Annotated in this window: 92 protein-coding genes, 2 tRNA genes, 1 other RNA gene, 1 pseudogene and 1 other annotated feature (1 of these 97 cut by a window edge); of the genes and pseudogenes, 90 read left to right on the top strand and 6 right to left on the bottom strand. The window is 47.3% G+C overall.

The features are described 5' to 3' along the window. Positions 1 to 197: 197 nt before the first annotated feature. The 33 genes from prmA (at position 198) to AR543_RS18155 (ending at position 44,596) form a co-directional block, all read left to right on the top strand. Positions 198 to 1,175 (top strand): 50S ribosomal protein L11 methyltransferase, encoded by a 978-nt coding sequence (prmA, locus tag AR543_RS18315; protein ID WP_060535847.1) that lies wholly within the window; start codon positions 198 to 200, stop codon positions 1,173 to 1,175. Between the two features lie 3 nt (positions 1,176 to 1,178). Further along, entirely contained in the window at positions 1,179 to 1,862 is a 684-nt protein-coding gene (locus AR543_RS18310; RefSeq protein WP_060535846.1) for a site-2 protease family protein, read from the top strand. A 412-nt stretch (positions 1,863 to 2,274) separates the two neighbouring features. Further along, the gene (ahpC, locus tag AR543_RS18305) at positions 2,275 to 2,838 is read left to right on the top strand and encodes an alkyl hydroperoxide reductase subunit C (protein WP_060535845.1); all 564 of its coding nucleotides are present in this window, start codon (positions 2,275 to 2,277) and stop codon (positions 2,836 to 2,838) included. Positions 2,839 to 2,877: 39 nt separating this feature from the next. Next, on the top strand, positions 2,878 to 4,407 hold the full coding sequence (gene ahpF / locus AR543_RS18300; RefSeq protein WP_060535844.1) for an alkyl hydroperoxide reductase subunit F: 1,530 nt from the start codon (positions 2,878 to 2,880) through the stop codon (positions 4,405 to 4,407). A gap of 485 nt (positions 4,408 to 4,892) precedes the next feature. Further along, positions 4,893 to 5,663, top strand: a complete 771-nt coding sequence (locus tag AR543_RS18295; protein ID WP_060535843.1) for a 16S rRNA (uracil(1498)-N(3))-methyltransferase — start codon at positions 4,893 to 4,895, stop codon at positions 5,661 to 5,663. A gap of 3 nt (positions 5,664 to 5,666) precedes the next feature. Next, complete coding sequence (gene mtaB, locus AR543_RS18290) at positions 5,667 to 7,013, top strand: tRNA (N(6)-L-threonylcarbamoyladenosine(37)-C(2))-methylthiotransferase MtaB (protein WP_060535842.1); 1,347 nt, start codon at positions 5,667 to 5,669, stop codon at positions 7,011 to 7,013. A 172-nt stretch (positions 7,014 to 7,185) separates the two neighbouring features. After that, entirely contained in the window at positions 7,186 to 8,556 is a 1,371-nt protein-coding gene (locus tag AR543_RS18285; RefSeq protein ID WP_060535841.1) for a class I SAM-dependent rRNA methyltransferase, read from the top strand. A gap of 287 nt (positions 8,557 to 8,843) precedes the next feature. After that, positions 8,844 to 12,371, top strand: coding sequence for a helicase-exonuclease AddAB subunit AddB (addB, locus tag AR543_RS18280; protein ID WP_060535840.1), 3,528 nt, complete (start codon positions 8,844 to 8,846; stop codon positions 12,369 to 12,371). Then, complete coding sequence (gene addA, locus AR543_RS18275) at positions 12,361 to 16,431, top strand: helicase-exonuclease AddAB subunit AddA (protein ID WP_082472273.1); 4,071 nt, start codon at positions 12,361 to 12,363, stop codon at positions 16,429 to 16,431. The genes addB and addA overlap by 11 nt, the downstream gene beginning before the upstream one ends. Positions 16,432 to 16,694: 263 nt before the next feature. Next, entirely contained in the window at positions 16,695 to 17,885 is a 1,191-nt protein-coding gene (locus AR543_RS18270) for an exonuclease SbcCD subunit D (RefSeq protein WP_060535839.1), read from the top strand. A 140-nt stretch (positions 17,886 to 18,025) separates the two neighbouring features. Next, a complete protein-coding gene (locus tag AR543_RS18265; protein ID WP_060535838.1) occupies positions 18,026 to 21,463 on the top strand; it encodes an AAA family ATPase in 3,438 nt (1,145 codons plus the stop codon). A gap of 74 nt (positions 21,464 to 21,537) precedes the next feature. After that, positions 21,538 to 21,906 (top strand): histidine triad nucleotide-binding protein, encoded by a 369-nt coding sequence (locus AR543_RS18260; RefSeq protein ID WP_060535837.1) that lies wholly within the window; start codon positions 21,538 to 21,540, stop codon positions 21,904 to 21,906. 302 nt (positions 21,907 to 22,208) lie between these two features. Next, positions 22,209 to 22,382, top strand: coding sequence for a 30S ribosomal protein S21 (rpsU, locus tag AR543_RS18255; protein WP_005547957.1), 174 nt, complete (start codon positions 22,209 to 22,211; stop codon positions 22,380 to 22,382). Positions 22,383 to 22,397: 15 nt separating this feature from the next. Then, positions 22,398 to 22,841, top strand: coding sequence for a GatB/YqeY domain-containing protein (locus AR543_RS18250; RefSeq protein ID WP_060535836.1), 444 nt, complete (start codon positions 22,398 to 22,400; stop codon positions 22,839 to 22,841). A gap of 267 nt (positions 22,842 to 23,108) precedes the next feature. Next, entirely contained in the window at positions 23,109 to 24,530 is a 1,422-nt protein-coding gene (locus tag AR543_RS18245) for an NfeD family protein (protein WP_060535835.1), read from the top strand. Between the two features lie 274 nt (positions 24,531 to 24,804). Further along, entirely contained in the window at positions 24,805 to 25,809 is a 1,005-nt protein-coding gene (gene floA / locus AR543_RS18240; protein ID WP_060535834.1) for a flotillin-like protein FloA, read from the top strand. Positions 25,810 to 25,824: 15 nt separating this feature from the next. Continuing rightward, complete coding sequence (locus AR543_RS18235; protein ID WP_060535833.1) at positions 25,825 to 26,439, top strand: hypothetical protein; 615 nt, start codon at positions 25,825 to 25,827, stop codon at positions 26,437 to 26,439. Between the two features lie 220 nt (positions 26,440 to 26,659). Further along, positions 26,660 to 27,631: a PhoH family protein gene (locus AR543_RS18230; protein ID WP_060535832.1), complete on the top strand. Its 972-nt coding sequence runs from the start codon at positions 26,660 to 26,662 to the stop codon at positions 27,629 to 27,631. Positions 27,632 to 27,696: 65 nt separating this feature from the next. After that, positions 27,697 to 29,943 (top strand): HD family phosphohydrolase, encoded by a 2,247-nt coding sequence (locus tag AR543_RS18225; RefSeq protein WP_060535831.1) that lies wholly within the window; start codon positions 27,697 to 27,699, stop codon positions 29,941 to 29,943. Next, a complete protein-coding gene (gene ybeY, locus AR543_RS18220; RefSeq protein ID WP_060535830.1) occupies positions 29,940 to 30,440 on the top strand; it encodes an rRNA maturation RNase YbeY in 501 nt (166 codons plus the stop codon). Before AR543_RS18225 ends, ybeY begins: the two co-directional genes overlap by 4 nt. Further along, positions 30,440 to 30,808 (top strand): diacylglycerol kinase, encoded by a 369-nt coding sequence (locus AR543_RS18215; RefSeq protein ID WP_060535829.1) that lies wholly within the window; start codon positions 30,440 to 30,442, stop codon positions 30,806 to 30,808. The genes ybeY and AR543_RS18215 overlap by 1 nt, the downstream gene beginning before the upstream one ends. 356 nt (positions 30,809 to 31,164) lie before the next feature. Further along, a complete protein-coding gene (cdd, locus tag AR543_RS18210; RefSeq protein WP_335582717.1) occupies positions 31,165 to 31,665 on the top strand; it encodes a cytidine deaminase in 501 nt (166 codons plus the stop codon). Positions 31,666 to 31,749: 84 nt separating this feature from the next. Beyond that, on the top strand, positions 31,750 to 32,652 hold the full coding sequence (era, locus tag AR543_RS18205) for a GTPase Era (RefSeq protein ID WP_060535827.1): 903 nt from the start codon (positions 31,750 to 31,752) through the stop codon (positions 32,650 to 32,652). A gap of 197 nt (positions 32,653 to 32,849) precedes the next feature. Beyond that, a complete protein-coding gene (gene recO / locus AR543_RS18200; protein WP_060535826.1) occupies positions 32,850 to 33,599 on the top strand; it encodes a DNA repair protein RecO in 750 nt (249 codons plus the stop codon). A gap of 610 nt (positions 33,600 to 34,209) precedes the next feature. Continuing rightward, positions 34,210 to 35,088, top strand: a complete 879-nt coding sequence (gene glyQ / locus AR543_RS18195; RefSeq protein ID WP_060535825.1) for a glycine--tRNA ligase subunit alpha — start codon at positions 34,210 to 34,212, stop codon at positions 35,086 to 35,088. A gap of 2 nt (positions 35,089 to 35,090) precedes the next feature. Beyond that, positions 35,091 to 37,166, top strand: a complete 2,076-nt coding sequence (gene glyS / locus AR543_RS18190; RefSeq protein WP_060535824.1) for a glycine--tRNA ligase subunit beta — start codon at positions 35,091 to 35,093, stop codon at positions 37,164 to 37,166. 140 nt (positions 37,167 to 37,306) lie between these two features. Further along, positions 37,307 to 37,789: a YaiI/YqxD family protein gene (locus AR543_RS18185; protein ID WP_060535823.1), complete on the top strand. Its 483-nt coding sequence runs from the start codon at positions 37,307 to 37,309 to the stop codon at positions 37,787 to 37,789. 42 nt (positions 37,790 to 37,831) lie between these two features. After that, on the top strand, positions 37,832 to 39,664 hold the full coding sequence (gene dnaG, locus AR543_RS18180) for a DNA primase (RefSeq protein ID WP_060535822.1): 1,833 nt from the start codon (positions 37,832 to 37,834) through the stop codon (positions 39,662 to 39,664). Positions 39,665 to 39,705: 41 nt separating this feature from the next. Beyond that, positions 39,706 to 40,833, top strand: a complete 1,128-nt coding sequence (rpoD, locus tag AR543_RS18175) for an RNA polymerase sigma factor RpoD (RefSeq protein ID WP_060535821.1) — start codon at positions 39,706 to 39,708, stop codon at positions 40,831 to 40,833. Positions 40,834 to 41,261: 428 nt separating this feature from the next. Continuing rightward, positions 41,262 to 41,681, top strand: a complete 420-nt coding sequence (locus AR543_RS18170) for a hypothetical protein (RefSeq protein ID WP_060535820.1) — start codon at positions 41,262 to 41,264, stop codon at positions 41,679 to 41,681. A gap of 229 nt (positions 41,682 to 41,910) precedes the next feature. Then, positions 41,911 to 42,738: a hypothetical protein gene (locus tag AR543_RS18165; protein WP_060535819.1), complete on the top strand. Its 828-nt coding sequence runs from the start codon at positions 41,911 to 41,913 to the stop codon at positions 42,736 to 42,738. Further along, positions 42,735 to 43,505, top strand: a complete 771-nt coding sequence (locus tag AR543_RS18160; protein WP_060535818.1) for a tRNA (adenine(22)-N(1))-methyltransferase — start codon at positions 42,735 to 42,737, stop codon at positions 43,503 to 43,505. The genes AR543_RS18165 and AR543_RS18160 overlap by 4 nt, the downstream gene beginning before the upstream one ends. Next, complete coding sequence (locus AR543_RS18155) at positions 43,481 to 44,596, top strand: Nif3-like dinuclear metal center hexameric protein (protein WP_060535817.1); 1,116 nt, start codon at positions 43,481 to 43,483, stop codon at positions 44,594 to 44,596. The genes AR543_RS18160 and AR543_RS18155 overlap by 25 nt, the downstream gene beginning before the upstream one ends. Before the next feature lie 115 nt (positions 44,597 to 44,711). Here AR543_RS18155 and AR543_RS18150 read toward each other — a convergent pair whose 3' ends face one another. Then, positions 44,712 to 45,233, bottom strand: coding sequence for a GNAT family N-acetyltransferase (locus AR543_RS18150; protein WP_060535816.1), 522 nt, complete (start codon positions 45,231 to 45,233; stop codon positions 44,712 to 44,714). 116 nt (positions 45,234 to 45,349) lie between these two features. On the opposite strand from AR543_RS18150, the gene AR543_RS18145 reads away from it, so the two are divergent. From AR543_RS18145 to thiI, 7 genes are all read left to right on the top strand, one after another. Next, positions 45,350 to 46,168, top strand: coding sequence for a MerR family transcriptional regulator (locus AR543_RS18145; RefSeq protein WP_060535815.1), 819 nt, complete (start codon positions 45,350 to 45,352; stop codon positions 46,166 to 46,168). Between the two features lie 89 nt (positions 46,169 to 46,257). Next, positions 46,258 to 46,661, top strand: an RNA gene (rnpB, locus tag AR543_RS18140) — RNase P RNA component class A. A gap of 496 nt (positions 46,662 to 47,157) precedes the next feature. Then, entirely contained in the window at positions 47,158 to 47,658 is a 501-nt protein-coding gene (locus AR543_RS18135; protein ID WP_060535814.1) for a YpuI family protein, read from the top strand. Positions 47,659 to 47,817: 159 nt separating this feature from the next. Further along, entirely contained in the window at positions 47,818 to 48,651 is an 834-nt protein-coding gene (locus tag AR543_RS18130) for a GNAT family N-acetyltransferase (RefSeq protein ID WP_060535813.1), read from the top strand. A gap of 165 nt (positions 48,652 to 48,816) precedes the next feature. Then, positions 48,817 to 49,650 carry a lytic transglycosylase domain-containing protein gene (locus AR543_RS18125; RefSeq protein WP_060535812.1) on the top strand — a complete coding sequence of 278 codons (834 nt, stop codon included), beginning with the start codon at positions 48,817 to 48,819 and terminating at the stop codon, positions 49,648 to 49,650. 219 nt (positions 49,651 to 49,869) lie between these two features. After that, positions 49,870 to 51,015 carry a cysteine desulfurase family protein gene (locus tag AR543_RS18120; protein WP_060535811.1) on the top strand — a complete coding sequence of 382 codons (1,146 nt, stop codon included), beginning with the start codon at positions 49,870 to 49,872 and terminating at the stop codon, positions 51,013 to 51,015. Between the two features lie 9 nt (positions 51,016 to 51,024). After that, on the top strand, positions 51,025 to 52,251 hold the full coding sequence (gene thiI / locus AR543_RS18115; protein WP_060535810.1) for a tRNA uracil 4-sulfurtransferase ThiI: 1,227 nt from the start codon (positions 51,025 to 51,027) through the stop codon (positions 52,249 to 52,251). Positions 52,252 to 52,422: 171 nt separating this feature from the next. On the opposite strand, the gene AR543_RS18110 is transcribed toward thiI, so the two are convergent. Then, positions 52,423 to 53,103 carry a TerC family protein gene (locus tag AR543_RS18110; protein WP_060535809.1) on the bottom strand — a complete coding sequence of 227 codons (681 nt, stop codon included), beginning with the start codon at positions 53,101 to 53,103 and terminating at the stop codon, positions 52,423 to 52,425. 347 nt (positions 53,104 to 53,450) lie between these two features. On the opposite strand from AR543_RS18110, the gene AR543_RS18105 reads away from it, so the two are divergent. The 4 genes from AR543_RS18105 to AR543_RS18090 all read left to right on the top strand — a co-directional run bounded on the left by AR543_RS18105 (position 53,451) and on the right by AR543_RS18090 (position 59,077). Continuing rightward, positions 53,451 to 53,948: a hypothetical protein gene (locus tag AR543_RS18105; RefSeq protein WP_060535808.1), complete on the top strand. Its 498-nt coding sequence runs from the start codon at positions 53,451 to 53,453 to the stop codon at positions 53,946 to 53,948. A 155-nt stretch (positions 53,949 to 54,103) separates the two neighbouring features. Next, complete coding sequence (gene typA, locus AR543_RS18100; RefSeq protein WP_060535807.1) at positions 54,104 to 55,948, top strand: translational GTPase TypA; 1,845 nt, start codon at positions 54,104 to 54,106, stop codon at positions 55,946 to 55,948. A gap of 142 nt (positions 55,949 to 56,090) precedes the next feature. Then, positions 56,091 to 57,242, top strand: coding sequence for an LCP family protein (locus AR543_RS18095; protein ID WP_060535806.1), 1,152 nt, complete (start codon positions 56,091 to 56,093; stop codon positions 57,240 to 57,242). A gap of 503 nt (positions 57,243 to 57,745) precedes the next feature. After that, complete coding sequence (locus AR543_RS18090; protein ID WP_060535805.1) at positions 57,746 to 59,077, top strand: PhoH family protein; 1,332 nt, start codon at positions 57,746 to 57,748, stop codon at positions 59,075 to 59,077. A gap of 142 nt (positions 59,078 to 59,219) precedes the next feature. Here the strand turns inward: AR543_RS18090 and AR543_RS18085 are convergent, their stop codons facing one another. After that, on the bottom strand, positions 59,220 to 60,326 hold the full coding sequence (locus AR543_RS18085; protein ID WP_060535804.1) for a hypothetical protein: 1,107 nt from the start codon (positions 60,324 to 60,326) through the stop codon (positions 59,220 to 59,222). A 122-nt stretch (positions 60,327 to 60,448) separates the two neighbouring features. On the opposite strand from AR543_RS18085, the gene AR543_RS18080 reads away from it, so the two are divergent. The 39 genes and pseudogenes from AR543_RS18080 to AR543_RS17890 all read left to right on the top strand — a co-directional run bounded on the left by AR543_RS18080 (position 60,449) and on the right by AR543_RS17890 (position 106,725). Next, positions 60,449 to 61,453 (top strand): ketopantoate reductase family protein, encoded by a 1,005-nt coding sequence (locus AR543_RS18080; RefSeq protein ID WP_060535803.1) that lies wholly within the window; start codon positions 60,449 to 60,451, stop codon positions 61,451 to 61,453. Beyond that, a complete protein-coding gene (locus AR543_RS18075) occupies positions 61,453 to 61,845 on the top strand; it encodes a DUF3397 domain-containing protein (protein ID WP_060535802.1) in 393 nt (130 codons plus the stop codon). Before AR543_RS18080 ends, AR543_RS18075 begins: the two co-directional genes overlap by 1 nt. A 205-nt stretch (positions 61,846 to 62,050) precedes the next feature. Next, a complete protein-coding gene (locus AR543_RS18070; protein ID WP_060535801.1) occupies positions 62,051 to 63,715 on the top strand; it encodes a peptide ABC transporter substrate-binding protein in 1,665 nt (554 codons plus the stop codon). 252 nt (positions 63,716 to 63,967) lie between these two features. Continuing rightward, positions 63,968 to 64,900, top strand: coding sequence for an ABC transporter permease (locus AR543_RS18065; RefSeq protein WP_060535800.1), 933 nt, complete (start codon positions 63,968 to 63,970; stop codon positions 64,898 to 64,900). A 3-nt stretch (positions 64,901 to 64,903) separates the two neighbouring features. After that, positions 64,904 to 65,821 carry an ABC transporter permease gene (locus AR543_RS18060; protein ID WP_060535799.1) on the top strand — a complete coding sequence of 306 codons (918 nt, stop codon included), beginning with the start codon at positions 64,904 to 64,906 and terminating at the stop codon, positions 65,819 to 65,821. Positions 65,822 to 65,842: 21 nt separating this feature from the next. Then, the gene (locus AR543_RS18055) at positions 65,843 to 67,612 is read left to right on the top strand and encodes an ABC transporter ATP-binding protein (protein ID WP_060535798.1); all 1,770 of its coding nucleotides are present in this window, start codon (positions 65,843 to 65,845) and stop codon (positions 67,610 to 67,612) included. Between the two features lie 170 nt (positions 67,613 to 67,782). Further along, on the top strand, positions 67,783 to 69,429 hold the full coding sequence (gene bshC / locus AR543_RS18050; RefSeq protein WP_060535797.1) for a bacillithiol biosynthesis cysteine-adding enzyme BshC: 1,647 nt from the start codon (positions 67,783 to 67,785) through the stop codon (positions 69,427 to 69,429). 107 nt (positions 69,430 to 69,536) lie between these two features. After that, a complete protein-coding gene (locus tag AR543_RS24370) occupies positions 69,537 to 69,686 on the top strand; it encodes a hypothetical protein (RefSeq protein ID WP_158523990.1) in 150 nt (49 codons plus the stop codon). 40 nt (positions 69,687 to 69,726) lie between these two features. Next, complete coding sequence (locus tag AR543_RS18045) at positions 69,727 to 70,989, top strand: adenosylhomocysteinase (protein ID WP_060535796.1); 1,263 nt, start codon at positions 69,727 to 69,729, stop codon at positions 70,987 to 70,989. Positions 70,990 to 71,109: 120 nt separating this feature from the next. After that, positions 71,110 to 71,373: a hypothetical protein gene (locus tag AR543_RS18040; protein ID WP_060535795.1), complete on the top strand. Its 264-nt coding sequence runs from the start codon at positions 71,110 to 71,112 to the stop codon at positions 71,371 to 71,373. A 466-nt stretch (positions 71,374 to 71,839) separates the two neighbouring features. Continuing rightward, positions 71,840 to 72,277: a division/cell wall cluster transcriptional repressor MraZ gene (gene mraZ / locus AR543_RS18030; RefSeq protein ID WP_060535793.1), complete on the top strand. Its 438-nt coding sequence runs from the start codon at positions 71,840 to 71,842 to the stop codon at positions 72,275 to 72,277. Positions 72,278 to 72,297: 20 nt separating this feature from the next. Then, positions 72,298 to 73,263 (top strand): 16S rRNA (cytosine(1402)-N(4))-methyltransferase RsmH, encoded by a 966-nt coding sequence (gene rsmH / locus AR543_RS18025; RefSeq protein ID WP_060535792.1) that lies wholly within the window; start codon positions 72,298 to 72,300, stop codon positions 73,261 to 73,263. A 20-nt stretch (positions 73,264 to 73,283) separates the two neighbouring features. Further along, positions 73,284 to 73,694, top strand: a complete 411-nt coding sequence (locus AR543_RS18020; protein WP_060535791.1) for a hypothetical protein — start codon at positions 73,284 to 73,286, stop codon at positions 73,692 to 73,694. 16 nt (positions 73,695 to 73,710) lie between these two features. Further along, a complete protein-coding gene (locus AR543_RS18015; protein WP_060535790.1) occupies positions 73,711 to 76,206 on the top strand; it encodes a penicillin-binding transpeptidase domain-containing protein in 2,496 nt (831 codons plus the stop codon). 110 nt (positions 76,207 to 76,316) lie between these two features. Beyond that, entirely contained in the window at positions 76,317 to 77,804 is a 1,488-nt protein-coding gene (locus AR543_RS18010) for a UDP-N-acetylmuramoyl-L-alanyl-D-glutamate--2,6-diaminopimelate ligase (protein WP_060535789.1), read from the top strand. After that, positions 77,804 to 79,195 (top strand): UDP-N-acetylmuramoyl-tripeptide--D-alanyl-D-alanine ligase, encoded by a 1,392-nt coding sequence (locus tag AR543_RS18005; protein WP_418304230.1) that lies wholly within the window; start codon positions 77,804 to 77,806, stop codon positions 79,193 to 79,195. Before AR543_RS18010 ends, AR543_RS18005 begins: the two co-directional genes overlap by 1 nt. 19 nt (positions 79,196 to 79,214) lie before the next feature. Continuing rightward, positions 79,215 to 80,183 carry a phospho-N-acetylmuramoyl-pentapeptide-transferase gene (gene mraY, locus AR543_RS18000; protein ID WP_060535788.1) on the top strand — a complete coding sequence of 323 codons (969 nt, stop codon included), beginning with the start codon at positions 79,215 to 79,217 and terminating at the stop codon, positions 80,181 to 80,183. Positions 80,184 to 80,185: 2 nt separating this feature from the next. Further along, on the top strand, positions 80,186 to 81,670 hold the full coding sequence (gene murD / locus AR543_RS17995; protein WP_060535787.1) for a UDP-N-acetylmuramoyl-L-alanine--D-glutamate ligase: 1,485 nt from the start codon (positions 80,186 to 80,188) through the stop codon (positions 81,668 to 81,670). 116 nt (positions 81,671 to 81,786) lie between these two features. Continuing rightward, positions 81,787 to 82,911, top strand: coding sequence for an undecaprenyldiphospho-muramoylpentapeptide beta-N-acetylglucosaminyltransferase (murG, locus tag AR543_RS17990; RefSeq protein ID WP_060535786.1), 1,125 nt, complete (start codon positions 81,787 to 81,789; stop codon positions 82,909 to 82,911). 229 nt (positions 82,912 to 83,140) lie between these two features. Beyond that, positions 83,141 to 83,938: a cell division protein FtsQ/DivIB gene (locus AR543_RS17985; RefSeq protein ID WP_060535785.1), complete on the top strand. Its 798-nt coding sequence runs from the start codon at positions 83,141 to 83,143 to the stop codon at positions 83,936 to 83,938. Between the two features lie 372 nt (positions 83,939 to 84,310). Beyond that, a complete protein-coding gene (ftsA, locus tag AR543_RS17980) occupies positions 84,311 to 85,567 on the top strand; it encodes a cell division protein FtsA (protein ID WP_017811790.1) in 1,257 nt (418 codons plus the stop codon). Positions 85,568 to 85,631: 64 nt separating this feature from the next. Continuing rightward, positions 85,632 to 86,783 carry a cell division protein FtsZ gene (gene ftsZ, locus AR543_RS17975; RefSeq protein ID WP_060535784.1) on the top strand — a complete coding sequence of 384 codons (1,152 nt, stop codon included), beginning with the start codon at positions 85,632 to 85,634 and terminating at the stop codon, positions 86,781 to 86,783. A gap of 194 nt (positions 86,784 to 86,977) precedes the next feature. Then, positions 86,978 to 87,823, top strand: a complete 846-nt coding sequence (gene pgeF / locus AR543_RS17970) for a peptidoglycan editing factor PgeF (RefSeq protein WP_060535783.1) — start codon at positions 86,978 to 86,980, stop codon at positions 87,821 to 87,823. An 8-nt stretch (positions 87,824 to 87,831) separates the two neighbouring features. Further along, positions 87,832 to 88,521: a YggS family pyridoxal phosphate-dependent enzyme gene (locus tag AR543_RS17965; protein ID WP_060535782.1), complete on the top strand. Its 690-nt coding sequence runs from the start codon at positions 87,832 to 87,834 to the stop codon at positions 88,519 to 88,521. Positions 88,522 to 88,523: 2 nt separating this feature from the next. Beyond that, positions 88,524 to 88,973 (top strand): cell division protein SepF, encoded by a 450-nt coding sequence (locus AR543_RS17960; RefSeq protein ID WP_060535781.1) that lies wholly within the window; start codon positions 88,524 to 88,526, stop codon positions 88,971 to 88,973. 7 nt (positions 88,974 to 88,980) lie between these two features. Then, positions 88,981 to 89,250, top strand: a complete 270-nt coding sequence (locus AR543_RS17955; RefSeq protein WP_082472271.1) for a YggT family protein — start codon at positions 88,981 to 88,983, stop codon at positions 89,248 to 89,250. 125 nt (positions 89,251 to 89,375) lie between these two features. Then, positions 89,376 to 90,158, top strand: a complete 783-nt coding sequence (locus AR543_RS17950) for a YlmH family RNA-binding protein (protein ID WP_060535780.1) — start codon at positions 89,376 to 89,378, stop codon at positions 90,156 to 90,158. Positions 90,159 to 90,514: 356 nt separating this feature from the next. Continuing rightward, positions 90,515 to 91,015 (top strand): annotated as a pseudogene (locus tag AR543_RS17945) (DivIVA domain-containing protein); the annotation flags it as partial. A 237-nt stretch (positions 91,016 to 91,252) separates the two neighbouring features. Beyond that, positions 91,253 to 91,617, top strand: a binding site (T-box leader). Positions 91,618 to 91,747: 130 nt separating this feature from the next. After that, positions 91,748 to 94,843 (top strand): isoleucine--tRNA ligase, encoded by a 3,096-nt coding sequence (gene ileS / locus AR543_RS17940; RefSeq protein ID WP_060535778.1) that lies wholly within the window; start codon positions 91,748 to 91,750, stop codon positions 94,841 to 94,843. 444 nt (positions 94,844 to 95,287) lie between these two features. Further along, the gene (gene lspA, locus AR543_RS17935; RefSeq protein ID WP_060535777.1) at positions 95,288 to 95,779 is read left to right on the top strand and encodes a signal peptidase II; all 492 of its coding nucleotides are present in this window, start codon (positions 95,288 to 95,290) and stop codon (positions 95,777 to 95,779) included. A gap of 81 nt (positions 95,780 to 95,860) precedes the next feature. Continuing rightward, complete coding sequence (locus AR543_RS17930) at positions 95,861 to 96,817, top strand: RluA family pseudouridine synthase (RefSeq protein ID WP_060536838.1); 957 nt, start codon at positions 95,861 to 95,863, stop codon at positions 96,815 to 96,817. A 544-nt stretch (positions 96,818 to 97,361) separates the two neighbouring features. Further along, the gene (gene pyrR, locus AR543_RS17925) at positions 97,362 to 97,922 is read left to right on the top strand and encodes a bifunctional pyr operon transcriptional regulator/uracil phosphoribosyltransferase PyrR (RefSeq protein WP_060535776.1); all 561 of its coding nucleotides are present in this window, start codon (positions 97,362 to 97,364) and stop codon (positions 97,920 to 97,922) included. Continuing rightward, on the top strand, positions 97,919 to 98,830 hold the full coding sequence (locus AR543_RS17920) for an aspartate carbamoyltransferase catalytic subunit (RefSeq protein WP_060535775.1): 912 nt from the start codon (positions 97,919 to 97,921) through the stop codon (positions 98,828 to 98,830). The genes pyrR and AR543_RS17920 overlap by 4 nt, the downstream gene beginning before the upstream one ends. Before the next feature lie 139 nt (positions 98,831 to 98,969). Next, on the top strand, positions 98,970 to 100,292 hold the full coding sequence (locus AR543_RS17915; protein WP_060535774.1) for a dihydroorotase: 1,323 nt from the start codon (positions 98,970 to 98,972) through the stop codon (positions 100,290 to 100,292). A 107-nt stretch (positions 100,293 to 100,399) separates the two neighbouring features. Further along, entirely contained in the window at positions 100,400 to 101,530 is a 1,131-nt protein-coding gene (gene carA, locus AR543_RS17910; protein WP_060535773.1) for a glutamine-hydrolyzing carbamoyl-phosphate synthase small subunit, read from the top strand. 2 nt (positions 101,531 to 101,532) lie between these two features. Then, positions 101,533 to 104,829, top strand: a complete 3,297-nt coding sequence (gene carB / locus AR543_RS17905) for a carbamoyl-phosphate synthase large subunit (protein ID WP_060535772.1) — start codon at positions 101,533 to 101,535, stop codon at positions 104,827 to 104,829. Positions 104,830 to 104,955: 126 nt separating this feature from the next. Then, positions 104,956 to 105,702, top strand: coding sequence for an orotidine-5'-phosphate decarboxylase (pyrF, locus tag AR543_RS17900; RefSeq protein ID WP_060535771.1), 747 nt, complete (start codon positions 104,956 to 104,958; stop codon positions 105,700 to 105,702). Continuing rightward, positions 105,689 to 106,330 carry an orotate phosphoribosyltransferase gene (gene pyrE, locus AR543_RS17895; protein ID WP_060535770.1) on the top strand — a complete coding sequence of 214 codons (642 nt, stop codon included), beginning with the start codon at positions 105,689 to 105,691 and terminating at the stop codon, positions 106,328 to 106,330. The genes pyrF and pyrE overlap by 14 nt, the downstream gene beginning before the upstream one ends. A 321-nt stretch (positions 106,331 to 106,651) precedes the next feature. Then, positions 106,652 to 106,725: transfer RNA gene (locus tag AR543_RS17890), tRNA-Ile, on the top strand. Positions 106,726 to 107,044: 319 nt separating this feature from the next. On the opposite strand, the gene AR543_RS17885 is transcribed toward AR543_RS17890, so the two are convergent. Beyond that, positions 107,045 to 107,245 (bottom strand): hypothetical protein, encoded by a 201-nt coding sequence (locus tag AR543_RS17885; RefSeq protein ID WP_060535769.1) that lies wholly within the window; start codon positions 107,243 to 107,245, stop codon positions 107,045 to 107,047. A 396-nt stretch (positions 107,246 to 107,641) separates the two neighbouring features. On the opposite strand from AR543_RS17885, the gene AR543_RS17880 reads away from it, so the two are divergent. Continuing rightward, a tRNA-Leu gene (locus tag AR543_RS17880) sits at positions 107,642 to 107,727 on the top strand. Between the two features lie 178 nt (positions 107,728 to 107,905). Beyond that, positions 107,906 to 108,526 carry a hypothetical protein gene (locus AR543_RS17875; RefSeq protein ID WP_060535768.1) on the top strand — a complete coding sequence of 207 codons (621 nt, stop codon included), beginning with the start codon at positions 107,906 to 107,908 and terminating at the stop codon, positions 108,524 to 108,526. 133 nt (positions 108,527 to 108,659) lie between these two features. Here AR543_RS17875 and AR543_RS17870 read toward each other — a convergent pair whose 3' ends face one another. Continuing rightward, on the bottom strand, positions 108,660 to 108,869 hold the full coding sequence (locus tag AR543_RS17870) for a hypothetical protein (RefSeq protein ID WP_060535767.1): 210 nt from the start codon (positions 108,867 to 108,869) through the stop codon (positions 108,660 to 108,662). 197 nt (positions 108,870 to 109,066) lie between these two features. Then, entirely contained in the window at positions 109,067 to 109,912 is an 846-nt protein-coding gene (locus AR543_RS17865) for an AraC family transcriptional regulator (protein WP_060535766.1), read from the bottom strand. A gap of 251 nt (positions 109,913 to 110,163) precedes the next feature. On the opposite strand from AR543_RS17865, the gene AR543_RS17860 reads away from it, so the two are divergent. From AR543_RS17860 to AR543_RS17840, 5 genes are all read left to right on the top strand, one after another. After that, positions 110,164 to 110,823, top strand: a complete 660-nt coding sequence (locus tag AR543_RS17860) for a ThuA domain-containing protein (RefSeq protein WP_060535765.1) — start codon at positions 110,164 to 110,166, stop codon at positions 110,821 to 110,823. Between the two features lie 25 nt (positions 110,824 to 110,848). After that, positions 110,849 to 111,952, top strand: a complete 1,104-nt coding sequence (locus tag AR543_RS17855; RefSeq protein WP_060535764.1) for a Gfo/Idh/MocA family protein — start codon at positions 110,849 to 110,851, stop codon at positions 111,950 to 111,952. A 545-nt stretch (positions 111,953 to 112,497) separates the two neighbouring features. Further along, entirely contained in the window at positions 112,498 to 113,169 is a 672-nt protein-coding gene (locus AR543_RS17850; RefSeq protein ID WP_060535763.1) for a uracil-DNA glycosylase, read from the top strand. 12 nt (positions 113,170 to 113,181) lie between these two features. Further along, positions 113,182 to 113,613 (top strand): hypothetical protein, encoded by a 432-nt coding sequence (locus AR543_RS17845; RefSeq protein ID WP_060535762.1) that lies wholly within the window; start codon positions 113,182 to 113,184, stop codon positions 113,611 to 113,613. 180 nt (positions 113,614 to 113,793) lie between these two features. Beyond that, positions 113,794 to 115,343, top strand: partial view of an Ig-like domain-containing protein gene (locus AR543_RS17840; protein ID WP_060535761.1) — the 5' portion only. 340 nt of this gene lie beyond the right edge of the window; 1,550 of the gene's 1,890 nt are visible here — the first part of the coding sequence; it begins with the start codon at positions 113,794 to 113,796; the stop codon falls past the right edge of the window.

Below are 115,343 nucleotides of genomic sequence, written 5' to 3'. Positions count from 1 at the left end.
CGGGGAAACAGCTGTTGGCTTATACGAGTTATGATCTATCAAGTGTCCTATTCTGCACGATCAGTCTCATACTTTTAAAGGGGAAGAGGATATGCTTTTTGGATAGTTCCCTGTCCAACCTGGCCGTTTTGAATTATACTGTTAATCTGTAGTACAATGAAGCGTAATGCACGCTCGAAAACAGGAGGAAATAAAACATGTTATGGCATGAATTGACTATACATACAACTGAAGAAGCGGTGGAGATGATCTCCAACTTTCTGCATGAGGCAGGCGCAGGCGGCGTAACGATTGAGGAATCGGGTACACTGAACAAGCCACGCGATACCTCTTATGGACAATGGTACGAAATGCCGTTGAACGATATTCCCGAGGGATTGGCTGTAGTACAGGGGTATTTTGCCGAAGCGACCGATATGGATACGATCGCTGCCGAGATTGGCGAACGCACCAGTCAACTGAAAGAGTTCGGTATTGATGCCGGCGCTGCTACCATTTCGGTGAAGACAGTGGATGAAGACGATTGGGCGAATGCCTGGAAGCAGTACTTCAAGCCGATTCGTGTATCCGAGCGTCTGACAATCAAGCCTACGTGGGAAGATTACACGCCGGAGAGCCCACAGGAGCAGATTATCGAACTGGACCCGGGTATGGCGTTTGGTACGGGTACGCATCCAACGACATCGCTCTGTCTGCGTACACTGGAGACGGTGATCCATGGTGGCGAAGAAGTTATTGATGTAGGCACAGGCTCCGGTATTCTGGCGATAGGCGCGATGAAGCTGGGAGCGAAAAGTGTACTGGCGCTGGATCTGGATCCTGTCGCTGTATCAAGTGCAGGGGAGAATACGCGTCTAAACGGGCTGGAACAGGATATTACAGTCTATGAGAGTGATCTATTGTCCGTACTCAAAGCAGACCCGGACAGCCTGAATGTGAAGCTCAACGTTACACTGCCAGTACAGGTGGTCGTAGCCAATATTCTGGCAGAGATCATTTTGCTGTTTATCGACGATGTATATGAAGCACTCAAGCCGGGCGGTGTCTATATTGCCTCGGGTATTTATAAAAATAAAGAAGACGATGTACGTCAGGGGCTGGAAGCTGCCGGTTTTGTAGTGGAAGGTGCGCATCGTGATGAAGACTGGATCGCATTTGTAGCGAGAAAGAGGTAAGGAATGGATTTTCTGAATAACGTCTTATTTGTACCTTTGAACATTTTGCCGTTTTACGTGCTCGCGCTCGTAATCGGCTTTACGGTACATGAATTTTCACATGCTTATGTAGCCAACAAGTTTGGTGATCCTACAGCACGTCTGTTGGGGCGGGTAACGCTGAATCCTGCTGCGCATATCGATCTGCTCGGTATGATTCTGCTGCTGATTGCAGGCTTTGGCTGGGCACGTCCAGTGCCGGTGAACCGGGAGAACTTCAGCCGTCCGCGTCTAATGGGGATTCTGGTATCCGCTGCAGGACCGGTCAGCAATCTGCTGGTGGCGCTATTAACCGCGATTATCTACTATGCACTGAATTACTTTGGATTGATCGGGTCGTTTGCCAACAACCGGATTGATATTGCCATTTATACTTTTGTGGAATATATGATTTTGATGAACTGCTTCCTGTTCCTTTTCAATCTGATTCCATTGCCGCCGCTGGATGGTTATCGCATCCTGTCGGATTGGCTGCCTCCGCGCCTCAGCGCACGTCTGCAGCGTGTCGAGCAATGGGCGATGCTGCTGTTCCTGCTGCTTGTGTTTATTTATCCGCTGCGTCAGGTAACGATTGTACCGCTGTATCAGCTTGCCAATACGCTGGGTGGAAGCTTCTATACCCTGGGCAATCTTTTGTTTGGCGGTTGATATCGAAATAACCAAACAATCTTGATTGCATCACATGAATACATTTTGTGCTGCTGACTGGATATTATTCCGGTCAGCAGCATTTTTGTTTTTCATGAAATTCATGAAGATCAATATCTTTCAAATTGGGTACTAACAAAAAGAAGCATGAAAATGCTTTGCAGCCAAAAAGGATAAATATGAACAATTATTGAACTTTCACAAGGTACGCGAAACTCTTCAAAAGGGCAAAATCATTAAAAATCTCCTATAAAAAGGAAGAAAATTCCTTTCCAAAATGAAGATTAAGTGAAGTCCTGCACATCGCTTGACATGACCCTGTGTATAGTATGATAATGATTCTCAGATTATAATTATTCTAATTACATTTTAGGATAACCAAAAAAATATTGGAATCAGGAGGAATTTTATTATGTCTCTTATCGGTAAAAAAGTAGATGCTTTCAACGCAAAGGCTTTCCACAATGGTGAGTTCATCGACGTATCGGATCAAAACTTCCAGGGTAAATGGAGCGTTGTATGCTTCTATCCGGCTGACTTCACTTTCGTATGCCCAACTGAACTGGGTGACCTGCAAGATCAATATGCTACACTGAAAAACCTGGGCGTAGAAGTATACTCCGTATCTACAGATACTCATTTCACACATAAAGCTTGGCACGATCATTCCGATGTTATCAGCAAAATCGAGTACATCATGATCGGTGACCCTTCCCAGCGCATTTCCCGCATCTTCGATGTTCTGGACGAAGAAGAAGGTCTGGCACAACGCGGTACATTCATTATCGACCCAGAAGGCGTTGTTCAAACTGTTGAAATCAATGCTGACGGTATCGGCCGTGATGCAAGCACGCTGGTAGACAAAATCAAAGCAGCTCAATATGTTCGCAACAACCCGGGTGAAGTTTGCCCTGCAAAATGGAAAGAGGGCGCTGAAACCCTGAAACCAAGCCTGGATCTGGTTGGTAAAATCTAAGTTTAAACTGAAACGTTTAACAGTAAGGAGCATGAGCAAATGGTATTAGATGCAGAAATGAAAGTCCAACTGTCGCAATATCTTCAGATGCTGGAGAGCGACATCGTGCTGAAAGTCAGCGCTGGCGATGATAAAACATCCCAGGAAACGTTGGCACTCCTTGACGAACTGGCTGCCATTTCTCCGCGTATCCAAGTGGAAACTGCTGTACTGGAACGTACACCGAGCTTCAGTGTAAACCGTGTAGGCGAAGACACCGGCGTTATTTTTGCCGGTGTACCGCTTGGTCACGAATTTACTTCACTGGTTATGGCACTGCTGCAGGTCAGCGGTCGTGCACCCAAGGTGGATGACAGTCTGATCGCTCAGGCAAAAGCAGTCAAAGGCCCATATACATTTGAATCCTATGTCAGCCTGACCTGCCACAATTGTCCGGATGTGGTACAAGCGCTGAACATTCTGAGTGTACTGAATCCGAACATCAAGCATACCATGATCGAAGGCGGCGCATTCAAGCATGAAGTAGACAGCAAGAATATTATGGCTGTGCCTACCGTGTTCCTGAATGGCGAGCCATTCGGCAGCGGACGCATGTCTCTGCAGGATATTCTGTCCAAACTGGGTGCAGGCCCGGATGCAGACGAACTGTCCGAGAAAGCTCCATATGATGTGCTTGTAGTTGGTGGCGGTCCTTCCGGCTCCAGCGCAGCGATCTATGCAGCACGCAAAGGTATCCGTACCGGTCTCGTAGCCGAGCGCTTTGGCGGTCAGGTTATGGATACAGTTGGTATTGAGAACTTTATCAGTGTGAAATACACTGAAGGTCCAAAGCTCGCAGCCAGCCTGGAAGAACACGTAAAGGAATACGGCGTAGATATTATGCCATCCCTGCGTGCCAAGCGTCTCGAGAAAAAAGATCTGGTTGAAGTAGAACTGGAAAACGGCGCGGTACTGAAAAGTAAAACCGTTATTCTGTCTACCGGTGCACGCTGGCGCAATATCGGCGTACCGGGCGAAGAAGAATTCAAAAACAAAGGCGTAGCGTACTGCCCTCACTGTGACGGTCCGCTGTTCGAAGGCAAGCATGTAGCTGTCATCGGCGGTGGTAACTCCGGTATCGAAGCAGCGATCGATCTCGCTGGTATCGTCAAGCACGTTACGGTTCTTGAATTTGCTTCGGAACTAAAAGCCGATTCGGTTCTGCAGGATCGTCTGTACAGCCTGCCGAACGTAACGGTTATCAAAAACGCGCAAACCAAAGAAATCACCGGTGACGATACGGTTAACGGTATTACCTATATCGATCGTGACACGATGGAAGAGCAGCATGTGAAACTGCAGGGCGTATTCGTTCAAATCGGTCTGGTGCCTAACACCGACTGGCTGAAAGATACACTCGAACTGACTCGCATGGGCGAAATCGTCGTAGACAAACACGGTGCAACCAGCCTGCCTGGCGTATTCGCTGCCGGCGACTGCACAGACAGTGCCTACAAGCAGATCATTATCTCCATGGGCTCCGGCGCTACTGCAGCACTGGGCGCATTTGATTACATGATCCGTAACTAATCTACAGACAATCGCTAATTTGGCAAAAGATAACCCGCTGTTATGCTCCTTGTTTTTTATTAGCGATTGGTAGTATAGATGCGACATCAAAAACTCCCTTTCCGTATCCGGATTATCCGGTGCAGGAAAGGGAGTTTTTTCGTGAGTTGAATCTGCGCTGTTTTTATCTAATTACCAAAGTGGCATGGCAAAAGGATTCCGGTGTACAATTTGAAGTGAAACTCTAGCCCTCACTGTCCAAAAGTTGTATGATAGGGATTCAGGTATTTCACCCCAATAGGGTGCTGTATGGCCTTGAGAAGTCCGGCTTGTCTATACAGACCGGGCTATTTGAATATCATTCGGAGAACGTGTACCGTATATATTGAAGTGATGGAGCAGGCTATATAGGAGAGTACAAATGTTATAGCGGATACGAATGGATGGTACACCCATCAGCTACACTATTTATAGTAGGAAAATGTCATACAGAAAGTGGATGAGCGATGCAGCGATATTTTGTACCGGCACAGCAGTTCAGTGAGCAGGAAGTAACGATCACGGGTGATGATGCGCGGCATATTATAAGAGTAATGCGTTCACAAGAAGGCGATAAGCTGATCGCTTGTGATGGCAGCCAGTTGGATGTACTAGCCGAGATCAGCAGTATGGATGAAGGTGTCGTTACGGCACGTATTGTGGAACGGCTGGAGCAGCTGTCCGAAGCAGCCGTTCAGGTTACGATTGCCCAGAGTCTGCCCAAAGGTGACAAAATGGAGACCGTGATTCAGAAATGTACGGAGCTTGGAGCTGCAGCCTTTGTTCCTTTTTTGTCAGAGCGTACAGTTGTGCAGTATGATTCGCGCAAAGAAGAAAAGCGTATCCAGCGCTGGAGTAAAATTGCCAAGGAAGCTGCCGAGCAGAGCCATCGCAGCCGTATTCCGCAGATCGGTCAGCCGCTCAGCTGGAAGCAGCTGCTGGCGACATTTGCACAGTATGATCTGATCTGTTTTTGTTATGAAAAGGAAAATGGCAGTCAGCTGCGTGATGTTGTTCAGCCGTTCGCGGCTGGTCTGCAGCAGAATACGGATACTGCAGCGCAAGTGCTGATTGTAGTCGGACCGGAAGGCGGATTTGCCGAACAGGAAGTGGAGGCTGCCGAGCAGCATGGTGCTGTACCTACTGGCCTCGGCAGCCGTATTCTTCGCACGGAGACAGCGGCGATGACAGCGCTGGCTTGCATTATGTATGAAACCGGAGAAATGGGAGGAATTTAACTTATGCCATCTGTAGCGTTTTACACGTTGGGCTGTAAAGTCAACTTTTATGATACTGAAGCCATGTGGCAGCTGTTCAAAAATGAAGGCTATGACCAGGTCGATTTTGAAGAACAGACTGCGGATGTATATGTGATTAATACCTGTACCGTAACCAATACCGGAGACAAAAAAAGCCGGCAGATTATCCGCCGTGCCGTACGCCGTAACCCGGATGCCGTTATCGCGGTTACCGGGTGCTATGCGCAGACGTCCCCGGCCGAGATTCTGGATATTGAAGGGGTCGATCTGGTGGTAGGTACCCAGGATCGCGACAAGCTGATGGATCATATTCGCACCCTGCAGAGCGAGCGTCAGCCGATCAATGCGGTGCGCAATATTATGAAGACACGCGAATTCGAAGAACTGGATGTACCGGATTTTGCCAATCATACTCGTGCTTTTCTCAAAATCCAGGAAGGCTGCAACAACTTTTGCACATTCTGCATTATTCCGTGGTCCCGCGGACTATCCCGCAGCCGCGCAGCGAGCAGTGTAATTGCCCAGGCGCATCAGCTGGTAGCCGCAGGTTATAAGGAGATTGTATTGACCGGTATCCATACCGGCGGTTACGGAGATGATCTGGAAGATTATGACCTCGCCGATCTGCTCTGGGATCTGGATCGGGTGGAAGGGCTGGAACGTATCCGTATCAGTTCGATCGAAGCCAGCCAGATTGACGAGAAGGTGCTTGATGTACTGAATCGTTCCTCGAAAATGTGCCGTCATTTCCATATTCCGCTGCAGGCAGGCGACGACAATGTGCTGAAACGGATGCGCCGCAAGTATACCGTAGCGGAATATGCAGAGAAAATCCGCCGTATTCGCCAGTCCATGCCGGATGTAGCGATTACAACCGATGTGATTGTAGGGTTCCCGGGCGAGACCGATGAGATGTTCCAGAACGGCTACAATATGATGAAGTCGATCGGATTCTCCGAGATGCACGTGTTCCCGTATTCCAAACGTACCGGCACACCGGCTGCTCGTATGGAAGACCAGGTGGATGAAGAAGTGAAAAATGAACGTGTCCATCAGCTGATTGATCTGTCCGAGCAGATGCAGCTGTCCTATACCGAGAAATTTGTAGGTCATGTACTCGATGTAATCCCGGAAAACAATGATAAAGGGTTATACGGTGAAGGCATGATTGCTGGCTACAGCGATAACTATTTGCAGATCGCTTTTGAAGGATCGGAAGATCTGGTAGGCAAGCTGTGCCGTGTCAAACTCACCGAGCCTGACGTTAATACAAGCAAAGGTCAACTGGTTCGTGTGTTGGAACAGACTCCAACTCCGCTGGCCCAGTAAGAAATTTTATATCGTTTTATAACAGACAGGATACGACGAAAGGATTTCACTTTACCGTTCGGTTAAGGTGAAATCTTTTGTTTTGATCAAGCATGCATCTGTATGCACACACAACCGGCAGCCGATTAACAAGTTGGCAGGCTGTACGGACTTTATGAAGGAGTGACCACTATTGGCAAGCATTATTTTGCATCAGAAACGTAAAAAAAGACTCGAACAGGGACATCCCTGGGTATTTGAAGGTGAGATCGCCGAAGTAGAAGGCCAGCCAGAGCCGGGGCAGATCGTAAGTATTCTGAATCATCAACGCAAATTTCTGGCATCCGGTTATTACAACCCGGCATCACGTATCACGGTACGCGTCGTATCCCATCAGCCGCTGGAAGATCTGGATACCGCCTTTTTTGCAGAACGATTCGAATGGTGTCTCAAGCACCGTACCCGCTTTTTGAGTGGCGAGAATGCATATCGGCTTGTTTATGGAGAAGCGGATTTTCTGCCAGGATTGATTGTAGACCGATTCGGCGAGATTCTGGTTGTGCAGCTGCTGACACTTGGCATGGATCGTCGTCGTCAGCAGATTATCGATGCGCTGGTACAGGTGATGCAGCCTGCCGGTATCTACGAACGCAGTGATGTATCGGTACGCAAGCTGGAAGGACTGGAAGAAGTCAAAGGTGTAATGTACGGAGAGTGTCCGCGTCATGTGACGGTATCCGAGAACGGACTGCTGATCAAGGTCGATATTGAAGAAGGCCAGAAAACCGGCTACTTCTTCGACCAGCGGGAGAATCGTGCTTCGATTGCACCTCTGATGCGGGGTTGGGGCGAGCGCAGCGGCATTCAGCTGACCGAAGTGGAGCAGGATGGAGCACAGGTAACGCTGCCGGTTAATCGCAAAGGCAAAGTCGTCGATTTCCCTTACTGGGATGGCGCCACGGTACTGGAATGTTTTTCCCACACCGGCAGCTTTACACTGAATGCTTGCAAATACGGAGCCAAAAAAGTAACCTGTCTCGATATTTCGGCGCATGCGATTGAGAGTGCACGTGAAAATGTACGCCTGAACGGATTCGAAGAACGGGTGGAATTTGTAGTGGATGATGCGTTTGACTATCTGCGCAGCAATGCCAAGGGACTGGAAGAACGAAATCAGCGTGCAGCAGCTGATTCGGGGCAGGATACGTCCAAGCCGATGACAGCTGGCGGCGGACGGAGCTGGGATGTGGTCATTTTAGACCCGCCTGCTTTTGCCAAAACCAAAAGTGCGGTACCCGGCGCCGTTCGTGGGTATAAAGATATTAACCTGCACGGTATGAAACTGGTTAACGAAGGCGGCTACCTGGTAACAGCGAGCTGCTCGTACCATATGCGTCCTGATCTGTTCCTCGAGACGATCCAGGATGCAGCCAAAGATGCCGGTAAAGTACTGCGTTTGGTAGAGTGGCGCGCAGCAGGCAAGGATCATCCGCAGATTCTTGGCGTTAACGAAGGTCATTATCTGAAATTTGCGATCTTTGAGGTACGCAGCAAAAACTTTTAAACTATAATTGGATCAATATCGGCAGTCTTCAACCAAGATGAATGATTGATCTCATAATCCCCTCTTCCGAGACACACTATATCGTGTATTGCAGGCAGAGGGGATTTACATATGAAGACTGCATATTGGCGAACAGGATTGAAATTCGCACCGAATTGTATTACTCTTAATAAGATACAAACGGGAACAAATGTTCTTTTTTTGAAGAAGGTTGTTGGTAGGAATTTTAATAAAAATATGTACGAAATTGAATATAGATTTTACTTTGCAGGAATGAAGGTGATTTGATGCCACTCAAGTTTATGCTCGGTCGTTCCGGAAGCGGCAAAACGACTACAGTTATTCAGCGAATTATTGATCAGATCAAAGAGCAGCCAGATGGTCCGCCTATTTTGCTGCTGGTGCCGGAGCAGGCATCCTTTCAGGCGCAGTATGCACTTATTCGCACACCTGAGCTGCGAGGCAATGTACGGGCACATACGTATGGTTTCCGTCATTTTGCCGAGTGGATACTTCGGGAGACCGGCGGATCGGCACGCACGCCTATCGGAGATGAAGGCAAAAAAATGCTGCTGTACAAGCTGATTCATGCGCATCAGCCGGAGCTCCGGTTATTTGGCGCATCCAGTGATCAGTTTGGATTTATCGGCAAATTAAGTGAATTGTATACCGAGTTCAAGCATCATGCGCTGACTGCAGAAGAGCTGGCTCGTTATGTACAGCAGCCGGGAGCGCAGCGCTCGCCACTGCTGAGCGATAAGCTGCATGATCTCCAGCGTATTTACCAGGAGTATGAGCAGGGACTGGCAGGATTATATGTGGATCGCGATGATACACTGACAGATCTGGCTGCAGCGATTCCGCAATCAGAGACACTGAATCATGTAGAAGTATGGATCGACGGCTTCCACAGCTTCAGTCCGCAGGAATATGCCGTTATTGCAGCACTGATGGAAAAAGCTGCATCGGTGACGATTACACTCACACTGGATCGTCCCTATGATCAGGAACCGCCTCAGGAAATGGAGCTGTTCCATCCGACCGCACTCACCTATCGCAAGCTGGCCCAGCTGGCCGAAGCACTGGACGGAACTGCTCTGCCTATTATCGAGAATCTGTCGGCATCTCCTGACAGTGTACCGGTTCGGTTTCGCAACAGTGCCCAGCTGGCACATCTGGAATATGGCTATCGTCACCGGAAAGTATGGCGTGAGCCGTCGGCTGATCAGGCACAGGCACGGGAGCAGGATATTACGATCCATTCCACACTGGATCGCCGTTCCGAAATAGAAGCAGCTCTGCGCGAGATGATACGACTCGCCCGCGACAAAGGGGCGCGCTGGCGGGACATGGCACTGTTCGTTCGTACACTGGATGATTACGAATCGATGATTGAGCCGCTGCTGCAGGATTATAATATTCCTTATTTTATGGATAAAAGACAGGGGATTTTGCATCATCCGCTGGCAGAGTTTTTGCGCTCGGCGCTGGATATTGTCATGTACCACTGGCGATATGAAGATGTATTCCGCTGCATCAAAACAGGCATGCTTGTTCCGGATGATGGCCGCGTTAGCACGGAAGATATCGACCGACTTGAAAATGCAGTACTGGCAACCGGTATTCACGGCTCCCGCTGGACCGATGGACGTCCATGGCGGAATATTCCCGGTATTCATATGGAGAATGAAGAGGAACGGACAGAAAGCCAGCGTGCAGCTGCACAGCGCATCGAGCAGGCACGGGATCTGGTTACCGGTCCGCTGATTACTTTTGAAAAGAAAATCAAAAAAGCCCGTCATGCTACCGAAATGTGCATCGCCCTGTATCAGTTGATCGAAGACTGCAATATCGCCGGACAACTGGAACAAATGAGCGGTAGTGCTGCCCTGGCAGGCGATCCGCTGCGTGCACGTGAGCATGTTCAGATCTACGGCAGTATTATGGATCTGCTGGAGCAGATGGTAGATATTATGGGAGAAGGCGAACTGGAGCTAACCACATTTGCCGGTCTGCTGGAGACCGGACTGTCCGGTCTGCGTCTGGGTATTATTCCGCCGGCGATGGATCAGGTACTGATCGGTTCGATGGATCGCACCCGCCCGATGGATATAAGGTATGCATTTGTACTAGGTGTGAATGACGGGATTGTTCCATCTGTATTTGTGGATGACGGTATTCTGAACGAGATGGAGCGGACGAGTATGTCCGACGATGGATTAGCACTGGCACCGGGTATTACACGGCGTCAGCTGGACGAGCGTTTTCTTATTTACAATACATTAACGATGGCCAGCGACAAACTATGGATCAGTTATTCGCAGACCGATCACGAAGGCAAAGGATTGCTGCCGTCGGAAGTCATTACCCAGGTACGCAGTCTGTTTCCTTTTTTGCAGCATCAGCATCATCATCCTTCGGCTGAGCAAGAAAGCGACCGGATCAGTCATCCGGCCACTACACTGCCGCTGCTGATCGGACAGCTGCGTGACTGGAGCAGAGGGAGCGATATGCAGCCGGCATGGTGGCATGCCTATAACTGGTATACAGCACAGTCACAATGGCAGCCTCAGCTGCATATGCTGCTGGACTCACTCTTTTATGAAAATAGAGGTCGTCAGCTGAATGAGGATACGAGCCGTCATCTGTATGGAAGTGTGCTGAGAACAAGTGTCTCCGGTATGGAGCAGTTCGTCTCCTGTCCGTTTGCCCATTTTGCCGCTCGCGGGCTCAAGCTGCGTGAACGGCAGGAATACAGGCTCAAGGCACCGGATATCAGCAAGTTATTCTATGCTTCACTAACCGATCTGGCCAAGGATCTCAAAAGCCAGGGACGCAAATGGGGAGATCTCAGTCCCGAAGAATGTATGCAAGCAGCCGAAGCAGCTGTCGACAAGCATGTACCGCGGCTGCAGGGGGAAATCCTGTTCAGCTCCAAACGATATGGCTATATTACACGTAAACTGCGTGAGATTGTCAGCAGAGCTTCGGTCATTATCGGAGAGCAGTCGCGTCGTGGAGACTTTGAACCATGGTATCTGGAATTGGTATTTGGTCCGAATGGAGACTGGCCGCCGCTGCGGTTCACGCTGGATAATGGCTGCACGATGGAAATTGTGGGCAAAATTGACCGGGTGGACGTGGCCGAGAGCGATAACGGGCTGCTTATACGCATTATCGACTACAAGTCCAGTCAGACCGATCTGAAGCTGCATGAAGTCTATTATGGACTGGCACTGCAGATGCTGACCTATCTGGATGTACTGCTGACCCATGCGGAAGATATGCTGGGACAAAAAGCTTCGCCAGCTGGCGCGCTCTATTTCCATGTGCATAATCCACTGCTGCAATCCGGCAATCGTCTGACCCTGCAGCAGTCCCAGCAGGAGCTGCTCAAGAAATTCAAAATGAAAGGGTTGCTGCTCGCCGACCGCGATGTTATTGGGCGGATGGATATGGAACTGGACAAAGGCTACTCGGCTATTTTACCGGTAGCGGTGAAAACCGATGGCGGTTTCTACAGCAGCTCGGCAGTTGCTTCCCCGGATCAATGGGATGAACTGCTGCGCAATGTAAGACAGACTGCCCGTGATATTGGAACAGGCATTACCGATGGACAGACCGATATTACGCCATACCGGATGGAACAGGAAAAAGCCTGTACGTTCTGCTCCTACAAATCGGTCTGCCAGTTCGATGAATCGGTCAAAGGCAATGCCTATAATATACTGAAAAAACCAAACAAAAATGAAACTTGGGAGCTGCTGCAAAATCAGCAGAGCACGCAGAAAGGAGATCATTCTATTGACCAGTAAAACAACCGATTATCCAGAAATGCCAAGACCGATAGACAGCACCTGGACTGAAGACCAATGGAAAGCCATCTCCCTGCGTGGCGGCAATATGCTCGTCGCTGCTGCAGCCGGCTCCGGCAAAACAGCAGTTCTGGTGGAGCGGATCATTCGCCAGGTGACGGATACAGCACATCCACTTGATGTAGATCGGATGCTTGTAGCTACCTTTACCAAAGCGGCAGCGACCGAGATGCGTCAGCGGATTCGGGCTGCACTCGACAAAGAAGTGCTACAGCGTCCGGAGGATGAGCGATTGCGCCGTCAATTGGCGCTGCTGGGTCAAGCTTCGATTACGACGCTGCACTCCTTTTGCCTGGAAGTGATTCGTCGTTATTATTCACTAATTCCTCTGGACCCTGGATTTCGGATTGCCAGCGAGAATGAAAGCAGACTGCTGCGTCAGGAACTTTTGGAAGAACTGTTCGAAGAAAAATATGGCGAAGAAGAGGAACGCGATTCCAAGCAGTTTCATCGTCTGATGAACTGGTTCGGCGGAGAGCGAAGTGATGATGCAGCGATTGTACTGGTTGAACGGCTGTATCATTTTGCCCGCAGTCATCCATGGCCCGAGCACTGGTTGCGTCAGACAGCTGCCCATTTCGAAGCTGCCGATGGAGCAGCGCTGCAGAATACTCCGTGGGTGAGTTATATTATGCAGGATATCAGAGTATCGCTGGAAGGCATGGAAGCACTGCTGCGTCAGGGAATAGACACGGCGCGCCTGCCAGGCGGTCCGGCTGCTTACGCAGACAGCTTGAATGAAGATCTGGAATTGATTCATCAGCTCCAGGATGCAGTGATGCAGCAGCCGTGGACAGCATTGTATCTGACTTTCCAAAATGCCGGATTCGGCAAGCTCAAAGCTGTACGCAAGGAAGGCATTGATCCCAATCTGCAGGAGACCGTCAAGCAGCTGCGGGAAAATGCCAAAAAATCGTTGGCAGATCTGAAAACGTCCTTTTTTGGACGTACCCCGGATGAATTTGCCCAGGAATTGCGCGAAGCGGCTCCCTTAATGAGCGAACTGTCCGAGCTGGTTATTCGATTTAGCGATAAATATCAACAGGAGAAACAGCGTCGCGGTTGGGTCGATTTTTCCGATCTGGAGCATTATGCCCTGCAGATTCTGCGCGATCCGGCATCTGTGCCTGATCATGTGCTGCCTTCTGCAGCCGCGCTGGAGTATCAGGAGCGATTCGATGAAGTCATGCTGGATGAATACCAGGATACCAACTCGGTTCAGGAACAGCTGATTCGTCTGATTTCCCGTTCTGAACAGGGGAATCGCTTTATGGTAGGTGATGTGAAGCAGAGCATTTATCGCTTCCGTCTGGCTGAACCGAGATTATTTATGGAAAAGTATCATACCTATAGTGAAGACTGGCAGGGTGAGGGACGTCGTATAGATCTGTCTCGTAACTTCCGCAGTCGTCAGCAGGTTGTCGATGCGGTCAATATGATTTTCCGTCAGGTGATGAATGAGAAGGTTGCCGAGATTCGTTATGATGAACGTGCTGAGTTGGTGGCAGGTGCGCAGTATCCTCCTGGGGAAGAAAAGGCCTATGCACCAGAATTCTGGCTAATTGACCGGGCAGGTGCTGAGCGAACAGCAGATAATGAAGATCCAGCGGAACTGCCTGCAGGATCTGCTGCCGATGAAGCAGAACTGGAAGCGGCACGTCTGGAAGCACAGGCTATTGCAGCTCGTGTTCGCGAGATGGTATCACCGGATGGTCGTCCACTGATGATTTATGATAAAAGTGTCGATGGACTGCGCCCTGCCGAATATCGGGATATGGTTATTTTGCTGCGCTCGGTATCCATATGGGCGCCTATGATTGTGGAAGAACTGCAGCTGCTTGGTATTCCTGCTTACAGTGATTTGGAACAGGGCTATTTTGAAGCCGTAGAAGTGGATATTATGCTGTCGCTGCTGGAAATTATCGATAACCCGCAGCAGGATATTCCACTTGCTTCGGTATTGCGTTCTCCAATCGTTGGACTGAACGAAGATGAGCTGGCAGCTATCCGTTTATTTGGCAAGGATATATCTTATTACGACGCGATGCTGCTGGCGTCCGAGCAAGCGGAAGAACATCCGGGCAGCTGGAATAGCAAGCTTCTTCGTTTTATGGAACAGCTGTCCAATTGGCGTGCCCGGGCGCGGGAGGAAGAGCTGGGAGAACTGATCTGGCGGATTTACCGGGAGACCGGTTATGTCGATTGGCTGGGTGGACTGCCTGGCGGTATCCAGCGGCAAAACAATCTGCGTATTCTGTATGATCGTGCCCGGCAGTTTGAACGCTCTACCTCATCCCGAGGCTTGTTCCGTTTCCTGCGCTTTATCCGCAGACTCAAAGATAATGGCGGCGACCTGGGATCCGCCGTGTCAGGAACGCAGGAGAATGCGATTCGAGTTATGACAATTCACAAAAGTAAAGGATTGGAATTCCCGGTCGTTTTCCTCGCTGGCATGTCCAAAATGTTCAATATGCAGGATCTGAATGCTTCTTTCCTGATGCATAAGGAACTTGGATTTGGTCCCAAATTCGTGGATGAAGATACACGGGTCAGTTATCCAACGCTGCCCAATTTGGCGATTCGCCGTCAGGCACTCAACGAACTGCTGGCAGAAGAGATGCGCGTACTCTATGTCGCATTGACACGTCCAAGGGACAAGCTGATCATGATCGGAACCGTACGTGGACTGGACAAGAAAATCTCGGCCTGGAGCCAGATTCAGAATTCGGAGCAGCTGGAGCTGCCGGACTATTTACTGGCACGTGGGCGCAGCTATCTGGATTGGCTCGGTCTGGCGATGATGCGTCATCGTTCGGCGGCCATATTCCGTGAACGAAATGAAGCAGCAGCCGGTCCGTATTCCGACTGTCTGGCAGCTGATCCATCCGACTGGCAGATTCGTATTATCGACAGCCGCGAGCTGCGCGTTGCCGATGAGAATGATGAATTGAGCTATGCAGGTCCGCGTGATAATGATCCCAAATGGCAGGCACTCCGGGAAAAAAGTGAAGTGACACTGTCTCAAATCCGCGACCATTTGGATACAGATACAGATACAGATACAGATACAGATACAGATACAGATACAGATACAGATACAGATACAGATACAGATACAGATACAGATACAGATAACTGGCAAAGTATCGTTTATGATCGTCTATCCTGGCAGTATCCTTATGAGAATGCTGTGCACACCCCCGCCAAGACTACTGTCAGTGAGCTAAAAAGACAGCTGGCGACGGAAGATGCTCCTGATGCAGATTTATGGGAAGGCATCTGGAATCTGCAGCCGCTGCTGAATTCATTTGCTAATCGAAAGGCAGAAACGAACGATACAGAAGCATCTCTATCTTCTTCGGAGCCGATTGCAGCTGCCGATAATGATATAGCAGTTGATGCCATAGCTGATAGTCAGACATCCAGTCTGTACAATGACGGCACACTCAAACTGCAGCGTCCCAAATTTATGGAAAAGCGCGGTCTGAGCGGAGCCGAGCGGGGAACAGCTTATCATACTATGATGCAGCGTATCCCTCTTCAGGCGGGTCCGATCGATACAGCGCTAGTGGATCAGATCAGAGACCAACTGGTACAGCTGCAGATTTTGACCCAACCGGAAGCCAATGCAGTGAAAACGGCAGACATTACCGCCTTTTTTGCCAGCGAGCTTGGTCAGCGTCTTATCCATTCAGAGTGGATCAGGCGTGAAATGCCTTTTAGCTATGGAATCCCTGTAAATGAACAAAACGATATCATGCTTACCCAGGGGATTGTCGATTGTCTGTTCCGCGAAGGCGAACAAACGATTCTGATCGATTACAAAACCGATCGTATTGCAGCTCACGAAGGTGGCCTGGAATCTTTGGAACAGCGGTATCGGCTTCAGCTTGAACTATATGCACAGGCTGTTGAAGAATCACTTGGACAACCTGTAAATGAATTGTGGCTGTACTTTTTTGATGGTGCACGGGCAGTAAGGCTCAATGCCGACAAATAGTAAAGGGTGCCTATGCAGCTATTCATTTAGGTTCCCGATGAGTTCTGTCCATCTAATAATCATCTGAACAACTAATTACAGCAGATTCGTTGCATATCAGTATTGCAGTATGAACCAAGTATTACTTGGATACGATCAAGCAGAATCAGTTATGATCAATTATAGAAAACACACAATAATGTATACCAAAGTACGTAACTGTCAGGGCCGCCTGTTCAAGGGCAGCCCTGTAGTTATGATGATAGATATAGAGGAGGAGTCCTATGCGTATTTTACATACGGCGGACTGGCATTTTGGCAAAACCCTGGAAGGTCGCAGCCGACTGGAAGAGCAGATCGCCTTTGTGGAAGAATTAAACCGTATAGCAGATGATCAGCAGGCGGATCTTATTCTAATGGCGGGTGATGTATATGACTCGGTTAATCCACCTGCAGCTGCAGAGCAACTATTTTATGAAGCCGCCGCCAAATTGACTGCAAATGGTCGTCCAATGGTCATTATTGCTGGTAATCATGATCAGCCGGAGCGGATTTCTTCAGCGACGCCGCTTGTTCGCGGTCGCGGGATTCATCTGCTCGGTGTACCCGCAGCAGAAGGATTGCAGATTCAGATTCCGCGTACATCCGAGACAGCAGTCATTGCGCCGCTGTCCTATCCATCCGAAGCTCGTCTGAATGAACTGCTGACAGACGATAACGAGGAGAATCTGATTCGGCGCGCCTATAGTGAACGTGTAGGTCTGCTGATGAAGCAGCTATCTGCAGGATTCCGCCCGGACACAGTTAATCTGGCGATGAGCCATGTGTATGTACTGGGTGGGGTAGAGACTGATTCAGAGCGTCCAATTCAGGTAGGCGGTGCATATACAGTAGATCCGTCAGCATTGTATACCGGCGCGCAATATACAGCGCTAGGTCATTTGCATCGTGCCCAGGCAGTCAAAGGAGAAGGCATGATCCGTTACAGCGGTTCTCCGCTGGCATACAGTTTCTCCGAAGCTGGACAGGCCAAATCGGTGACGATGCTGGATATACAGCCAGGCGGCATACCGCAAATGGAAGAAATTTTCCTGACCAGTGGACGTCCATTGGTACGCTGGAAAGCCAAAGGCGGCTTGACCGAAGTCTATCAGTGGCTGGAAGAAGGCAGGGATCCCAATGCATTTATCGATCTGGAGATCTCGCTGCAGGAAGCGTTGGCGATGAGTGATATCCAGAATTTGCGCAAAGCTTATGGAGGAATTGTAAATATACGTCCCGTCTATCCCGAAACCGAGATGCAGGAGCAGTTTAGTGAACGTTCGCAGCTGCCTGTACATGAGCTGTTCCGTAAATTTTATGAACGCCAGACCGGCGGAGCTGTCCCGGAAGATCGACTGGTTGAGCTATTTCTCGAACTGATCGATTCCGAAGATACCCTGGAACAGCTGAATCAGGATCAGGATATGCAATAAGACAGGCATAGATAACCAGCACAGATAATAGCGCAGTTACTTTTAGCTAAACCATCCAGCCCGAATTTTGGCTGGATCGATCCATATAGACATCGAAAAACAAGAAAGCAGATTATATGTACAGATAGAGGGGATACAGTATGAAGCCGATTACCCTGAAATTATCAGGCCTGCAAAGCTATCGTGAACAACAGGAGATCGATTTTACCGTTCTGTGCGAGACCGGTCTCTTCGGTATATTCGGTCCTACAGGCAGTGGCAAATCGACAGTGCTTGATGCCATTACGCTCGCTCTGTATGGCAAAGTGGAACGTGCACAAAACGGAACGCAGGGTATTCTGAACCACTCCGAAGATGCCGTTTTTGTCTCTTTTTCATTCGAGTTGCTGTCCGATCTGGGACCGCATACTTACCGGGTCGAGCGGCGCTTCAAGCGTACCGGAGACCATACCGTCAGCAATACGATGAGCCGGTTTATCGAATGCCATCCCGATGGAGATCGTGTTATGGCAGACAAACTCGGTGACGTAACGCGCTGCGTCGAAGAATATATTGGACTCAAAATGGACGATTTCACCCGTGCGGTTGTACTGCCGCAGGGCAAGTTTGCCGAATTTCTTTCCCTCAAAGGCAGCGACCGTCGCCAGATGCTGCAGCGTCTGTTTCATCTGGAACGTTACGGGGATCGGCTCATGCAGAAGCTCAGTCAGCGGGTCAAGGAAACCGACAACCAGCTGGGTCGTCTGGTAGCTGAACAGGCTGGTCTTGGTGATGCTTCGGCCGAAGCAGTGAAGCTGTCCGGCGAAAGGCTGCAGGCGGCTACGCAGGAGGCAGAGCAGATGCGCATTCAGTTGCAGCAGGTCACTGCGCAGACTGAACGATTGAGCCGCATACGTGAATTAATGAAGGAACAATCCATACTACGGGTTAAGCTGAATGACCTCGATCAGCACGAATCCGATATACAGGCGCTGGAACAGCAGATCGATGGAGCGGCTGCTGCCAGCGTGCTGCTGCCGCTGTTGGATGCATGGAAAACAGCGCTCGTTCGTCTGGAGCAGGAAGAAAATCGTTCTGCCACACTGAGAGATCAGCTGCAGCAAGCCGTTCAGGCTGCTGCACATGCTGCTGAATGTGAAAATGAAGCCAGACAGACGCTATCCCAAAATGAGCCGCGTCTGGTGCTGCGCATAGAGCAGCTGCAGCAAGCATTACAGCTGCAGCAAGAATGCAGCAGTCTGGAACAATCACAAGCGCTGCTGAATGCCCAATTGGAGCACACACAGCAGCAGCTGGCCGAGCTTCGTCATCAGGCAGAACGTGAGCAGACCATGCTAGACAAAGCAGAAAAGCGTCGTGAAGAGCTTTCTACCCAGCTCAAAGCCTGCGAAGTACGCAATCAGGATCGCAAAGAGCTCCAGGACGCCCAGCAGCGTCTGTCTGCACTCGATGCAGCTCGTACCCGCCTGCATGACCTGCAGGAGGAACACGAGAGTTACCGACAGTCAGATCAGCGTGCCGGCGAAGCATGGAGTGTAATGGAAAAGCAGCAGCTGCAGCGCAGCCAGGAAGAAAGCCGGCTTTACCAGACAGCTTCTCATTTATTGCAGCTGCATCAGCAGAGTGAGCAGTATCTATCCACACTCCAAAATGTTCTCTATGATCATGAGCAGCAGTATCATCAGGCCTCGCGTGCTGCCGAGTCTCATCGTCTGGCAGCCGTACTAGCAGCCAGTTTGCAGGAAGGTGAGCCCTGTTCGGTTTGCGGTTCGGTACATCATCCCCAGCCTGCTGTGGCGCTTGAGGAGAATAGTTCAACTGATAGTCATGACCAGCAGTTGAGACAGCTGGAGCAGCTTCAGCAAGCAGCACGTCAGCTGAATGACAATATCCGTTCCCGTCGCTTTGAAATGAGCAGTATTCTGGGGGAGTGGGAAGGAAATATACCCGATTCACAGGATGCTTCTGATTCACGGCAGGTGAATAGTGAAGTGGAAAATGCAAGTATCCACCTGGAAGATCTTGAGCCAATAAGTGACTCTACGACGTTAACCAGCTGTCTTGCTGCTGCTCGTCAGCAGAGTGACACATTGGAGCAGCAGCTAAATACGCTCAAGCAAGAGATCAAATTCTGGCGTCAGCAGCAGCGGGAATGGTCCCAGCGTACGGCAACCCTGCAGACTGAACAGCAGAGTGCAGCCCGGCTGCTGGAGCAGTCTGGGGTTCGTGTGAATGCTGCGCAGCAGGCTGTAAATGATCTGGTGCAGGCTTGGCAGTCCCAACTGGCTCATCTGACCGAAGAGTCTGCCCGCGAAGGATTTGCCCGTATTGCAGCGCTGGACGAGCAGGCGGAGAAGATTCGCGAAGGTCTGGAAAAAAGCATACCTTATATTGAAGAACGCCAAAAAGCGCTGCGTCACTGCGAACAGCAGCTGAATCAACTCGATAGACAGTTTATTCAGGACAGCACCCGGCATGAAGGCGAGCAAAAGCTGCTGCAGGAAAAAAAGAATCGTCTGCAGGAGTGGATTGGTAACGATTCCGCCGAGCAGCTGATCCGGCAGGTAGAATCAGAATTGGTTCGTTACCGTCAGGAATCCGAGAAATGTATTCGCCAGCTGCGTGAAGCAGAGCAGCGCCAGCAGCAGGCTGTCCAGGCATTGGCATTGTCCGAGCAATCTGCTGCAGCTGCCAAAGAACAGGCTGATCAGACCGGACAGCAATGGCAGCAAGCGCTGGAGGCTTCTCCTTTTGCCAGTGCCGAGAGTGTGAATGCCGCCCGGATGGAAGAGCAGCAGATTCAGCTCAGCCGCCAGCGGATAGATCGCCATCGGGAACAGCAGCGCGAGTTGTCTCTTCATCTGCGTGAAGTAGAGATCAAGCTGGATGGACAGAGCATTACCGAGCAGCAGTGGGAAGAAACCCAGCAGCTCTGGACAGCAGCTCGTCAGGCCGATGAGACTGCCCTGGAGAACAGAGCCAAAGCGTCCAGGGATTTTGAAGATCTGGAACATCGCCATGTTCGCTGGCTGGAGCTGGAGAATGAGCGCACCACACTCGCAGTGGAAGCAGGACATCTATCCAAACTGCAGGCCAGTATGCGCGGTAATGCCTTTGTAGAGTATATTGCCGAAGAACAGCTGATGCAGGTCAGTCTGGCCGCCTCGGAGCGTCTTCGTTTTCTGACCAAGCAGCGGTATTCTCTGGAGGTAGATTCCGGCGGTGGATTTGTTATTTGTGATAACGGCAATGGCGGAATACGTCGTCCGGTATCCACGCTATCCGGTGGAGAGACCTTCCTGACTTCGCTGTCGCTTGCCCTGGCATTATCCGCCCAGATCCAGCTGCGTGGACGCTATCCGCTGCAATTCTTTTTCCTGGATGAAGGATTTGGTACACTGGACCCCGAACTTCTGGATACAGTGGTAACTTCTCTCGAGAAGCTGCATACGGACCGGCTGTCTGTTGGTATTATTAGCCATGTGCCGGAACTGCGAATGAGACTGCCGCGCAAGCTGATCATTGTTCCTGCAGAACAGGCGGGCAGCGGCTCCAAAGTTATGCTTGAGAAAATGTAAAAGGCAGACTTGTAACTATTCCAAACAATGTAAAACCAAACCAAACAATCCAAAACCAAAAGGAGCTATTTCTGATGACACAATCCGACTGCTTGTTTTGCAAAATCGTAGAAGGCAGTATTCCAAGCAACAAAGTATACGAAGACGAACAACTGCTGGCGTTTCATGATATTTCTCCCGCAGCACCTGTTCATGTACTGATTATTCCCAAAAAGCATATTGATTCCATGAATGAAGTAACCGAAGAGGATCTTTCGCTAATTGCAGATATTCATCGTGCAGCCATCAAGCTGGCTGCCGAGCTGGGAGTTGCCGACAGCGGATATCGTCTGATCAATAATTGCGGTCCAGATAGTGGACAGGCAGTTCAGCATATTCATTATCATCTTCTGGCCGGTACCAAGCTGGGTGCATTGACCGGAGTCTCCGATTCTCACGCCTAATTATCTATTTGGGTCAGCTACAAGCAAAGATGATGTTTACCTTGCCAATCTATATATTGCAGATTTTACCGACTAGGTTTTCGATAATTATTCATAAAAGTTATTAATTTCCTATTTTTAGCTAAAATTGGGCTAAAAATAGTGTTTCCAATCCCTTAAAAACCGGGTATATAATATAACGTTAAAAAAATGACTGTAAAAAGCCCTGTTCAGGTTGACACTTCATTTAACTTTCACCTATAATGAAAGTTGATAAGCCGTGTTATTTTTCCGGACGGTCTGGTCGGAGGGAGGGAAAACTGGTGTCTGAAACGAAAGTTCGCAAAAACGAAACAATTGATGCAGCACTTCGTCGCTTCAAACGCTCCATCGCTAAAGATGGCGTTCTGGCTGAGGTGAAAAAACGCAAACATTATGAGAAGCCGAGCGTAAAGCGTAAGAAAAAATCTGAGGCTGCGCGCAAAAGAAAGTTTTAGGAGGATTTATCCGTTATGAGTCTTAGCGAACGATTGAACGAGAATATGAAGCAGGCCATGAGGGACAAGGACAAGTTTAAATTGTCTACGATCCGCATGGTGCGTTCCACCGTAAAAAATCTGGAAATAGATTTGAAGCGTGATGCGAACGATGAAGAAGTGCTTGATATTCTTAGCCGTGAGATCAAACAGCGCAAAGATGCCCTCCAAGAATTTGAAAAAGCAGGTCGTGACGACCTGACAAGCAACCTTAGAGCTGAAATTGAGATCATTTCAGAGTATCTTCCCGCCCAGCTTTCTGAAGAAGAAATTAAAGTCATTGTACAGCAGACCATCCTGGAGACCGGTGCTTCTTCAAAAGCCGATATGGGAAAACTGATGAGCGCCTTGATGCCTAAGGTCAAAGGTCGCGCAGACGGAAAAGTTGTGAACCAAACGGTTCAACAACTTCTGCAATAAACAAATTCAAAAGCACCTTCTTTCTCTGGAAAGAAGGTGCTTTTTTCTATACTGTCTTTTTAAAATTCATCGATGCTGCCGGATTTATCAGGAAATGTGACATTTTGATGAAACGTATTCATTGGTTTTACGTATAATAAAAAGAGTAGGTTTTACCATTTCTAACTATATTTTCGTATCGTGAGTCTGAGACCGTAGTATCCGTAAGAAGGCAACCTGATCCGTATAACGAATAAGGTCTACCTGAAAAGAAAGGGGCTACAATGCATGACGAACAAAACAGACGGTTGGAAATATCAGCGTCGTCTTCTGATCTGGATGTCCATGCTACTGTTGGTAGTTACCATGGGCATTACATCGGTACACTCGGTATTCGCTGCAGCGCCATCAACGTCTTCAACCGGTGCAGTCTATGTTATACCGGTCGATCGTGAGATTGAAGGAGGACTGCAAAAGTTTCTGACACGTGGATTCCAGGAAGCCCAGCAGAACAAAGCTTCGTGGATTGTGCTGGAGATGAGTACACCTGGAGGAGAAATTCAGGCTGCGGAAGGTATTGGGGAAATAATTCGTAATAGTCCGATTCCTACAGCGGTGGTCGTACAGGACAGAGCAGCTTCGGCAGGCAGTTATATTGCACTGAATGCAGACCGGATCTATATGCAGCCAGGCAGTACGATTGGTGCAGCTGCTGTAGTCGATGGTAGCGGTCAGCCTGTAAAGGATGCCAAGCTGGTTGCTTATTGGAAAAGCGAAATGCGCGCTGCAGCCCAGCTCCATTCGCGTAATCCTAATATTGCAGCGGGGATGACAGATGCCAATATAGCTGTAGCGATGCCGGAGATTGGGCAGACCAAGGAAAAGGGACAGATTATTTCCCTGACCGCACAAGAAGCCCAGAAGGTAGGGTATGCAGACGGTATCGTTTCTTCTGTAAATGAAGCGGTAGCAGCACTGGGACATTCACCAGCGGATATGGTTCGTGTTGAACCATCGGTTGGGGAGAATATTGCTCGTTTTCTGACGCTACCTGCTGTCGCGACGATTCTGCTATTTATCGGTATTGCAGGAATCGCGATGGAGATTCTTATTCCTGGCTTTGGAGTTCCTGGTGTGATCGGTGTAATCGCTTTTGGTTTGTATTTCTTTGGCGGTTATGCATCAGGCTTTTCCGGTTCAGAGACATGGCTTTTGTTTGGAGTCGGTCTGGTGATGCTGATATTGGAGCTGTTTATACCAAGCTTTGGCATTCTGGGTATTCTTGGAGCAGCCAGTCTTGTAACAGGCGTTGTAAAAGCTGCTTATGATACAAGCAACGCGTTTATATCGCTTGGCATTGCTTTTGCAGCTGCCGCTGTATTTGTATCTATTATGGCAGTAGTGTTTAAGAAACGCGGGATCTGGAACCGTTTCATCTTGAGTGAGCAGCTTTCTTCGGATCAGAATTATATGTCCAATCTGCAGAGAGAATTGCTGCTCGGTATGGAGGGAGTCAGTCTTACGCCTCTTCGTCCATCGGGTACGGTTATTGTAGATGGGCAGCACCTGGATGTAGTAACCCAGGGAGTCTATATCGACAAGAATTGCCCTGTGCGGATTATCCGCATAGATGGCAGCCGGATCATTGTAGATGAGAAGGTGGCAGATTCAGAAGGTCACGAAGGTATAGATCCTCACCATGTAACCTGATAGCTTGAGATGGAGTGGGCCATTATTATGGCATGCCAGCCGGCAAGCACTGGAATGACAGCAGATTTGATAGGGTGACCAGCTGTGGGTCTGCTGCTGTTCTTACATATTTACCTGCTTTAGGGCTGGATATTTTACGGTATCGCATTTGTACAGTGAACTAATGTATGGATGGAAGGCTGGTTATAGGCGCCGGATAATAGCTGCCCAACTGCTGGAATCGTCTATCAGACGATATGTTTTACCAAATTCCAAATGGAGTGTGATACAGCCAATGAGTCCAAGTATTTTGAGTTTCCTGTTAATTGCTGTTGTAGTCGTTGTTGTACTCAGTGTATTTTTCAGTTTCTTCCCTGTCGCGCTGTGGATTTCCGCGGTCGCTTCCGGCGTACGAGTCAGTATTATTACGCTTGTAGCCATGCGTCTGCGCCGCGTTGTACCTTCGCGGATCGTCAATCCGCAGATCAAGGCACACAAAGCCGGTCTTGGACTGAATTTGAACCAGCTCGAAAGTCATTATCTGGCTGGTGGTAATGTAGACCGTGTTGTTAACTCCCTAATCGCTGCGCAGCGTGCCAATATTCCACTGGAATTTGAACGTGCGGCTGCGATTGACCTGGCAGGTCGTGATGTACTTCAGGCTGTACAGATGAGTGTTAACCCCAAAGTGATCGAGACACCTGTAGTAGCAGCCGTAGCCAAAGACGGTATCGAAGTCCGTGTCAAAGCCCGTGTAACGGTACGTGCCAATATCGACCGTCTCGTCGGTGGTGCCGGTGAAGAAACTATTATTGCCCGTGTAGGTGAAGGTATTGTTACAACTGTAGGTTCCAGCAATTCACATAAACAGGTACTGGAAAATCCGGATCTGATCTCGCGTACCGTTTTGCAAAAAGGTCTGGATGCCGGTACTGCTTTTGAAATTCTGTCTATTGATATTGCGGACGTAGATGTAGGTAAAAATATCGGTGCGATGCTGCAGACCGAGCAGGCGGAAGCCGACAAGCGTATTGCGCAGGCCAAAGCCGAGGAAAGACGCGCTATGGCAGTTGCACAGGAACAGGAGATGAAGGCTCGCGTCGTCGAGATGAGAGCACGTGTGGTCGAGTCCGAATCCGATGTACCACTGGCTATGGCTGAAGCTCTGCGTAAGGGTCAGATGGGTGTAATGGATTATATGAATCTGAAAAACATCGAAGCGGATACCCAGATGAGAGGTTCTCTTGGCAAAGTAAACGATCCGAATCAGGGTGGTAATGATCAGCACCCCAATAAATAAGGATGTGTTGAATCAATGATGGACTGGATTTTTAGCAACATCTATATTGTGGTGATTATCGGCTTTGCTATTTTTACAGCAATCAGCAGTCGTTCAGGCAAAGGAAAAACATCAAGGCGCCCTCCTTCCATGCCTACTTTTGGTGGGAGCCCACTGACTGGAGAACGTTCGAATCGCGAAAGTTCGCCTCCTTTGCTGAATGACAATGGCAACAGCGCAGAAGAGGCCCAGCGTCGTTATCACGAAGCCCAGCGGCAGTATGATAATGGCAGTGATAACTCGTATGAGCAGGATGAGAACTGGGGCGAACCCGATCGCCGTTACTCTGATGAACCCGAGCGCAGCTTGAGCCGGGAAGGTATGGGTACCGAAGGGTTATCCAGCCGTCAGGAAGCACTAAATAAACGTCTGGATAGTCTGGAATCCAATCTGAATCAGCGTACTCACGGTATGTCTTCGGGCGGAGCAGATTTGAGCAGCAGCGAGGTGCAGTCCGAGTCTGCAGCAGCCAGCGATCGACAGGTCTACGCTGAGCAGCTGCGCCAGGGAGTGATCTGGGCAGAGATTCTGGGACCGCCGCGTTCACGGCAATCCCAGGTCCGCAGCCGTCCGGTCAATCGTAACTCCTGAGAATCCTGATTTTGACGGGACTTCCCGTAATGAATTTCCTTTTATGAACCGGTCTCGTTGAGGCCGGTTTGTTCTTTACACCTGCTTCAAACAGGAAGATAAGGGTGAATAATAAAACCATATGCCTTCAAAAAATTTTGCATGAGCACGGATACAATGGTAAAGTTTATGAGAAGGCAGCATATACACCAATTCTATATATTGAGGAGATTGAGGCTATTTGTCAGAGCAAACGCAAAGCGTCAGAATACCCTTGCAAAATACAGAAGAAGGCTTGTCGTTGTTCGGTCCACAGGATAGTTTTCTGAAAATCATCGAACGCGAAATGGAAGCCAATATCGGCAGCAGAGAAGCTGATATTGTGATTCAAGGTCCTGTTCCGATTGTAGACAAGGTGCAGCAGTTATTTGAAGTACTGCTGGAACTGATCCGTAAAGGATATGTTCTTACCGAACGGGATATTTTATATGCTATTGAGCTTGCGAAGGATATGCGGGCAGACCAGCTGCTCGACTTATATAAAGGGGAAATTACCCAGACGTTCCGTGGCAAACCGATCCGTGTCAAAACGATTGGTCAAAAGCATTATGTATCCACGATTCAAAAACGGGATATCGTCTTTGGGATTGGCCCCGCGGGAACAGGTAAAACCTACCTGGCTGTAGTGCTGGCCGTAGCCGCACTCAAGGAAGGCAAAGTAAAACGTATTGTATTGACCCGTCCGGCTGTTGAAGCAGGCGAGAGTCTGGGCTTCCTGCCGGGCGATCTGCAGGAAAAGGTAGACCCTTATCTGCGTCCATTGTATGATGCCCTGTATGACGTTATGGGACAGGAGCAGACTGCCAAGGCGCTGGAACGCGGCCTGATTGAAATCGCCCCGCTCGCTTATATGCGCGGACGCACGCTCGATGATTCGTTTATCATTCTGGATGAAGCGCAGAACACGACGCCGGAACAGATGAAAATGTTCCTGACGCGTCTTGGTTTTGGTTCCAAGATGGTAATTACGGGAGACGTAACCCAGATTGACCTGCCGCGCGGTAAAAAGTCGGGATTGGTAGAAGCCCGTCTTGTTCTGGACGGTATCAAAGAGATTGGGTTTGTTACATTTGGCGAGCAGGATGTGGTGCGCCACTCACTGGTACAGAAAATTATCGTCGCCTATGACAGAGCATCCGAAAATCTGGAATAGCAGGCGGTCAGTGGGTACGCAGCAGCCGCACATTTTGAATATTCAGAAGTGAGAGGACTGTATGTATGATTTCCAAGGAACCGTCCCAACGCAATTCGTTCTACTCCAGACTGGCAGGATGGAAAAGCAGCAGGGGAACCCGCTATATTTTATTTGTAGTACTGCTTGTACTTTTTTATGGGAGTCTGGCGCCCAATCTGGTTCCGCAGCGTTTTGATATTCAGGTCGGTGCGGTCAGCGAAAAAGATATTGTGGCTCCTATGCAGATTCCCAATAACAAAGCCACACTGCAGGCTCAGGAAACGGCAGCGGAAAAGGTCGAAGCGGTATATACCATTGTATCCATGCACAGGGATACGGTCATGTCACAGATGCTGGAACGAATTGAGTCGCTCAATCAGGACGATCAGATTTCCAGCTCGGACAAGGCACAGATCTATAGCCAGGAGATTCCGCAGCGCATTCGTAATTCGGTAGCCAATTTTATTCGTAATCACCGGGAATCCGGTAATTATTCGGCACAGCTGATGGACGAGATGCAGAAGACCATTTCCAATCAGACTTACAGCATCCCGGAAGAGACCTTTCTGAAGATTCCGCGCCTGTCCACAGAGGAAGTTCAGCAGATGAGCCAGGTGGCGACTTCTATTGTTTCCCGGCTGATGAGCGATCAGATTACAGATGCCCAGTCTGCCAGAGCCCGTGTAGCAGAGATGGTCAGTACCAGCTCCCTGAACAGCCGTACGGCGCGTGAAGTGTCGCAGGAGCTGATCCGTGCCACGCTGACAGCCAACAAGTTCTACGATGAGGAAGCGACCAAGGCAGCCAAAGTAGAAGCACGGGAAAATACGCCGGTTGTGTACGTGCAGCAGGGAGATATTATTGTACCTGCAGGTCAGGTTATTACCCAGGAAATGTACACGCTGCTGGATGAGAATAATCTGCTCAAAAATGAAGTGAATTACTGGCCTCAGTTAGGGCTGCTTTTGTTTGCTTTTTTGCTGGTATTAGGAATTTATGTGTTCTTCCGCCAAAATGCCCAAAGAGGTACGCCTTACAATAATTCGCAGCTGCTGATGCTCATCCTTATTTTTGCGATCAGTATTATAAGCTTTCATCTGGTTCGTATTTTGCAGACAGGCAACTTCCCGTATTTTGGCTATCTTGTGCCTGCAGCCCTTGGCGCGATGCTGATTACAGTACTGCTGGATATTCATCTGGCTTATGTATGTTCAGTGATATTGAGTATACTGGTCAGCGTGATTTTGAATATGCGGCAAAATGAAATATTCGATTATCAGTTTGGAATGTTTACTCTTGTTGTCTCGCTGACAGCTATTCATTGCATACACCGGGCGAGCCAGCGTTCGACGATTCTCAAGGCAGGCATTATGACCTGTCTGTTTGGAGCGTTAACGGTACTGGCGCTTGTATTATTGGATGATGAGAGCTGGACGCGCATGACCGTTATGTATGCACTTGGTTTCGCTTTTATTGGTGGTCTGTTAACGACAGTACTGGTACTTGGATTAATGCCTTTTTTCGAGACTACATTTGGTATTCTGTCAGCGCTCAAGCTGGTTGAATTGTCCAATCCGAATCATCCGCTGCTGCGCAAGCTGCTGATTGAGACTCCGGGTACTTATCATCATAGTGTAATGGTAGGCAATTTGTCCGAAGCCGCTGCAGAAGCTATTGGGGCTGATGGGCTGCTATGCCGTGTCGGTTCCTATTACCATGATATTGGCAAAACCAAGCGTCCGGGTTACTTTATCGAGAACCAGAATCATATGGAGAACCCCCATGACAGTATAGATCCAAAGCTGAGCAAGTCCATTATTATTGCTCATGCCCGTGATGGTGTAGAAATGCAAAAGGAATACAAACTGCCCAAGCCGATTCGAGATATCGCCGAGCAGCATCATGGTACTACATTTTTGCATTTCTTTTACCACAAAGCACTCAAGCTTGCAGAAGAGCATGGTGTAGAACCTGATTTCACCGAAGACGATTTCCGTTATCCGGGTCCCAAAGCACAGACCAAGGAAGCGGCTGTAGTCGGAATAGCCGATAGCGTGGAAGCAGCGGTGCGTTCCCTGAACAAGCCGACGGTGGAACAGGTCGAGACCATGATTGAGAAAATTATCAAAGGGCGTCTGGATGATCATCAGTTCAACGAATGTGATCTTACGATGAAAGAGCTGGATGTGATCGCCCAGACACTCAAAGAAGCAGTAATGGGGATTTTCCATTCCCGTATTGAATATCCGGAAGATATCAAGAAACCGGAGCTAAAGGAGAAAAAGGTATGAGTTTGCAGCTCGCTTGGGAGAATGAACAAACTGAATATGAAATTACCGGTGAGCTGATCTCGCTGCTGGAGCAGATTTTGCAAAAGGCAGGCGAGCAGGAAGCTGTCCAGGAAGGTGAAGTTGCTCTTACCTTTGTAGATGACGAGACGATTCATCAGCTTAACAAGGAATACCGGAATATCGATCGTCCGACCGATGTGCTGTCTTTTGCCATGCATGAGTCTCTGGATGATGAAATGGAAATCAATTATGGTACCGATCAGATAGCAGGCAGTGAACAGCTGCCCGGCGATATGCTTGGGGACATTATTATTTCGATTCCACGTGCGATAGCACAAAGCGAAGATTACGGACATTCGGTTGAGCGTGAGATCGGATTTTTGTTTGTACATGGATTTTTGCATTTGCTTGGATATGACCATCAGGATGATGCGAGTGAAGCGGAAATGATGGGCAAACAGGAAGCGGTACTAGAGCAGATTGGATTGACCCGCTAATGAAAAAGAGAACGTGGAGAGCTGTATTTTATTCTGCGATTGAAGGCGTGATTGCAACCTTCCGTACGGAACGCAATTTCCGTGTGCATGTGCTGGCAACATTGGCTATTATTGCAGCCGGTTGGTTTTTTCATGTCGATATTGGAGACTGGATGCTGTTGACACTTGCCATTGCGATGGTGCTTGGCGCGGAACTAATGAATACCGCTGTTGAGGCTGCTGTTGATTTATGCTCTCCCGACTGGCACCCATTTGCCAAAAAGGCGAAAGATGCTGCGGCAGGTGCAGTGCTGGTCGCTTCTCTTGCTGCTGCTGTGATCGGTGCAGCTGTTTTTATCGGACCGGTACGGAGCTGGCTGGGTTTTTGAGTTATCTGAATTAGTGATCCATTGTGTGTCATTCAATTGATAAGGAACCCTTTTCTGCGGCCTTTTGGGCTAACAGAGAAGGGTTCCTTTGATTGTGATGACCGATCAAGCTGACCGACAAAATCAATGACTGATATCCAAATGCAGTTCACTATGGGCGAATAGGCATAAATCGTGTAAAATAGATATATACGGCTGTATGATCAGCTTCGGTTCTCTGATCGGAGCGACAGCTGTTTTCAATATCGTAAATTACAGTCCATATTTAAAGGGACCTCTTCAATCATAGGCAGAACCATTTTTATTCAGGAATGCTGAGCGAATTATACTTGTCTGATCATAAATGAACGTTATAAATACGATGTGCGATAACTATACGACGCACCTATTTTACTAAAGCAAGTTGCAGACTACAGAATAACGGACATGAAGCTGAATCTTGGGAGGACCCTATGGAAGCATCACAATTACTACAAGAAGCGATTATTGCACGTGCCAAGGCTTATGTACCCTATTCCCATTTCTCGGTAGGAGCAGCCTTGCTGGATGCCAGTGGCCAGGTACATCATGGCTGCAATATCGAGAATGCAGGCTACTCGCCGAGCAACTGCGCAGAGCGTACAGCGCTATTCAGTGCCATTGCACAGGGACAGCGTCCGGGCACTTTCAAAATGCTTGCCGTCGTCGGAGAAACCGATGAGCCGATTGCTCCTTGCGGTGTATGCCGTCAGGTTATGGTCGAGCTGTGTCATCCCGATATGCCCGTGCTACTGGGCAATATGAAAGGTGATACCCGGATAACTACGATTTCGGAATTGCTTCCGCATGCATTTGGTCCATGGAATCTGGATCAGTAAATACGGGATTCACAAGAGTGGAATAAGATTAATTATTTTTAACAACCCCGGCGGATATCATACCGCTGATGAACGGAGTGTAATATGTCAAAAAAACAATTTAAATCAGGATTTGTCGCTATTGTAGGCCGTCCGAATGTAGGGAAATCCACCCTCATGAATCAGGTGATCGGTCAGAAAATTGCGATTATGTCTGACAAGCCACAGACGACACGGAACAAGATTCATGGTGTCTATACTACGGACGATATGCAGATTGTATTTCTGGATACACCGGGTGTACACAAGCGTCAATCCAAGCTGGGCGATTTTATGAACCAGACGGCATTGAATACACTTAATGAAGTGGAAGCAGCCCTGTTCCTGGTTGATGCAGCCGAAGGACTGGGCGGCGGTGATCGTTTCATTATCGAACAGCTCAAAAAAGTAAAAACACCGGTGTTCCTCGTTATCAACAAAATCGATCAGGTCGCTCCGGAACAGCTGCTGCCGATCATCGACAAGTATCGTTCTCTACATGAGTTTGCCGAGATTGTACCGATTTCTGCAAAGCTCGGTAACAATGTGAATACACTGCTGGAACAGCTGGGCAAATATTTGCCGCAAGGTCCGCAATATTATCCGGACGATCAGGTAACCGATCATCCCGAGCAATTTGTCTGCGCCGAGCTGATTCGTGAGAAGATTCTCCAGATGACGCGCGAAGAGATTCCGCATTCGATCGCGGTAACGATTGAAGACATGTATACGCAGGAAAATGGACTGGTTAATATCTCTGCGGTTATTTATGTGGAACGTGATTCTCAAAAAGGAATCATTATCGGCAAGCAGGGTGCTCTGCTCAAAGAAGTAGGCAAGCGCGCCCGCATGGATATCCAGAATCTGCTGGGATCCAAAACCTTCCTGGAATTATGGGTAAAAGTGAAGAAAGACTGGCGTAACCAGGACCGTGTCCTCAAGGACTTAGGATTCCACCGGGACGCTTAACAAAAAGGAACAGGGCATGGTATCCATGCTCTGTTCCTTTTGTAACCTGCTGCTTATCATAGCTGTCTATTTTGATATCGTTTGGGTATCCGGCAGGCGGTTATATATCTTTTAAATACTTTGATCCAGTCTATTCAAGTACTCTAACCAGCGGTAGACAAAGACGCTGGAATTTTATACAGATCAGGAGATGACGCATGCTATACAGAGTGCAAGGTATCGTCATCCGCAGCATGGATTACGGTGAGGGCAACAAAATCATGACTCTTTGCACGGAAGCACATGGTAAAGTCGCCGTATTCGTGCGTGGAGCCAAAAAAGCCAGAAGTCGCCACGGTGCGCTGGTACAGCCGTTTACGTATGGCGAATTTTCCTTTATCCGTAGTGGTACGGGGATGGGAACGCTGAATCAGGGAGAAGTGATTGAATCCAATCACAAGCTGCGTGAAGATATTACACTGGCTGCTTATAGTGCTTATGCCTGCGAACTGGTAGACAAAGCGCTGCTGGATAATGAAACCGGTCATTTCTGGTTCGACCAGCTCAAATCATATTTGTCCTTTCTCGGTGAAGGCCGTGATCCGGTTGTTCTGACTTCGCTGTTTGAGATGAAAGTGCTTCAGGCTGCCGGTTATGGACCTCAGGTTGATACTTGTATGTTCTCGGGAGAAACAGAGGGCAAATTCTGGATCAGTGCAGGCCTCGGAGGCATTCTGTCGGAAAAAGAACGTCGTCAGGACCCGGCGGCTGTACTTGTATCACCGGGTGTACTCAAGTTACTGCGGCTATTCAGCAGGCTGGATATTCGTCGTCTCGGCAATATCGATGTCAAGGAAGAGACCCGAGCCGAGCTGAAAAAGATTATGAATTCGTTTATGGAAGCTCAATTGGGACTCAAATTGAAGTCGCGCCGCTTTTTGGAGCAGCTGGAACGCTACGAAATCTAATTAAAAATAATGAGATATAAATAAAATGCGAATTTTGTGCAGGTATGTGCCAGAGAGACATGATAAATGCAATGTATAACGATCTGCCTATGTTTCATTTAGCCTATTTGACAAATATATCTGCTGTCAAAGCATACGATAATAGAGAGAATAGCCATGGTATCGAGCGAATTTTGCAGTGCTGCTGCAAAACGGCGTTGACGAACCACATTAATTCCGATATTATCTAACATAGAAATTGTGTCTTCTGAAGACACACATGATGCGTTGACCGGTATAGTAAATTGCTGATTACCGTCACTAGCGAGTCAGGGACCGTGGGAGCCTGACGACGACCAGCAGTTGAATGGCAGCCGTGAGCATATGAGCTGAATATGGAAAAGTGGATGACATGCAAATGTCTTCAAATAGGGTGGAACCGCGGGAAATGAACCTCTCGTCCCTATGTCTGTAACCAGGCGTAGGAACGGGAGTTTTTTGCGTGCGTTGCAGATACCTATTTCAGCGGGATCGCATGACCGATTGCTGGCTATCTGAACGGATCTACATGATACCATATGATCTATTTCTGTATCCGCAATCCCACTATGAACATAAAGGAGTAATGTCAATGAACTTCCAGCAAATGATTTTGACGCTGCAAAACTTCTGGGCTGAGCATAACTGTATTATCGTTCAGCCATATGATACGGAAAAAGGCGCGGGTACAATGAACCCGATGACATTCCTGCGCTCGATCGGTCCTGAACCATGGCGTGTCGCTTATGTGGAACCTTCCCGTCGTCCGTCTGATGGTCGTTATGGAGAAAACCCGAACCGTCTGTATCAGCATCATCAGTTCCAGGTAATCATTAAGCCTTCACCCGATAATATTCAGGAAATCTATCTGGATAGCCTCAAAGCACTCGGTATTGAGCCGCTGGATCATGATATTCGTTTTGTAGAAGATAACTGGGAGAACCCGTCCCTCGGCTGTGCCGGTCTGGGCTGGGAAGTATGGCTCGATGGTATGGAAATCACACAGTTCACTTATTTCCAGCAAGTAGGCGGTATTGAGACCAACCCGGTATCCGTTGAGATCACTTACGGTATGGAGCGCCTGGCTTCCTATATTCAGGAAAAAGAAAATGTATTTGATCTGGAGTGGGTAAATGGTATGACTTATGGCGATGTATTCCATCAGCCGGAAGTTGAGCATTCCACATATACATTTGAAGTATCCGATGTATCTATGCTGCTTAACCTGTTCAGCACCTACGAACAGGAAGCCAAGCGTGCAATGGATCAGCATCTGGTATTCCCGGCTTATGATTATGTACTGAAATGTTCGCATACATTCAACCTGCTTGATGCGCGCGGTGCAATCAGCGTGACCGAGCGAACCGGTTATATTACCCGTGTACGGAATCTGGCGCGTCAGGTAGCCGCCACGTATCTGGAAAATCGCGAGAAGCTTGGCTTCCCGATGCTCAAGAAAGGAGAGATGTAATCATGGCGAAGGACTTATTGCTTGAGATTGGTCTGGAAGAGGTACCTGCTCGTTTTCTACGTGCAGCGATGAACCAGCTTCGTGACAAAACAGTCAAATGGCTGGACGATTCCCGTCTGGCTCATGGAGAAGCCAAAGCATTTGCAACACCTCGCCGTCTGGCCGTATGGGTGAAGGATGTAGCCGAGAAGCAGGAAGATATCAATGAAGAAGTCAAAGGACCTTCCCGCAAAATTGCCCAGGACGAGAATGGCAACTGGAGCAAGGCTGCACTTGGATTCGCCCGCAGCCAGGGAGTCACTCCCGAAGAATTTACATTCCGTGAAATCGGCGGAGTAGAATATATCCATGCTCGCAAAAGCAGTATCGGTACAAGTACGGATGCAATCGTAGCTGAAGCGCTGCAAAATATTATCACATCTATGAATTTCCCGAAAAATATGCGCTGGGGTGCATATGATTTCCGCTTTGTTCGCCCGATCCGCTGGATGGTAGCATTATGGGGACATGATGTTATTGATTTTGAGATTACCGGCGTTCAGACAGGCCGTGTGACACGCGGACACCGTTTCCTTGGCACCGAGACCGAGATTGCCGAGCCTACCCTGTATATGGAAGCCCTGCGTGAACAGCATGTTATTGCAGACGTGGAAGAGCGTCAGGCGATGATCAGTGCACAGATTGCTCATCTGGCTGCAGAACAGAAATGGAATATCGATGTAAAAGAAGATCTGCTGGAAGAGGTATTGTTCCTGGTAGAGACACCGACAGTGCTGTATGGTACCTTCGATCCTGCTTTCCTGAATATTCCGCAGGACGTACTGATTACTTCGATGCGTGAGCATCAGCGCTACTTCCCGGTACTGGATAATGAAGGACAGTTGCTGCCTTATTTCGTAACCGTGCGTAACGGAGACAGCCGCTCTCTGGATGTTATCGCCAGAGGTAACGAGAAAGTACTGCGCGCCCGTTTGTCGGATGCGAAGTTCTTCTACGAAGAAGATCAGAAGATAAAGATCGAGGATGCGGTAGCCAAGCTGGATAATATCGTATTCCATGAAGAAATCGGAACACTGGGCGAGAAGGTTCGCCGTATCCGCCAGATTGCCGATCAATTGGGTGCTGCGCTGCAGGTACCTGCTGAGCAAGCTGTTAATATCAGCCGTGCTGCCGATATCAGCAAATTCGATCTGGTTACCCAGATGGTCTATGAATTCCCTGAGCTGCAGGGCGTTATGGGTGAAGATTATGCACGCAAAGCAGGCGAGAATGAAGAAGTGGCTCGTGCTGTTTTTGAACATTACCAGCCGCGCTTTGCCGGCGAAGCGGCTCCGGCCTCATTGACGGGTTCGCTGATCAGTATCGCAGACAAAATCGATACGATCGTAGCCTGCTTCTCCATCGGTATTATTCCGACCGGTTCGCAGGATCCTTATGCACTGCGTCGTCAGGCAGCAGGGATTGTTCAGATCTTGCTGGAGCGTGGATTGGCACTGACGCTGGAACAAATTTTTGATATTACACTGAATATTCATGAAAATTTAAGGAATATGAAACGTTCTTCCGATATAATACGTATAGAGTTAAATGAGTTCTTTGGACTGCGTGTCAAAAAGCTGCTGTCCGAGACACTCCGTTACGACGTAGTGGATGCTGTGATTTCTGCAGGATTCAGTCATATTGGCTCTGTGGTATCGCGTGGTAATGATCTGATGAAGGCAGTCACCGAAGTCCCTGACTTCAAGCTGATTATTGAGTCCTTTGAACGTGTATCCAATCTGGCTGCCAAATCAGCCGGTGCAGTAGTTAATCCGGCTCTGTTTAGCGAAGCGGGAGAGACCGAATTGTTTGCAGCATGGGAGACGGTAAGTACGCCGTACCACAATCTGCTTGCCGACAATCGCACAGGAGAAGCACTTAACCTGCTGGCTACACTTCGTCCAGCGATTACCAGCTTCTTTGACCATATTATGGTTATGGTAGACGATGCTGCTGTTCGCGAGAATCGTCTGGCTCTGCTGACGCTGATCGACCGCGATATCAAGCAGTATGCAGATTTCTCCAAACTGGTTAAATAATATATTATATACTAACAGATACACCTATACGGAACGACGATGAGAATTGATGTCGTTCCGTATTTTCGGCTTTGTAAACGAACGTATGATCCGTGAACCAGCCTGCTGTTTTCGTGGAATCTGGGAAAGGAGGCCATGCATTGCAATCGGAACCGCTACACCGTATTCCGACTATTGTGGTCGATGGCGATGCCTGTCCGGTCAAGGCAGAAATCGCAGAAACAGCGCGCTCTTTTGGAGTGCCTGTACTCATGGTATCTTCTTTTGATCACCGGATTCAGGCAGAGGATGGAGTACGGGTTGTTCAGGTAGACCGCAGCGATCAAAGTGCGGATCTGTATATTGTGAATCATGTTCATGCCGGCGATATTGTGATTACCCAGGATTACGGACTGGCTACAATCGCGCTGGCCAAGCAGTGCCGGATTCTGTCTTTCCGGGGCATGGAATTCCATGCGGATAATATTGAATTTCTGCTGGCTCGCCGGCATGCACAGGCCAAAGCAAGACGTCAGGGTAAGTATGGTAAAGGGCCTAAACCGCTTACATCGGACGATAAGAAAAATTTTCAGGCCGAACTGGTAAAACTTTTAACAAATTTGCAGGAATTTCATTCGCAGTAGCGAATATTATTTATCGTGTGAAAAGAGATGAAGGTGGTAACGATGAACACCGGATATAGCGGTGGTATTCCTGATGAAGTCATTGAAGCGGTACTTCAGCATAATGACATTGTTGACACGGTAGGCAAGTATGTTCATCTGACCAAACAGGGCAAGTACATGAAGGGACTCTGTCCGTTTCATTCGGAAAAGACTCCTTCGTTCACAGTCACACCGGAACGCCAGATTTTTTACTGTTATGGATGCGGCGCGGGAGGCAATGCCATCAAATTCAGAATGGAAATTGACGGCCTGACTTTCCCGGAAGCGGTCAGATTAATGGCAGAAGAATCACATGTCCCTTTTCAGGATGGAAAAGGAGCAGCAGCCACTCCGCAGAACAAGGAGTTGGAACGTCTGCTTCAGGCTCATGAATGGGCCGCCAAGCTGTTTCATTATCTTTTGAAAAATACAGAACACGGAAAAGCTGCAATGGAGTACTTGCGTGCCCGTGGATTTGGTGACAAGCTGATTGATCAGTTTCAGATTGGTTACGCACCGGATCGCTGGGATACGCTTGTGCAGTTTTTTGAAAAGCGTTCGTTTGATCTAAAGGAAATGGAAAAAGGGGGACTGCTGTCTCCCAGACAGAATGGTTCAGGGTATGTAGATCGCTTCCGCGGGCGGGTCATGTTCCCGATTATGAATCGCAGCGGAAGAGTAATTGCATTTGCAGGACGGATACTTGGTGAAGGTCAGCCCAAATACCTGAATTCACCGGAGAGCCGACTGTTCAATAAAAGTCGTACACTGTATAATCTGAACCTGGCCAAAGGACCGATCCGCAAGCAGGGACAGATTGTATTAATGGAAGGCTTTGGAGATGTGATTGCAGCATGGGATGCGGGGGTACAACATACTGTAGCGACAATGGGCACAGCATTGACCGAAAATCATGCTTCACTAATACGTACGCTCACCGAAGAGGTTGTGGTCTGTTATGACGGCGATAACGCCGGTCAGGCAGCCGCACTCAAAAGTATCCCTATTCTGGAAGGCGCAGGTCTGCATGTGAAAATCGCTGTTTTGCAAAACGGTCTGGACCCCGACGAGTATATCAAAACGTATGGTCAGGAACGTTTTGTAGATCAGATTATTCATGGTGCAGTATCTACAACCAAGTTCCGGCTGATTTACACCAAAAAGAATTACAACCTACTGGAAGAGGATGGCAAGGCTGCGTATGCGCAGGAAGCGATTAATGTGATAGCACATCTGACTTCGCCTACTGAGCGGGAAGTATACCTTAAAGAACTTTCTACCGAAGTGGGCGTATCTCTGGAGAGTCTGAAGCAGGACTGCAATCTGGCGCGTCAGACGCTGAATCGCAAGCAGCCACCATCCGGCCAGCAGGGGAATCGAAATGGCAATAATGGGAATGCAAGAGGCTCGCGCAAGCAGCCGACAGCTCCTACCCTGCTGCCGGCCTATCACGTGGCAGAACGACGATTGCTGTCGATCATGCTGCAGGATGGAGAGGCGGCCACACATGTGGCGCAGCAACTGGGAGATGCTTTTAATATCCCGGAACATGCCGCTCTGGCTGCGTACATCTATTCGTACTATGCACAGGGCAAAGCGCCTGATATCAGCCGGTTTATCGCATCACTGCATGATGACCGGCTGGAGAAGACCGCAACATCCATCTCCATGATGGATGCCCCGCTTGATGAGACGCTGCGGGGAATGGATGATTACATTCGTGAAATCAAAAAATTCCCGTTGCAAAAACAAATTGAGCAAAAAAGAGAAGACATGCTGCGTGCAGAGAAGTCAGGAGATTTCCTGCGTGCGGCTCAAATTGCAAGTGAGATTATCACCCTGGAAAGACAATAAATGTTCCGAACATTTATTTTCAGGGAGGAGGGAGTCGAAAGATGGCGAACGATCAGCATACTGAATTGGAAACCGAATTAACGCTCGAACAGGTAAAAGAGCAGCTTATTGAGGTAGGTAAAAAGAGATCCTCACTGAACTACAAGGATATCGCAGAGAGACTGGCCGCTTTTGACCAGGATGCAGAACAGATCGATGAGTTCTACGAACAACTCGGAGATATGGGTATCGAAGTAATCAATGAAGGTGACGAGGAAGTCACGAACGATTCCGAGAACGAGCGCGAAAATGGAGATAATGATTTCAGCTTTGACGATGATCTGGCGTTGCCGCCGGGTATCAAAATCAATGATCCGGTCCGCATGTATCTGAAAGAAATCGGTCGTGTTCCTTTGCTGTCGGCAGACAGTGAAGTCGAACTGGCCAAGCGCATTGAACAAGGTGACGAAGAAGCAAAACGAAGACTGGCTGAAGCCAACCTTCGTCTCGTGGTCAGTATTGCCAAACGGTATGTTGGACGCGGTATGCTGTTCCTGGATCTGATCCAGGAAGGGAATATGGGTCTGATCAAAGCTGTTGAGAAATTTGACCACACCAAAGGATACAAATTCAGTACGTATGCAACATGGTGGATTCGCCAGGCTATCACCCGCGCGATTGCGGATCAGGCCAGAACGATTCGTATTCCGGTGCATATGGTAGAGACCATCAACAAGCTGATCCGGGTATCTCGTCAGCTGCTGCAGGAACTGGGGCGCGAACCGACGCCAGAAGAAATTGCAGCCGAGATGGAATTAAGCGTAGAAAAAGTACGCGAAATTATGAAAATCGCACAGGAACCTGTATCTCTGGAGACGCCGATCGGGGAAGAAGATGATTCTCACCTGGGTGACTTTATCGAGGATCAGGATGCACTGGCACCGGCTGATGCAGCAGCTTACGAGCTGCTCAAGGAACAGCTGGAAGATGTGCTGGATACGCTGACCGAGCGTGAAGAAAATGTACTTCGTCTGCGCTTTGGCCTGGACGATGGACGTACGCGTACGCTGGAAGAAGTGGGTAAAGTATTTGGCGTTACCCGCGAGCGTATCCGTCAGATTGAAGCCAAGGCTCTGCGCAAACTGCGCCATCCAAGCCGCAGCAAACGTCTGAAGGACTTCCTGGAATAGAATATAAAATTGTATAACTCGTAATAAAAATGGAATATCTAAAATGCAAAAAGGAGTCTGCTCTACAATAGAGCGGACTCCTTTTTTTTACAAAATAATAAAAGCTTAGCTGTTTAGATCATATTAAAAGTATACAAATTGCTATTTCAAAAAAAGCGATTGTAACAAGGTCAATCATAAGATTGCTATAAGGGCTATCGAATATAGACTATCAGGCATGAAAAAGGATATGATATATTTAGAAATGAATACCATAATTACATAAAAAGAGTACAAGAGTTCTGATGATTTTTTGTTTCAATAGTTCTTAAAACTACATTTAAATATAAGTATAGCTGTCATGCTATCTCCAGTTTCATTTGGTACTGATCTAATTATGTTGGTAAAAAACTAAAAGATATTCATTTTATTAAAAAGAGGAGAATCATATGAATAATTTAAAAAATATTTTGTTTACTTCAATAATGCTTCTTTCTTTGAGTACAGGAATTGTTTATGCCAACAGTACACTGGATAAAGCTTCAGCACAATCGGTTAATACCGATACACCAAGCGAAGCAGCATCGAAAGCGCTATCCGATTATAGTCAACAATGGAAAGATGAAACCAAAGGTCTTCCATTGGAAAGTTATACTATCCAAAGTATAGATGATTCCAATCCCAAACAAATCATATTTGATCTCAATGCACATTTTAAAAATACCGATACTGCCTTACCATTAAAAGTAATAGTGAACTATAAGGCTGGAACATACGAGGTTGTTAAACCCGAACCAGTAGTGTATGACCTCATTAAAGGATCCAGCACCTATGGACAAATTGCAGATTCTCATCCAACTTATAAATAAATATGATTAATGCAGTCAACTCACAACATTTATTAAATAAAGTTGTGAGTTTTCTTTTATTTTACATGCTATATTTCAACTGTATTTAAGTTAAATCGACTTTATATTTTGCAAATTCTTTACATTTACCCTTCTTTCAACGATATATAATTATATGGTTTGTAATCCGGTGTGAGCTCTGACAAATGATATGTTAGGTAGCCGGAATGATAAAAGGAGACGGGGGAGTATGGTGAATCAGGATAAAAGGGGAGTTATTCTCGATGAGATTGAATACTGGCGGGAGAATCGTCTGCTGCCAGCGCATTATTGCGATTTTCTGATGAATCTGTATGATGTAAATCAGGAACGCAGTGACAAAAAGGTATTGTCCATGCAATCATTCAAGCAGGGCAATATACGCACATGGATTTTTACGTTCCTGATGCTTTGTTTTATATGTATGGTACTGCTGTACTTTACGACTTTTCCGTTTCTGGTACAGCTGGTATGTGTACCGGTATTTACAGCGCTTTGTTATACAGGCGGTATTCGCTGGCGCAAACGCAATCCGATCGCATCATCGTTTCTGCTGGCTGTAGGGAGTATGCTGATGCTGGGGATGGGCATATTAATTATTCGCCAGCATGAATTGAATCCATCACTGTGGATTACTGTACTTGTCATTGGATGTGCGTTAATCTGGTGTATAATGGGATATGTGATTTCCAGTCCGGTACTGCTGTATATCGGGTTTGGTGCGTTTGTGCTGCTGTATGCAGGATTTTTTGCGCGTGTGAATCCAGGGGCTTCCTGGCTGGTACTGCAGGGTCTGTGGCTGCCGCTCAGTCTGCTGCTGGTCTGGTTCAGCTGGCTGGTTCACCATCGAGGCAAAAAGTTGGCTGCAGTCTATTTTACGAGCGGAATCGCCATCTGGTTTATGCCGGAAGTGGATGAAGTACTGCTTCGCGGACAGGTTCCGGATATTTTTGCAGTGCTGTGTGTAACCAAGATTGCACTGGCTTGCATTCTTTTATTTATACTTCGAAAAAAATGGATAGTGTGGGTGGCTGCATGAAATTATCAACAAGATTAACAAGAATTGCGGAACAGATTCCAGCAGGGAGCCGGTTGGCGGATATTGGGTCCGACCATGCTCTCTTGCCGGTATTTGCCGTGCGTCAGGGCCGGGTAACCCAAGCGGTAGCCGGAGAAGTCAATCAGGGGCCGCTGGATGCGGCTCAGCGCCAGGTGAACGAAGCTGGACTGAGTCAGGTGATTGAGCCAAGATTGGGCAATGGTCTGGCAGTGCTGCATCCGGGAGAAGTAGATGTGATCACGATCGCTGGTATGGGCGGTGCATTGATCGTAACTATTTTGTCCGAAGGATTGGACAAGCTTGAAGGGGTATCCCGTCTGATTTTGCAACCGAATGTGGGAGAAGAGTTTGTACGTCGCTGGCTGCTGGAGCATGGCTGGTTCCTGTCTTCCGAGCAGATCTTGGAAGAAGATGGCCGTACATATGAGATTCTGACTGCAGATCGTCTGGCTGATGCGGCAGAACGCAATGTACAGCTGTATCAGGAGCGTCTGCTAACAGGTCCAGAAGGGCTGCAGGTCGAGCTGCATGATTTTAGCTTGCTGCAATTTGGTCCTTATTTGCTGAATGAAGCTTCTACGGTATTTATAGACAAATGGAAACAGGAAATCGACAAGCTGGAAAAGGTGGCAGCATCGGTTGGTCGTTCGGATACGGATGAAGCCAAGCTAAAAGTTGCTGCGCTGCAGCAGCAGATCAAGCTCGTGAAGGAGGTACTGTTATGCTTGCAAAAGGACAGACCGTAATCCAGTATATGGAGCAGTTTGCTCCCAAATCAATCGCTGTACCCGATGACCGAATTGGTCTTCAGCTGGGTACGCTGCAAAAAGAAATTACTGGTGTACTGGTTGCGCTTGATGTGACCGAAGAAGTGATCGATGAAGCTATCGCGCTGAATGCCAATCTGATTATTGCGCATCATGCGATTATTTTCCGTCCGCTGAAAAGCCTGCAGACGAGCACGCCGATGGGCCGCCTGTATGAAAAGCTGATCAAGCATGATATTGCGGTCTATATCAGTCACACCAATCTGGATATTGCCGAAGGTGGGGTCAATGACTGGATGGCCGAGGCGCTGGGACTGCGCCAGACGGTGCCGATTGAGCAGACGTCTTCGGATGAGTATCTCAAATTGGTTACTTTTGTGCCTGCTTCGCATCTGGAAGCAGTACGCAGCGCTGTCTGGGCGACAGGAGCCGGCCATATTGGCAATTACAGCCACTGCAGCTTCAACACGGAAGGAACAGGCACATTCCAGCCGGAAGAAGGAACGAACCCGTATACAGGTCAGCAGGGCAAGCTGGAACATGCTGCCGAAGTCCGTTTTGAGACGATTATTCCGTCGAGTCTGCGCAATAAGGCGGTTCAGGCACTGATCAAGTCTCATCCGTACGAAGAAGTAGCCTATGATCTGTATCCACTGGCACTGCCGGGCAAAGCCTACGGTCTGGGCCGTGTCGGCAAGCTGGATGCGCCGGTCACTCTGGGTGAATTTGTGGAGACGGTCAAAAAAGGACTCGATGTGCCAACAGTGCGTGTCGTAGGCGATCTGCAAGGCACTGTCAAAAAGGCCGCTGTGCTGGGCGGTTCGGGTAGCCGTTATGTAAATGGGGCATTGTTCAAGGGAGCCGACGTTATTGTAACCGGTGATATCGATTATCATACCGCTCATGATGCATTGCTCGCCGGTATTGCTATTATCGATCCGGGTCACAACACAGAGAAGATTATGAAGCCCGGCGTAGCAGGCGTGCTTCAGGCGCGTCTACATGCCGATAAATACACGACCCCTGTACATGCTTCTATAATTGATACCGAGGTATTCCGGTTCATTTAACCTGTACTTATGGAATAGAAATCTGCAGAAGCAGCTATACAACAACAAAGCAAAGGCTGTAGCGATTATCCGGTAATGTCCGGTAATCGCTACAGCCTTTTTTCGTTAATGAAGATTAATGATTATGCACGGGCATACGATAGACATGCCGGTACAGCTCTTGCCGGATGGAATGGAATCGTTCCTGTGTAAGCGGCTGGGGATAACTCATAATACATAATAGCATCCCGGACTGCCCTGTACGCAGAGGAGGCTGCATATACATATAGTCTTCTAGATGAAAGCCCAGCCGTTCATAGAAGCCGATTCGGCGCTGCTGCAGTTCGTCTTCCGGCGGCTCAACCTCCAGTACAACCGGCATACCGGATAGAGAGAGGAATCGCTCCATTAGGCGTTTGCCAATACCTCCGCCGCGAATATGTGGAGATACTGCGATATTCTCGACATATCGCACGGTCTCCAGCTCCCATCCTGCCAGAAAAGCAATAATATCGCCCTGCTCGTTGGTCTCGGTCAGCAGACGATAGCGAGGGTCGGCCAATAATTTTTGTTGTTCCTCGTAGGTCCGATACTCGGTAACAGGAAAAGATTGCGCCATAATATCAAATACCTGGTTAAATGCGTGTTGTGTAATCATAATATCCACCTTTAAGTAATAGAAGTTGATCGTTTTCATATCCACTATGCTAAACTCTGGTATAATACCAGGGTCAAGCTTCTGTTTTCAGAATTTATGGTCAAAGGTGAGGACCCATGAAAAACAATTATAAAATCAGTGAAATATCCAGGCTGTATCATATCGGTATCGACTCTCTTCGCTATTACGAAAAGCTCGGTATATTGAAGCCCCGCCGGGATACCAATGGATATCGCCTGTATAGTCTTCAGGATATGTACAGGCTGAATATTATCCGCGATTTGCGTCAGCTAAATTTCTCGATGCAGCAGATCAAGGAGTATCTGGATCATCAAAGTATTGATCATACGCTGGAGCTGCTGCACCGGGAGCAATCTCTGATTCAGGAGCAGATCAGCCAGCTTCAGGACAAAAATCATTTGCTGCAAGCGCGAATAGAAGTGCTTTCGGCAGCAGCCCGGATACATACGGGGATATTTAAAATAAAAAAAATACCTGTTCGTCCTTGCCTGCAGCTGAGTACCCGTATTACCCGGGACGAAGAAATGGACTTTGCGATCCGTAAGCTGCATTCACGGCATGAGGACAGAATACGGGACTTTGGCAATCAGCTGTATGCAGCCTCGGTATTGGTGGAAGAACTGACAAAAGATCAACCGGTTGTATTCGAATCGGTGTTTTTTATACTGGAGCCGAATGAGTTCGACTATGACTTTGTACTGCCGGCAGGAGATTATCTTTCCGTGTGCTATCGGGGTGGCTATCATCAAAGCGCTGAACGGATTCGGGAAATACTGGATTATGCAGAGCAGGCCGGGCTGGATATTCTGGGCAGCCCTTTTGAAATCTATGAAGTGGATAATCGCGACAGTATGCGTGAAGAGGAATATGTAACCGAAATTCAGCTGAGAGTGGCGCAAAAAGACAAAGAATAACACAGCATAGCCAGCACAATGATAAATTTATATTTGCCTCTTGCCACCGACTGCCGAAAATTATATAATATGCTGTGTTGCGTTCGCGGAAAGTTTAACAGACAATCGCCGGTAGCCGAAAGGCTGCGGGAGGAAAGTCCGGGCTCCGTAGGGCAGGGTGCTGGATAACATCCAGTCAGTGCAAACTGAAGGATAGTGCCACAGAAATGGACCGCCGATGGCTCGCAAGAGTACAGGCAAGGATGGAACCGAGGTGTAAGAGACCCCGAGGAACACTGGTGACTTTGTTCCTGGTAAACCCCATCTGGAGCAAGACCTAAAGAGATACAGCTTTTTTTCGGAAAAGCAGCCTTAGCCCGAGGTGTATCGAGGTTGGTCGCTGGAGCCAAATAGTAATGTTTGGCCTAGATAGATGATTGTCACCAAAAGTGGGAGGGTAGTTCCCGATCGAACCACAACTGGTACAGAACCCGGCTTATGAGAAACTTTCCCAACTGACGCCACGTTTATTCAACAAGTATGCTAGTTATTTGGTCATGTATGGCGGATTTATTCGCATGTAGGGTATACAGCATAATTACATTTTTACTGACCAATTCAATATCCGCTGTACAAAGGCGGTGTATCTTCCGATAATAAAGGAAGGTACACCGCCTTTATGATGGAAAACAGGTAAAATTTGAAATGTTCAATGAAATCTGTATCATAAACCTGCCATATACCTTGATTGTTAAGGTAAATAAAAGTAATCTATATGGTATTAAATCAATCATCTGCTGATACATTGATGAGAAGATATTCATGAACATGCCTGGTGGTTAAAGAATTATAAGAGCGTAACAATGAATGCCTAAAAATTGATGTTTGTAAACTGAAGTGGAACTAACACATGAAATGAGTTTTATGGTAGGATGTAAGTTAAATCAGGGTTAAATTGTACAACGACCTAACCCAGTCTTAAAGGAACCAATTAAGGGGGAGCTACAGTCATGTCAGCTGCAAATGTCCATAAGTTGAGTGAAGGCACACGGGAAAAGTTGAAACCGGTCATCGAGAAACTGGAAGGGTTTTTGAATGAATATTCTCTAAAGGCATTGGCAGCCGAACAGGGAGAAGATACATTACCTTTTTACAAAGGGTTTCTGGCAGACTTGCGTCACCTGCTGGTATTCTCCGAAGTATCCTATGAGAAATTAGGCGTAGTTCTGCGTCGTGCTAACTTTGATGCAGAATTTGCTGAAAAAGCTCTTTATAACGCGTATCATCAGTGCGTAAACAGCTTTTTCTACCCTAAAAATGAGTGCTACTCCGAAGATGGACGTTATGCCTATACAGGACAGGAAGCCATTCGTTTCCGTCAGACACCTGTGAAGCCGGTTAGAGATATTATTCTGGATATCACCAGAACCTTTGAGGAACTGCGTGATGATCTGTCTTACTACGAAAGTGACTATTTGACACAGCGCCGCATGAATCAGCGCCACGCCTAAACCGTTCATTACGTATATATTATTACCAACTGCAATTCCAAGGGTGCCTGCTCAGGCATCCTTATTTTTTTGTAATCGCTGGGTAAATAGCATGATATAAACCAGATAGACATACATATTCTTTTTTACATTATTTATTTAAAAGGAGTCTTCGTAAATATGAGTGCGAATCATATCACAGCAGATGCAGCCTATATCCGGCGATATCCTTCCTTCGTATATTCGGTAATGGATGGTACGATAGCCGGAGCCATTTATACAGAATCTGCAGATGGACAGACCGATCAATACAGCAGCCTATCTGGAGAGAAGTATGATGCTGCACAGATACCTGCTGCATTCAATAATATGGACAGACCGATCTGGGTGGAGACGACGATAGGTCTTTGTTATGCAGGAGGCGGTGATTCTTCGGGTTCTTTTTATGACAGGGTCAATACGTATTGTCTTAATCGTATACAGACCAAGGATAGGTTTACTTTATTCTCGGATCGTGAGGTATGGAATAAGATGGCTGCCCGGCTGCCTGTTTCGTTGCGTCAATTGACCAGACAAGCGATGGAGTATGCGGATCTTTTTTTGCCGGATTATCCACTGAATCTGCCTGCCGGGTATGAATTGAAAAAAATAAATGAGTCTGTTATTCAAAAAAGCACGGTTTTTGACGAAAAGTATTATAGGACGTATTGGGGCTCGTCTGCATACTATCTGCTAAACGGACTAGGTTATGCTATTGTGCATGAAAATCAGGTGGTTTGCGAGTGTACTTCAATTTTTGCCAATACCTGGACAGCCGAGCTGGATATCTACACAGCTATAGAACATCGAGGCCAAAAGCTAGCTGCAATAGCTGCACAATCTTTTATTAACCAATGTATCAAGACCCGGCGTCAGCCGATATGGGAATGCAATTTGGATAACGAAGCTTCCCGACAATTGGCAGCTCGATCAGGGTTTGTCCCTTCATATACTTACAGCGTATGGACACGTTAGAGAATAGTACCATACGGGAGATTGTTCCTATTTTCCACCTGGGTGATCAGAATCGTCATTCATTCTCATGCCTAACATGTGTAAAAGCAGTACACTGGGAATATAGAGAAATACTTAGACGGAAATCCATCATTCATTTACAAATAGACAGGAGCTACCAACCATATGCAAATTGATCCAAATACAGCAAAGCAAATGCTTGAACTGCGATATCTGAATGCATCAGGCGGAGGCAGCACAACACCTGCTGCTGTAAATACCAATGATACCGACCAACTGTTTCAGTTGATGCTGCAGCAAAATATCGGAACCTCCAGCGAAGCCCAGAGCTCGGGTGCCAGTGTGCAAAGTCTGGCGAGTCTGGTATCGGCAGGGGCTCCTTCTTCGGTAACCGGAAGCACGTACGGAACAGGTTCCACCGATCCTTGGTATAATTTTGACCAACTGCCGGAAGTCAGCCCGGAGAGTGCAACAGCTACAGCACGTGCAGGCCTGACCGAAAGCAGCAGCCCGGCAGCCGTATCGGCTGGCGGAGATACCTCTGCACTTCAGGGAATCGGCGGAGCGGATAACGGAAGCAAAGCGACAGCCTACAATGATCTGATCAGCACAGCGAGCAGCAAATATGGTATTCCCGAATCACTCATCAAAGCAGTAATCGATGTGGAGTCTTCCTTTAATCCTCGTGCAGGTTCTTCGGCTGGAGCCAAAGGACTGATGCAGCTGATGGACGGCACAGCAGCCGGACTGGGTGTAAGCAACTCTTATGATCCTGCCCAGAATATTGATGGAGGCACCAAATATTTATCCTACCAGCTGAAGCATTTTGACAACAACGTCAAAACCGCACTGGCTGCCTACAATGCAGGCCCGGGACGACTGCAAAAACTGGGCATTTCCAATGATAATGAACTGATGGCCAAATTCGATCAGCTGCCAAAAGAAACGCAGCGTTATATTAGCAAAATCGAAAATGCCCAGAGCAAATATGCTCTTTAAATTTCGATCATCCCTGTAATAAAGCCAACTCTTCCAACCAGAATGTATGGTATAATGACAGGCAGACGGTTTTAGCATCTGACTGTAACTTTCAGAAGAAATGGCAGCGACTATTATTTTTGAAAGAGATCAAAAAGCGGAGCGTTTATCCGTATTTTGGTCTCTTTTCGTCTTGTCCGTTACTTGTATGTATAGATAGGAAGCAGGGGGTAGGATACATTGAAATACTTTGACTATGCAGCTACGACACCTCCTTATCCCGAGGTGGTACGAGCGATGTCCCAGATCATGGACAAGCATTACGGCAATCCATCCTCCCTTCATCGTTATGGTGAAGAATCGGAACGATTGATTCGCCGGGCGAGAGAAGTAACAGCAGGTATACTGGATGTACAACCAGCCGAGATTATATGGACCTCGGGAGCGACTGAGAGCAATAATCTGGCGATCAAAGGTGCAGCGCTGCGCAAAGGGCGAATGCAGGGCCATCTGATCACTACAATGATCGAGCATCCTTCGGTCTACGAAACTTTTCGTCAACTGGAGCTGTTTGGATTTGAAGTCAGTTATATAAATCCGCAGCCGAATGGAACAGTCTCACCTGAAGATATACTCGCTGCGATCAGACCCGATACTATTTTGGTCAGTGTAATGCATGTCAATAATGAGACCGGAGCTGTCCAACCGATTGAACAGATTACCCGGCTAATCAAGTCTCATCACCCTAGAGTTCTTGTGCATGTGGATGGTGTGCAGGGCTTTGGCAAAATCCCTATGTCGTTAAAAGAGTGGGGAATCGACCTGTACAGCCTGTCTGCCCACAAGCTTAGAGGCCCCAAAGGTACCGGTCTGTTATATGTAAAACTGGGGCTAGAGCTGCTGCCGTTGCTGGCAGGTGGAGGACAGGAACAGGGATATCGCTCAGGCACGGAAAATGCTGCCGGAATAGCGGGCATGACCAAAGCGCTGCGCCTGATTACCGAGCAGCAGCCACAGCAGTACAAGCATCTGTGTAGGCTTCGTGATACCTTGCAGCAGGCTATTTGCGATATTCCGGGGCTGGTATTGACCGAAGTGATACCTGTTGCGCCGCATATTATTCATTTTATGTACCCGGGCATGAAGTCGGAAGTCGTACTCCACAGCCTAGAGCAGCAGGGCTGTCTGGTATCTACCCAGTCTGCCTGCTCCTCGCGGAAGTCTGTACCCAGCCGTGTATTAACAGCAATGGGGATGGATCGTGAGCATGCGGGCAGTGGCATCCGGATCAGTCTGGGAGATAAACATACATCGGAAGATGTGGAATACCTGATAGGAGCGCTTCGACAGACAGTACAATCGCTGCGTTCATTGGAGAGGAGATAAACCGGTTTGATGCATAATATTAGTCGCCTGATGCTCAGAATGGGCGAAATTACACTCAAAGGAAAAAACAGAGGTCGTTTTGAAAAAGTGATCGCCGAGCATGTGCGTGAAATCCTCCGTCCTTATCCGCAGGCACGAGTACATCGTGAATATGGACGATTGTATGTAGAGACAGGAGGAGTATCGGCAGAGCTGTTAATAGGTCTGCTGCGTAATGTTTTTGGTATTGTGGATATTATTCCGGTCAAGCAGGCAGAGCCGGAGCTGGATTCTATTATCCAGGCAGCTCTGGAGCTGATCGGTGAACACGCTCTACAGACCGAGACGACGTTCAAAGTAACTGCGCGCCGGGTATGGAAGCCTTTTCCGCATTCTTCCCAGGACATGAATCACCTGATTGGTTCGCCTGTGCTGCGCGCCAATCCACTGCTCAAAGTAGATGTACGCCATCCCGATATCGAACTGCGTGTAGAAGTACGTGAAAATGCAGCCTATGTATACAGCCAGATTATTCCGGCAGTCGGCGGATTTCCGAGAGGCAGTAACGGCCGGGCTATGCTGATGCTGTCAGGTGGTATTGATAGTCCGGTCGCAGGCTGGCAGTCCATGAAAAGAGGACTGGAGATCGAATGTGTCCATTTCCACAGCTATCCGTTTACCAGTGAACGGGCCAAGCAAAAAGTCATTGACCTGACCCGCGTACTGGCTGGATATGGCGGTAAAATCAAGCTGCATGTAGTACCATTCACAGAGATCCAGACTGCTTTTACGACAACAGGACAGGATAATCTGATGATCACCTTGATGCGCAGAGCGATGCTTCGGATTACAACCCGGCTCGCCGAGCAGCAAAAGGGATTGGCGATCATTACCGGAGAAAGTCTGGGCCAGGTAGCAAGCCAGACACTGAACAGTATGAATGTGATCGAGCGGGCTACCGAGCTGCCTATTCTGCGTCCTCTGGTGATGCAGAGCAAAGACGAGATTATTCAGGTATCCCAGCAGATCGGTACCTATGATCTGTCAATTCTCCCGTATGAGGATTGCTGTACTTTATTTGTTCCCAAATCGCCGGCTACCAATCCGAATCTGCGGATCGTCGAGAAGGTAGAATCGTTCCTGGATCTGGAGGAAATGATTCAGCGGGCAGTGGAGCAGACCGAAGTAATGGTGATTGAGGCAGGTTCGTCGACAGAATCCTCTTCTACGGAAGCCATGGAAGAAGACTGGCTGTAACGCACGGCATATTGTACACCAAATTATAGCAAAACAGCTGCTATTCCTATTCCGGCAAAATGTTCACGGAAAAAGGATAGCAGCTGTTTTCATTTCTATATACTACACAATAGAGAAATTAATTAACGCCGTCAGTTGCTTAACTGTCTTGTAGAAAGAGTGTCTGAATGATTATGAAGCTGTGCGGTTGGCAGCCTGGCGATTTTTCAGATATCCAGCCAGCAGTACCCCTATAATAATGAAAACAACGAATATCCATCTCCAGAGCGGATGCGCTTCGAACACATTGTGCAGACGTTCTTCTTCGGTAATCATATGCGAAGCGGTGTACGCAAGTACCGCACTACCTACATAAATAATCCATGGAAAACGATTGGTCAGTTTGATAAAGATCGTACTGCCCCAGACTACAATAGGGACACTGATACATAGACCGATAATAACGAGACCAATATGCTGGTTGGCAGCACCAGCGACCGCAATAACATTATCGAGTCCCATTGCTGCGTCGGCTACGATAATAGTCCAGACAGCGCTCCAGAGAGAAGTGCCGGCTTTGACATCCTTATGTTCTTCATTATCGGTGAGCAGTTTGTAGGCGATAGCTATCAGCAGCAGACCACCAACGACCAGCAGCCACGGGATTTGCAGCAGCCAGATTACAGCAATCGTTGCCACGATCCGGATAATTACCGCTCCAAGCATACCGTAGAGAATAGCTTTTTTCTGTGTTTGCTGCGGCAGCTTGCGTGCAGCCAGACCGATGACGATAGCATTATCGCCCGCCAGAATAAGATCGATAAAAATGATGTTCAAAAGCGCCAGCCAAAAGCTGGCTTGAGTAATATCCAAAATGTCTCCACTCCTTTATGTTTGCCCGGATTAGCCGATAATAATAATATACCAGCAGTTGTCTGTTTACCAGGACAGGTTCAGCTTATGAAATGTTAGGATTGTTCTGCCAATGAGTATGGATAGAGGACAACATCCCCTAAATCATCACCGATTGTCAGATCAAGATGGCATGTTGTATTAATAACCAGAATAAAGGTAACAGTAACCGCCATGTCCTTTACAGGCAGTGTCTAGGAGACTGCTTTCGGGTAGTCTTTTGGCGGAATATCGGCTACACTGAAAGTAGGAAAAATACTGGATCAGCTGCTGCACTGGAATAAAAACGGCTGGGAGGAAAGCGTAATATGACGAATCGTAATCAGGGAGTTATTGCAATATTTATTATACTGGCCGGACTGGTCATCCTGCTTGGCAAGCTGGGTGTATTTGCTTTTATTGGACATGCTTTCTGGCCGCTGCTTATTTTGCTGCCGGGGGTACTACTGCAGCTGTTTTACTTTAGCCGCAGTGCATCCTCGTATGTGCTGATTCCGGCAGGAATTTTGACAGTATACGGGATTTTGTTTTTCTTTTGTAATATCTGGGGCTGGTCATTAATGGCTTATCTATGGCCGGTATTGCTGCTCGGTATTACTGTCGGATTGTATGAATACTACATGGTGTCAGCGTCTGCCGTATCTCGTAATATTGGTTTTGCTGCGGGTGTACTGGGTGCATTATCTATCATATTGCTCTTTTTCAGCCTGCTGGGAGCTTCGGCGCTATACTTGATCGCTCTGCTGCTGATTGGCGGAGGAATATGGATGCTGCTTAGTCGAACGAATTCCAAAAGAGGCTGGTAATAAGTATGATTAAGCTTGATTTATGTGATTTATGCCGTATAATGAATAATGAATCAGTTTACTAATGACGGTTTTTACAATTTTTTTATAATAAATAGTAGAGCGTCGGCTTCGTTGACCGACGCTCATTTTCTGGAGAGGATTTGGAGAATTTTATGCATTTGAGAGAGAATATCCGCAATATCGCCATTATTGCCCACGTTGACCATGGTAAAACAACACTGGTGGACAAACTGTTGCAGCAATCCGGCATTTTCCGTGATCACGAGACTTTGCAGGACCGCGCAATGGATTCCAATGATTTGGAGCGCGAACGCGGTATTACGATTCTGGCTAAAAATACAGCTATTACCTATAAAGATTATCTTATTAATATCGTGGATACTCCGGGTCACGCCGATTTCGGCGGTGAAGTAGAACGTATTATGAAAATGGTTGATGGTGTACTGCTGGTTGTTGATGCTTATGAAGGTTGCATGCCGCAAACGAAATTCGTTCTGCGCAAAGCGCTGGAGCACAACCTGACACCAATCGTTGTCGTGAACAAAATCGACCGTCCGGCAGCTCGTCCTGCTGAAGTTATTGATGAAGTACTGGAACTGTTTATCGAGCTGGGTGCTAACGATGATCAGCTGGACTTCCCGGTTGTTTATGCATCTGCATTGAACGGTACTTCCAGTATGGAAGATGATCCTGCTAAACAGGACGATAACATGCAAGCAATCTACGAAACTGTAGTAAGCAAAATCCCAGCTCCAACAGAAGATACAGAACAGCCGCTGCAGTTCCTCGTTACACTGATGGACTACAATGAATATCTGGGCCGTATCGCTGTTGGTCGCGTAAACCGTGGTATTATCCGTCAAGGTCAATCCGTAACGGTTATTACCCGCGAAGGCCAGAAGAAAACAGCTCGTATCGAGAAGCTGTTCGGATTCCAGGGTCTGAAACGTGTTGAAGTTGAAGAAGCAGGCGCAGGCGACATCATCGCACTGGCTGGTATCAAGGACATCAACATCGGTGAGACGATCGCTGATCCACAGAATCCGGAAGCACTGCCGGTTCTGAAAATTGACGAGCCTACACTGCAAATGACGTTCCTCGTGAACAACAGTCCATTTGCGGGTCGTGAAGGCAAATGGGTAACATCCCGTCGTCTGCGTGACCGTCTGTTCAAAGAGTTGGAAACTGACGTGAGTCTGCGTGTAGACGAAACAGAAAGCCCTGATGCTTATATCGTATCCGGACGTGGTGAGCTTCACCTGGGTATCCTGATCGAGAATATGCGTCGTGAAGGTTATGAGCTGCAAGTATCCAAGCCTGAAGTTATCGTTCGCGAGATCGATGGTACTCGCATGGAGCCAATCGAGCGTCTGATGATCGATGTGCCTGAAGAAAGCATGGGCGCAGTTATGGAGAGTCTGGGAAGCCGCAAAGCCGAGATGGTCAACATGATCAACAACGGTAGTGGCCAGGTTCGTCTGGAATTCCTGATTCCTGCACGTGGTCTGATCGGATATCGTACGTACTTCCTGACACTGACTCGTGGTTACGGTATTATGAACCATGCGTTCGACAGCTACGGCCCGCTCGTAGCAGGCCAGGTTGGCGGACGTCACCAGGGTGTACTCGTATCCAGTGAAAATGGTTCTTCCACACTGTACGGTATTCTGTCTGTTGAGGATCGCGGTACACTGTTCGTTGAACCGGGTGCTGAAATCTATGAAGGTATGATCGTTGGTGAACATACTCGTGATAACGATATCGTCGTTAACATTTGTAAAGAAAAGCAGCTGACTAACGTTCGTTCTGCGACCAAAGATGATACCGTTAAAATGAAAACTCCGCGTCTGTTCTCTCTGGAGCAAGCTCTGGAATACCTGAACGATGATGAGTATTGCGAAATCACGCCGAAAGCGATTCGTCTGCGCAAAAAAATCTTGAACAAGAGTGAGCGCGAACGTGCGGAGAAACACCGCAAAGCAGCACAAAATAGCTAATTCCGGTCGTGAAGTTGCAATTATAATCTGAATTCTTCATTATAGTAGGTGGCTGAATCCTGAGTATGCTGGTGATCGGCATAGGCTGGATCAGCCACCTTCACTACATTATCTAATAACGATGGAACAGGTGTTGAGAGCAATGAGTACGACTACAGGAGGACTTCCGCCGCGTGCGGGGGGCAAGGCCAAATCGCAAAAAGCCGGCAATCCCAAGTCCAATAAAAAACAAAAGAAAAAAGTTAGCGGCTTTAAACGATTTATGCAGATTCTGCTAATCGTGATTCTGCTGGCAATTGTAGGTGTTATGGCGTACGCTGGTATCATTTATTACCAGGTGCAGGGAATGTTCGAAGGTAAAGGTGGTACAGGTCAGGCTCCAGGTATCGTTGATACCAGAGTCCCTGAGAAATCTGCCAAGGAAAAGCCGATTACGATGGCTCTGCTCGGTACGGATTATCGTAAAGAGACCGGTACACGTCTTACCGACGTTGTTATGGTGGCTACGCTGAATCCGGATACCAAGTCTGCCACAATCGTATCACTGCCGCGGGATACGTATTTCCAGCTGGATGGATATATTCCAAACAAGCTGAATTCATACTATCCTAAATTCTATGCGGAAGATAAGAAGAAGGGTACAAATAATTCCATGCAGGAAATGCAGACCATGCTGGGCAAATATCTGGGAGTGGATGTCGATTATACGACGATTATTAACTTCCAGGGCTTCAGTGATGTTGTAGATGCTGTAGGTGGTGTAGATGTCGATGCAGCCATGAATATGTGTTATATTGACCGTGCAGACGGAACCAATATCAATATCAAAAAAGGGCCGCAGCATCTGAATGGAGAACAGGCGCTTGGATATGTACGTTATCGTCATTCCAGTAGTTCCTGTAGTCCACGCACACAGGAATCCAGTGACTTTGATCGTAACAAACGTCAGAACGAAGTACTGAATTCCGTCGTCGACAAAGTTCAATCGTTCAGCGGTGTAGCGAAACTGAGTTCGATTATCCAATCGGTCGATGATAATATGGAGACCGATATCGAAGGCAGCCAGTTCACCAATCTGTTGACCACATACTGGGATATTCCAAAAGCGAATATCAAGTATATGCCGGTTACAGGAGATTGGAAAAGCCCTTATGTATACATCAATGAGACCGAGCTTGCCAATGCCAAACAGGCACTTCAGGATGAACTGAGTGGAACAGCGACGCATTCGGATCAATTTGACGGTACAGGGACTTCGACTGAAAGTACAGGTCAGTCAGCGACTGCACAATAAAGTAAAAATTATATTTTCCGTATCCCTTGTGAACAGGGTTGGAGAGAAAAGAACAGGTTTCTGCCTATGCAGAGAGCTGTTCTTTTTATTACAAAAAATCTGTTTTTACAATTGATAAATAATGGATCAGGATACTAAATAGCCTACTGACCTCACATTTGAAAAGAGGATCATCTATGCTATAATATCTGTGCACCTTACTATTCGCTGAAGCAGGGATTGGAGGTTTTGGGATGCTGCAATGGATGTGCAATACACTATCGCATGATGGGGTCATTTCACGTGGGCAGAATCCAACTTTCACTCTGCTGTATGCTAGCGGTGCAGCTTTTTGTGTGTTGTCCAAAATATATACTAATGATAGGAAAAGTCTGGGCGCTGTATAACCCGGGCTTTTTTGTTTTACATCAAGGGGAGGGTGAGGCTTGACGGTTCAGGAAGCGGGAAGCATAAGCTGGAGGCATCAGAGATCACAAACAATTCGTACCCAGGGAGGAATCTCCATGAAAAAGATTTTTGTATTGGATACCAATGTGCTTCTTCACGATCCGAATGCCATTTTCGCTTTTGAAGAAAATGATGTGATTATTCCCGCGGTGGTATTGGAAGAAATAGATTCGAAAAAAAGAAATGCTGATGAAATCGGACGTAATGCCCGAGGTGTCTCTCGTTCACTGGATGCACTTCGTGAAATAGGCCATCTTCATGATGGAGTTCAGCTGGAAAATGGAGGTACACTGCGTGTTGAATTAAATCATCGCAGTTTTGCCAAAGTGCATGAAATGTTCGGTGAGATCACCAATGATAATCGGATTCTGGCAGTTGCTCTGAATTATGAATTGGAAGAGCGCGATAAAACTGAATCCCGTCAGGTTATTCTGGTGAGTAAAGACGTACTCGTTCGTGTCAAAGCCGATGTACTCGGCCTGATGACAGAAGACTATTTATCCGATCGTGCTGCAGAGCCCAACGAGATTTATACAGGTTATACCACACTGCAGGTTCATCCCGCTACTATCGATGATTTCTACAATAACCGTTATTTATCCGTGAATACGTTGAACCTGAATTATACGCTGTATCCCAATGAATTTGTGATTCTCAAAGACGAAATGGGCAGCGGTAAATCTGCCCTGCTCAAAGTCAGTCATGATGGCAGCAAGCTGGAACCTCTTTTCCTCAGCAATGAGCCGATATGGGGGATCGCTGCACGGAATGCCCAGCAGCGAATGGCCCTGGAACTGCTGCTTAATGATGATATTCCACTGGTGACGATTACAGGTAAAGCCGGTACAGGCAAAACGCTGCTGGCACTTGCCGCTTCTTTATCCAAAGTCGAAGATGAACAAAAATACAAAAAATTGCTGATCGCCCGTCCGGTTGTACCTATGGGTAAAGATATCGGATATTTACCAGGAGAAAAGGACGAGAAGCTTCGCCCATGGATGCAGCCAATCTATGACAATCTGGAATTTTTATTTGATACCAAAAAAGCTGGAGATATCGACAAGATTCTGATGGGACTGGGGAGTATTCAGGTAGAGGCACTTACCTATATTCGGGGTCGCTCGATCCCGGGACAATTTATTATTATTGATGAAGCACAGAATCTGTCCCGTCACGAAGTGAAGACGATAGTATCCCGTGTCGGTGAAGGCAGTAAAATCGTATTGGTCGGCGACCCGGATCAGATAGATCATCCTTATCTCGATTCAATCAGTAACGGTCTGACCCATGTGGTGGAGCATTTCAAACAGGAAGGAATCAGTGGCCATATTACTCTGGAAAAAGGGGAGCGCTCGAAACTGGCTCAATTGGCTGCAGATCTGCTGTAATATCAATCCAAACATCAATACACAAAAAGCGTCTTCTCCGATAAGGAAGAGGACGCTTTTTAATATGCGCATGATCTTGGGGATAGTGCAAGATTTGTACTACTTTTTATATCATTAGAGATGTCTGGTACCTGCTCCACATTTAATGAAGGGATAATTCCAATTGAACAGTCATCGATTGAGGTACAATCCCGACTGAAGTAGCTCTGAGATAAGGGATGATCTGTTCAGGATAAAAGCTCAGATCAAATTCGTTCTCCAGCATTTGACAGGTAGTATCCGGCAAACGAAATCCATTGAATACTAACTGGTCTACCCGAAAACGCATCGCGTTTTGCTGATTATTTTCTATTTCATAATGACCGATAATCTCCAGAGCAAGCTGTCCTTCCTCTCCATGGACAACCAGTCTGTTCTGTTCAAAGTTAAACTGCAGACTGTCCGGCAGACCGGCCGTTTGATGCAGAAAATCATTCAACTGCTGCTGCTCGATCACGATAGTATACTGCCTACCATTGGTACGAATAGCTCCCGGCTGGGCTTGAAGAAAGTCCGGAAATTGCTGCATAGATTGAGCCAGTGCCTGAAAATAGTTCTTCACTTCGTACAATCCAATATTTTCCCAATAGGCATTCATCTCAGCAATCAGCTGTCTGGCCGTATCCGGTTCGGAGCTGGAAGCAAGACCAGTATGAATTCGGGTTTGCAGAGAAGCTACACGTTGTCTTTGCTCGGTTAAACGACTGCCAATCGTGTTCAGCTCTGTGGAAGTACGCAGCAAATCGCTGCGTATAGACCGAATCTGATCATACCGGGTTCGATAATCCGCCATAACCTGCTGGTCATGATCCAGAATCATTTTATAGTATTCATAAAATGCGATTACACCCGATATACTGCCCGCCGCCCAAAAAGCATTGCGTAATTGCTCGCGTTCTCCAGTATAATAGGCAATCAGTACTTTATCGGACTGTATTTTGGCATCATTGAACTGCTGTTGACTGGTAATCGATTGCTGCTCCAGTTGCTCATATCTAGTACGAACCGCCTGTTCTTCCTGATGAATTCGCGTGATTTCATGATCAAGTTCGGTTACCGACAGGCTGTCTTCCAGCAGTTGACGGGTCTGCGGATCAAGCTGTTCTGCCGATTCTATTGAAGGAGCAGCAGCAGATATCACCGAAAAAGGAACGAAAATCGCTGTGAAGAAAGAGAAGCAAACGACACAGAAGGTGTAAACAGGTTTCATCTATCGTTTCCTCCCTGTATAATTAATATTGTTGCTGCAAATAAATTCATTATTCGCAACAAAGAGTATATGTATAACCATCTATTCTTATTTTATCGCATACCATGTTCGGAGGGAATCACATGATTATTGATATTTTTGGAGCAGGATCTCTTGGCCTGCTTTTTTATAGTAGACTGGCTCAGCTGGAGGAAAATGTACAACTGAATCTATGGACACGTACCGAAGCCCAGGCTGCTCTAATTCGCCAGGAAGGGGTACATTTTTATCCATCTGCAGATGCTGCAGCTCTTTCGCAAAGTCTGTCTATTTCTGCCAAAGGAAATATTCAGACGACATCCCATATTGATCATACAGGAGATTGGCCGCGAGCGGATGTCATTCTGGTTACTGTCAAGCAAACCCATATGACTCCGGACCTGATCCGTCAGCTATCCAAACGAGTAGCGGAACATACGATTATTATTGGTTTGCAAAATGGAGTACGGACAGATCAACTATGGAATGATAAATGGAAGGTTTATGCAGGGATTACGACAGAAGGCGCGAGGAAATTATCAGCCAATACCGTTATACATTCCGGACATGGAGAGACCGTACTCGGACAATTGGTCCAACGTAACAATACTACAGACACGGGATATGAACCGGAGGTTGCAGCTTGTAGGCAATCGGACGCTATATTTTTGTTATTAAATTTATGGACTAAAGCAGGACTTAGTGCCTCCTTGTCGAATAATATCGAGATGGCTATATACCGGAAGCTGATTATTAATGCTGTAATTAATCCATTAACAGCGCTGTGGCGTATATCTAATGGAGAGCTTTTGAATAGCACAGAGAGAATATCTGTAATGAGACAGCTCTACGAAGAAGCGATTCATGTATATGACAAAGCAGATATAGAATGGTCAGAATCACTTTGGGATGATATCTTACAGGTATGCCGTTCGACAGCATCTAATACTTCTTCCATGCTAGCTGATGTACAGGAGGGAAGAAGAACCGAGATTGAGTGGATCAACGGCAGTATTGTCGAGATTGGCCGGCGTCATCAGGCTGCAGTCCCGGGACATGAATGGGTATGCCGTCTGATCGAAGCAATGACCATAAAGGAGGCAGATTAATGGGAGGATTTTTCGGGTGGCTGCTGAACGGAGCGATTTTTCTGAGTCTCGTTCCTTTTATCCCTTTTCTGGCTGTATATCTGATCAGCCGGTTCAAGAAAGAGCCAAAAAAGAAAGCGGCCGGAAATGCAATGGACGTGACGACTCCATTTCTGTATATTTCGGTAGCGGCATTATTTAATATCATATTCAACAGTCAAATGGGATTTTACATATTTTTGCTGATATTGCTGCTGGCGCTCGGGATTATAGGAAGTGCCCAGAACCGACTTAAAGGGAAAGTCGATTTCCAGCGTCTTTTCCGTGCCGTATGGCGTTTGTCCTTCCTTTTTTTGAGCTTAGGTTACATCGTGCTGCTTTTAATCGCTGTTTTGCAATACATAACACGATAAACCTGTCGAAAATTGGAATATTTTTGCTTGATGTTAGGTATTCCTCCGTCTGATGAAGCCTAATCTACACTATTATGTGACGAATATGTTGAAAAAACCGAAAAAAAACGCTTTTTTTAAGATTAAGATATAGATTTTTTTGACCACTGGTTGTATAATCAATAAACATATACCACAACCACATTTTTTAGGGGGAAACTGCTAGATGAAAAAGAAAAGTTGGTTAGTACTTATGACCCTCGTACTAGCTTTTAGCACCTTGCTTGCAGCTTGCGGCAGCGGTTCTGAGAGTGGTACAGGTACAAGTGGACAAACAGGAGAAGGCACTGCATCACAGGATTTACGCATTAACATGAGCGCAGAACCTCCTACTTTTGATCCAGCTCAAGCAAAAGACAGCCAGACAAATACGGCTCTGAAGCTGATGTACGAAGGTCTCACCCGTATGGGCGCAGATGGCAACCCGGCTCCTGGCGTTGCTGAAAAATGGGATGTTTCCGAAGATGGTCTGAAATACACTTTCCACCTTCGCGACAATGCAACTTGGAACAATGGTGAACCTGTAACAGCGGAAGATTTCGCTTATGCATGGGAACACGTTCTGAGCCCGGACACTGCTCCAGCATCTGAATATGCTTACCAGCTTTACTACCTGAAAAATGGCGAAGCGTTCAACACTGGTAAAATCAAAGATTTCTCCCAGGTTGGCGTAAAAGTTGTTGACGAGAAGACACTCGAGGTTACTCTTGAGAATCCTGCCCCTTACTGGTTGGGTCTGACTTCTTTCTACACATACTACCCGGTTAACAAAAAGAACGTTGAAGCTAATGACAAATGGGCTGCAAAAGCAGACACTATGGTTACTAACGGACCGTTCACTCTGACAACTTGGACCACAGGCCAACAACTGGTTTGGACCAAAAACGACAAGTACTGGGACAAAGATAACATCAAGCTGAATACAATCACGGCTTCTCTGGTTAACTCCGGCGCAACCGAGTATTCCAGTTATCAAAGTGGCCAGCTGGATTACGCTGGTGCACCAACTGGCGAGATTCCAACCGACCAGATCCCTGCTGCAAAACAACAATTCCCGGATCAATTCCAGGCAAAAGGTATTGCAAGCACGTACTACTATGAATTCAATAACAAAGAAAAACCTTTTAATAATGCAAAAATCCGTAAAGCGTTTGCAATGTCTATCAATCGTCAAGCGATCGTTGACAATGTAACCCTGGGCGGACAAATTCCGGCATATGGTTTTGTACCTCCGGGTATCAAAGGCCAAACTGACGAATACCGTACCGAGCACAAAGACAGCTACTTCAAAGAAGATGCAGCACAAGCAAAAACATTGCTGGCAGAAGGTATGAAAGAGGAAGGTTACACAACTTTGCCTCCAATCACACTGATCTACAACTCCAGTGAAGCTCACCAAAAAATCGCTCTGGCGATTGCTGATATGTGGAAAACCAACCTTGGTGTAGACGTGAAAACCGAAAACCAAGAGTGGAGCGTATTCCTGAACAACCGTCAAAGCGGTAACTTCCAAGTTGCCCGTGCAGGTTGGACAGCTGACTACAATGATCCAATGACATTTATGGATATGTGGGTAACTGGCGGCGGTAACAATAACGCTGGCTATGCAAACCCTGCATATGACAAACTGATTGCTGAAGCAAAATCTACTCAAGATGCTGCAAAACGTATGGATGATATGGCCAAAGCAGAGAAAATGCTGATTGAAGACGACATGACTGTTATGCCGATCTACTACTACACTAGCATTTCCCTGGTAAAACCTAATCTTAAAGGAATCGTTGTTGATTTCAGTGGAGCAGTTGACTTCTCCAAAGCATATTTCGAATAATTCAATAATTAATTTGGCAGTTAGATGATTGCTGCGGGATATATGTGGAGTTTTTCCAACCATATATATCCCGCTTTTATGTGTGTTTGACGTTTTACCATATATTGCTTTTTCTAACTTTGAATATTGCAAGTTTTTACTTGTTTTTATTAAATAATATGAATTGCAAGCTTGTTTCTTACTTAAAGAATCAAAGGAATCATATGGTTGAACAATGCGCATAAACAATACACAAAGGAGGGTTCCAGAAGAATGGTTAGGTATATTGCCGGCAAGTTTCTTTTTATGCTAGTGTCTCTATTTATTCTGGTATCACTGACATTTTTCCTGATGAAAGTCATTCCAGGTGATCCTTTCATGTCAGAAAGAGCAGTGCAGCCTCAGATCAAAGCACGTCTGATGGCTCAATATGGATTGGATCAGCCAATTCCTGTACAGTATGTACGTTATCTGGGCAATGTTATTCAGGGAGATCTTGGTATTTCGATGAAATATCAAAACCAGGATGTAACTGGACGAATTGCTCAAACGTTTAAGCCTTCTTTGCAAATTGGTATTTTTGCAATCATCATTTCTATTATTGTCGGAATTGTGCTTGGTTTGATTGCGGCTTTGTATCATCGTAAGCTGATCGACCATGTCGCCATGATTTTGGCAATTATCGGGATTGCAGTACCGAGTTTTGTACTCGCAACATTGATACAGTACTTATTCGCACTAAAACTGGGTTGGTTTAACGTAATGGGCTTCAGCAAGCCTAGTGACTTTGTACTCCCGGTAGCCGCTCTGGCTGTACAGCCGATTGCATTTATTGCACGTCTGACACGCTCCAGTATGCTGGAAGTGCTGAACTCCGAATATATCAAAACGGCTAAAGCCAAAGGTTTGAATGGCTTTACAATTATGACACGTCACGTTGTACGTAACGGTATTTTGCCGGTTGTTACTTATGTAGGACCTATGACCGCTAACGTTATCACCGGTTCTGTCGTTATCGAACAGATCTTTGGTATCGGCGGTATTGGTAAAGTGTTCGTTGAAAGTATCACAAACCGTGATTACACGATGATCATGGGTGTTACGATTTTCTATGGCGTTATTTTGATGCTTGCACGTTTTATAACTGATATTTTGTATGTGCTGGTTGATCCGCGCATCAAACTGTCTGGAAGAAAGGGGGCTTAACCGTTGGCAGCTACTGGAAACCAAACTCCGAATAATGCAACTGCTGATACGGCAAGCGATCCGACTATTCAGCAAAAAAGTGTATCGTTATGGCAAGATGCCGTATATCGTCTGACGCGCAACCCTGTTGCCATGATCAGCCTTGGAGCACTCGTTATTATCATTTTGATGGCTATTTTTGGTCCTTATATGGTCAAATACAACTATTACAGTAATGATTTAATGAATACAAACAAAGCACCTTCGGGAGAACACTGGTTTGGAACGGATAACCTTGGCCGTGACATGTGGGTTCGTACCTGGATGGGCGCACGTATTTCCCTGATTGTAGGTTTTTCGGCAGCATTGATTGATTTGCTTATCGGTATTATTTATGGTGCGATCATGGGTTACAAAGGTGGCCGGGTCGATGAAGTAATGAACAAAATTTCCGAAATTTTGTATTCGATTCCTTATCTGCTGATCGTTATCCTGCTGCTCGTAGTTATGGAGCCGGGATTGCCGACAATTATTTTCGCACTGGCTGTTACAGGCTGGGTAACCATGTCCTGGATTGTCCGTGGTGAAATCATGCAGCTTAAAAATCGTGACTTCATTCTGGCAGCACGTTCGATGGGTGCAAGCGGCAGCCGTCAGCTGTTCAAACACCTGTTGCCAAATGCATTGGGACCGATTATTGTAACGGTAACCTTGTCGGTACCAAGTGCGATTTTCTCGGAAGCATTCTTGAGCTTCCTGGGCCTTGGTGTACAGGCTCCTGTATCTTCTCTGGGTTCGATGATCAATGATGCACTGCAAGGATGGAATCTGTATCCTTGGCGTATGTGGTTCCCTGCGGGTCTGATCTGTATTACCATGCTGGCATTCAATCTGCTGGGTGATGGTCTGAGAGACGCACTGGATCCGAAACTGAGAAAATAAAATCTATAGGAGGTGGGCTAAGTGGAGAAAATCTTAACAGTCAAGAATTTGAGCGTGTCTTTCAGTACTCGTGCAGGCGAATTTAATGCCGTAAAAGATGTCAATTTTGAAATTGGCAAAGGAGAGACGCTGGGTATTGTTGGGGAATCCGGTAGTGGTAAGAGTGTAACAGCTCAAACTATTATGCGTCTGATTCCTTCTCCGCCTTCTAAGATTAAAAGTGGAGAAATCACTTTCCTGGGCGAGAGCCTGCTTCATAAAACCGATAAACAAATGGAATCTATTCGTGGTAAAGATATCGGTATGATCTTCCAGGATCCGATGACTTCCCTGAATCCAACGATCAAAGTCGGCAAACAGATTACGGAAGTACTGCGGAAACACCAGAAAATGTCTTCTACAGAAGCCAAAGCATCGGCACTGGAAATGCTCAAACTGGTTGGTATTAAAAATCCGGAAGTTCGTTTTAACCATTATCCTCACCAGTTCTCGGGTGGTATGCGTCAGCGTGCGATGATCGCGATTGCTCTGGCTTGTCGTCCATCCCTGCTGATTGCGGATGAGCCTACAACTGCACTGGACGTTACGATTCAGGCCCAGATTCTGGATCTGATGAAAGATATGCAGCAAAAGCTTGGTACATCGATTATCCTGATTACGCATGACCTGGGTGTAGTAGCCGGTATGTGTGACCGCGTCGTGGTTATGAAAGAGGGCGATGTTGTAGAAACAGGTACAACATCCGAGATCTTCAAAAATCCACAGCATCCTTATACCAAACGCCTGCTTAATGCACTGCCTCGTCTGGATGAGCCGAAAAAACCTAAAATGGTATCTGCTATCGCAGGTCTTGATCCTACTCGTCCGCTGGTAGAAGTGTCGAATCTTCGTCAGCACTTCAACTTGGGCAAAGGCAATATTCTCAAAGCCGTTAATGATATCAGCTTCAAAATCTATGAAGGCGAAACACTGGGAGTCGTTGGGGAGTCCGGTTGTGGTAAATCTACAACAGGCCGTACGATGCTTCGCTTGTATGAGCCAACAGGAGGAAGCGTTAAATTTAACGGAACCGATATTTTCAGCCTGTCTCCACGCAAAATGAAAGCGATGCGTAAAGATATGCAGATGATCTTCCAGGATCCTTATGCATCTTTGAACCCTCGTTTTAATGTTATGGATATTATCGGTGAATCGCTGGATATCCACGGTCTGGCGGGAAGCCGTGCAGAACGTAAAAGACGTGTAGAAGAACTGCTGGATATGGTTGGCCTGAACGCAAGTCACGCTACCCGTTATCCGCATGAATTCTCCGGTGGTCAAAGACAGAGAATCGGGATTGCCCGCGCTCTGGCTGTTAATCCAAAATTCATTATCTGTGATGAGCCGTTGTCTGCACTGGACGTATCGATTCAGGCACAGGTAGTTAAACTATTGGAAGAGCTGCAGCAGCGTCTAGGTCTGACTTATCTGTTTATTGCCCATGATCTGTCCATGGTTAAGCATATCAGTGATCGTGTAGCTGTTATGTACATGGGTAAAATTGTAGAGCTGGCAGAAAGTGAAGAGCTGTATGCGAATCCGCTGCATCCTTACACCAAAACATTGCTGTCTGCTATTCCGATCCCTGATCCGGATGTAGAAGTCAATAAACGCAGAATTCTGCTTCCGGATGAGCAACAGGCTCCTGTAGAGTCTGCTAACCCGGGTGCACCAAAAGATCCTTTCAATCTGGAAAATTCCGAGCTGATGGAAGTTTCTCCAGGACACTGGGTTGCTCAATCGCTGGCATAAGTCAGTATCTGCACTATATAAAAACCGTCATAATATATGACGGTTTTTTTCTTTATTTCAAAAAGTAAAAAAGTATGCTGATTTCTTTGACTAAACGGCTATACTTTCGTTACAATCATATAAGGTATAGAAGTTACAATAAGTAACAACGATGAGGAGGACCTTACCCCATGAATGTAGTCCCGGAGAGGCTACCTGCGAATCAGCCGCTAGCAGAGCGGTATATAAATGATTTTGCATCGGTAAGCAGCTTGTATAATATGAAAGTTACTGATCCGCAGACGTGGGCTCAGCGGGCAGCGTGGCTGGATCAGAGTAAGCACTCCCGGATTGATCGTGGAGCGTTAGTCAATTGTCTTGAACCCTATAACCGTTTACACAATAATCACGAAGCGGTGCAAAAGTCACTTGAGCTGCTGCGGCAGGACGACACACTCACTATAGTTGGCGGTCAGCAAAGCGGATTGTTTACCGGCCCGCTTCTGGTTATTTATAAAGTTGTCACCCTGATCCTGGGCGCGCGTGAAGCATCGGCCCGTTTGAATCGACCGGTTGTACCGGTTTTCTGGATCGCTGGAGAAGATCATGACTGGGATGAAGTCAATCATACGTATTTGCCTGATCGTGACGGACAGGCTGTCAAAATTCGTATGGATCATGAACGGGGTGGTCATTCTCCGGTCAGTCGTACCTCTATTGATCATAATCATACCGCAGGAGTACTCAAACAGTTCGAGAGTCTGCTGCCGGATAGTGAGCATAAAAGCGAATGGATGCAGGAATTGCGTCAATATATGGAGCAATCGGATAATCTGAGCCATGCATTTGCCAAGCAGCTGGGGCGTTTATTTGGCCGTTTTGGTGTAATACTGCTGGATTCGGATGATTCTCAGCTGCGTCGTCTGGAAGTACCGGTATTCCGCCAAATGATTCAGCAGAATGATCGCCTGACCCAGGCTTATCTGGCAGCTGCCGAAAAAGTACGTGCGCTTGGTTATGAAGAACAAGCGACAGTAGCAGAGGACAGTGCCAATCTGTTCTATATCCATAGTGATGAGATTTATACAAATGAACGAATTTTGCTGTTCAAGCGTGACGGTATGTTCACGGATCGCAAAGGTCTTGTGACGTTCACACCGGATGAACTGCTGGATATGTTGGAGCAGCATCCAGAACGGTTCAGTAATAACGTACTTACGCGTCCCTTGATGCAGGAATCGTTATTCCCGGTATTGAGCACTATTCTGGGTACAGGCGAGATTGCTTACTGGGCACTTACCCATCAGGCATTTGAAGTACTGGATTTGCAGATGCCACCGATTTTGCCACGGATGTCATTTACCATGATAGAGGAGAAAATACAGATGCTGATGAAGCAGTTTGGTCTTTCTTTTGACGATGTGCGCCAGCGGTTTGATGAAGTGAGAACACAATGGTTGTCCGAACAAGAAGATTACCATCTGGATGAGCGTTTTGCAGAGCTGAGACGCCAGTTTGATCAGATGTATCTGCCTTTTATTGAGTCACTGGCTGAAGTGGATCCGTCATTGCCTCATATTGCTGCAACCAATCAGCATAAGATCGAAGCGCAAATTGAGTATCTGCATCGCAAGAGCAGTAACGCGGTATCCAAACAGCATGAAGTGGGTCTGCGCCGACTGGATCGTATTGCCCATTCGCTTTATCCGTTTGGCAAGCCGCAGGAACGTACGATTAACAGTTATTATTATTTTGGTCGTTATGGCGAGCAATGGCTGGATCAGTTGCTGAGTATAGAGCCTGATCTGGACGGCGGACATCGACTGATTTATATGTAATCGGTATATCTCATATCTGTATCGATGATAGTAAGTTATTCATTGCACAGGCTATTCATTATAAATGATACAAAATGGAGCATTCTTTACAGGAATGCTCTATTTTTATGAGTAAATTTATGAGCAAATCACCATTGGATAAACAAGGCGTTAGGTACAGAGCAGATGTTATTCCTGCAGGCAAACCTGTGAAAAAGGAAATAAAGATTGCTTCTTCGATAGGTATGCCTTTAAATGGAACTATCAGTGGGTTATAATAATGAGCTGGAATTATCTATATGCAGAGGAGAAATGAATATGACATTACCATCCCTTCAAAACAGCATTGTCGCTGATATGGCGCTTGCTCCGGAAGGCCACCGCAAAATCGAGTGGGTATCTTCCCATATGCCGGTATTGAACCGGATACGTGAAGAATTTGAACGTGATCTTCCTTTCAAGGGACTGAAAGTAACGATCTGTCTGCATTTGGAAGCCAAAACGGCTTACCTGGCCAAAGTGGTACAGGCAGGCGGAGCGGAAGTTACGATTACGGGTAGTAATCCATTGTCTACACAGGATGATGTATGTGCAGCATTGGTCGAAGATGGAATTACCGTTTTTGCCAAATATAATCCGGAACCTGCCGAGTACAAGAGCCTGGTTCTGCATGCTCTGGAGACTCGTCCTGACCTGATTATCGACGATGGCGGAGATCTGATTACTCTGATGCATGGCGAACGCCCGGATCTGCTGGAAGGTATTCGTGGTGGTGCAGAAGAGACAACAACCGGTATTATCCGTCTCAAAGCGCTGCAAAAAGAAGGTACGCTCAAATTGCCTATGGTTGCTGTCAATGACGCATACTGCAAGCATCTGTTTGATAACCGTTATGGTACGGGTCAATCCGTGTTTGATGGTATTATTCGTACAACCAACCTGATGATTGCCGGCACAACAGTTGTCGTAGTCGGTTATGGCTGGTGTGGTAAAGGTGTAGCGATGCGTGCCAAAGGATTGGGTGCCAATGTTATCGTCACCGAAGTGGATGCGATCAAGGCAGTAGAAGCCCATATGGATGGATTCCATGTAATGCCGATGATCAAAGCAGCAGCACTTGGCGACTTCTTTATTACCGTAACTGGTAACAAGGACGTTATCGTAGGCGAACACTATGATGTAATGAAAAATGGCGCTATTGTATGTAACGCTGGTCATTTCGATGTGGAAGCGAACAAGCCGGATCTGGCTGCGCGTGCTGTATCGATTCGTACCGCTCGCAAAAACATTGAAGAATACAAAATGCAGGATGGACGCCGCATTTACCTTCTGGCTGAAGGACGCCTGGTAAATCTGGGAGCCGCAGACGGTCATCCGGCTGAAATTATGGATATGACATTTGCTCTGCAAGCAGTAGGACTGCGTTATGTCAATGAAAATTACGAGCAGCTGGGTGCAGGTGTAATCAGTGTACCTTATGAACTGGATGAGCAGGTGGCACGTTACAGACTGGAAAGTCTCGGTATTGATATTGATGTGCTGAGTGGTGCACAAAAATCGTATCTGGACAGCTGGTCCTGAGTTGCCAACTTACATTTGATACTTAGCAAATAGCCGAATGGATAATATGTTTGCCTGTAATTACAGCAAATATATTATCCGTTTTTGTATTAATAATCAGGTTAAGAAAAGGAGCTGCATATGAACAAAATACTGCCAAAACAATTATTGAAATCCAGACTGCAGACACTTCGATCAAAAGAATTTGATCTGGAGAAAGAGGATTCGGTTACCGACTACATAGAATCAATGTTACAAAACATAGGCACAGTGGATAGTGAACTCCGGGACGATTTGATTTATAGCGCCTTTGCAAAATGGATCACAGACGGGCGGATTTCTGCAGACGACATGCTGCATATTAAAAATACTATTCTGGATCGGTACATTTCTGATCTGGAATAAAACAAATGTATGGAATGAAGAATACAAAATCGTATTTAATATCAAAAGTTTTCTCGGCAGTCTTTATTTCCGTATACACCAACAGACCGAATGGGCTTATACAGCTGGAATAATAGAGGAGCGCATACATGAATTGATGCAAGATTATATAAATTGAGGCATCCTCACAAAATCGATAGATTAAATAAACAAAATAATAAAGGCAAAAGAATATTGATTAAAAACCACAAGCAATTTACTAAGCAAAAAGGCGGATATTTCCGATATAAAAAAGTCGGGCTTTTTACGTGCATTTTTGCAAAACAAGATGCTGATTTACATAAAGATTTAAAAAAAATGCACTTTTGCAAAAAAAATTGACATTTAAAGAAGGGTTTTGATTTTATACGACGAATCTATTATGCTAGATAGAGTGGAGGAAAGTGGTACATAGTGGGGAACAATGGGTAAAAGGAGTGAGCCGCCAATGTTCATGGGTGAGTATCAGCATAACATTGACGATAAAGGCCGGATTATTATTCCAGCTAAATTTCGCGAACTTCTGGGACCATCTTTTGTTGTTACCCGTGGTCTGGACCATTGTCTTTTCGTTTATCCCATGGAGGAGTGGTCTCTCCTGGAACAAAAGCTTAAATCTTTACCACTGATGAAAGCCGATGCCCGTGCTTTTACGCGTTTCTTTTTCTCAGGAGCGCTGGAAGGGGAATGGGACAAGCAAGGGCGTGTCAATCTGCCGGTTAACTTGAGGCAGTACGCCAGGCTGGAGAAAGAATGTGTAATCATTGGTGTCTCCAACAGGGTAGAGATTTGGAGCCAAGCTATTTGGGAACAATATTATAACGAATCAGAACAATCATTTAACGAAATTGCTGAGAAGCTGGTTGATTTTGATCTTGATCTGTAATCGTCTAGGAGGTTTACATCTTGTTTCATCACATCACTGTATTAAAAGAAGAAGCGACAAGAGCCCTTCAGGTCAAACCTGACGGAATCTATGTCGATTGTACGCTCGGGGGAGCAGGACACAGTTCGGTTATTGCAGCTGAGCTGGGCGCAGGAGGTCGACTGATTGCTTTCGATCAGGATGATACTGCACTAAATAATGCCAAGGCGGTATTGGCACCATATGAGGACAAAGTCACTCTGATCAAAAGTAACTTCCGCCATCTGGAGGAAAAGCTTTTGGAAGCCGGAGTGCCAGTCAAAGATGGAGTACCGCAGGTAGACGGCATTCTGTTCGATCTTGGCGTTTCTTCACCTCAGTTCGACGATGCTGACAGGGGATTCAGCTATAATCACGATGCTGCGCTGGATATGCGGATGGATCAATCTATCGAACTGACAGCCCGTACCATTGTGAATACCTGGCCTGAAGAAGAAATCGCCCGCATACTATATCGATATGGCGAAGAAAAATTTTCCAAACGAATTGCCAAAGTCATCGTGAAGCAGAGAAGTATAGCGCCGATCGAGACAACAGGGGAACTGGCAGAACTCGTCAAGGAAGGCATTCCCGCTGCAGCAAGAAGAACAGGCGGACATCCTGCGAAGCGCAGCTTCCAGGGACTGCGAATTGCTGTAAACGATGAATTGGGTGCTTTTGAAGAAGCGCTTCATCAATCCGTGCGCTGTCTGGCACCGGGCGGACGTGTGTCGGTTATCACTTTCCATTCTCTGGAAGATCGTTTGTGCAAGCAAATTTTTGCAGAGTACCTGGAAAAAGATGTTGCACCGCAGGGCTTCCCTATTTATGTGAGTAACGGCGGTGTACTGAAATTGGTGAATCGCAAGCCGGTTCTGCCAACAAATGAAGAAGTAACAAGCAACAAACGGGCAAGATCCGCCAAATTGCGTGTTGCCGAAAAGGTAAAAAAAGAAACTCAAGAATAATACAGTAAGGAGACGGATACATGGCTTATACACGTGGGAACCTGGCAGTCAAGCAAAAACCGGCTGAGAAGGTCGTTCGGAAATATCGTGAAACGACAAAAGTGGTTGTACGCCGTTCTGCCCTGCCGATTCAGGAAAAAATGCTTTATCTCGCAACCGTTATTTTCTGCGTTGCTATCGCAAGTGTGATTATCTGGCGTTATGCGTATATTTATGAACTCAATAAAAATGCGCAGGATATGGCCAGTGCTACGGCTCTGCTGCAAAAGCAAACAACACAAAATGAGCTGCGTCAGCATCTGCTGGAGAATGATATCGTAGCACGCGCAGCTGCGCTGGGTTACATAGAGCCTACAGACACTGTGCCTATTCAGGTGTCTCGTGAAAAAGGAACAGCTGCCACCTCGTCGGATGTCAAAGTGAACAACTAAAGCGGGGGATCAGGCAGTGGATAAAAGAATAAAACTTCGTGCTTTATTTATAGGGGGATGCATCACCCTCTTTTTTGCTGTACTCGTGATTCGGGTATTCTGGATACAGGTTGTCCAGGGATCGGATTGGCATAAGTACGCAGAGAAACAGTGGACAAGCCAAAATACGATTTCTGCTGTTCGAGGTACAATTACGGACCGTAACGGCAATAAGTTGGCAATGGATGCGCCTGCCTACAATGTTGGACTTAACCCAAAGGTAATTGCGGAACTTGGGGTAAAGGATGAGATTGTAAGCCGTTTGCATGAAATTCTTGGCACGGATGAAAGTGAAATTGAGAAGCAGGCTACATCCATGACAACACCGACAGCCAAAAATCCAGTGAGCGAGCTGCGTACATGGCGTGAGCTGAATTCGGGTGGACGGCGTATCCCTCAGGATAAAGCAGATCAGGTGAATGCACTGATTGCTGAGCTGAAAGAAAAAACTGGTCGACGCTATGATGTTGGGGTACAGCTCGATGTAACGACCAAACGCTATTATCCCAAAAATGAACTTGCTTCTCATGTCCTTGGATATACCAACAATGATGGTGAAGCAGTAGCTGGTATTGAAGCTTATTATGATAAGCAGCTCAAAGGTGAAGATGGTTCTATTGTTTATCAACGTGATAATCAAAAGGATAAACTGCCGGATTCGCAGGATGTGTATAAGCCTGCAGTGAATGGCAGCAATCTGACGCTTACGATTGATGAGACGATTCAGTATTATACGGAGCAGGCGATGAAAGAAGCATTTAAGCAGCTTCAGCCGAAAAGTATTACGGTAATTGCTGCCGATCCGAATACAATGGATATTCTCGCAATGGCAAATATGCCGACTTTTGATCCTAATAAGTTTAATGAAGTGACAGAAGAAAACTATGACAGCTTCAAAAACCTGGGAATCAAAGCGGAGTATGAGCCAGGTTCTACTTTCAAAATCATTACTCTGGCAGGTGCAGTTGAAGAAGGATTATTTAATCCTGAAGCGACGTATCAATCAGGTACGATTCAAGTTGGCCGTACCACGCTTCATGACATCAATCGTGTAGGTTGGGGCCCTATTACTTATCTAACGGGGCTGAAGCGTTCCAGTAACGTAGCGTTTGTTAAACTGGGTTATGAGATGTTGGGAGCAGAGAGATTACGCAAGTATATTGATGCTTTTGGATTTGGCGTAAAAACAGGGGTTGATTTGCCGGGTGAGCTGTCAGGTGCAATCACTTTCAATCCGAATATTAAAACAGAGGTTGCTACAGCAGCTTACGGGCATGGTCGTGTACAGGTTACTCCTTTACAGCAGCTGGTAGGCGTCTCGGCAGTAGCAAACGGCGGTAAAGTGCTAACCCCTCACGTAGTTAAATCAATTACCGACCCGAATACCGGCATAACTACAGATGTACCTGTACATGAAGTGCGTCAGGCTATTGATGCTGCTACTTCGGAGAAAGTACGTGGTTATCTGGAACAGGTCGTATCTGACCAGGAGATCGGAACAGGTCGCCATGCTTATATTGATGGTTATCGTGTAGCTGGTAAAACAGGTACAGCGGTCAAGGTTATCAACGGGAAATATGATTATACCAAGCAGGTCGTTTCCTTTATTGGATTTGCACCGGCAGATAAACCGAAAATCGCTATGATCGTTGTGATTGACCAGCCTGCCGACTCCAAGCTGGGCGGTGGTGCGGCGGCAGCTCCAGTATTCAAGAAAATCGTGAGCCAGGCCCTCCCATATATGGGCGTACCCAAAGCAACCGATGACAGTGATACGCAGAAGAAAACCAAAGCCGCAACATCTGCACCAGCGCCAGTTAGTTACAATGTACCTACACTTACCGGCAAAACGGTAGATGCTGCCAAGAAGAAACTGATTGCCAGTGGTATTACTTTTAAAGTAGTCGGTACAGGCAATAAAGTCGTTAAGCAGTATCCAGCAGTAGGAGCATTGATGGACGGCGGTCAAAGTGTATATCTGATGACCGAAGATCCGACCAAAATGGAAATCCCCGATCTCAAGGGCGAGTCTCTGCGCGATGCGCTGGAGATCCTGAACCTGATGAAGGTCGAGGTAACTACAGTAGGACAGGGCTATGTGGCTGAACAGGTTGAATCTTCAGCGAATGGTCGCCGAATCATTACACTGACACTCAAATCAGCGAGAGCGATTGTTACAGGTGTGGATGATGAGGAAGCGAACGCGCTGGGGACTAAGGAAGCAACACCAGCTGCCGGTGATGACCAAACATCAAACGAAGCGGAAAATAAAGATTCTACAGACAAGACGACCGAAGAATCGACTTCGTCGTCAGAGACTTCGGCAGATTCGGCTGGAACAACTTCTGAATCGATCGGCCCTCCTTCAACAGATGCAGGTACTAATAGTACCGGTAGTTCTACTGAAGAGACAAAAAGCACGTCCGGAAGCACACTGAAAATTCCAGAGCCTACAGGTGCTCCAACGAACTAATGAGTTAATGCTAATTATGATAACCCGGCAATCATCGGCGAGGGGAAGCCCCCTTTATTCATCCGAAGACTGCCGGGTATCGTTATTAATTTTGGAAAAGAGGAATCGCTATGTTGTTATCTGAAGCGGCCAGCCTGCTTATTACATCCCGGATTGAAGGTACAGCGGATGTTTCCATCACTGGCATGGAAATTGACTCGCGCAAAGTAAAAACGGGAGATTTATTTATCTGTCTGCCGGGCTTCACGGTAGATGGTCATGATTTTGCAGAACAGGCAATAACCCAGGGAGCTGCTGCGCTTGTAGTAGAAAGAGTTTTACCTTTCGATATTCCCCAGCTGGTTGTTAGCAGCTGCCGTCATGCTATGGCTGTACTCGGAGATGCTTTTTATGAACACCCCAGTCGCAAATTGAATATGATCGGAATAACGGGTACCAATGGCAAAACCACAACTTCCTACCTGATTGAGCGTATTATGAATGATCATCATATCAATACAGGCTTGATTGGAACAATCGAAATGCGTTATAACGGTAAAGCAGTACCGATGCCTCGTACTACACCGGAAGCTATGGAGCTTCAGCGCTTGCTGCATGATATGGTACAAAATGATGTGCAGTGTTGTGTAATGGAAGTGTCTTCACATGCGCTGGAGCAGGGACGGGTCAAAGGAACAGATTACCGGACAGCCATTTTTACAAATATCAGTCAGGATCATCTGGATTATCATGAGACGATGGAACAGTATGTAGCAGCCAAAGGGCTGTTTTTTGCACGTCTGGGGAACTCTTATGATGCAGATCCATCAGAACGCAAATATGCTGTACTGAATGCTGACGATCCGGCAGTGGATTATTTCCGCAGCATCACGGCAGCAGATGTAATTACATATGGTGTCGATCAGCCTGCCGATGTACAAGCTTCGAATATCCGGATTACTGCCAGAGGAACTACTTTCCATCTGGAGACATTCCGCGGCAATATCGATATGACTCTCCAGATGGTAGGCAAGTTCAATGTATATAATGCACTTGCCGCGATTACCGCAGCGCTAATCGAGAATGTACCTTTGGAACAGATTCGCGACAGTCTTGGACAGATGCCGGGTGTAGATGGACGTGTCGAAGCGGTAGACGCCGGACAGCCTTTTGCTGTAATCGTGGATTATGCCCATACACCGGATGGACTCGAAAATGTACTTCGGACAATTACCGAATTTGCCGAAGGACGAATACTGACGGTATTTGGCTGCGGTGGTGACCGGGATCGGACCAAGCGTCCGTTAATGGGACAGGTAGCTGCCAAATACAGTGATTATACGCTGGTTACATCGGATAATCCGCGTACAGAAGAGCCTCTGAGTATTCTCGATGATATTGAAGCCGGTCTGCGTGAGCAGCAGGTAGCTGCGGATCGCTATGAACTCATCGTCGACCGCCGCGCTGCTATTCAAAAAGCGGTTGAAATGGCACAGCCTGGCGATGTACTATTGATTGCGGGCAAAGGCCACGAGACGTACCAGATTGTAGGTACGGAAGTTCATGATTTTGATGATCGGCTGGTAGCCAAAGAAGCGATAAGGGGTCTTTCCAAGTGATAAATACAACTATTGGCCAGATAGCCAAAATGTGCGATGGGCAGCTAATTGGTGATCCATCGACACACTGTCATGGTGTCGTGATTGATTCAAGGCAGCTTCAGGATAACTGTCTGTTCATTCCTATCATCGGTGAGAGAGTCGATGGGCATGATCTGGTGGAGCAGGTACTGGCAAATGGAGCCGCTGCTGCATTGTGGCAGGCTGATCATGGCACACCACCTACAGGTAATATAATCATCGTCGAAAATACGCTGAAGGCTCTGCAGCAGCTTGCCAGTGCGTATCTGGAGAGTACCGAAGCCAGAGTGATTGGCATAACCGGATCAAATGGCAAGACGACGACCAAGGATATGATTTATGCGCTTATGACCGAAGCCTATCGAGTACATAAGACCGAAGGCAACTTTAACAGTCATATTGGGCTGCCGCTGACGATTCTGGCGATGCCGGCAGATACCCAGATTCTGATCCTGGAAATGGGTATGCGTGCACGTGGCGAAATCGAACTGTTATCCCATATTGCTCATCCCGATACAGCAGTGATTACGAATATTGGTGAATCCCATCTGGAGCAGCTTGGCAGCCGCGAAGAAATTGCTCGTGCCAAGCTGGAGATTGTGAATGGCCTTAAACCATCCGGTCTGCTCGTATACCATGGTGATGAGCCGCTGCTCAAGCAGATTCTGGCAGAACCGCAATATGTCGACAGAACCATGCGCAAGGTCACTTTTGGCATGGAGCAGCATAATGATCTGTATGCTACAGGAATGATGACACAGGGACAGTCCACGATCTTCACTACCAATGCGCTGTCGGAAGAAGCCTGGAAGCTGCCGGTATTGGGTGCTCATAATATGGTTAATGCCATGGCGGCGATTCTGGTAGCTCAGGCGTATGAGCTGAATGAAGCGCAGATCCGTCAGGGATTTGCCAAGCTGCGTCTGACCGGGATGCGAATTGAAGTGCTACAGGGACAGAATGGAATCACTCTGCTGAATGATGCCTACAATGCAAGTCCAAGTTCCATGAAGGCAGCGATTGATGTACTGGGTAATCTCAAAGGATACAAACGCAAGATTGCTGTGCTCGGAGATATGCTGGAGCTTGGAACCGAAGAACTGGCGTACCATGAGCAAATCGGAGAATATGTAAAAGGGCAGGCAGATCTGCTGTTTACCTATGGAGAGCGGGGTAAAGCGATTGCCAGCGGCGCAGCACGGCATCTGCCGCCGGAGAGTATTCGTTCTTATACATCCAAACCGGAACTGATCGAAGATCTGCAGAAGACAGCAAGGGAACAGGATGTTATTTTATTCAAGGCTTCCAGAGGTATGAGACTGGAAGAAGTTTTACAGGCGCTGATGCCTGATTCAATAAGCAACGCATAGGCGCTGGAGGAGTAGGGAAATGGATTTTCAAATATTGTTATTAGCGGCTGCGGCATCATTCGTACTGTCAATTATTGCTATGCCGATACTGATTCCGTTGTTACGTCGCATCAAATTTGGTCAGCATGTACGCAGTGACGGCCCGCAGACTCATCTCAAAAAAGCAGGCACACCGACGATGGGTGGTATTGTTATCATCCTGGCAGCCACCTTGGTATTTATCAAATTCTCGGTTATTGATACTAACTTTTGGGTGCTGCTTACGTCTACGGTAGGCTTTGGACTGGTTGGATTTCTCGATGACTATATCAAAATTGGTCTTAAACGTTCGCTTGGTCTGACCGCCAAGCAAAAGCTGCTGATGCAGCTGATCTTTTCAGCCATTATCTGTTATCTGCTGATCGAAAAAGGACACAGTACCGCGCTGGGCATTCCGGGAACATCGTTTTCATTTGATTGGGGCGGCTGGTTCTATTATCCGTTTATTGTAATTATGCTGCTGGCGATCACCAATGCTGTCAACTTTACAGATGGTGTGGATGGACTGCTGTCAGGAGTCAGTGCGATTGCTTTCGCCGCTTATGCGATTATCGCGATTCAGGCAACCGCACCGGCAGCTGCAGTATGTGCTGCAGCTATGATTGGTGCAGTTATCGGGTTCCTCGTATTTAACGCTCACCCAGCCAAAGTATTTATGGGAGATATGGGTTCACTGGGGATAGGGGGCGCTATCGGAGGAATTGCGATTGTTACCAAAAGTGAACTGCTGTTCCTGATTATTGGTGGTGTATTTGTAATTGAACTGCTCTCCGTCGTGATTCAGGTCGTTTCTTACAAAACGCGTAACGGCAAACGTGTATTCAAAATGGCTCCGATTCATCATCATTTTGAATTGTCGGGCTGGTCGGAATGGCGTGTTGTCATTACGTTCTGGGCAGTGAGTCTGGTGCTGGCTGTACTCGGAATCTATATTAGTAAGGGGCTGTAGTGATGAATGATCCTCAATCTTATCGTGGATTGCCGGTCGTCGTGATCGGTCTGGCGCGCAGTGGTGTAGAAGCAGCCAAAGCTCTGCATCGACTTGGCGCAGTAGTTACAGTTAATGATTTGAAGCCAAGAGAGCAATCTCCCGAGGCTGCCGAACTGGAAGAACTGAATATCGAGGTAATCTGTGGAGGACATCCGGAAGGGCTAATTCATAAGGATATCGCGCTGCTTGTCAAAAATCCGGGTATTCCTTACAGTGCGCCGCCGATCCAGCAGGCAATCGATCTGGGTATCGAAGTGATTACCGAGGTGGAACTGGCTTACCGGATCTCGGATGTACCCATGATTGGTATTACGGGTTCAAATGGCAAAACGACTACGACAACATGGGTAGGCCAAATGCTGGATGCCTGCGGTCTGCATCCGATTGTAGGCGGCAATATCGGTATTCCGCTTTGTCAGGCGGTTGTGGAAGCCGAAGAAAAGGAAAATGCCATCATCGTAGCAGAACTGAGCAGTTTTCAGCTCAAAGGCACGCGTGATTTCAATCCAACCATTGCCGCTCTGCTCAATGTAGCCGAGACGCATCTGGATTATCACGGTACGATGGATGACTATGTCACATCCAAACGCAAAATTTTTGAAAATCAGGGTCAAAAAGATACAGCGGTACTGAACTGGGATGATAGCTACTGTCGCAGTATGATTCCTTATATCAAGGCAGGTCGTATTATTCCGTTCTCGGTGAATGAAGAGCTGGGCAATAATGCAGCCATGACAGCAGCATTATCTGCGCAGTCCGATTTGTCGGTATGTGGAATGTATGTATCTCCTTCGTATCTGCCGGATATAGAGGATGATCTGGAACGGACGATCATGTATTGGGATGAGGAGCAGGGAGCGGTGCCGATTCTGCGTGTGGACGAACTGGCTCTACCCGGTCGTTATAATGTTGAAAATGCCCTGGCAGCCTGCGCAATTGCGATTGCTGCCGGATGTCAACCTGAACAGCTGGCGGATACCCTGCGCAGCTTCAGCGGTGTAGAACATCGTCTGGAATATGTAACTACGCATAATGATGTAGCATACTACAATAATTCCAAAGCTACCAATGCCAAAGCAACGATGATGGCATTGTCCGCTTTTCATGATCAGGGTATCGTATTGATTGCTGGTGGATTGGATCGCGGATCGGATTATATGGATCTGCTGCCTGTATTTCAGTCACAAGTCAAAGCGCTTGTCGTTCTCGGACAAACACGTCATAAACTGGCACAAGTAGCCGAAATGGCAGGAATCGCTTCGATACGGATTATTGAAGAAACAGAACAGCCGGAACAGGCTGTGCATCAAGCGGTTCAGCAAGCTTCTGAACTTGCAGAGACCGGTGATATTGTATTATTGTCACCTGCCTGCGCCAGCTGGGATATGTTCTCTTCCTTTGAAATCAGGGGCAATGTATTCAAGCAGGCGGTTAACGAGCTGTAGCTTCCTGATATATACAGCTATGGGAATCCTGCGTATAGCCATGTAAACTATTCTACTATACAATATGTAGCTCAGAGACTGAGATACGCAATTTTAAATGAAAGGAGGTGCGATAAATGCGAGTTATATTAACAGGAGGCGGAACAGGAGGCCATATCTACCCTGCACTGGCTATTGCCGAGCAATTCAAGGAGCAGGGAATCAAAGCAGAGTTTCTGTATATCGGCGGCAAGCGCGGCCTGGAAACCCGGATCGTACCGGAAACCAAAATGCGCTTTGAAACGATTGATATTACCGGATTCCGCAGACGCCTGTTCTCATTAGAAAATATAAAGACAATCAATCGCTTTATACAGGGTGTCAAAATTTCCAAAAAGCTGATTCGTGAATTTAAACCGGATATTGTAATTGGTACCGGTGGTTATGTATGCGGACCGGTAGTGTATGCAGCTGCCAAGCTGGGTATTCCGACTATGGTTCATGAGCAGAATGCGATTCCCGGGCTGACCAACCTATTTTTGAGTAGTTATGCCGATACGGTAGCAGTCAGTTTTGAGGAAGCGATCTCCAAGTTCAAACGAGCCAAGCATGTGCTGTTCACAGGAAACCCAAGGGCTACCATGGTACAGCATGCCGACCGCGAACGTGGACTGGCTTCACTGGGATTGCCGGGAGATGCCAAGGTAGTACTGATGGTTGGCGGAAGCCGTGGTGCACGCGCGCTTGTAGAAGCGATGGTGCAGGCAGCACCTTTGCTAAAACCAAAACCCGATGTACACTATGTATTCGTAACCGGTGAAATCTATTATGATGAAATCTATGAACGGATTGATCAGGCGACCGATTCCATGCCGAATTATCTGCATGTACTGCCGTATATCCCGAATATGCCAGAAGTGCTGGCAGCGACTTCTCTGGTAATTGGCCGCGCAGGCGCTTCTTCACTTGCGGAGATTACGTCACTGGGTACACCTTCCTTGCTGATTCCTTCGCCCAATGTAACCAATAATCATCAGGAAGCCAATGCGCTGGCTCTCCGAAAAGCAGGAGCAGCGGAGATGATCCTGGAGCGTGAATTGAGCGGAGCAACCCTGATTGCCCATATTGATAAAATTATGGATGATGAACAGGAACGACAGAGAATGTCTGAAGCTGCTTCTACGCTGGGTACTCCGCAATCGGCCTTTTTGCTTGTTGAAGAAATTCAGCGTATCTGCGGTGCTTCTGCGGTAACCCAATAAGGATGCTGTACCGTTACATAGCAGTCGTCCGTACCGAAAACGGGAATGGTTCATACCTATCGGGCGACTGGCACTGTGCCAAACATTTTTGTGATATGCAGACTATATCGTGAGACATCTTACGCTGGTTGGGGATTCCAAATGGGGCATGCTATAATGACGGAGAAGTTCAGGTATAATCTGGCTGCACTACGGATTGAATTGAAATAAGACTTATTGGAGAATTGCCATGCCAAAGCAAAAACTGGTTGTCCTTCCGAAAAAGGAATCTTCTGCAAAATCGCGTCCTGCTGCGGGCCGCAAATTATTCGGACGCAAAAATCGACTGATCATTGTACTGAGTATCTTTTTTCTTTTGATACTTGGAATTGTGTTCTGGTTTTCACCGCTGGGCAAAATCTCGGAGATTACTTTCAAGGGTAACGCGTTTACATCCAAGGAAGATCTGCTGTCAGTGACCCGTCTGGCCAAAGGCAATGCTTTTTATGGTACTTCTACGGACACGATCAAGGAAAGGCTGTTGAGCATTCCTGCAATCGAGAGTGCGACAGTCACCAAGCATTTTCCTGGTAAAGTCGATGTTACGATCAAGGAGTATCCTGTTGTGGCCTATGAATTGGCAGGGTCCGGACAATTGACAGCTATTTTGCAGAGCGGAGCTTCGGTACGTGCCGACACGCGCGGTGTAGCTGTAGAAAAGCCCGTCCTCACCCAGTGGTCGGACTACGAAGCGCAAAAGGTTCAGCTGTGCAAAGTACTGGGGACGATACCGAGTGAGTTGACATCGGATATCTCGGAGATTATTCCTTCACCGACGCCTTCGTTCCCGGATCGTATCATGATGTATACCCGTTCACGTTTTGAAGTGATTACAAGCATATCGCTGCTCGCGGACAAAGTAGAATACCTGAATCAGGTTATCGAGACGCAGCCACCTGGTGTGATTACCATGCTGGAAGCAGATGCCTACACGCCTTTCAATCCTGATGACGTTAAAGATCAGACGGAAGAGGTACCCGCACAGTAACGATTTTGACATCTTTTTCTGGCAAAATATACTTTTTGGTGATGTTACGGCTGCAATACTTTCTGCCGGGTCAGAAAAATGCTAGAATAAGCTGTATAGATATTAAAGAATTGTAAACTTTAATACTGGCTTAACAATTTTCTGAAGTACCCGGTGAACTCTTTCATTTTTCTCCAGACTTTTAGCGTTTTTCGGAACCTCAAAAAGTTTGCAGAAAAAAGAGGGAAAGCATATGAAATGTGGAATACTAATGTAGAGAGCGTTTTATGGAAAATGATTTTCGGAAATTGAGTTTCCAGCTTTTAGGCAACAAGCCCGGAAGAACGGAAATGCACTATTTTAATTCAGGAATTTACAGGAGGTGCCAAGGGCTTGAGCAACAATGACATCATTGTTAGTTTGGACATCGGTACATCCAAAGTTCGTGCTATTATCGGGGAAATGAACAATGGAACCTTTAATATTATTGGAGTTGGATCTGCCGACTCGGAAGGAATTCGCAAGGGCGCGATCGTTGATATTGATCAAACCGTGCAGTCCATCCGAAATGCAGTTGATCATGCAGAGCGTATGGTCGGCATTCAAATATCTGAAGTGATTGTAGGTATTTCGGGCAACCATATCGGACTTCAAACGAGCCACGGAGTAGTAGCCGTATCCAATGAAGACCGCGAAATTGGTGAGGAAGATATCGAACGGGTGTTGAAAGCGGCAGAAGTTATAGCCCTTCCGCCCGAACGGGAAATTATCGATGTAGTCGCCAAGCAATACGTGGTGGACGGACTGGAAGGAATTCAGGACCCTCGTGGTATGATTGGTGTGAGGCTGGAAGTCGAAGCGACCATCATCACAGGTGCCAAAACATCTATCCACAACCTTTTGCGTTGTGTAGAAAAAGCAGATCTGCATATCAAGGATCTGGTATTGATTTCCCTGGGAGCCGGGCAGTTGGCGCTGTCCAAGGACGAGAAGACAATGGGAGCTGTTCTGGTCGATATTGGAGCAGGCTCATCCACCATTGCTATCTTCGAAGAAGGTTCTCTCAAAGCGACTTCTACTCTGCCAATCGGCGGCGAATTCGTCACCAACGATATCGCTTACGGTCTGCGCACTTTGACAGAAAATGCGGAGAAGGTAAAATTAAAGTACGGCTGTGCTCTTCATGAGGAAGCTGCTCCCGATGTGGTATTCAAAGTACAGCGCATCGGCAGCAACGTAGACAAGGAGTTCACACAACAGGATCTTGCAGCGATTATCGAACCGCGTGTACAGGAAATTTTCGAATTGATTCGTCAGGAAGTTGTACGTCTCGGTTATCATGAGCTGCCGGGTGGTTATATACTCACAGGAGGCACTGTATCCATGCCGGGTGTTCTGGAGATTGCCCGTGAAGAACTGGCAGCCTCTGTCCGGATTGCAGTTCCTGATTATATCGGTGTACGTGACCCTGCCTATACGAGTGGAGTCGGTATCCTGTATAATGTAATTCGCAATATTCGCAGCGGTGGAAGTACAGCGGGCGCCAACAAAAAGGCACCGGCTCGTAACAAAGCTGCATCGACCCCGGAGAGCAATGCAAAACCGGGCTTGATTGAACGGCTCAAAAATATGTTCAGTGAATTCATTTAATAAAGGAAGTTCATTCTAGCTTGGAACGAGCCATTCATGGACAATGAGGGGGAGATGGAAGAGTATGTTGGAATTTGATTTCGAAATGGAAAGCCTGGCCCAGATTAAGGTCATCGGTGTTGGCGGCGGCGGCAGCAATGCAGTCAATCGGATGATCGAGAATGGTGTTCAAGGCGTGGAATTTATAACGGTAAATACAGATGCGCAGGCACTGCATCTGGCCAAATCCGAACACAAACTGCAGATCGGCGACAAGCTGACTCGCGGTCTGGGAGCAGGAGCGAATCCTGATGTAGGTAAAAAAGCAGCTGAAGAATCCCGTGATCTGATCAGTAACACGCTGAAAGGCGCCGATATGGTATTCGTTACTGCAGGTATGGGCGGCGGTACAGGAACAGGTGCAGCCCCTGTGATTGCAGAAATTGCCAGAGAATGCGGCGCACTGACTGTTGGCGTCGTTACACGCCCGTTCACTTTTGAAGGTCGCAAGCGTTTTTCCCAGGCAGAGCTTGGTATCGAAGCGCTCAAAGAAAAAGTTGATACACTGATCGTGATCCCGAATGACCGCCTGCTGGAGATTGTCGACAAGAAAACTCCAATGCTGGAAGCATTCCGTGAAGCCGATAATGTACTGCGTCAGGCAGTGCAAGGTATTTCCGACCTGATCGCTGTACCGGGTCTGATCAACCTTGACTTTGCCGATGTTAAAACCATCATGACCGAGCGCGGCTCTGCACTGATGGGTATCGGTGAAGCAACAGGCGAGAACCGGGCAGCAGAAGCAGCACGCAAAGCCATCATGAGCCCACTGCTGGAGACTTCTATCGAAGGTGCGCGCGGCGTTATCATGAATATTACAGGTGGCAACAACCTGTCCCTGTATGAAGTCAATGAAGCAGCCGAAATTGTAATCAGTGCGTCCGATCCGGAAGTAAACATGATCTTTGGTGCGATTATTGACGAGAATCTCAAAGAAGAGATCAAAGTTACAGTTATTGCGACTGGTTTTGAACACAAACCGGCACAGCCAATGCAGCCGGCACGTCGTCCATCTTCGTCCCAGCCGCAGCAACAACAGCAGCCAACTTCCGGCGAAGCACCTGCTGAAGAAAAAGCGCCTAGTCCGCGCCAATTCAGCAATAATCAACAGCCGAGCGGAGACCAGCTGGATATCCCGACTTTCCTGCGTAACCGTTCCCGTCATAAAAACGACTAGAACCGGTAACACAAGCAGCAGGACACCGATCGTAATGGTGAATGTATCCGATACAAAGATGTACCTGCATGTTATGGAAAGGACTTGTTTTCTACGGAAAACAGGTCTTTTTCATTTCAGCAGCTTTTATGTCGTTTGTTAAATATTCGTGCAGGTCAAGAGCTGTGCAGGACTGCCGGAAATGAGGTATGTGGATGGAACCGTTTATTCATACAGTAGAAAATAACAGACCGGAATTGTTTAGACTGGACTGTTCAGCATATAGCAGCGGATTGACTGCAGGCTTTACCGGGAGACAGGGTGGAATCAGCCAGGCGCCGTATAATTCCTTTAATCTGGCTTATCATGTGGAAGACCGTGCAGAGGATGTACTGGCAAACCGTAAAATGCTTTGTGATGCTCTTGGCTTTCGTCAGGAAAACTGGGTATGCGGAGAACAGGTACACAGTAACCATATTGAAATCGTCACTGCCGAACATGCAGGCAAAGGCTGGGCGGATCGGGAAAGTGCCTTTCAGGATACCGACGGACTGGTGACCAATGTGCCGGGCATACTGCTGACTTCCTTTTACGCGGATTGTGTGCCATTATATTTTATAGACCCGGTGAATAAGGTCGTAGGACTGGCACATGCCGGCTGGAAAGGCACAGTAGCCGATATCGCCGGAGAGATGATCCGAACGATGACAGAGCAGTATGGAAGCCGTACGGCAGATATACGAACAGCTATCGGGCCTTCTATTGGCAGCAACCATTACGAAGTGGATCACAAGGTAATGGACGCGGTAGATGTTTGGACAGCGAAGCTTGAGGGTAATGGTCAGCAGCTTACATACGCGCGACCGGGCAAGCCGGGCAAAACCTGGCTCGACCTCAAACAATTAAACCGGGAAATCATGATTTTTGCAGGAATACAGCCCCAGCATATCGAAATGAGTACATGGTGTACGTACGAGAACAATAATCTGTTCTTCTCCTATCGTGCAGATGGAGGACGTACAGGACGTATGGCCAGCTGGGTTGGCATAGAAATGGAGTGAACAACAGATTGGGACTACAGGAACGTATTGCTCATGTGCAGCAGCGCATTCAGGCGGTCTGTGAGCACAACAATCGCAGCGCGGATGAAGTTCGGGTTGTCGCTGTAACCAAGTACGTATCGCTGGCAAAAACAGCAGATGTACTGGATGCAGGACTGATGCATCTGGGAGAAAACCGCTGGCAGAATGCCCAGGCAAAATGGGAAGCACTGCATGATCGCGGTGTATGGCATTTTATCGGTCATTTGCAGACCAACAAAGTCAAAGACGTTATTGGCAAATTTCAATATATTCATTCTCTGGATCGTTTGTCACTGGCCAAGGAACTGGAAAAAAAGGCCGCTGAACTGGGTATCCATGTCAATGTATTTGTACAGATCAATATTTCCGGTGAAGAGTCCAAGTATGGGCTCGCAGCGGAAGAGGCACCCGCTTTTCTGGAATCCCTGCAGCAGATGCCGCATCTGAATGTGGTTGGACTGATGACGATGGCACCCGAAGTAGACGATGCGGAACAGACACGTCCCGTATTCCGTGGTCTTCGTGAACTGAGAGATCGGCTGAATGAACAGAAGCTGACGGAACAACCGATAGAGCATTTGTCGATGGGCATGTCGGGCGACTTTGAGATAGCAATTGAGGAGGGGGCGACCTTTGTACGCCTTGGCTCCATTCTGGTGGGTAAAGAGGAGGATTAACGATGGGTGTAATGAATCGCTTTATGAACTTTTTGGGGCTTCAGGAAGAAGAGGAAATTATAGAACGCGAGCAGATTATTGAGGAAGATGATGAGCCTCGTGAAACTTCTCCGTCCGATCTACGTAAGAACAGTAGAGCGAACAATGTCGTTAGTATTCATTCACAAAAAAATGTAAAAGTCATTTTGAATGAGCCGCGCAGCTATGACGAAGCGCAGGATATTGCAGATCATCTGCGTTCGCACCGTTCAGTCATAGTTAATCTGCAGCGCGTTCGTACAGATCAGGCGCTGCGTATTATTGATTTTATGAGCGGAACAGTCTATGCACTGGGCGGCAGCATTTCCAAGATCGGCGGTAACATTTTCCTGTGCACACCGGATACGGTGGAGATTGAGGGCACAATCGCGGAGATACTTGGTGAAGATTTCGATTATAACAAGATGAGGTGATAGGACTTTGGGTACGCTTCTTACGGTATTATACTATCTGTACCAAATTTATACGTACATGCTTATTATCTATATTCTGCTGTCCTGGCTGCCAAGCGCACGCGAAAGTTCATTTGGACAGCTGCTAGGACGACTGGTGGAGCCTTATCTGGCGCCGTTTCGTCGTTTTATTCCGCCGATCGGCGGGGTACTGGATATTTCGCCAATCGTGGCGCTGTTCGTACTGAATCTGGCATTTAGCGGATTACAGTATTTGTTGATTAGTCTGTTCTCCTAAAAGGAATTGCTATTTTTCTGTTGGAGACATGCACGACATTCATAGGATATAACAAATTGGCGATGATAGTCGTCAAAAGTACAGGAGCGATCGCAGGATCATTCCATGAAAGGTAGTAACCACTCATGCATAGTAATATTCAACATCATTTTCATCCGGATGAGCGGGAGTTTGTAGAACGGGCTGCGGAATGGGTTCATAACGCAGCCCGTTATCATGAGCAGAAACTAACCGATTTTCTGGATCCGAGACAGGCATATATTCTGTCTACGCTGATTGCCAGAGAACCGGATGTTCAGCTGCGTCTGGAAGGCGGTTCACCGCATGCCGAGCGCAAGCGGGCATTGATCGGTCCGGACTATCTGGATCTGGAATCGGAAGATATGCAATTGGAAGTATTATCGGTCACTCCCGAGGGCCAAAAGTTCACTGAACTGGAGCATGGCGACTATATGGGTTCTATTCTAGGACTTGGTATCAAGCGCGGTAAAGTGGGAGATATCCATGTACTGGAGGATGGCTGCCATACTGTCGTGGCTTCGGAGATTGCTTCCTATCTGCATTTGCATCTGACTCAGGTTCATCGACTGCATGTGATGACCGAGCTGCTGCCGACAGCAGCATTACGGGCAGCTGTACCGGATATCCAGACAATGGAACTTACTGTTGCTTCCATGCGGTTGGATGGCATTGCCAGTGATGTGTACCGGCTGAGCCGGAGCAAGATTCTGGTGCCGATCAAGGCAGGGCGTTGCCGGGTGAACTGGAAGCCGGAAGAAGATCCTTCCCATCCTCTCAAAGAAGGGGATATGGTCTCTGTACAGGGAATGGGCCGTTTCAAGGTACTGGAGCTGGATGGAGTAACCAAAAAAGGAAGATACCGAGTCAAAATTGGCAAATTTGTGTGATAAACAGTAGGTCTTTCTTTTACGTTTTACCGTATCGGCGGATAGTACACTTTTGCTGGCTGCAGAGGGATAGACATGCTGAGCAGTTCACAGAAGGATAAGCAGGCAGAAGGGGTAACAAAAAACGGACCGTATGCACTATACAGGTCGGTTTTTTTGTACCCGGCTGTGGTCTATGGTGCGAATCATCCGATACTACTAAAACGTAAAGCGGGATGAAGCAGCAGGCGGTATCAGCTGATCTATGCTAACATGCAGTCTTTCGGCACAAGAGTATATTCAACGTTGCCGAAATACAGTATGATAGCAGTAATGAGGCAATTTAAGCGGCCTGAATATTATAGGAGGTGTCTATTATGCCATTAACCCCGCTGGATATACATAATAAGGAGTTCTCGCGTCGGCTGCGTGGTTATGACGAAGACGAAGTGAATGAGTTCCTGGATCAGGTGATCAAGGATTATGAGGGAATGATCCGCGACAACAAAGACCTGCAAAACCAGCTGCTGGCTGTACAGGAGCGTCTGGACCATTTCGCCAATCTGGAAGAGACACTCAGCAAAACGATCATCGTTGCGCAGGAAGCAGCAGATGAAGTGAAAAACAATGCCAAAAAAGAAGCGCAGCTGATCATCAAGGAATCCGAGAAAAATGCGGACCGGATCATCAACGAGTCGCTTTCCAAAGCGCGCAAGGTCTCGATGGAAGTGGAAGAGCTCAAAAAGCAAGCTTCCATCTATCGTACCCGTTTCCGCACACTGGTCGAAGCGCAGCTGGAACTGCTCAGCCAGGATGGTTGGGATGCACTGGAGAACCAGACCCGCGAATTGGAGCGTACGAGCAGTGAGCGTCAGGAGCGCAATGAGCGTGAACGCGAACAATGGAATCGCGAACGCGAGCGTCTGGAAGATCGTGAAGCAGAAGAGTCCCGTTCTTCCGGCGATCTGTACTAATATGCCAAAGATCAGGTTGACATTTTCAGCCTGAAGCGCTATAAATATTTTATACCTGTATGTGGATTCCGTTCCGTATACAGCCGACTGTTCCCGAGAATGAGGAGACAGTTGGTGACAGTGAATACATTGCTATAACTTATAAATTCAGTGATGGGGCCAGTACAGGCTGTCATTGTTCCCAGAGAGTTGGCGGAAGGTGCAAGCCAATGAACAATGCGCTATGGAAAATCTCCCCGGAGAAGCGCGGCTGAACCATAATTGCAGTAAGCCAAGCCGGATTGCCTGTCGTTAACAAGGCACCGCATAGTATAGTGCGGGTACAAGTGTCATTTTATCTGTGGGGATTTATTTCTGCAGCCACAAGTACATTTCATGGATGATTCAGCTCTTTTACAGGCTGATTTCCAAAAAAAAGTACAGTAGGCCAGGAAAAGATTCTCAGCTTCGAAAGCAAACAGATAAGGTGGAACAAGGGTGGTAACGCGAGCAGCCTCGTCCCTTTTTGGGATGGGGCTTTTTTATGTTCTGGAACAGGCTGATTATAGCGGAGAACGTACACGAGATGAGCAGCCAGTATAGATAACCAGACCGAAGATCGCAGTAAAATGAACAGATCGAAAGGATGAAATGGACATGCAAAAAGTGGATATCAAAGAAAAAGCACGGGCACGCGACCTGCGTATCCTGAATAAGTGGAATAGCGAGCGTACTTTCCAACGCTCCATCGAGAGCCGCGAAGGCAAGCCGAACTTCGTATTTTATGAAGGACCGCCGACTGCAAACGGTAAACCCCATATTGGTCACGTACTCGGCCGGGTAATCAAGGACTTTATCGGTCGTTACAATACGATGAAGGGATACCGCGTTGTACGTAAAGCAGGCTGGGATACTCACGGTCTGCCGGTAGAACTGGGCGTACAGAAAAAGCTGGGCATTTCCCACAAATGGGAGATCGAAGACTACGGCGTCGAGAAATTCATCAATGAATGTAAAGCAAGCGTATTTGAATACGAGCAGCAATGGCGCGATCTGACCGAAGCGATCGGCTACTGGACCGATATGGACAATCCATATATCACACTCGATAACAACTATATCGAGAGCGTGTGGAATAACCTCGCTACCATTCACGACAAAGGACTAATGTATCGCGGACATCGTGTAAGTCCTTATTGTCCTTCCTGTCAGACAACGCTGAGTTCTCATGAAGTAGCGCAAGGATACAAAGACGTTAAGGACCTCAGTGCAACAGCCAAGTTCAAGCTGGATGACAGTGGCGAATATGTAGTAGCCTGGACAACTACTCCATGGACACTGCCTTCCCACGTGGCACTGGCCGTTAATCCTGATATGGAATATGCACGTGTTAGCCAGAATGGCGAAGTTTACATCATGGCAAAAAACCTTGTTGAAGAGGTTATGAAAGACAGCAAAGGCGACTATGAAGTACTCAGCACTATGCCAGGTTCTGATCTGGTAGGCAAAACGTATGATCCTCCGTTTAACTATATCAAAGCGGAAAAAGCGAATATCATCCTGGGTGCAGGCTTCGTTACCGATGCAAGTGGTACCGGTATCGTTCATATGGCGCCGGCTCATGGTGAAGATGACTATCGTGTCTGCCGTGAAAACGGAATTACTTTTGTAAATATGGTTGATCTGGAAGGTAAATTCGTGGACGCGGTAACGGACTTTGCCGGACGTTTTGTCAAAGATTGTGATGTGGATATTATCCGCTACCTGTCCGAACACGGACGACTGTTCAGCAAAGAAAGATACGAGCATAGCTATCCGTTCTGCTGGCGCTGTGATACACCGCTGCTCTACTACGCGATGGACAGCTGGTTTATCCAGACCACAGCGATCAAGGATCAGCTGATCGCCAACAACAACGAAGTGAACTGGTATCCAGGACACGTACGTGAAGGCCGTTTCGGGAAATTCCTGGAAGATCTGGTCGACTGGAATATCAGCCGTGACCGTTATTGGGGTACGCCGCTGAACGTATGGGTATGTGAGGAGACCGGTGAGCAGTTTGCACCGCACAGCATCGCTGAACTGCGTGAACGTGCGATCGGTGATGTACCGGAGAACCTGGAACTGCATAAACCATATGTGGATGATATCAAAGTTCGCAGCTCCTGCGGCGAGTATGAAATGAAACGTACACCGGAAGTCATCGATGTATGGTTCGACAGCGGCTCGATGCCGTTTGCCCAGCAGCATTATCCTTTTGAAAATATGGAGACCTTCGAGCAGCAGTATCCGGCCGATATGATCTGTGAAGGGATCGACCAGACGCGCGGCTGGTTCTACAGCCTGCTGGCGGTATCGACTCTGATGACCGGCAAAGCGCCATACAAAGCGGTTATGGCAACCGGACACGTACTGGATGAGAACGGACAAAAAATGTCCAAGTCCAAAGGTAACGTTATCGATCCTTGGGAAGTCATCGAAGAATATGGTACTGATGCATTCCGCTGGGCACTGCTGTCCGATAGTGCACCATGGAACAGCAAACGTTTCTCCAAAAGCATCGTCGGCGAAGCCAAATCCAAAATGATCGATACACTCGTGAATACTCACGCGTTCCTGACGCTGTATGCGACGATCGATGGATTTGATCCGGCAGAGCATCCGTTCCAACCATCGGCACACAAGCTGGATCGCTGGATTGTATCCCGTCTGAACAGCCTGATCGTTCAGGTGGAAAAAGCACTTGCCGTAAATGATTACCTGAATTCTTCCAAAGCAATTGAAGGCTTTGTAGATGAGCTGAGCAACTGGTATATCCGTCGTTCCCGTGACCGTTTCTGGGGAAGTGGACTGACTCCGGACAAACTGGATGCTTACCGCACACTGACCGAAGTGTTGCTGACCACTGCCAAGCTGGTGGCTCCATTTACACCAATGCTGGCTGAAGATATCTATCTCAACCTGAGCAGTGGCGAGAGCGTGCATATGGAAGATTATCCAGTTGTTAATGAGTCACTGGTCGATCTGGAGCTGGAACGTGATATGGAGACAGCACGCCGTATTGTTGAGCTGGCACGTAACGTACGTAACGAGACCGGTATCAAAAACCGTCAGCCGCTGTCCGAGCTGATCGTATCGCTGGACAAAGACTTTGATCTGGCATCCTACGAAGAGATCATCAAGGACGAGATCAACGTCAAAGGCATCCGTACCGAGCACGACGATGCAGGCTTCGTCGATTTCAGCTTCAAGCTGAATCTGAAAGTAGCCGGTAAAAAATACGGTAAAAACGTAGGCTTCCTGCAGAATTTCTTCAAGGAGATGTCTGCCGAAGAGACTCGCAAAGTAGTCGCAGCCGGTGTACTGAATATTACTTCTCCGGAAGGTGAAGAACTGCATGTGACGAGTGAAGAATTGCTGGTAGAGAAAAAAGCCAAATCCGGCTTTGCTTCTGCATCCGGTTATGGTCTGACTGTTGCACTGAATACGGATATCACGCCTGAGCTGGAACAGGAAGGCTGGGTTCGTGAAGTGGTGCGTACTGTTCAGGATTATCGTAAAAAGCTCGACCTGCCAATCGAGAAGTACGTTCATCTTACTCTGAATGTGAGCGATGAACTGCGCGGAGCAATCGAAGCTTTTGATCATGTACTGCGCGAGAATGTACTCGTAACCGACGTGACATTTGGCGAAGTGGAAAACATGGAACAAGTAGAACTGGTTGGTCAAAAAGCAGGTATTCATATTTCCTGATACATGATGCTCATTAAAATGTAATGAACGTTATAGAGTAATAGATTAATATCGCAAGTAATAGGTACTATAACTAAAAATCCCTCCTCGCAAAAAATGGGTACGCTATTAGCGGATAGCATACCTATGGAACCCGAGGAGGGATTTTCATAACTATACATATAAATGCATACAGATCATATAACTGGATATAAAATAAGCATAACTGCTCCAACATAAGTAAAATGAATACAATACTGAAGCTTACTCGTGTGATTGTAAGAAACCAGCATAAAATCGTGAGGCTTATTATATGTTAAGCCGATCTGCAGTCGATCAATAGACGCATCATTTCTCCCTATGCTACAATAGGAAAAGCTGTGTTCATGATGCAAACGGACAAAATGATAGTTAATATCCGCTGCCGCCGGCACAGGGATTGAACAAACAGGGTGGAGGATGAACGTGATCTATTATGTAATTGCGCTCGTGGCTATTATTATCGACCAGATCAGCAAATACTTTGTGGCCACACGAATGGAGCTAAGAGAACAAATTCCGGTAATCGGTGACTTTTTCCTGATTACATCACATCGTAATCAGGGTGCTGCTTTTGGTATTTTGCAAAATCAGCGCTGGTTTTTTATCGTTATTACTATTGTCGTTGTAGCTGCGATCGTATGGTATATCCAAAAGGTGAAATCACGTCCGGATAAGCTGTTGCCTTTGGCATTGTCGCTTGTGCTTGGCGGAGCGGTCGGCAATTTTATAGATCGTGCACGTATGGGTGAAGTCGTCGATTTCTTTCAGTTTAACTTTGGAAGTTACACCTTCCCGATCTTTAATGTAGCGGATTCCTGTATTGTTGTCGGTGTGGCGCTCATTATTCTGGACGCGCTGCTGGATATGATCCGCGAGAAGAAACAGCCTGTTAATCAGGAAGAGGAGAATGTATAAGTGAGCAAGCAGGACAATCATAATCAGACCGAGGGTCTGGAAACAACAGAAGAGATGGATACGCTGGAAATAACAGCGGAAATGGATGATATGCTGGAAGACGGCGAAGAAGCAGGCGCGGAAGTGCTGGAATGGACAGTAACTGCCGATGAAGCCAAAGCACGTATCGATAAATATATTGCAGATCGTCTGCCGGAAGGCATTTCCCGGTCCCAGGTACAGCAGTGGATTAGTGGCGGTCACGTAACTGTGAATGAGCAGCCTGTCAAAGCCAATCGCAAACTGGTAGAAGGCGAGCAAGTTGTAGTACGTGTACCGGATCTGTCGGCGGTAGAGATTGAGCCGGAAGATATTCCATTGAATATTGTATATGAAGACGCGGATGTAATCGTGGTGAACAAAGCACGCGGAATGGTTGTTCATCCGGCAGCAGGACATTCTTCGGGTACGCTGGTGAATGCGCTGATGCATCATTGTACCGATCTGTCCGGTATTAATGGCGAGCTGCGTCCAGGCATTGTACATCGGATCGACAAGGATACCAGCGGACTGCTGATGGCTGCCAAAAATGACAAAGCCCATGCTTCCCTATCTGCTCAACTGAAAGACCATACCGTTACACGCAAATACATTGCACTGGTACATGGCAATATCGAGCATGATCATGGTACCATCGATGCGCCGATCGGCCGCGCTTCCCAGAACCGCAAAATGTTCACAGTAACCGATCGCAATGGCAAGCGCGCAGTGACCCATTTCGCGGTAACCGAGCGTTTTGGTGACTTCACGGTAGCCGAGCTGCGTCTGGAGACTGGGCGTACGCACCAGATTCGTGTGCATATGAAGTTTATTGAGCATCCCTTGGTGGGTGATCCTATGTATGGACGCGTCCGTGCCAAAGCTTCTTTTGTCAAAGGACAGGCACTGCATGCAGCCATCCTCGGATTCGAACATCCGACTACAGGTGAATATATGGAATTTGAAGCGCCTATTCCAGAGGATATGGAGCAGGAGCTGCACGCACTGCGCAATCGTTAATACCATCCTTTATCCGGATTCAATGAATAAAGTGAATACGAAATAGCCTGTTTACAAAGTCTGTCATTCCGCTCAGGAAGGCAGGCTTTTTATTTTTTGCAGATAAGCAGATAATAGAAGGAAGATCAACAAGTGAAAATATTCCCAAGCAAGTTGGTACATCAGATAGGGGTTCAGAAAGATACATAACAGGCATACCTTAACCAGGATAAAAAATGATAAGGTTGACAGGTGAGATCCTTTCTGTCATAATTCAATGCAGATGAATAAGCACCTTTAATTCAGTCCCGTGAGACTGGCAAGGTAACGTGAATGATGTTCACTGTAAGTACACCCTCTGATGGAGCGGTGATGTTACAGTGCGTCTGAGTATGACAGTCATGACTGCGGTCGATGACTCGAGACTCCTTGCCGTTTTGGGGCAGGGAGTCTTTTTTTATATCCTGTACCCAGATGGCCAGAGATTTCGAGATTATCATAACAGTCGAATGTTAACCACGGGGCCTTAGGTGTACGAAGCACAAACCCGAGGAGGATATGAATCATGACAATGGATACACACATTATCATGGACGAGACGGCTATCCGCCGTGCTCTGACCCGTATAGCACACGAGATTTTGGAAAAAAACAAAGGGATTGAAGATTGTATTATTGTCGGTATTCGGACTCGCGGTGTCTACCTGGCGAGACGTATGGCAGAACGTATACAGGAAATTGAAGGGGCCACCGTTCCTTATGGTGAGCTGGATATCACTGGTTACCGGGACGACCGCAAGCAAGAGCAGACAGAATTGACAGGCCATACCATGCTGACTCCGGAAAATCTGAATATTAGCGGCAAAAAAGTGATCCTGTTCGATGATGTACTCTATACCGGCAGAACGATCCGTGCAGCGATGGATGCACTGATGGACTGCGGCAGACCCGAGCAGATTCAGCTGGCGGTACTGGCTGATCGCGGCCACCGGGAACTCCCGATCCGGCCTGACTATATCGGTAAGAACGTACCGACTTCCAAATTGGAAGAAATCGAAGTTCGCCTGAGCGAAGTGGACGGCAGCGATCAGGTCAACATTATGCAAAACCGGGAGGTGACTGTATGATCATGGCAGTACCTACACTGAGTCAACGCAGTCTTCTCGGTCTCAAAGGCATGAGTGCTCATGAACTGACATCGATTCTGGACCGGGCAGCCTACTGGGATGCCCACACGGAAAAGCAGGTATCGGTTCTGCAATCCAAATTCGTCGCGAATATGTTTTTCGAGAACAGCACCCGCACCCGTTTTTCTTTTGAAATGGCAGAGAAACGTCTGGGTGCCGAAGTACTGAACTTTACGGCTGCCGCTTCCAGTGTGGAAAAAGGCGAGTCGATCTATGATACTGTACGTACACTGGAGAGCATGGGCATTGACGCGGGCATTATCCGCCTCAAGCCTGCTGGTGTACTGCAGGAGCTGGCAGCCAAAGTAGGCGTGCCGCTGATTAACGCAGGGGACGGTAACAACGAGCACCCGACACAGGCATTATTGGATTTGTATACGATGCGTAGCCATTTTGGCGAAGTGAAAGGGCTGCATGTCGCGATTATCGGCGATATTCTGCATAGCCGGGTAGCACGCTCCAACTACTGGGCACTCCAAGCCCTGGGCGCCAAAGTCAGCTTCTGTGCGCCGGATAATATGAAGGCCGAAGATCTGCCGGATGCGCATTATATCAGCATGGAAGAAGCACTGCAGGCTGATGTGGTCATGATGCTGCGTGTACAGCTGGAACGCCATGCGACAGGGATGCTCAAGTCAGCCGAAGATTACCGACTGCAATATGGACTGACCGAAGAACGTGCTGCGCGAATGAAAAAACATGCAATCATTATGCATCCGGCTCCGGTTAACCGGAATGTCGAAATCGACGATGCACTGGTTGAAAGTGCACAATCCAAAATCTTTACCCAGATGCAAAATGGTGTGCCGGTACGCATGTCTGTGATCGAACGCGCGCTGCGTAATTAACTCATACAGTACGGAATGACTGAATAGATATCAGGTATCCGCTTCTGTAGAAAATAAGCAGCAGAGCGGATACCGAAAATACATGAGCGCATCCACCCGGGAATCAGGGATGGTTGAAGCCTACTTTCGGAGGTCAATGATGACACTTTTCATAAAAAATGCGAATGTACTGAACGGACAAGGACAGCTGGAAAGCACACATGTATGGATAGAATCCGGCAGGATCAAAGGAATATTCCCCGGAACGACTTCGGTCGGCGAGATTCTGATTTCTGCCGAGGATAAGCAGATTACACAGATTGATGCATCCGGCAAGCTGCTCACACCGGGATTGATCGATATGCATGTGCATCTGCGCGAACCGGGCTTTGAACACAAAGAAACGATAGCAACAGGAACACAGGCTGCGGCTAAAGGCGGGTTCACGACAATCGCTTGTATGCCAAATACCAAGCCGGTAACAGACAAACCCGAAGTCATACAGCTTGTACTGGACAAAGCAGCAGAGGCAAATGGCGTTAAAGTACTGCCTTATGCAGCGATTACGTATAATGAACTCGGACGCGAGCTGACCGATTTTGCCGCACTCAAGCAGGCGGGCGCGATCGGATTCACGGATGATGGTGTAGGTGTACAGAATGCCCAGATGATGAAGGATGCCATGACACTGGCTGCTTCTATGGACATGCCGGTTATCGCTCACTGTGAAGACGATTCCCTGGTAGTCGGCGCACCAGTAGCCGAAAGTGAATTTGCCCGCAAGCATGGACTCAAAGGAATACCTAACGAATCAGAAGCGATCCACGTCGGCCGCGATATCCTGCTTGCAGAAGCAACCGGCGTTCATTATCATGTCTGCCATGTCAGCACCGAGCAGTCGATCCGGCTGATTCGCATGGCCAAATCGATCGGTATCAACGTTACAGCTGAGGTATGTCCGCATCATCTGATCCTCTCCAGTGAAGATATTCCCGGTCTGGATGCCAACTGGAAAATGAATCCGCCGCTGCGTTCGCCGCGTGATGTGGAAGCCTGCATCGCTGCGCTGGAAGACGGTACGCTGGATATGATCGTTACCGACCATGCACCGCACAGTGCCGAGGAAAAAGCAAAAGGCATGGAGCTGGCACCGTTTGGTATTACCGGGTTCGAGACAGCTTTCCCGCTTCTCTATACCAAGTTTGTCAAAACCGGACGCTGGTCACTCGAAATGCTCGTGCAGCGTATGACAGCAGACCCGGCAAGAGTATTCCGTCTGGAAAGTGGACGTCTGGAAAAGAACGCGCCTGCTGATCTTACCCTGATTGATCTGGAAGAAGAACGGACTGTAGATCCTGCAGATTTTGCTTCCAAAGGAAAGAATACACCCTTTACAGGATGGAAGCTGCAAGGCTGGCCAACGATGACGATTGTAGACGGTCAAGTCGTGTGGGCACAAGAAGTTATAACTCCTAGTGCATAAATATACTATAATGTGATATAATTATTCATAGAGCATACAGAACGGGTGATAGGAACTGTATACCCGTTAATAATAACTTTCGAGAATGACAGAGGAGTGAATCGGAAATGCAGGCAAAATTGTTATTGGAAGACGGTACATTATTTACCGGCCGGAGTTTTGGAGCGGAAGGTGAAACAACAGGCGAGGTTGTATTCAATACAGGAATTACCGGTTATCAGGAGGTACTGTCTGATCCCTCCTACTGTGGGCAGATCGTTACCATGACCTATCCGCTGATCGGAAATTACGGAATCAACCGTGATGACTTTGAATCCGTACGCCCGTTTATTAATGGATTCGTCGTTCGCCGGCATGAGCCTGTTCCCAGCAACTGGCGTGCCCAGTATACAATTGATGAACTGCTGCGGGAATATGGAATTATCGGCATTAGCGATATCGACACACGGATGCTGACCCGTCGTATTCGCCACCAGGGTACCATGCGAGGGATTCTGAGTACAGCTGCTCTGTCGCCGGAAGAACTGATGGAACGTCTGCAGGCGACCAGCTCATCTGTTGATCAGGTCAGCCAGACATCAACCCGTCATATCTACAGTAGCCCCGGTGCCAAGGAACGGATCGTACTGATCGACTACGGTGCCAAGAGCGGTATTATGCGCGAACTGACACAGCGCGGATGCGATGTGGTCGTCGTTCCTCAGGATACGACAGCAGAACAGATTCGCCGTCTGCATCCCGATGGCATCCAGCTGTCCAATGGACCTGGAGATCCCAAGGATGTGATGGCAGCAGCCGGCGTAATTGCCGAACTGCTGGGCGAATATCCGATCTTCGGCATCTGTCTGGGTCATCAGCTGTTCGCACTTGCTTGCGGCGCAGATACCGAAAAGCTGAAATTCGGACATCGCGGCGGCAACCATCCGGTCAAGGATCTAAGCACAGGCCGCTGCTACATCACTTCACAGAACCATGGTTATACCGTCAAGGAAGAATCGATTCAGGGAACCGATCTGGAAGTGACGCATATCAATAATAATGACAAAACGATTGAAGGACTGAAACACAGCAAATATCCGGCATTCTCGGTACAATATCATCCGGAAGCAGCACCAGGTCCATTTGACAACAGTTATCTGTTCGACCGGTTCCTGGACATGATCCGTGAACATAAGCAGCAAAACCCCAAGAAAACACGTCAGGCCGAGATGATGGCCGCTGTGAAAGGAGCTCGCTAAGTATGCCGATAAATAAAGAACTCAAAAAAATCCTCGTTATAGGTTCCGGACCGATCGTTATTGGTCAAGCGGCCGAGTTTGACTATGCAGGTACACAGGCCTGCCAGGCACTCAAAGAAGAGGGCGTAGAGGTTGTACTGATTAACAGCAACCCAGCAACGATTATGACTGATACGAATATGGCGGATAAAGTGTATATCGAGCCAATCACACTGGAATTCGTTACCCAGATCATTCGTCAAGAGCGTCCGGATGGACTGCTGCCAACACTCGGCGGACAAACCGGTCTGAATATGGCAGTCGAACTGGCACGTGCCGGCGTCCTGGAAAGAGAAAATGTAAAACTGCTGGGTACCCAGCTGAACTCGATAGAAAAAGCGGAAGATCGCGATTTGTTCCGCGACCTGATGCGTGAACTGGATCAGCCGGTTCCGGATAGCACGATCGTCACTACCCTGGAGGAATCCATTGTTTTCGCCAACGAGATTGGATATCCGATCATTGTACGTCCGGCGTATACACTGGGCGGCACCGGCGGCGGGATCTGTATAGATGAAGAAGAATTGCGCGAGACAGTAGCGGCCGGTCTGCGCTATAGTCCGATCGGACAATGTCTGGTAGAGAAAAGTATCGCCGGCATGAAAGAAGTCGAGTACGAAGTTATGCGGGACGCCAACGACAACTGTATCGTCGTGTGTAATATGGAGAACTTTGACCCGGTTGGCGTACATACCGGTGACAGTATCGTCGTTGCACCGAGCCAGACGCTATCTGACCGTGAATACCAGATGCTGCGCTCTGCCTCACTGAAAATTATCCGTGCCCTGAATATCGAAGGTGGTTGTAACGTACAATTCGCTCTTGATCCGCAAAGCTATCAGTACTACGTCATCGAAGTGAATCCACGTGTCAGCCGTTCCTCGGCGCTTGCATCCAAAGCGACAGGTTATCCGATCGCCAAAATGGCAGCGAAAATCGCCCTTGGATATACGCTGGATGAAATCATGAACCCGGTTACCGGTCAGACATATGCCTGCTTCGAGCCGACACTTGATTATATCGTAGCCAAAATTCCTCGCTGGCCGTTTGACAAATTCACAGGTGCCAACCGCAAACTGGGTACCCAGATGAAAGCAACCGGCGAAGTAATGGCTATCGGCCGTACCTTTGAAGAAGCGATTCACAAAGCGGTACGCTCACTGGAGATAGGTGTTCACCGTCTAAATCTTCCGGGTGCGAATGAAATCGAAGACAGCAAGCTGGATGAACGTCTGACCAAGGCTGATGATGAGCGTCTGTTCCTCGTCGCCGAAGCATTCCGTCGTGGGTACAGTCTGGATCAGATTCAGGAGCTGACCAATATCGACTGGTGGTTCCTGGACAAAATCGAGCGTATCGTCGCTTACGAATCCGTCATTACGATGGAGGATGAGCTGACTGACGAGACCCTATATACAGCCAAGCGTCTGGGCTTTACCGATCGTTCGATTGCTGAACTGCGCCGTCAGAACAAGCCGGAAGACAAGTTCAGCAATGAACATGAGATCCGTGCTTATCGCAAGCAAAACGGCATGATGCCTGTCTTCAAAATGGTAGATACCTGTGCTGCCGAGTTTGAAGCAACAACGCCATATTACTACTCTACATTCGAGACCGAAAATGAAGTTACCCAGGCGACCAAGGAGAAGATTGTCGTGCTCGGCTCCGGACCGATCCGTATCGGACAGGGTATCGAGTTCGATTACTCTACCGTACACGCTGTATGGGCAATCCAGGAAGCTGGTTATGAAGCGGTTATTATCAATAACAACCCGGAGACGGTATCGACCGACTTTAACACATCGGATCGACTCTACTTTGAACCTTTATTCTTCGAGGATGTCATGAACGTTATCGAACAGGAACAGCCGATAGGCGTTATCGTACAGTTCGGTGGACAGACAGCCATCAACTTGGCTGCTCCGCTGCAGCAAGCAGGGGTTCAGATTCTGGGCACCAGTCTTGAAAGTATCGATGAAGCGGAAAACCGCAAAAAGTTCGAAGCGCTGCTGTCCCGTCTGAATATCGCCCAGCCACAAGGCAGCACCGTACTGTCTGTAGACGAAGCGGTTGAGACAGCACAGAAGCTCGGCTATCCGGTGCTGGTGCGTCCATCTTACGTACTCGGCGGACGCGCGATGGAGATTGTCTACTCGGATGAGGAACTGCTGCGTTATATGGTAGAAGCGGTCAAGATCAATCCGGAACATCCGGTATTGATCGACCGTTATATGCTCGGCAAGGAAGTCGAAGTGGATGCGATCTGTGACGGCGATACAGTAGTCGTACCAGGAATCATGGAGCATGTAGAGCGTGCAGGCGTTCACTCCGGTGACTCGATCGCCGTCTATCCGCCGCAGCATCTGTCCGCAGAGCTCAAAGAAAAAATCGTCAATATTACAGTGAAAATTGCCAAGGAACTGAAAACGGTCGGTCTGGTAAATATCCAGTTCGTTATTTTCCAAAATGAAGTGTACGTGATCGAAGTGAATCCGCGCTCTTCCCGTACTGTGCCGTTCCTGAGCAAAGTCACCAATATTCCGATGGCCAATATAGCGACACAGGCAATTCTGGGCCGCAAGCTGGCGGATCTGGGCTATCAGGAAGGATTGTGGCCGGAAAGCGACCATGTCTCAGTCAAAGTACCCGTGTTCTCCTTTGCCAAGCTGCGCCGCGTAGAACCAACACTCGGACCGGAAATGAAATCTACCGGTGAAGTTATGGGCCGCGATTTGCTGTATGCCAAAGCGCTGTACAAAGGCCTGATCGGTGCCGGTATGAAAATACCATCTACAGGTGCACTGATTGCTACCGTAGCCGACAAAGATAAGGATGAAGCGGTTCGTCTGCTCAAAGGATTCTATCGTCTCGGTTACAAAATTATCGCTACCGGCGGTACAGCGGAAGCGCTGAAAGCAGCCAATATTCCGGTAACGGTAGTCAACAAGCTGTCCGAAGGAACGCCGAATATACTGGATTTGATCCGCAGCGGACATGCGAACTTCGTGGTCAATACACTGACCAAAGGCAAAACACCGGAGCGTGACGGATTCCGTATCCGCCGCGAAGCAGTAGAAAATGGAGTCGTATGTATGACTTCCCTCGATACTGTCGAAGCACTATTGACCATGCTGGATACGATCAATTTCTCTTCCTATGCGATGCCTTCCCTAAGCAAGGAGAAGCAGCAGGATAAGGAAAGTCTGAATATCCAGGCAGTCGTTGGTCAACTGGAAGATCAAGAGACCATTCTCAGCTAACTTAGATGATTAATCACATATGCGGCGGACCATACTTGCGTCCGCCGTCATTTGTGTGCGCATATCTGTATTAATACATCCGCTTGGATATAGTAAAAAAAGCAGGATAGAAAAAGGAGTGGAACGATGAGTCAAGCTCTACATACGGCAGCCCGTCGGTTGATCGTCGCACTGGATTATCCAAATACAGAACAAGCCGCACAGTTGATCACCCATCTGGAAGGCATTCCCTGTTATATTAAAGTAGGTATGCAGCTGTTTTACACAGCAGGGCCTGATTTTATTCGCGATCTGAAATCCAGAGGCTATTCAGTCTTTCTGGATCTGAAAATGCATGACATTCCCAATACTGTCAAAGGCGGTGCTCACAGCATTACCCGTCTTGGCGTTGATATGTTCAATGTGCATGCTGCTGGCGGACGCCAGATGATGGCAGCCGCTGTAGCCGGAATGGAACAGGCAATATCCGAAGATTCCAGTCTGCGGCGTCCTGTGCTTATTGCTGTGACCCAGCTTACCAGTACATCGCAGGAAGTAATGAATCGGGAAATCGGCATTGCCGGCAAAGTGGAAGATACCGTCGTCCATTATGCACAAATGGCCCGGGAAAGCGGACTGGATGGAGTCGTTTCTTCACCACTCGAAGGTCCGGCAATCAAGCAAATCTGCGGAAAGTCCTTTGTCACCGTTACCCCTGGCGTTCGTCCGACAGGCAGTGCTGCCGGGGACCAGACACGGATCATGACACCTGGACAGGCTATAGCAGCAGGTAATGATTATCTGGTTGTAGGTCGTCCGATTACCGGTGCAGCAGACCCGAGAGAAGCTGCCGAACAAATCATAGAGGAGATGAGTAATCATGTTAACGATTGAAGAAATTCCAGCTCATATTGCCGCAGCCTTGCTGCAGATTGAAGCGGTCGCACTGCGTCCGCAGGAGCCTTTTACGTGGACATCCGGTATCAAGTCACCCATCTATTGCGACAATCGGCTAACCATGTCCTACCCGTATATCCGTGATCAGATTGCCGACGGATTCGCGATGATTATTCGTGAGCAGTATCCGGATGCTGAAGTCATTGCCGGAACAGCAACAGCCGGTATTCCTCACGCTGCCTGGGTCGCTCAGAAGCTGGATCTGCCGATGGCCTATATCCGAGACAAAGCCAAGGGACATGGCAAACAGAACCAGATCGAAGGACTGATCAAAGAAGGACAAAAAGTAATCGTTATCGAAGATCTAATTTCCACTGGCGGCAGCTCGATCAAGGCTGCGGAAGCAGTACGTGAAGTAGGTGCAGATCCGCTGGCGGTACTGGCTATTTTCAGCTATCAGCTGGACAAGGCCGTACAGGCTTTTGCAGATGCGAACTTGCCGCTGCAGACATTGTCCAACTATGCAGCCCTGATTGATAAAGCTGTCGAAATGGGGAAAATACAGCCCGGTGATCTTAACCTACTGCATTCCTGGAGAGAAGACCCTGCTGCATTTGGTAAATAACAGTATCGTGTAGCTATCACTAAATGCTGCGAACTATAGAACTATATAGCAGCAATATATAGTATCAAGCAGTACAAGACCAATAAGACCAGCCTATGTAAGCATACTATCGTATTCAGACATAGACTGGTCTATTTATTGCGTTCTATCCAGCGAATACATTCGCTATATCTGACAATGAATGAGTATAAGAATAAAGCGGATTACCTTAATCTGCCAGTGGTTGTGAAAAAATATTGACAGCGGTAAATGGGATGCGTTATATTAATTAAGTCGCTGTTTACTTGATGCACCAGAAGAGAATGCTCTTTTTGGTCACAGGGGCCTATAGCTCAGTTGGTTAGAGCTACCGGCTCATAACCGGTTGGTCGGGGGTTCGAGTCCCTCTGGGCCCATAACAAAAAAAGGACAATCCATTGTCAGTTGATGACATTATGGATTGTCCTTTTTGTTATGGAAATATAAATTAACGTCTTCTGCGTCTTTGTAACAGTACAATTAACAGAACGATGACCACAATGATTAATACGAATTTCATGGATCAGCCACCTCCTTAAATCAGCGGCCTTGTTCCAGATCGTATTCCCGAAGGATCAAAAAGGTCTACAGGACGCATTAAATATAAACTTCGGTATAAATAAGTTATTATGCCCAGTGCAGTATCCATGTATACAGTAATATGGAGATAGATACTATTCCATACCCTGCTAATGATTAAATACGGGAAGGCTTGTCTTTATCGGTCTCGTCGTCTTTATCCGTAAAGTCTTCGCGTACCTTGTTTACAGCTTCACCGACAGCCTCTTCCAGCAGATCCTGGGCAGAACGATCGTTATTCGGATCGGGATCAGGGACAGGATCGACACCTGCACCACGTTCTTTATGGGAGTCTTTATATTCATCTGGCTTGTTCATTATTATTCATCCTTTCTGTATCAGCTATTGGTAGGAAAGAAAGTAAAAAAAGAATCAGCGTCTATCAGTGTGACAGATATTCAAACAGATCATAAAAAGAAAGCTATGTTATCGAAATAAACCATTGCATGATAGACTGAATCATTTTACAGGCAAAACCAATCGCAAAAACCATAATAGAGAAGGGACAAAAATAGGCAAAAAGACAAAAAGAAAAGGGGAGCAGCAGAGACTTGAAATGAATTCTAAAAAATATGCTTTACAGAATGCTCAATTTGTTATATTATATGTTGGTGACTGAAACGCGCAGGTTCATATCATGAGATGATATACTACATAGCAATTGATGATAAGTATTCATACACCTGATGTATACAGTACACAAATTATAAATTTGCCGGGGTGGCGGAATTGGCAGACGCACAGGACTTAAAATCCTGCGGTAGGTGACTACCGTACGGGTTCGACCCCCGTCCTCGGCATAGGAATAAAAAGCTCTTTCTCCTTATTAGGGAGAAAGAGCTTTTTTTGATATCAAATTCTTTGTTATACCGTTTTGTATATGTTATTTTATATCATCACTCAGCAGCTAAAGTAATAAAAAAGGATGGTTATGCAGATATAGAAGAGTACGTAATCTACCGGTCAAGGAGTGTAATTATGCAAAATATCAACAATCATGCAAATTATGAAACAAGCTCATCTGGAAGTAACCCTCCACCATCATCCAACAAACTTGCGCTGATCGCTGCTATTCTTGCGGCTATTGCTCTATTGGGTTGTATAGCTCTGGTAGTATGGAATATGAGTCTGAAAAACCAGCTGTCTGCCCTGCAAAAGGAAAACGAATCGCTGCATACCAAAACGGAGACGTTAACCACCCAGCAGAAAAAATCCGATTCAGAACAGGCCAAGCTCAAGAAAATTGCTCTTCTCAGCTATATGTCCCATAACCTCGAAGATGCTGTAGTTACGAATGATTTTGTTATTGATAAGATTTATTTCACAGCCAATAATAGCGGTGAAGTAGAAAGTATTACGATTGACCTGGAAAATCAGCCGATGATGGCGCTGGTCTATGAAGGTGACGGAGTATACAGTATTTCTAACCAGGCAGTGAGTGCCAAAGCCTCCGAACTGATCAAAACAGCAAAAGAATATTATGGCAGCGATAAAGATGTACCTGCTTGGACAAACGATACAACTGTAAAATTGACGGTCAAAAACTATGATCTAGGTGAATATGCCAAAGGTTCCTTTAAATTAGCAGCCGGCAAATAAAGCAGGAAATAAACCAAAAGCAAAACAATAGCTAAAGCGCCAATTACCCGCAAAATTTAAAATTTCAACATATGAAAAATTCATAATAGAAACCAAAAAAAAAAGATCGCGTCCCAACGAAGGGACAGCGGTCTTATTTATGCACAAATACCGTGTCTTTGCGTGAATAGAAGGTTACATTCCCATCTTCGTTTTTCAACATTATGTAATCTTCGGTAATTCGCTCGATGATACCGTGCTCTACACTGAATCCAGGCTGCCAGGCGTAGACCCTTGCTTGAAACAGGGCAGCTGCAAAGAAATGGGCATTGGTCGTTAGTTTGCGTTCCGTGCTTTCGTTCATGGGCGTTATGCACCTCCGTACACAGATAAGATGAAATCATAATAACAGGACAGGATAGATAATGCCACTCCCGGACCGATAGGCGAATCGAAATAGCCTGTTTGTAAGCCTGCTGTCTAATATAGTAACAAACTGTCTCGCCGATCACAATGGAACAGCCACAGCGATAGCAACAATAAAAGGATAACAGATGTTTTTTAACGCAGATCGGAGGGAGTGCGTCCACGAAGCTGACGAAATACCCGGTTGAATGTGCGTACATTGCCAAATCCGGATTCCAGTGCAATATCGATCAGCTTGCGGTCCGATTGCAGGATCAGCTGCTCGGCATGACGAATCCGCAGTTCATTAATATATGTATTGTAGCCTACCCCGGTGACTGTTTTGAAAAAGCGGGAAAAGTGAAAAACACTCATTCCTGCATAATCGGCCCCATCCTGCAGGGTGCATGGCTCGGTGCAATGCTGTTCAAGATGCTCCAGCAGCTCCTGCATGACCTTCAGATGAGCCAGCGTACGAGAATGGTGCCTGCGGATTCCCGGATCGTCTGTGGACAGATAACGAAGCGCCAGGCCGCTCAATTGATGCAGCAGGCCAGTAATGATAATTTCATACTGCGATTCATGATGCTGCACTTCTGCAGCCAGAGACTGGATAATCGGAGTAGCCCGCTGCAAAAACGATTCATTCTGTGAAGCGTCCGAACCGTCTCTGGTTACAAAGCTGGAGCAAAGCTGGCGTTCCTGGGGCCAGCCGGCCGGACTGCCAATTAGCCGTGGATTGAAAATGATCAGCAGGATAGTCGATTTCAGACCGGTGCTGTCATAATAATGAATATCGCCACTGCCGCATAATGCCATTTCTCCTTGATGCAGTACCCGAGTCTCGGAATTAATACCCATTCGAACCGATCCTTCATACACATACATAAATTCAAGATCATGATGCCAGTGTGCCAGAAAATTAATATCCTGAATCTGCATCGCCTGAAAAGGAAACCCACTCTCATAAAAGTATAAGCGGTTCTCGTGAAAAGCTCGCATATGCTCACCCCAACTAAAATGATATGTACGTTCTGGACAAAAGCTCCTGTATTCGATTACTGCTGAGCACACATTGCGTGACTGCCGGAGAATAGGGGTTCTTGTTAAATTACATGAATAGTAGCAAAAATTGTCCATCAATACAACAAAAATGACGCGCAGAGCCTGATCATTTTACCTACAATACATAGTATGTAAGCGTTACAAAAATAAGATCTGGACAGGATCGCATAATAGGAGAATCAACAGATATGACAAAACAGGCATTGATCGTCAGAGGTGGATGGGATGGACATCAGCCGGTAGAAGTATCCGAATTGTTCGCAGAATGGCTCAGAGCAGAAGACTTTCAGGTAGAAATTGCCGATACATTGGATGCTTTTCTGGATGAAGAGCGATTGAAGCAGTTGGATCTGATCGTACCGGTCTGGACCATGGGAGAGATCAGTGATGAGCAGCTGCAACCCGTACTGCGTGCTGTAGCTTCCGGTGTAGGTCTGGCAGGCTGCCACGGAGGCATGTGTGACTCTTTCCGTAATAGTGTGGATTGGCAATTTATGACCGGGTCGCAGTGGGTAGCCCATCCATTCAACGATGGAGTGGAATACGAGGTACGCATGGTCAAAGCGGCAGATAGTCCTTTGATAGAGGGCATTCCCGACTTTACCGTCAAATCGGAGCAGTACTACCTGCATGTCGATCCGACGGTAAACGTACTCGCTACGACTACTTTTGTGATCAGCGACGGTCCTCACTCGGCCAATGGAGAAATCCGTATGCCGGTTGTTTATACGAAGCGATGGGGTCAGGGCAAAGTATATTACAACTCGCTCGGTCACCAGGCGAATATTTTTGATATTCCCGAAGCCAAAGAACTGATGAAGCGCGGATTAATCTGGGCTGCACGATAAACTGATAAAAGGTGGTTATCTCTTTATGGAAAAAGTGAAAATCGGTCTGATCGGCTGTGGAACAATCAGCGATATTTATCTTCAGAATCTGACACATACGTTTGTGAATACAGAAGTGTATGCCTGCGCTGATCTGAATCAGGACAAAGCCAAAGAAGCAGCCGAGAAATACGGAATAAAACATACATGGACAGCAGACGAGATTATCGCTAGCGAAGAAATACAGATCGTCGTCAATCTTACTACGCCAAAAGATCATTTCCAGATTTGCCGTCAGGCACTGGAAGGTGGCAAACATGTGTATGTAGAAAAGCCGCTCTCCCTATCGCCGGAGCAGGGCAGTGAACTAGTGAAGCTGGCAGAAGAAAAAGGGCTATTGCTGGGCGGAGCACCGGATACTTTCCTCGGTGCCGGACTGCAGACCTGCCGCAAGCTGATCGATGACGGATTTATCGGTGAGCCGTTATCGGCGACAGCTTTTATGGTCAATCATGGACACGAGAGCTGGCACCCGGCGCCGGAATTTTATTACAAAAAAGGCGGCGGGCCGATGTACGATATGGGACCTTATTATCTGACCGCGCTCGTCTCCCTGCTGGGACCGGCAGAGCTGGTCAGCGGTATGACCCGTACTTCCTTCAAGCAGCGCACGATTACGAGTGAGCCGTTGTTCGGCCAGATTATTGATGTAGAAGTACCTACACATATTGCAGGAACGATCCAGTTCCGTAGCGGCGCGATTGCCAGTATGATCACCAGCTTTGATGTATGGAGCAGCACGCTGCCACATATCGAGATTTACGGTACGCTCGGTACACTGCTTGTACCTGATCCCAACACATTTGGAGGACCTATCCGTCTGCGTCCTGCCCAGGGCAGCGAATTTATGGAGATTCCGGCTGTCCATCAATATGCAGAGAACAGCCGTGGCATCGGAATCTCGGATATGGCAGACTGTCTGATACATGGAGGGACACCGCGAGCGAATGGACAGATTACCAACCATGTGCTGGAGATTATGCATGCTTTTCATAGCAGTGCCGATTCACGCCGGTATGTGGAATTGACAAGTACCTGTGAACAGCCTCAGCCCCTGCCTTATGGACTGGTTAACGGACATCTGCGCTGAGTAGCGGACAGCAGGTAAATCAGCAGGCTGACATATGGAATATAGAGTCAGAACATCGACTGTTCTTTACGACTATTTTACAGATTGCATATAAAGCAGACGATATCCGCCATACGGTTGATTATTGAATACGAATCATTTTATACGATTTTGGTAATACCTATATCAACCACTGATAAAAATCTTCAATAAAAATCTTCAATAAAAATCATCAATAACAAAAACAGCGACTGCCTCTATAGGGACAGTCGCTATTTTTGTTATATAAATGCACTAATGCAGCGGCAATCACCGAATTATTCCATATATAAGCTGTATGGATCATCGTATCCGACCAGATTTCGTCATCCAAAATAACAATCTATCCGTTTTATTAGATAGAGCTCACGATCCAGCCAGTAGCCACCCTCCAAAAAAAAGCTGAAACCGTAATCGAATTGCATTATGATAAATTTGGGGTAATAACTGAGACAGGTATCAGCGAGCAGGCTGGATACAGAAATTATTGATCGGCAGGATGGCCGATACAGAAAGGATGTCGATGTATGTTTGGTAATGATTGGGATGATATTCTGAAGGAGGAAATGAAGCAGCCCTATTTCCAGGAACTGATGAACTGGCTGGATACGGAATATGAAGAGCATACTATTTATCCTCCTAGGGATTTGCTGTTTCAGGCGTTTCGTCTGACTCCGTATGCAGAGGTCAAAGCCGTCATTCTGGGTCAGGACCCTTATCATGGAGCCGGTCAGGCCGAAGGAATGAGTTTCTCTGTCCAACCGGGAGTGAAAGTTCCGCCTTCGCTGCGCAATATCTACATAGAATTAAAGGAAGACGTTGGAGTCGAGACTCCGAATCATGGTTCATTGGTCAGCTGGGGCCAGCACGGCGTACTGCTGCTCAACACAGCACTTACCGTACGCGCCGGTCAGCCGGCTTCTCATCGGGGCAAGGGCTGGGAGCGATTTACCGATGCAGTGATCCGGCTGTTGAACGAACGCAAGGAACCGATGGTATTCCTGCTCTGGGGCAATCATGCAGCAGAGAAGCAGGTGCTTATCAATACGGATCATCATCTGGTAATCCGCTCAGCACATCCGAGTCCGTTTGCTGCACGCAAAGGATTTTTTGGCAGTCGTCCTTTTTCACAGACCAATCAATTCCTGGAAAAGCATCAGATCGAGCCAATCGACTGGACGATTCCGCAGTTATCCTGAGGAGGACAGCAGATGGAGGTGGAGATGATGAAGCACTGGGAAGGCAAAAAAGTCGTGATTACACGGGATGATGAATATCATTCCAGACTATATGGTACTATACAGCATTGGGATATCGAGAAAAACAGACTTGTGCTGCAGCCAGGTTCAATTCATATTTTGCTGAATGATATTCTGCATATCAAAGAGCTGAAAATGCTGCCCCAGGATCTCAATTCGGCAGCATGGGAACTGAATTCGGTCGGTTATCTAATGAAGCAGCCGGTTCAATTTGATAATGCGATTCTGTTCAGCTCCAAAGTCATGATTTGGAAAGACGATCAGCTGATCGAGCCTTTTGCCCGGCTGGTACGTCATAACCGGGAACGGGTGATTCTGGACGATCATCGTACGTTTACCAAAGCCGATCACCAGTTTGTGGTACGTTCGCGCAAGGGATGCTAGGCAGCATAACAATGGAATTCAACATAGGCATTGACCGACTATCGTCTTTTATACAGGACGATAGTCTTATTTTGGAAATTAAATGGCTTTTTTTACAGCCAAACCTTCAATCTGTCGGTCCTTCCTCCGATATTAGTAAAGGAATGGGTACAGACGATACTATACTAAGGGGAGAAATAAATGACACGTACTGCTAAACTGGGAAATTGGATGCTTGCACTGGTATTGGTCAGCACCATGCTCTTTCCAAGCGGAGTATTCGCGGCAGATACTGCTGCGGTATCACTGAAGTTTGACGATAACAATACGATGACCTTATCACTTGAGGATGACGGACAGGAATTGAATGTATACACTGTGGACGGTTCGGGCGACACAACAGATGTATCCGACAAAGCAACATGGTCTACCAGCAGTGCAGCTGTAGCTACTGTAAAAGGCGGCGAAGTTACACCGGTAAGTGTAGGTACAACTACGATTACAGCCAAGTATGGCGACCTTGCTGCAACCAAGAAAGTGACAGTAACATCACCTTATACCGCGCTCACACTGTCTCCGGCAGCTGGAACCAATGTAACCATTGGCGAACCTGTTGAATTTACAGCAACAGCTACCAAGCAAGACGGAAGTACAGTAGACGTAACCGATAGCGTTACATGGTCTACATATGACATTAAAGTAGCCAAAGTAGTCGAAGGAACAGTCACCGGTTTGTCCCAGGGAACCACTTCCCTGACAGCCAAATATGCAGGTCTGGTAGCAACAAGCGAACTGTATGTTCGTTCTTCGTTCCAGGGGCTGATGCTGACACCGGAAGATGATCAGGTCATGTTCATCGGTCAGCATCCAAAACAGATCGTAGCCGAAGTGGGCGATGCCAGCCGGGTGCCTACGAATGTTACTTCCAAAGTAACTTGGACATCTTCCAACCCGCTGAATGCGACAGTTGAGAATGGCGTCCTGACTCCATGGGTAGAAGGAACTTCTACAATCAAAGCACAATACGAAGACTTTACCAAAACATTCAAAGTAACAGTCTATAAAACGATGACCAAAGTACAGGCGAATGTAGATTCGATCGATCTCGTAACCGGCGGATCGGCAGCCTTGCCAAAAGTAACCGGTACAGCGGTAGATGGTACAACCAAAGATCTCTCCAAACTGGTAGACTGGACGATCGATAGCTCTATCGCATCCGTTACCAGCACCAAAGTAGAAGCTGAAGGCGAAGGCGATACCAATCTGGTCGGTAAAATCGGCGATATGACCGTAACCGTACCTGTTAGTGTCAAAGCCAAAGCACTGACGCTGACACCAAGCGTATCCAGCCTGAGCATCGTAGTTGGCTCTACAGCGACTCTGCCAAAAGTAGAAGCGGTAACAGTAGATGGCAATACGATTGATGTAACAGACGATGTCGAATGGACACTCAGCTCGGATAAAGCACTGATCCAGGAAGGCAAAATCAAAGCGCTCGTTAAAGGCAGTACTTCCCTCAAAGGAACCTACCTCAACAAAAATGTGCGTATCAGCGTTAAAATGGAAAGCAAAATCAGTTCCATTACAGCTACACCTGCGATTATTGATCTGAACCTGAACAAAAGCAAATCGATTAACGTCAAAGGCGTCTATGCCGATGGCAAAAAAGCAACCTTGTCTACTAAAATGAACTGGGTATCATCTAATCCGGCTGTAGCTACTGTCAAAGGAGCAAGTGTAAAAGCAGTTGG

Origin of the sequence: Paenibacillus bovis (assembly GCF_001421015.2) — a bacterium.
GTDB lineage: Bacteria > Bacillota > Bacilli > Paenibacillales > Paenibacillaceae > Saccharibacillus > Saccharibacillus bovis.
Note: the sequence above shows the minus strand (reverse complement) of the source record. Positions and strands in the feature narration are given on the sequence as shown.

Coding starts and splice junctions, on each gene's coding strand:
- prmA (WP_060535847.1), top strand. CDS start 198: ATGTTATGGCATGAATTGACTATACATACAACTGAAGAAGCGGTGGAG.
- AR543_RS18310 (WP_060535846.1), top strand. CDS start 1,179: ATGGATTTTCTGAATAACGTCTTATTTGTACCTTTGAACATTTTGCCG.
- ahpC (WP_060535845.1), top strand. CDS start 2,275: ATGTCTCTTATCGGTAAAAAAGTAGATGCTTTCAACGCAAAGGCTTTC.
- ahpF (WP_060535844.1), top strand. CDS start 2,878: ATGGTATTAGATGCAGAAATGAAAGTCCAACTGTCGCAATATCTTCAG.
- AR543_RS18295 (WP_060535843.1), top strand. CDS start 4,893: ATGCAGCGATATTTTGTACCGGCACAGCAGTTCAGTGAGCAGGAAGTA.
- mtaB (WP_060535842.1), top strand. CDS start 5,667: ATGCCATCTGTAGCGTTTTACACGTTGGGCTGTAAAGTCAACTTTTAT.
- addB (WP_060535840.1), top strand. CDS start 8,844: ATGCCACTCAAGTTTATGCTCGGTCGTTCCGGAAGCGGCAAAACGACT.
- AR543_RS18270 (WP_060535839.1), top strand. CDS start 16,695: ATGCGTATTTTACATACGGCGGACTGGCATTTTGGCAAAACCCTGGAA.
- AR543_RS18265 (WP_060535838.1), top strand. CDS start 18,026: ATGAAGCCGATTACCCTGAAATTATCAGGCCTGCAAAGCTATCGTGAA.
- AR543_RS18260 (WP_060535837.1), top strand. CDS start 21,538: ATGACACAATCCGACTGCTTGTTTTGCAAAATCGTAGAAGGCAGTATT.
- AR543_RS18250 (WP_060535836.1), top strand. CDS start 22,398: ATGAGTCTTAGCGAACGATTGAACGAGAATATGAAGCAGGCCATGAGG.
- AR543_RS18245 (WP_060535835.1), top strand. CDS start 23,109: ATGACGAACAAAACAGACGGTTGGAAATATCAGCGTCGTCTTCTGATC.
- floA (WP_060535834.1), top strand. CDS start 24,805: ATGAGTCCAAGTATTTTGAGTTTCCTGTTAATTGCTGTTGTAGTCGTT.
- AR543_RS18235 (WP_060535833.1), top strand. CDS start 25,825: ATGATGGACTGGATTTTTAGCAACATCTATATTGTGGTGATTATCGGC.
- AR543_RS18225 (WP_060535831.1), top strand. CDS start 27,697: ATGATTTCCAAGGAACCGTCCCAACGCAATTCGTTCTACTCCAGACTG.
- ybeY (WP_060535830.1), top strand. CDS start 29,940: ATGAGTTTGCAGCTCGCTTGGGAGAATGAACAAACTGAATATGAAATT.
- AR543_RS18215 (WP_060535829.1), top strand. CDS start 30,440: ATGAAAAAGAGAACGTGGAGAGCTGTATTTTATTCTGCGATTGAAGGC.
- era (WP_060535827.1), top strand. CDS start 31,750: ATGTCAAAAAAACAATTTAAATCAGGATTTGTCGCTATTGTAGGCCGT.
- recO (WP_060535826.1), top strand. CDS start 32,850: ATGCTATACAGAGTGCAAGGTATCGTCATCCGCAGCATGGATTACGGT.
- glyQ (WP_060535825.1), top strand. CDS start 34,210: ATGAACTTCCAGCAAATGATTTTGACGCTGCAAAACTTCTGGGCTGAG.
- glyS (WP_060535824.1), top strand. CDS start 35,091: ATGGCGAAGGACTTATTGCTTGAGATTGGTCTGGAAGAGGTACCTGCT.
- dnaG (WP_060535822.1), top strand. CDS start 37,832: ATGAACACCGGATATAGCGGTGGTATTCCTGATGAAGTCATTGAAGCG.
- rpoD (WP_060535821.1), top strand. CDS start 39,706: ATGGCGAACGATCAGCATACTGAATTGGAAACCGAATTAACGCTCGAA.
- AR543_RS18170 (WP_060535820.1), top strand. CDS start 41,262: ATGAATAATTTAAAAAATATTTTGTTTACTTCAATAATGCTTCTTTCT.
- AR543_RS18165 (WP_060535819.1), top strand. CDS start 41,911: ATGGTGAATCAGGATAAAAGGGGAGTTATTCTCGATGAGATTGAATAC.
- AR543_RS18160 (WP_060535818.1), top strand. CDS start 42,735: ATGAAATTATCAACAAGATTAACAAGAATTGCGGAACAGATTCCAGCA.
- AR543_RS18155 (WP_060535817.1), top strand. CDS start 43,481: ATGCTTGCAAAAGGACAGACCGTAATCCAGTATATGGAGCAGTTTGCT.
- AR543_RS18150 (WP_060535816.1), bottom strand. CDS start 45,233: ATGATTACACAACACGCATTTAACCAGGTATTTGATATTATGGCGCAA.
- AR543_RS18145 (WP_060535815.1), top strand. CDS start 45,350: ATGAAAAACAATTATAAAATCAGTGAAATATCCAGGCTGTATCATATC.
- AR543_RS18135 (WP_060535814.1), top strand. CDS start 47,158: ATGTCAGCTGCAAATGTCCATAAGTTGAGTGAAGGCACACGGGAAAAG.
- AR543_RS18130 (WP_060535813.1), top strand. CDS start 47,818: ATGAGTGCGAATCATATCACAGCAGATGCAGCCTATATCCGGCGATAT.
- AR543_RS18125 (WP_060535812.1), top strand. CDS start 48,817: ATGCAAATTGATCCAAATACAGCAAAGCAAATGCTTGAACTGCGATAT.
- thiI (WP_060535810.1), top strand. CDS start 51,025: ATGCATAATATTAGTCGCCTGATGCTCAGAATGGGCGAAATTACACTC.
- AR543_RS18105 (WP_060535808.1), top strand. CDS start 53,451: ATGACGAATCGTAATCAGGGAGTTATTGCAATATTTATTATACTGGCC.
- typA (WP_060535807.1), top strand. CDS start 54,104: ATGCATTTGAGAGAGAATATCCGCAATATCGCCATTATTGCCCACGTT.
- AR543_RS18095 (WP_060535806.1), top strand. CDS start 56,091: ATGAGTACGACTACAGGAGGACTTCCGCCGCGTGCGGGGGGCAAGGCC.
- AR543_RS18090 (WP_060535805.1), top strand. CDS start 57,746: ATGAAAAAGATTTTTGTATTGGATACCAATGTGCTTCTTCACGATCCG.
- AR543_RS18085 (WP_060535804.1), bottom strand. CDS start 60,326: ATGAAACCTGTTTACACCTTCTGTGTCGTTTGCTTCTCTTTCTTCACA.
- AR543_RS18080 (WP_060535803.1), top strand. CDS start 60,449: ATGATTATTGATATTTTTGGAGCAGGATCTCTTGGCCTGCTTTTTTAT.
- AR543_RS18075 (WP_060535802.1), top strand. CDS start 61,453: ATGGGAGGATTTTTCGGGTGGCTGCTGAACGGAGCGATTTTTCTGAGT.
- AR543_RS18070 (WP_060535801.1), top strand. CDS start 62,051: ATGAAAAAGAAAAGTTGGTTAGTACTTATGACCCTCGTACTAGCTTTT.
- AR543_RS18065 (WP_060535800.1), top strand. CDS start 63,968: ATGGTTAGGTATATTGCCGGCAAGTTTCTTTTTATGCTAGTGTCTCTA.
- bshC (WP_060535797.1), top strand. CDS start 67,783: ATGAATGTAGTCCCGGAGAGGCTACCTGCGAATCAGCCGCTAGCAGAG.
- AR543_RS24370 (WP_158523990.1), top strand. CDS start 69,537: ATGAGTAAATTTATGAGCAAATCACCATTGGATAAACAAGGCGTTAGG.
- AR543_RS18045 (WP_060535796.1), top strand. CDS start 69,727: ATGACATTACCATCCCTTCAAAACAGCATTGTCGCTGATATGGCGCTT.
- AR543_RS18040 (WP_060535795.1), top strand. CDS start 71,110: ATGAACAAAATACTGCCAAAACAATTATTGAAATCCAGACTGCAGACA.
- mraZ (WP_060535793.1), top strand. CDS start 71,840: ATGTTCATGGGTGAGTATCAGCATAACATTGACGATAAAGGCCGGATT.
- AR543_RS18020 (WP_060535791.1), top strand. CDS start 73,284: ATGGCTTATACACGTGGGAACCTGGCAGTCAAGCAAAAACCGGCTGAG.
- AR543_RS18010 (WP_060535789.1), top strand. CDS start 76,317: ATGTTGTTATCTGAAGCGGCCAGCCTGCTTATTACATCCCGGATTGAA.
- mraY (WP_060535788.1), top strand. CDS start 79,215: ATGGATTTTCAAATATTGTTATTAGCGGCTGCGGCATCATTCGTACTG.
- murD (WP_060535787.1), top strand. CDS start 80,186: ATGAATGATCCTCAATCTTATCGTGGATTGCCGGTCGTCGTGATCGGT.
- murG (WP_060535786.1), top strand. CDS start 81,787: ATGCGAGTTATATTAACAGGAGGCGGAACAGGAGGCCATATCTACCCT.
- AR543_RS17985 (WP_060535785.1), top strand. CDS start 83,141: ATGCCAAAGCAAAAACTGGTTGTCCTTCCGAAAAAGGAATCTTCTGCA.
- ftsZ (WP_060535784.1), top strand. CDS start 85,632: ATGTTGGAATTTGATTTCGAAATGGAAAGCCTGGCCCAGATTAAGGTC.
- pgeF (WP_060535783.1), top strand. CDS start 86,978: ATGGAACCGTTTATTCATACAGTAGAAAATAACAGACCGGAATTGTTT.
- AR543_RS17960 (WP_060535781.1), top strand. CDS start 88,524: ATGGGTGTAATGAATCGCTTTATGAACTTTTTGGGGCTTCAGGAAGAA.
- AR543_RS17950 (WP_060535780.1), top strand. CDS start 89,376: ATGCATAGTAATATTCAACATCATTTTCATCCGGATGAGCGGGAGTTT.
- ileS (WP_060535778.1), top strand. CDS start 91,748: ATGCAAAAAGTGGATATCAAAGAAAAAGCACGGGCACGCGACCTGCGT.
- AR543_RS17930 (WP_060536838.1), top strand. CDS start 95,861: ATGGATGATATGCTGGAAGACGGCGAAGAAGCAGGCGCGGAAGTGCTG.
- pyrR (WP_060535776.1), top strand. CDS start 97,362: ATGACAATGGATACACACATTATCATGGACGAGACGGCTATCCGCCGT.
- AR543_RS17920 (WP_060535775.1), top strand. CDS start 97,919: ATGATCATGGCAGTACCTACACTGAGTCAACGCAGTCTTCTCGGTCTC.
- AR543_RS17915 (WP_060535774.1), top strand. CDS start 98,970: ATGACACTTTTCATAAAAAATGCGAATGTACTGAACGGACAAGGACAG.
- carA (WP_060535773.1), top strand. CDS start 100,400: ATGCAGGCAAAATTGTTATTGGAAGACGGTACATTATTTACCGGCCGG.
- carB (WP_060535772.1), top strand. CDS start 101,533: ATGCCGATAAATAAAGAACTCAAAAAAATCCTCGTTATAGGTTCCGGA.
- pyrF (WP_060535771.1), top strand. CDS start 104,956: ATGAGTCAAGCTCTACATACGGCAGCCCGTCGGTTGATCGTCGCACTG.
- pyrE (WP_060535770.1), top strand. CDS start 105,689: ATGTTAACGATTGAAGAAATTCCAGCTCATATTGCCGCAGCCTTGCTG.
- AR543_RS17885 (WP_060535769.1), bottom strand. CDS start 107,245: ATGAACAAGCCAGATGAATATAAAGACTCCCATAAAGAACGTGGTGCA.
- AR543_RS17875 (WP_060535768.1), top strand. CDS start 107,906: ATGCAAAATATCAACAATCATGCAAATTATGAAACAAGCTCATCTGGA.
- AR543_RS17870 (WP_060535767.1), bottom strand. CDS start 108,869: ATGAACGAAAGCACGGAACGCAAACTAACGACCAATGCCCATTTCTTT.
- AR543_RS17865 (WP_060535766.1), bottom strand. CDS start 109,912: ATGCGAGCTTTTCACGAGAACCGCTTATACTTTTATGAGAGTGGGTTT.
- AR543_RS17860 (WP_060535765.1), top strand. CDS start 110,164: ATGACAAAACAGGCATTGATCGTCAGAGGTGGATGGGATGGACATCAG.
- AR543_RS17855 (WP_060535764.1), top strand. CDS start 110,849: ATGGAAAAAGTGAAAATCGGTCTGATCGGCTGTGGAACAATCAGCGAT.
- AR543_RS17850 (WP_060535763.1), top strand. CDS start 112,498: ATGTTTGGTAATGATTGGGATGATATTCTGAAGGAGGAAATGAAGCAG.
- AR543_RS17845 (WP_060535762.1), top strand. CDS start 113,182: ATGGAGGTGGAGATGATGAAGCACTGGGAAGGCAAAAAAGTCGTGATT.